Genomic DNA, 115,343 nt, shown 5'->3' with positions numbered 1-115,343 from the left:
AGAGCTGGGTGGTGTTGATACTTCTGGGGTGAGTAATCAATTGGCGTTATGGTAGTGATTGAATAAGAGATAAATTTATGTTTACGGGTATAGTCCAAAAGACGGGTATCGTCACACAGCTCCAACATCTGGCAGGCGACTTGCGTCTGACGATTCAAAGTGATTTAGATTTTTCTGATGTGCAATTGGGCGATTCGATTGCTGCCAATGGTGTCTGCCTAACCGTGATTGCTTTTGGTCAGAACTGGTATAGTGCGGATGTTTCACGTGAAAGTTTACAGCGTTCGACTTTGGGGCAATGGCGTATAGGACAAGCAGTAAACTTGGAAAAAGCTATGCTGCCTACCACTCGCTTTGGTGGGCATATTGTCAGTGGGCATGTCGATGCGGTTGGAACAATTAGCTTGATTCGCCATGATGCACGTTCTTTATATGTTGAAGTAACTGCACCCAAAGAAATTGCCAAATATCTTGCAGAAAAGGGCTCGGTGACGGTAGATGGTATGAGTTTAACCATTAATCATTTACGTGGCGCAGTCATGAGTTTAAATTTAATTCCTCATACTGCAGCACATACCACCATTGCACACTGGTATTTGGGCATGCAATTGAACTTAGAAGTCGATGTATTAGCACGTTATGTAGAGCGTTTATTAATGGGCGATCGCGCAGCTGAAGCTGTGGCTGAGTCAAAGTTAAGTTTAGATTTCTTAACTGAGAATGGTTATTTTAAATAAAAAAAAGTAGAATATTATGAGACCCCACCTCGATAAGGGGTTATTTTTATTTAATGAGAGAAGTTCTTACAATGACGAAACCGCATATAGGCTTGCAGCGATGTTAGATTTTTTGCTGCATCTCGAACAAATGTTACCAGTATTGTTGAATAATTATGGAGTCTGGATTTACGCCATTTTATTTCTGGTGATATTTGCAGAAACCGGTTCGATTTTTATGTTTTTTTTACCCGGCGATAGCTTGTTGATTGCCATCGGTGCATTATGTTCGACCACTGAAACTGTGCATTTGCATTATATGGCGATTTTACTGATTATCGCCAGTATTTTGGGTTATATCGTCAATTATCAAACTGGCCGGATGTTAGGCAATAAATACTTTCAAAAACATGCACACTGGTTCAAAGCAGAATATATAGATAAAACAAATCTTTACTTTGCACGTCATGGTGGTAAAACCATTATTGTGGCGCGTTTTATTCCTTTTGTCCGTTCTTTTGCTCCTTTTGCCGCGGGTTCTAGTCGCATGCGTTATAGCCGTTTTATGTATTATAACGTTTTGGGTGGCATCATTTGGATCTGTATATTATTGGGCGTAGGTTTTGGTTTAGGTAATTTAGTTTCTGTTACCGTGGAGCTTTTTTAATACGTCGTGATCTCTTTTTATTATTCGCTCTATTTATGGAAGAATATGGGTTAATTCTCATATAATGAAAATATCGTGTAAAAATGAATGGTCTTGATGTGCTGGAACCCTTATTAATATGTCGCGATGCTGGGCATAATATTCAAGAGCAGATACTTTAAACTAAATCCAGAAAACTAAATCCGGAAAACTAAATCTTCAAAGTTAAGCTCTCGAAACGAAATTTTCATAACTAAATTCTCAAAACGAGATTCTCAGCGTTAAATGCTCAAAATGCACATAAAAAAGATTAAGTATAGGTAAGTTCAACAAGATCACTGAAGCAAGATGCAGTAGCACAATATGAAGACTAGCCAATAAAGCAAAAATCAATAAAACGAAAACCAATAAAGCAAAAGCAATAAAATAAAAGCCCAATGCGGGCTCAATCTGTTATTGTTCAATCTATGGTATTTATCAAGTCGTATGGATCATGCTTGAGATGCTTTAGATATTTTCATCAGCAGCACGTTTAGCAGTATATGGCGCTAAAAGTTAAAATAAATTTATTATGCTATTGTGTATTAATTTTTAATAATGGTCAGGGAAGTAGAAAGGTCTAGCGGATTACATGAGGGCAAAGCCGTTAAAGAAAAGGCTCCCTTTTCTGACTCACGTGATAAAAATACCGAGATGGAATGAAAGTCGGAACGACTAATGAATAATTCCTGTGCGCTAAGTGTCCAGTGTTCTCCCGTGTTAAGTAAGATAATTTGATTGCAGATTTTTTGTAATACATCCATGGCACCCAATCCTCATGATGGTGTGAAGCATATGAATATGAACAACGTATAACAAATAAAAGGCTTTATTTGATCATGGCAATCATGTGTCATTAATATGACACTTTGATGAATATATTAGTTTTTTTTAATCAACGCTCAGCTGATGGATGATCGCTATTTAGACGAGCGTTGATAATATAATCAATCTCTTCTGCGGCTGCGGCATTGAGACGTTGTTGAAAGGCTTGAATCTGATCGCCAATGAAATTTTCGGCTTCTAATTCTAGTCTGAGACGAAGTTCTTCAACTTCATTGTGAAAAGCGCGTGGTACAGCATGTCCGGTCCCGAGCGGCGGATTCTTTTTATAGCGTGTGCTGTATTCGAGACTTTGTGCGGTGACTTGAATGGCTATATGTTCTAAAGCGGCTTGTTGGGCGTGGAATTGATCGATTTCATTTTGCAGAAGTTGCTGCGTATAGGCTTGTTGTTGCGCACGTTTTTCTGCCAGAGCACGCTCAAGTGCACGCTGTTTGCGGATACGTGCTGCTTCAATCAGTTCTGCTTTTAGATCGGCATAGGCTTGTTCAACTTTCATTTGCGCCAATTGCATCGCACGGTGATCATGCTCAAGCCACACATGTACATCACCTTCGGGGCTTAATAAATCGCAAATACGATTCAGCTCTTCGAGCATCGTCTGTCGGACTGCTTCAGGTGCGTCTAGCCAACGTTTTTTAAAGTCCTGACCGACATTTAATGCCACGATATTTCTCCTCAAAATTGCTCTATTGCTGCTATAGCTTGTTGTTAAAATCTATAGCTTAAAGGCTTTGGGTTGCAAGCCTAGGGTACGATAATATTTGAATTTTTCACGGCCTATCACTTTGGCTGCTTCATCATTTTCAATAATTTCAATAATGTGACTATATTGCGAATGTTCTGCAATAGCCTGCTGGTCAAAGTTAAACACAATAATATCACTGCTTGCGGGTAACTGTGCAGAAATACAGATCGGTGCTGTACTTTGCTCGATACCATGCGGCAAGAAACTTTGTGCATCAAAATCCCACAATGTTTGATCAAGCTGGTGCTGAAGATCAGGATCTGGACAATACATCCAGATCCTGTGCTGTGCCTTGCTTAAGATTTTTCGGCACAAACGGCAAGCACTTTGTACTTGCCGCTCTGCGCTTTTTTCAAATAAATAAAAGCTGACTTTGGTCATTACTGTTGCTGTTTACACTATGCGGTTTGCAATAAATTGGGTTAATAACGGTACTGGACGACCTGTGGCGCCTTTGGCTGCACCTGATAACCAGGCTGTACCGGCAACATCTAAATGTGCCCAGCGGTAGTCACCGGTGAAGCGTTGCAAGAAGCATGCTGCGGTAATCGATCCCGCTTGTGGACCAGCATTGCCGATATTACCGATGTCGGCAAAATTGGAATTGAGTAAATCTTGGTAGTCATCAATGACCGGAAGGCGCCATACACGGTCATTACTTTGCTCACCGGCTTGGCTAATTTCGGCAGCTAATTCATCATCTGGAGAAAATAGCCCGCTCAGGACTTTACCTAAAGCGACGACACAAGCACCAGTAAGCGTGGCGATATCGATAACCAATGCTGGGTTAAAGCGTTTTACGTAGGTCAGTGTATCACAGAGTACTAGACGACCCTCGGCATCGGTATTTAAAATTTCTACGGTTTGACCACTCATGGTGGTGACGATATCACCAGGGCGCGTTGCATGACCAGAAGGCATATTTTCTGCCGCAGCAATGGTACCCACCACGTGTATATCTAAGCGTGCTTCACACAGTGCACGGATAGTCCCGAGTACAGACGCAGCACCGCACATATCAAACTTCATTTCATCCATGCCTAAACCTGGTTTCAAGGAAATACCACCGGTGTCGAAAGTAATTCCTTTACCAACCAGTACCACTGGCGCTTCGTCACGATCGGAACGATATTCTAAGCTGATGATGCGACCAGGACGATCGGAACCTTTACTCACTGCCAAAAATGCATGCATCCCTAGATCAGCGATTTGCTGTTCTTCCAATACGGTGACTTTGAGGAGATCTGGATATTCCGCTGCCAAGGCACGGGCTTGATCGGCTAAGTATTCTGGGAAACAGACATTGCCCGGACAGTTGCCTAGATCACGGGCCAAACTTTGACCTGCTTCAATGGCAGAAATAAGTTGTAGTTGTTCTGTATCAAGGCTGCTTTCTTTGGCAACTAATTCAATTTTTTCGAGGCAATAATTAGATTTTTTCGACTTGAAAGCATCGTATTGATAGGCTGCTTGAGTGAGGTGTAATGCAAAATTGTAGTGCAATTTGCTCGGCAACGCAGAAATATCGATACAAATTTCATTATAGGTTTTGGCAGATAAATCGATAATATATTGCGCAAGTTTTGCCAATTGAGCCGCTTTGATTTTTTCAGGTTGCCCAATACCGACTAAAGCCGCATTGGGGTGTTGCGCGATTTGAGCCAGTAGCGGCAAGCTGCTGTTGAGCTCAGGTTGGTATTTTGTCAGTGCAATGATTTTGTCTAAGTCTTCAATTTGATATGTGTTTTTTACTGATTTTAGTTGCTCATGATCAACTAAAATCAACAAATACTGACTAGACGAGTTTTCACAAAGTGACGTATTAATCGAGAGTTTCATAAGCGATATTTTGGCCTGTATAGATCCTTAAATTGATTAAACCATTGAAACACTTTCAATGATAGAATTTCAATCTGGTTTTATCCTTTTCACAATCGCGTAAACTACGCTCAGACTATTAACCTATTTTTTGGAAGATGAACTTTGATTATTAGGCGTTATCTCGTCAAGCAAGTGGTATCGACATCGATCGTTGTCATTCTACTGCTCACATTGATCATGATGGGCGGTCGACTGATTAAATATTTCGGTATCGCAGCACAAGGGCGTTTAGATGCTGGCATTTTGTTCAGTATTATCGGTTATCGCCTTCCAGAGTTTTTGACCTTAATTTTTCCTCTGGGTTTTTTTATTGGTCTGATGTTAGTATTCGGTCGTTTATATGTCGATCATGAAATGGCAGTCTTCAATGCCAGTGGTATCAGTCGTCATCGCTTAACGCGCTTGATGATCCCGATGACAGTGGTCTTTTTGCTGATACAGTTTGGTTTGATGGGTTGGATGTCGCCTTGGGGCTTACGTGGTTTTGAAGCATTGAAGACCAGCCAAGCTGTGCGTACGGGCTTTGACTTGGTTCGTCCCAAAGAGTTTATTTCCTCTGGACCCTATACCATTTATGCGGGTTCTTTGTCTGATGATCGTAAGAACCTAAAAGATATCTTTTTTTATCAAAGAACCTATCAAGAAGACAAGCCGGATGTCCTGATTTTAGCCAAAGAAGCAACCCGTATTCAGTTAGAAAATGACAGTGCCAACGTGGTGGATTTGGTGCAGGGGCGTCGTTATGAAATTTATCCGGGGAGCGCCAAATATTCCAAAGCCGAATTCCAAAGCTACCGTCTACGTTTAGAAAATGACAAAGAACAAGAGTTCGTCAATAGCTCAGCCGAAGCCTTACCCTATAAAGAACTGTGGGCGAAGATCGATGACCCCGTCGTGGAAAGTGAATTAGGCTGGCGTATTTTTGTGCCTTTTTCTATGCTTGTGGCACTTATTTTAGCCGCAGCTTTGTCTGAGGTAAGCCCACGTCAGGGACGCTATCTCAAATTATTCCCAGCCTTATTGATTTTTGCCAGTTTAATTGTTGCGCTGATGGCATTAAAAACACGTATTTCTAAAGGTGAAATTGGCATGTGGTCTTATCCTGCGGTATTGCTGTTTTATGCTTTTGCTGGATTTTTATTTTCTCGCAAACAAAAGCTGGGTCCCAAACTTCGTCAACACATTAAACGGGTGAAATCGTAATGCTAAGTTCAAAAATTCTTGCACTGCATGTCACGAAGACCACCACTTTGGCGATGTTGGGGGCAACTGCGGTATTGTCTGGTTTACAAATTTTATTTACTTATCTTGGTGAATTAGGTGGTTTGCGTGCCGATTATAGCGCATGGAACGCCTTGATTTATGTGCTGTGGGGAGCGCCGGGTTATCTCTATCAAATTTTACCGATTTCAGCATTAATTGGGGCGGTACTTGGGCTGGGGGCATTGGCATCCAATAGTGAATTGATCGTGATGCGTGCAGCTGGTGTGAGCTTATGGCGTATTGTTCGTTGGGTCATGTGCTCTGCGCTGGTTTTGGTCATTGCTTCTTTCGCCTTGAGCGAGTGGGTTATCCCTTATAGCAATGAACGTGCAAAAAGTGTGAAGAATCATCAAAGTGTTGCCCAGCTCGGCGAGGTGCGTGGTTATTGGGCACGTGAGGGGCAACGTTTTATTTATATCGATTATGCCAATGCCTCAGGGCAGCTTAGCCAAATACAAACTATTGATTTTGATAAAGACTACCGCATCCAAGCGCTAACACAAGCCCAGCAGGGCAATTTTGTCCAAGATGGGCAATGGCGTTTAGCGCATGTGACGCAAACGAAAATTGCCGATACTGGACCGGCGACGATGCAATTAAGTCAATCTTTAGCGATCGATATGGCTTTGCAACCGAAATATGTGCATATGGTGACCATTGATCCAGAGGACTTATCACCCAGTCAATTGGTGAGTTTTATGCGCTATATGAATGAACATAGTCAAATCCCCAAAAGCTATGAGTTGGCTTTCTGGAAGAAAGTCGGTTCGCCTTTTGCTTTATTGATGTTAGTTCTGATCGCATGTTCTTTTATTTTTGGTCCTTTACGGCAACAGTCGATGGGCTTTCGTTTAGTCATCGCATTATTTGTAGGCTTGGGCTTTTATTATTTACAGGACTTTCTGGGTTATGCCAGTTTGGTCTATTCACCTTCAGCGGCATGGTTTGTCTTGACACCAATCGTGATCATGTTCTTGATTGGAAATTATTTACTATACCGTGCACGCTAAAAACTTTGTTGTTATGGTATTGATAATGATCACTAAAATTTATAAAAGTGCTCATGTACCATACAAAAATAGTGTCTTATCGTAATCTTCGGTAAGATATGGCTTTAACGATTGATAGAGAAAAGAGTGTAATCATGACGGATGCAACTGCTGGTAAAATTCCTCACTTATTGGTGATTATGGATGGGGTCGGTCATCGTGAGGCAGAAAATGACAATGCATTTTTAGCAGCAAAAACACCAAATTTTGATGCGCTAATACAGCAGCATCCGCATAGTTTAATTTCGGGTTCTGGTGAAGATGTCGGCTTGCCAGATGGTCAGATGGGGAACTCCGAAGTGGGTCATATGAATCTCGGTGCAGGTCGTGTGCTATACCAAGACTTTACCCGTATTACCAAGGATATTCGTGACGGGGCTTTTTTTGAGCATCCAGTTTTGGTCGATGCGGTTGAAAAAGCCAAAACGGCTGCTGGTGCAGTACATATAATAGGTTTGTTATCTGACGGTGGTGTACATTCCCATCAAGATCATATTGTGGCGATGTGTGAGTTGGCCCTAAAACGCGGTGCAACGGTGTATCTGCATGCTTTTCTTGATGGTCGAGACACGCCACCCAAGAGTGCCGAACCTTCACTCGGTAAATTAGACCAACTCTTTGCACAATATCCAGGTCAAGGTCGCATCGTCTCTATGATTGGTCGTTATTTTGCCATGGACCGAGATAACCGTTGGGATCGAGTAGAGCAAGCTTATCGTTTAATGACCGAAGGTGTTGCGGCACGCCAAGCTGCAAGTGCGGTTGAAGGGCTAGAACAAGCCTATGCTGCTGGCGAGTCTGATGAATTTGTCAAAGCCACTTTAATTGGTGACAAAGTCACTGTGCAAGATGGCGACAGTGTTGTATTTATGAATTTCCGTGCCGACCGTGCGCGTGAAATCACCCGTGCTTTTATTGAAAAAGATTTTACTGGCTTTGCACGTCAAGTACAGCCAAAGCTTTCTGAATACGTGATGTTGACGCGTTATCAGGCAAGTTTTCAAGCACCTGTAGCGTATATGCCAGAAGCATTGAAAAACTCTTTGGGCGAATATCTGTCAAATTTGGGCAGAACACAATTACGTATTGCTGAAACAGAAAAATATGCTCATGTCACATTCTTCTTTAGTGGTGGTCGTGAAGATGAATACCCAGGTGAAAAACGTATTTTGATTCCATCGCCTGATGTTGCAACCTACGATTTAAAACCAGAAATGAGTGCTTATGAAGTCACTGATGCTTTGGTTGAAGCCATTCATTCGCGCCAATATGATTTATTAGTTGTTAACTATGCAAACGGTGACATGGTTGGGCATACTGGTGTGTTTGATGCTGCGGTCAAAGCCGTGGAAGCCGTGGACCTTTGCCTTGGACGCTTGTATGAGGCAATCATGGCAAATCATGGCCATATGTTGATTACCGCTGACCATGGTAACGTAGAGCAAATGCAAGACTATGTGAGTGGACAAGTACATACTCAACATACTACGGAGTTAGTGCCTTTGATTTATGCCGGTCCAACTGATGCAGACATTGCAGAAAATGGTGTGTTGGCAGACGTTGCACCGACTTTATTACATTTGATGAACTTGCCAATTCCAGAAGAAATGCAAGGTCGTAATCTTATTACATTAAAATCATAATTTGAGGGTTATATGGTCAAAACTTGGAAATCTATTGCTGTACTAACAGGATTGCTTGCAAGTCTTGGCCATACTGCTTGGGCCGTTGAGGCGAGCTCAGCCGATTTTGATGTCTTAGATGCCGATGAAGTACAAGCTGTGGGTGAGATTCCGATCGAGTCGATCGAGCAGTTTGTACAGATTTATGGCATTGTCAAAGAAAACTATGTCGACAGTAAGTCTGACGATGCATTATTTTTACAAGCGATTAAAGGATTAGTCAGTGGTTTAGACCGCTATTCACGTTATTTAAGTCCCGAAGAATATAAACAACTGATTCAATTTACTGAGGCAGATATTGCCACTGTCGATTTTAAATTAACTTTTGATCATTATAGCCAGCAATGGATGATTAGTGATTTAAAAGAAAATTCTGATGCTGCTAAATTAGGGCTGAAAAATGGTGATCCTATTTATAAATTGGATACACAAGAGCTTAAAGGGCTCAATGCAGAACTCGTCAAAGAGCTTTTATTTGGTGCTATGGGCTCAGTTTTACAATTGCAACTAAAACCAGAAACGCCAGTATTAAGTATTGTCCGAAATAAAAAATTAGAAGTTGCCGATATTGAACCAATCTTTTTACCGAATCAGGTTTTGGTCTTAAAAGTAAAAGTCTTTCAACAAGATACAGCTACAGAAATCAAGCGCTACATTGAAGAATATGCAGGGCGGCGCATGAAAGCAGTGGTCTTAGATTTAAGAAATAACCCCGGTGGCTTATTATCATCTGCTGTTGAAACCGCAGATCTATTTTTAAATAAAGGTGTGATTGTTTCAACCAAAAGCCGTTCTGAAGGTAATCAACAGTTTCAAGCCTTACCCAGTAGCGAATTTGCCAATTTAAAGCTTGGATTATTGATTAATCGGCGTTCTGCCTCAGCTGCTGAAGTATTTACCGCTGCCATGAAAGAGCATAAACGTGCTTGGGTGATGGGGGAAAAGAGTTATGGTAAGGGTGTGGTACAAAAACTTTTTCCGTTGGCGAATGGTGCGGCGATTCAGATGACGGTTGCACATTATTTCACACCGAATGGTCATATGATTGATGGGCAAGGTATTAATCCCAATCAGAACTATATTTGGCCTGCAGAAATGAAAGAAGAAACCTATTTACTCAATGTCAGTGAGCAAATGCTAAAACATGATTAGTGGAGTGAATTAACCCATTACACAGCAGCTAAGCAGATCAGATACTTCAAGATTCAAGATTCAAGATTCAAAATAAAATAAGACAATAATGGGTCTTCTGCCAAGACGGTAAGGTCTATTGGAGAGACTAGACTACCGTTGGCAAGGGTGATGCTGTGACCGTCAGGTAGATTAGGGCTTAATCAGACCATAACGCATGGCAAGGTGGGTGAGTTTGACATCACTGTCGATACCGAGTTTTTCAAAAATACGATAGCGATAGGTATTGACTGTTTTAACACTCACAAACAGTTTATCGGAAATTTCTTGCGCACTAATACAGTTTACTACCATCATAGCAACTTGCATTTCTCGTTCCGAGAGTGCGTCGAAGGGAGAGGTTTGTGTATCGGCTAAGTAGGAGCTAGCCAGTTGTTCTGCAATATCCGCACTAAAGTATTTGCCACCTTGGACCACTTTTTTGATTGCACGCACCATTTCTGTAATAGGAGCACCTTTGGTGATATAGCCTTTGGCACCTGCTTTTAGCAAAAGTGATGGATAAGGTTCTTCGGATAGGCCGCTCACAGCCAATACTTTGGTTTCAGGTGCGCTTTGCAATAAACGTCGAGTGGTTTCAACGCCGCCTATGCCGGGCATATTGACATCTAACAGGACGACTTGAGGCTGATGTTGGCGTACCAGCGCAATGGCTTCTTCACCAGATTCAGCTTGGCCAATGACATGAATGTCGGACTGATCATCCAACATGCGACATATGCCTGTTCGCACTAATTCGTGGTCATCGACTACCAGGACTTTAATCACATTGACCCTCCTTTGTATACCAAATATCATGATTTTGTTACAAGAAGCAAAATAAGCTTGCAAACACAGTACAATTGGAGCAATTCTATCCCTAATTTTTAAAGAATAGTTGTGCACAATTGCGTGAATTGATCTTATCCGCGTCATCGTGTAAATGTAAGTCATATTTGAGGTAAGAAGCAAGTTGCTAGATACCTTACTAAGCTTGAGTAGGTTACCGTGAAAAAATCTAAGAAAATTTTAAAGCAGGTGTTGAGCGCTGCTGTATTGCTCGGCCTAAGCTCCGTGAGTTTTGCAGATATTGTAATCAACTCAGGTGGTGTGGCAAAAAATAATACAACTTGGACAGCGGAAGCAGCCAATTCTTTGTTGAATGACGATAACGTTATTTCTCCACAGGGCTCAACAACCATTACCACATCGGTACGCCGTGCCAATGGTACGACCGTTAGCAATGCGCCTGCTAGTGCAGCGCATATCTATGATACCAATCATTATTATAATCAACCTTCAGTCAATGCCCGTGCTGCCTTAGTGATGGACGCACAATCTGGTGAAGTGCTCTATAGTAAAAATACCAATACGTCTATGCCAATCGCATCGATCACTAAGTTGATGACCGGTGTTGTCATCGCAGATGCACGCCTCAATATGTCTGAAAAGATTACGCTTGAACCGATTGATTTTGCCGGTGCTGGCGGTAAAAACTCGAGCTCAACTCTAAAAGTTGGCGATACTATGAATCGCGCAGAAATGCTCTTAATGGCATTGATGAAATCTGAAAACCCAGCCGCTGCAGTCCTTGCACGTACATATCCCGGCGGTCGTAGTGCCTTTGTTGCCGCAATGAATGCCAAAGCACGCCAATTGGGCATGAGTGCGACACACTATACAGAGTCAACAGGCTTAGATCCACGTAATGTTTCATCGGCACGTGATTTAGGAATTCTAGTCAGTGCTGCATCGCAATATGGTTTAATTCGCCAATTTTCCACAACCGCCAATTATGATTTCAACTTAGGTTACCGTGTTTTAAAATCCAATAATACCAATGCATTGGTGCGTAATGGTGGCTGGAATATCAATATTTCCAAAACCGGTTATATCAACGAAGCAGGGCGTTGTGTGGTGATGCACTCTACAGTCAATTCTCGACCTGCTGTTGTGGTGTTATTGGGTGCTAGTAGTACACAAGCGCGTAATGATGATGCAACCAATCTATTGAACTGGGTGAGTAATTTACCAAAACGTATTTAATCGCCTTAATATGTGAACTTGATATATTTGAATATAAACGTTTAGGTTATTGCACAGCTTAAATTGAGAAGACCCCCATGTCGGGGTCTTTTTCATTTGGGCGTATTCGCTGATAGATAAAAGCAGAGGTTATAAAGACGAATATGGGCTTGGGATATGGTGCTGGCGCTGGTGCTTTTATTGTAATTTTATTGCTATTACTTGATCTTACTGTGTTTTTTGCCCTATGCGGCTATTGGTACACTCGACATAAACATTTTAGTAATGTTCGTAAACGGACAGTGCTGGTCCTTTTAGCTCTAAGTAGTATTTTACCGTTACTTGCTGTGAGTACATCGCTCAGTATGCTGTATCAGAACTATCGCTCAGATCAAGCGGAGCGCAAGATTCAAGCACAACAAATACAGCAACTTTCTCAGGATATAACTTTTGGTGAAATCGTGATTCCGCAGGGAAGTTGGATTAATCGCGATGGTAGCGTTGATTTTCCGCTCGAAAGCCTAAAGGATGATCCACGTCTTGGGCTGCAAAGCGTGCGCTTTAAGCAAGCGATCAAGATTGCTGGAATACAAAGTCGTGCTTTTGCTGTACATCATGATTTAGTGCTAGAGCTGGCTGAAGATGTGCAGTTAAACATTGCGGGTCAACAGAGCTATTGTCCTAAGGGTTGGTTATTGCAGTTGGCGAGACCTACCGATCTTGCCGGTGATGTGCATTATCAGAGCAATTTTGCTTGGTTTCAGCCCAGTCAGTGGCAAATAGAGCTTTGCTTTGATGCTGGGCAAAATGGCGTTATGGTATTGGCACGTGATCAACAGGGGGTATTTGTTCTCAATCGTGACATATAAGGTCACTGCTATTTTTCTCGCACATTCATGCTATAAATCATTAAAAATATTGCTGTTCTAGCATATCTTAAGAAAATATCTACGCCAGAATGACTGACTGATTTGAAATTTTAGTCATCCAACGATTGCATAAATTTGCTTCTGCGCCTACAGTCCTGTGTAAAAATGTCGGCTGCAAAAAATCAATTGTCGGATCGGCATCATTCATTTAGGCAAGGATTGAAATATTTATGTCCGAAAGTACATTAAAACGGGGGTTAAATACCCGTCATATCCGTTTTTTGGCATTAGGTTCGGCAATCGGTACTGGGTTGTTTTATGGCTCGGCGTCGGCCATTCAAAAGGCAGGGCCATCGGTATTGCTGGCCTATGTAATTGCAGGTATCGCGATTTATATCGTGATGCGTGCATTAGGTGAAATGGCAGTACGGCAGCCTGTTACAGGTTCATTTAGTCATTATGCAACTCAGTATATTGGTCCTTGGGCTGGTTTTACCACGGGTTGGACTTATGTATTTGAAATGGTCATTGTGGCCTTAGCCGATGTAACCGCCTTTGGGATCTATATGGGATTCTGGTATCCCGATGTCCCGCGCTGGATTTGGATTTTATCACTGATATTATTTCTCGGTGCCATTAACTTGATCCATGTCAAAGTTTTTGGGGAGCTAGAGTTTTGGTTGTCGATTGTGAAAGTGACGGCCATTGTGGCAATGATTGTTGGCGGTTTTGGTTTGATGTTCTATGGTTTCCAAGGCAATGCCATCGGTTTTGAACCGGGTTTACAAAACTTATGGATTCATGAAGGCTTTATGCCCAATGGCATTGCTGGTTTTGTTGCGTGTTTTGCCGTGGTGGTTTTTGCCTTCGGTGGCATCGAAATCATTGGGATTACCGCGGGCGAAAGCCAAGACCCAAAACGTTCTATCCCAGGTGCCATCAATACGGTACCTTTTCGTATCTTATTATTTTATGTACTGACTTTATTGGTATTGATGTCCATTTTCCCATGGAATCAAATTGGCAGTAGTGGCAGCCCTTTTGTACGCATCTTTGAAGATTTAGGCATTGGTTATGCTGCGACGATCTTAAATATCGTGGTGATTACCGCTGCTGTATCTGCCATCAATAGTGATGTTTTTGGTGCGGGGCGTATGCTTTATGGGATGGCGAATCGGGGGCAAGCTTCACAAATTTTCAGTAAAGTTTCCAAACGTGGTGTGCCGTGGATGACTGTGGTAGTAATGGCTTTGGTACTGTTGGTGGGGGTCATTTTAAACTACTACATTCCAGAACAAGTCTTTTTGATTATTGCCTCGATTGCGACTTTTGCCACGGTTTGGGTGTGGTTAATGATTTTACTATCGCATGTTGCGATGCGACGTCAGATGAGTGCCGCAGAAGTTAAAGCACTAGAATTCCCTATGATTGCTTGGCCAATTGCGCCAATTTTTGCGATCGCCTTTTTAGTCTTTATTTTTGTGATTATTGGTTATTTTGAAGATAGTCGACCGGCGATTTATGTTGGATTTGCTTGGCTACTCTTGCTGAGTATTGCCTATGCCCTTTGGGTTAAACCGAATGCGCATAAATATTTGTCGCAAACGGCAGAAAATGCTGTAGAAAAAAATGACAAGCGCTGAGATTTGACTTAACCCTTTTCAACTGGGCTGTTATCCTACGGATTGCAGCCCATTTTTTTGGCTAAAATTTTTTATATTTTATCTTGGAGTTAACCCGATGAAATCACGTGCCGCCGTTGCTTTTGGTCCAGGACAGCCCTTACAAATTGTTGAAGTTGATGTGGCAGCACCACAACCGGGAGAGGTGCTGGTAAAAATTAGCCATACTGGGGTTTGTCATACTGATGCTTTTACCTTATCGGGTGATGATCCAGAAGGCGTATTTCCAGCCATCTTGGGGCATGAAGGTGCTGGTGTTGTGGTTGAAGTGGGTGCAGGCGTAACCAGTCTGAAGCCGGGTGATCATGTGATTCCACTTTATACTGCAGAATGTGGTGAATGTTTATTTTGTCAGTCTGGTAAAACCAACTTATGTACTGCGGTACGTGCGACTCAAGGCAAAGGCGTGATGCCAGATGGAACGACTCGCTTCTCTTATCATGGTCAACCGATTTACCACTATATGGGCTGTTCAACTTTTAGTGAATATACCGTGGTTGCTGAAGTTTCCTTGGCTAAAATTAACCCAGAAGCCAACCATGAACATGTTTGTTTGTTGGGCTGTGGGGTGACGACTGGCATTGGTGCGGTGCACAATACCGCCAAAGTTCAGCCTGGTGATAGTGTGGCTGTTTTTGGTTTAGGCGGAATTGGTTTAGCGGTGGTACAAGGGGCGCGTCAGGCACAAGCTGGACGGATTATTGTGATTGATACCAATCCAGCCAAGTTTGAATTGGCCAAACAATTTGGAGCGACTGACTGTTTAAACCCTAAAGATTTTGATCAACCCATTCAAGAAGTCATTGTCGAGCTTACAGGCTGGGGTGTAGACCATTCTTTTGAATGCATTGGCAATGTCAATGTCATGCGTGCTGCGCTGGAATGTGCACATCGTGGTTGGGGGCAATCGGTGATTATTGGTGTTGCGGGTGCTGGTCAGGAAATCTCAACACGCCCATTCCAGTTGGTGACTGGACGGACTTGGAAAGGCACCGCATTTGGTGGGGTAAAAGGTCGCTCACAATTGCCTGCAATGGTAGAAGATGCCATGCAAGGCAAAATCCAACTCAAACCTTTCGTAACGCATACCATGCCTTTAGATAAAATTAATGATGCTTTTGAATTGATGCACCGCGGTGAGTCTATTCGCACGGTGATCCATTTTGATGAACAATAAGTTCATCCCGTTGAACTAGCTTATATCTTCAATGCAGATCAAAAGGAAAAACTATGCAATGTATTGAACAACATCGCAGCTTTGATGGCTGGCAGGCGGTCTATCAACATCAATCTGATGTTTTACAATGCGCCATGAATTTTTCAGTCTATGTCCCACCTTATGCATCTGCTGAGCGGATGCCGGTATTGTATTGGTTATCGGGTTTGACCTGTAATGAGCAAAACTTTATCACCAAGGCTGGTGCACAAAAATATGCTGCTGAGCATAAGGTTATTTTGGTGGCACCAGATACCAGCCCACGGGGCGAGACTGTTGCCGATGATGCAGCCTATGATCTGGGTCAAGGTGCTGGGTTTTATTTGAATGCAACGCAAGCACCGTGGTCACAGCACTTCCAGATGTATGATTATATTGTGCATGAATTACCCGCTGTGATTGATGCCCATTTCCCGAGCAATGGTCGACAAAGTATTTTTGGGCATTCAATGGGAGGGCATGGTGCATTGGTGATTGGCTTAAGAAATCCGACACGTTATGCCAGTATTTCAGCATTTGCACCCATTGTGGCACCGAGCCAAGTGCCGTGGGGGAAAAAGGCATTTACCGCTTATTTGGGTGATGATCAGGCTTTATGGTCTCAATACGATGCGGTTGAATTAATCCCCTCATGCACAGCGCAGACACCGATATTAATCGATCAAGGCACAGTCGATAATTTTCTACAAGAGCAATTAAAATCTACGCTTTTAGTTGATGTTTGTAGAGAACAAGATTATCCGATGAGGCTTAATATGCGTGAGGGCTATGATCATAGCTATTATTTTATTGCGAGTTTTATTGAAGAACATATACGCTTCCATATGCAATATTTGACCGCAGAGCATGCAGATGATTGAGTATAGTTAAAATCTAGAGAAATATCTGTGATTAGCTAAAACCTGCATTTTTAAAACTAAAGGCATATGTTAAAGGTATATAGCATAAGACTTATGAAGCTGAAAATATTGCGGGTATAAAGATCTGGTCACAACATTAATGGCTTGAAATTTTGAAGACAATGCAAATACTACTGCTATTTGCATTGTTAATGATTTTAAAGCTTAGAGATAGATACCTCAAAATTGAAGCGCCATAAACCTATTTAAATGGGTTTATGGCGTACTTTAAGTTTTAGCCCGTCTATGATGATCGGTCATCAGCTGAAAAGATGGTATTCGCTTAACCCTGTAAATTTATCAGCATCTGTCAATTTTATTTTGATTGTTCAGTTTGGTTGATTAGATAGATTATTTTAAATTTCACTTAACAGTTAGATCTAAGTTATAAAATTGTAAATAAATATTCTATTATATAAATTATTGATAATATTAAATATATTATTGAATTTTCTATTTTAGAAATTTCTAATTTTCACCTATTTAAAATACATTATTTAAATAAAGTTTGAGTAGCTTAGAGATCTTTGCTACTCTTTTTTGATCAAAATAAGGTCATAATAACAGTGATAAATAATATTTCTGCCATATTGAGTAAGCTCGGTTTGGGCATACAAAATAGGGCAATTCATATTCAATTTTCTAATGCAGAGCTCAACCAACAGGTGATGTTACAGCGTATCGATGGTTATCATGCTGTGAATGATGGGCTTTCTGCTGAGTTAATTTGTTTATCGAATAATCCCTATCTTGAGTTAAAAAAATTTATAGGCTGCCAGGTTGCCGTCGATCAAGTTACAGACAGTAGAAAGCTATATCGGACAACAGGGATTATTACAGGTGCTAGTCAAGGACAAAGTGATGGTGCTTTAACGCTATACCGTTTGGTTTTAGAAGATGCGACCAGCTTGTGGCATAAACGCCGCAATAGCCGTGTTTTTATGAATAAAAGCGCTGTAGAGATTATTGAAGTTATTTTTAAAGAATGGCAAAGCAAAAGCGCTTTATTTGCATCCAGTCTAAAACTCGATAGCAGTGGTTTAAGTAAAGATTATGATATCCGCCCTTTTTCAATGCAATCTAATGAAAGTGATTATACCTACCTCACGCGACTCATGCGGGAAGAGGGAATAAATTGGTTGGTGGATGAGTCAGATTATATTGTAAGTAGCCATAATACTGAGATTGCGCCGCAAAGGCTTAGACTCATTGATGACAATGCACAGTTTAAAGCCTTAACGCGGCAAGTGGTACGCTATCATCGCTCCAATGCGACCGAGCAATTGGATAGCATCAGTAGCCTGATTGCTCAGCGCCAATTACAACCGACTGCGATTCATTTACAGCGTTGGCAGGCAAATTATTTAAGTCAAGATGATGCTAGTGGCTCGGTATTGAATCCACATAAACACAGTAGCCAATATGATAATCAAAGTTTGAGTTTAGAGCAGGCTTGGAGTCTTTCTCCAGCATGGATTGGTGATTTAAATGGTCATGATCAAGCGACTGCCGCAGGGTCAACTCAGCTGGATAAACTGAATAAACAATTAAATCAATATCAAGCACTGCAATCAAAATATTTTACGGCGTATAGCAGTGTGCGTGATAGTCAAGTTGGATATTGGTTCCAGTTACAGGATCATCCTGAGTTAGAAAAAAACCATCAAGCTTCGGACAAGGAATTTTTGATTCTCGCCAAGCATTTTTATAATCAAAATAATTTACCCAAAGATATTCAGCAGCACATTGAAAGATTACTCACGTTAAGCCATTGGAAAAATAGTCAAGACAGTGAGCAAGAACGCCAAGCCAATCAATTGAATTTGATTCGTCGTAGCATAGATATGGTGCCAGCGTACGATCCGCTGTTACACCGACCGACTGCACATGTGCAACGTGCCAAGGTGGTGAGTGATGGTGAAGAAATTTATGTCGATGAATGGGGAAGGATTAAAGTTCGCTTTCTCTTTACCCGTAGCGATGATCATCAACATGATGGTGGTGCGGGGAGCAATGACAATGATACCGACTCAGCATGGGTTGATGTCTTGACGCCATGGGCAGGTGAGGGCTACGGCGCGCGCTTTTTACCACGTAAAGATGAAATCGTGGTGATAGATTTTTTTGATGGCAATATTGACCGACCTTTTGTGACGGGGCGTATTCATGAGGCTCAGCGTTCGCCGACCAAGTTTGACCTCAAGGGGCAATTGCCCGATACCAAAAAACTCAGTGGTATACGTTCCAAAGAGGTGGGTGGCGAGGGCTATAACCAGTTACGTTTTGATGATACCACGGGGCAAATCAGTGCCCAATTGCACAGTAGTCATGCAGCAACACAGCTCAATCTAGGCAATCTCAGCCACCCCAAAGAACAAGCAGAAAGTGAGGGGCGTGGCGAAGGCTTTGAGTTGAGGACGGATGCATGGGGTGGGATCCGTGCGCCCAAAGGGATTTTGATTACCACTGAAGATGCATCGAATGCGCAAGGGGCACAGTTAGCACGCTTCAATACACAAGAGAACATAAAATTTCATGTGGATAGTAATCAATATTTTAAAGAAATAGCAGAAGCACATGATGTTGATGTACCGGATTTAACCGCGCAGCAAACATTAAATCAGAAATTTGAAAACTGGCATGAAAATAGCGATGCTTTACTGACGCTGCATAGTGAATCTGAAATGATTTTAAATAGTAAAGAAAGCATGCAGCTTAGCTCAAAACAAAATGTTGATGTGAGTACATCCAGAAATTTACAATTTTTTTCAGCTAAAAGTTGGATTGCTCAAGCGTTAGACAAAATAACTATTTTTGCAAAACATGCAGGAATAAAGATTAAGTCTGGTGAAGGCAATATCGATATCAGTGCACAAAAAGGAACAATGACATTATCATCTAAACAACAGATGCATGTTTATGCGCTGAATGATTTTGTGCGGATAGAAAGTGGTAAAGGGATTTTACTGACATCCGGTGGTGGCTATATAAAAATCCAAGATGGCAATATTGAAATTGCCTGCCCTGGTTTAATGGAACTCAAAGCGGGTCAGATTAAAACGATGGCTGGGGCAAGCCTATCAACACAATTACCAGCAATGCCAGAGCTAAAAGCGCAATATGATGAGCATTTTATATTGCATTATCCAGATGGTGAACCTGCAAAAAATTTAAAGTATCGAATTACAGCCGAAGATGGTCAAATATTTGAAGGTATTTCTGATGAAGAAGGTAAAACTGAAGTTTGTGCTAAAGATATGATGCATGCCCTCAAAATTGAAGTCCTTCCGCCTGAAGAATAAGGTAAATATAAATGAAACGATGGAAAATACTTTTTATTTACATGATGGCAGCATGCTCAGCAACAGCTTGCTCCGCACCGAATAAAGAACAGTCAGGAATTGAGACGATGGATTATAGCAACCCGAAAACAGTCTGTGTTGGTCGATTAAACCTTAAAGTTCCAAAAGAAACCGAAGTGGTATATGGGTCATTAAATTATAATGGCAGTGATTTTGAAATCGAGCAAGAGGTCAAATCTTATCAGGATTATCAAAAATATATTGCAGATAAGATTCAATATTTAAAACACGAGCCACATGAAACAGAAGGTGTACTACTAAAATCAGAAATGTCTGGACCTGTAAATGGAAATCAAGGCTCGATAAGTCATATTATCGTTTATCGTGATGGTGTATTTGTTAAATCTATTTATGAGGTCTATGGATATTTATATCTTGGCCCTAAGCAATTGATTGTCTTAAAAAGTGGGGCAAGTAATGATCTTTTAGATAATTCAATTAAGAGGATGATGTATAACCTTGCCCAAATTAAGGTGAGAAAAAAACATGAAGAGCGCGCAGGGATTTGTTGGAACGATCTATTTATTCAAGATGATATGCGTGCTTATAGGCATTTTAGCAACACGGTTTTATTGACCTTCCCCTCATACCCTGAGGTTCGGGCGCGTATTGAAAATCGCGGAAGATACGAATCAGATGCTCCCTATATCGCCATGGTTAAAAAAAATACAGAGAACTTGCCTCTTGAGGTGAAAGTTTTATCTAAAGATACAGAAATTTATATTGGTGAGAAAAATATCAATGGCTTCTTGGGCGAGGAGTATAGTGCCAATACCGCTTTAAGAAAACCTTTTCAGCGTGGGTTTGAGCTGATGGATTGGCAGTATTTAGGGGAGTTGGATGATCCACGGCGCCCTTTAATTGCTTTTCATTTGGAAAGTAGTAATAAAATGGACAATAAAGGTTTTGGTGATGCATTGGTGAGTCAAAAAAAAGTTGTTGATTTATATAATTTTATGTTGAACAGTATAGAGTTTTCACCGAATAATGAGGTGCATAAGAATGAGCACTAATACGGATAAAACACTTATCACTGCACATTCGGCCACTTCACCAAGTACTCATCGGGTAGCAACACTGGTTGAAGTACCTAAGCTAGATACGATTCCTATTATTTTTATACCAGGTATTATGGGTTCAAATATTAAACACCAAACATTAGGTGAAGTTTGGAAGATGCCAAATAGTAAGGTCTCGGGAATAACAGTCGCAAAAGAAAGATCTAAACTTAAACCTGGTGACCTACAAACTCAACTTGACCATATAAAAACCATGGTGGATGCTTCAGGGGATATCGTCGTTGATCCAAGACTTAAACTGGATGAGTCAACTTTAAGGAAACGTTATTGGGGCACTGTGCATTGGGATAGTTATGGCGATATTTTGACCTACTTGCAGCTAGCCTTCAATCAAGTGAGTTTGGATGCAAAACCACTGAGTCCTGGTCCTGGGGGGATTGCAGGTATGCATCGTACAAGGCAGCACACGAAACAGCAAGAGATGATTCATGAATGGAAAAGCTTGCTTGATCAAAAGGAAATAAGCCGCTGGCATGCTATAGAAAGCTTTCAAGCGACGTCTGCAGCAGAAATTGAACATCTCAAAAAATTTAATTTCCCTGTATATGGCATGGGCTATAACTGGTTGCAGTCCAATGAAGATTCTGCTCTGATTATTCTCAAAAAAATGCAAGCCATAAAAGCTGAATATGGTGCGCGGTTCCATAAATTTATTCTGGTGACTCATTCCATGGGCGGTTTGGTTGCACGTAGATTATCCCAGCTCTGTGGTGGTGATATCGCAGGGATCGCACATACGGTAATGCCTGCTGATGGTGCACCCGCAACCTATCGCCGAATTGTTTCGGGATCTTATGAAGGCGGAGGCGTTGTCAATTGGATTACATCTTTTGTATTGGGGAAGGATGCTGAGCATGTCACGGCCGTATTGGCCAATGCACCAGGTGGTTTAGAGTTACTCCCCAATGCCGAATACAATAGTCGTAAACCATGGTTAACCTTACAAGGACATAATGAAAAAAACCAATTGGTACAAACACATCTGCCCAGTAAAAATGCAAGAGGAGAAATCGATCCTTATGAGCAGATCTATAAATCAGATAAAGTGTGGTGGGAAATGGTCAAAGAAGAACTCATTGACCCTGCCAAACTTATTAAAAATGATAATCCAGATAAGCAAGTAAAGGAGATTTATAAACAAAAAATAGATAAAGTTAGACAGTTCCATTCAATCATTGCAAAGAAATATCATCCACATAGCTATGTGAGTTATTGTCATGATCATAAATATATGAGTTTTGGTGCATTGACATGGACCTTGGACTATGCATTGGGAGGTCTAACAGCTGAGCAAATAAAGAGGTTACCACGTGTAAGCGCCAAAGAAATAGAAATCCATAATAAGGGCATTGCAGAAGAGGCGATGAAAATGGGGCTAGATGCAAAGTATTACATAAAAGCCAATGTAAAAGAAAATAATGGGTTAAGATACATCAGGTTACAGAGCGGGAAACTTGGAACTTTTAAAATATCTTCTCAAGATGCACCAGGCGATGGTACTGTACCTTATCAATCTGGTCGTGGGCCACTTAAGCAGAACGGTGTTAAACAAGTATTCCAAATGACTGGTTTTGATCATCAGGGTGCATGCAAAGATTTACATGTCAAACGATCTGTACTTTATTCTATTGTGAAAATTATCAAAGAAAATAATATTCAACCTAAATATAGATAGTCTATAGTTTAACCTGAGTTCGATGAAAAACGTTCAACCTTTCAGCATATTTTTGAAAGTTGGCTTATTCGGATTTAAACAATAAGCCACTACAGCAGCCATAATATTTACCATGAAATTATTCACAGAACGATGACGCGAATGGTCAAGTTGATGTAAGTTTTTTAACTGATCATTCACCGTTTCTATTAATCCTCTTCTGCCAAGCAATTGTTTTTCTTCTTCAGTTCGGAGTGGCTTGTTTTTCATATTCTTACGTGATGGAGTCAATATTTTTAATCCTCTTGCTGCTAAAGCCTCTGTCTTAGCTTTGCTTAAATAACCTTTATCTCCTAATAAAATGCCTTTTAATTCTTTGGTTAAAGACCCTAGTACAGCAATATCATGGATATTCCCTGATGTTAATTTAATATTAATAATTTCACCTAAGTTATTGATAACCACGTGTAATTTAAAACCATAGAACCACCCAGTACTACTTTTTCCACGATTCGCTAAGCCTTTAAATACGCGGTTTCTTTTAATTCTAAGATTATGACAAACTACAAGTTTGGTTGAATCAATAATACTAATTCCTGTATCAGTTCCTTTAACCTGATGAAAAAAGCTACTCAAAGCTTGTAAACAACGTGGCATGATTTCAATAAAACGATTATAGCTCAGCAGCTTAGGAAATGCTGATTTCCAAAAAGGGATGACCATATGGCAGTAAAAATATTTAAAGAATCTAAAACCTGATTGGTGAAATAAGATAACAATTGTCATGATCTCAGATAAACTTAAAGCTGACTTTTGAACTGGCTTATTTTGCTCAGGAATAAGAGCTTTCTCTAGAGATTCGTTAAATATTTTGCAAAAATCATCCACTTTACAGAATAATTCGGTAATATGATCCATAGAAAAGCCTTGTGTTTTAACTTTTGTCTTAAGAACCAATAAGTTACAAACATTAAGGCTTTTTTTCTACTTTTTTATGTCGAACTCAGGTTATAGTTTAGGTTGTGGTTGAAATAAATCTGTGTAAATAGCTTGAATTTGATATAAAAATCATTTTAAAAATGGTTAGAGCGACCTTTATGAGTCCATCATTCAATCGATCCGAAAATTTTAATTTCCCCAATAGAAATGATTTATTTATCGTCTGTTGCAGCCCTATAACAATGAAATATATTTAACCTGAATTCGATGAAAAACGTTCAACCTTTCAGCATATTTTTGAAAGTTGGCTTATTCGGATTTAAACAATAAGCCACTACAGCAGCCATAATATTTACCATGAAATTATTCACAGAACGATGACGCGAATGGTCAAGTTGATGTAAGTTTTTTAACTGATCATTCACCGTTTCTATTAATCCTCTTCTGCCAAGCAATTGTTTTTCTTCTTCAGTTCGGAGTGGCTTGTTTTTCATATTCTTACGTGATGGAGTCAATATTTTTAATCCTCTTGCTGCTAAAGCCTCTGTCTTAGCTTTGCTTAAATAGCCTTTATCTCCTAATAAAATGCCTTTTAATTCTTTGGTTAAAGACTCTAGTACAGCAATATCATGGATATTCCCTGATGTTACTTTAATATTAATAATTTCACCTAAGTTATTGATAACCACGTGTAATTTAAAACCATAGAACCACCCAGTACTACTTTTTCCACGATTCGCTAAGCCTTTAAATACGCGGTTTCTTTTAATTCTAAGATTATGACAAACTACAAGTTTGGTTGAATCAATAATACTAATTCCTGTATCAGTTCCTTTAACCTGATGAAAAAAGCTACTCAAAGCTTGTAAACAACGTGGCATGATTTCAATAAAACGATTATAGCTCAGCAGCTTAGGAAATGCTGATTTCCAAAAAGGGATGACCATGTGGCAGTAAAAATATTTAAAGAATCTAAAACCTGATTGGTGAAATAAGATAACAATTGTCATGATCTCAGATAAACTTAAAGCTGACTTTTGAACTGGCTTATTTTGCTCAGGAATAAGAGCTTTCTCTAGAGATTCGTTAAATATTTTGCAAAAATCATCCACTTTACAGAATAATTCGGTAATATGATCCATAGAAAAGCCTTGTGTTTTAACTTTTGTCTTAAGAACCAATAAGTTACAAACATTAAGGCTTTTTTTCTACTTTTTTATGTCGAACTCAGGTTATTTAGGATTTGAGCATGAAAAGAGGGCTGGCATATTTATTATTACCGCTACTCATGAGTGGCTGTCAAACCGATAGGATTACAACGCAAACTGCGGTAAATAATAGGATCAATCTTTCAGAGAATAAATCTTATTGTATTGGGCGTTATGTGGTAGATATCCCCGCAGAAGCAGATTTTATAGAGCAACGTTATGATCAATATAATTCTTTTATTATTACAGTCAAGAAAAATGCCAGCCGGAAAGATTTTGATGAAGCGATACAGAAAGTGCGCAGTAATTATTCTCGGTTTGAGCGTTTTATTACCGAAGACTCACCAGAACAAACAAATTCTGGGAGAATAACTAAAAAAATCAAAGGGAAAATATCTAAAAGTAAAGGTTTACCATTTGATGTGTGATCCTAGCCAAAATAATGGACAATTGATCCCTCTGAAGATGGCAAAGTCATAGAAGGGTGACGGATACGGAAGCTAAAACTGAAAAGGTAACATCCTTAGCAATCGGCAAGGCTGTTTTGGAATTACTTGATTTTAAAGGTGAATAATTTTTTATCCAATAGGAAAGCAGCATGAACAACTTATTAAGAGTGATCATCATCGCGACGAGTTCTGTGCTATTTTTAGGCTGCTCGCAAGCAAATAAGATAGAGAATACAGATGGGCTTACAATGAATAAATTTGATCATATGAAAAATTGGTGTATTGGGCGGTATAGTTTTCAGGTGCCAAAAACAGCGATTATTACAGATCAGACCTCTTCGGATAAATATGATTCATTCAGGATCAAAAGTGAGCTTGCAGTATCGATTGATCGTTTTCATGAAGAAATTGCTCGGGTAGAAAAAGAATCGACTTCTTTCGAAGATGACTATATAAAAGATCAAACTAAGGTAGAAATGCATGGTAAGACTGTTTCTAAAATCATTTGGGCACATTCTCATTTTGCACAAGGTCGATCAGCAGTACAGGTTTTTGCCTTTGTTTATGATAAGTCAAAACGAACACTATTTAAAATAACGGGAAGGTATGGAAAGGGTTATGAAGCTGAAAGTATCGCCAGTATAAAGTACCTCGTTAAAAACTTAAGCGCGCGCAATAATGAAGATATTCCGGATCGTGCAGGGGTGTGTATATTTAATGGTTTTATTCAAGATGATGGCAAGGAATTTAAATATAGTAATCAACAGACAACCTTTAAGTTTAAAGAATGGCCAAGTGTTAAAGTTACTATGGAAACTGAAGCGACGACAAAAGTTTTGCAAAACTTAATTGATCGGACCACGACCAATCTGAGGGCTTCAGCCTTTGGTGCGACAGCACTTGCAAAACTAAAAACGCTCAGAAAAGGTGAGAAAAATCAAGATAATGTGCCTGCTTTACAGGGTCAAGAATGGATCATTAAGAGTCCAATGAAAGGCCGCAATGGTATTGATGCAAAATGGGAGCATACCGGCACAGCCAGTAATGGTTTAGACCCATTGATACAGTTAGAAGTTAAAAGTGGTCATGACAATATAGAAACGGATTCAGCTAGTATTAGTGAGCAAGAAGCCTACTTTCTTTATGAAAAAATATTAAATTCAATCAAGAAGTTTTAAGGTGAGTTGATGTCATACCAACACGATGCATATGAGCATAATAATCAAAAACTTACCTCACAAACCACCCCCTCGCAAACACCGTCCATTTGTAAAGTGATTACACCGCCAAAATATGTTTGTCCTATTATTTTTATACCCAGTATTATGGGTTCAAATATTAAACACCAAACATTAGGTCAAGTTTGGAAGATGCCAAATAGTAAGGTCTCGGGAATAACAGTCGCAAAAGAAAGATCTAAACTTAAACCTGGTGACCTACAAACTCAACTTGACCATACAAAAACCATGGTGGATGCTATCAGGGGATAGGGTAGCATTATATGAATCTATTCTAAAAACGATCCGAAAATTTTAAATGTATCGCTACCAAGTACTTATTTTTTTGAATAAAATATATACAAAAATGTAAGCCAAATCCTACAGCGATTTAGGGCTTTCGCTATAGCCCATTCTGAATGAATACCATAAGATAAAACACATGAGGAACAGGATGTTCCAGAACATAAAACAATAATACTAAGTTCCAGCATCAGGATTGTGAGGTACGACAGGAGTTTTACCTAGTAAACACATACGGAAAGAGGCTGTCCCATTAACTCAATGGGGCGGCTTTTTGTTTAAGTCATCTTCATTTTCACCATATTCTTTTTTGATCCTTAAAATATTTTTATTATTCCTCTTTTTACTTCTAAAAGTAAAAATGCAGCCTTTTAAGCTGCCATTTTCATCATATTGTGTGCTAAAGCATGTAATCCAAACTCTAAATTCACTTTTCGCATCCCTCTAAGCGTGAATCTCTTAAAGCCTCGATTCGACTTTATATGTCCAAACACCGGTTCAACTTCTATACTTCGTCGCTTACGCTTTTCGATTCCTTCTTCACTTAGTAAGCGTTCATACATTAACGTCCTGTAATGCTCTAAATGATGGTTTCTCTCAATTCGTCTATTGCCCTGGCTCTTATGGCAGCTACTTCTAAGCGGGCATCCTTCGCATCGCTGTGCCTCATAAATACTGATATGTTGAATGAATCCACTACTGGTTTTTGTTTGTTTATCTTTGATCTTCGTCATATGTTGTCCCATTGGGCAAACATAATAGTCATCAATCGCGTTGTAATGTAGATATTGCTTATTTTTTAAATTCTGTTTGGCTTTTTTACCACGTTGTTGACGACGTTCTAAGTCAAAGGTGCTGTATTTGATATACGCTAATAACCCTTGCTGTTCTAAATATTGATAGTTTTCCTCACTACCATAACCTGCATCAGCGGTAATAACTTCAAGTTCTTGAAACTGTTCTTCGCCATAAAGTTCACGCATTTGCTCTAAATGGGGCTTTAATGTAGGAAAGTCATTACTATTTTGATGCACGCTATAATTAACAATTACCTGATTTTCAGTGCTTATTTGAACATTATAACCAGCCTTAAGTTGACCATTTTTCATATGGTCTTCCTTCATCCGCATGAAAGTTGCATCATGGTCAGTCTTGCTATACGAATTGCGCCCATCAAGGATCTTTTCTTTTTCTTCGTAGTCTATTAGTCGATTCTTAAAGTTTTTTTTTACCGCACCTAATTTCTTTTTAGTCGCTTGATCCGGTTGAATCGAATGTTCATTCAAACGATCATCTATCGCTTTTAAAACTTGATCTATCGTATGCGATGATATTTCTGTGATTTCAAGCTTACTCGGTTCTTGATCGCCAACTTCGATTTGGTGAGCATACTTCCATAGTTCATCTAGCTGTTTAAGCATCTTAGCTTTGTTGGTTTTAATTGCATTACCCCACACAAAGGTGTAGCGATTGGCTTGTGCCTCAAGTTTGGTGCCATCTGTGTAAATCTCTTTTAAAGTAATGACTCCTTCTTCAGCTAACATCAATACGATCTGTTTGAATATGTCTTTAAAGCATTGCTCTAACTTTGAATTTCTAAAGCGATTAATCGTATTGTGATCAATAATGGTCATATTGCTTAACCACATGAAATTAATATTTTCACGTAGAGCTTTTTCGATTTTACGAGAGGAATAGGTATTGGTCATATAAGCGTAGACCATGATTTTAAGCATGAGTAGTGGGTGATAACCTGGTCGACCAGATTCATCATACGCATTTACTAATGGGCTACTGTCAATTTGATCCAATACTTTATTCACTAAGCGAACAGGGTGTTTCTCAGGAATCAAGTCATCAAAGCTATGAGGAATTAAGTGAAGTTGGTTTTGGTGATATGTCTTTATAGCCATCTTAAATATCCTTTTTTAAGATGGCTTAATTATACAGCAAAAAGGCTGCCTTTTGAGACAGCCTCTTTTTATGCCTAGCAGTTTAATAGTAACGATAGAGAATTAATGATAGAGAATATCGCGTTCTCGGCATGACAACTCATAATACTCATCTTTTGCTGACGTGTTAATTTTTAGACTATAGTAATCCAGTTGTTTGGCATCGAATGGTTTGAGTGAGCATTCATGCTGTTTGGCATAACTTTGTATGGCATCGAGTGGTGCACTTTTTTTCAGTAATGCGCCCCAACCTTCATTGACACAGCAGCCCACATATTGATCCATATATTCCACACTTAAATAAACTACATCTTGCCCTAAAATCTGCAATGGTTTTTGTAGTTTATAAATATCGTTATAGTCCACACGTTGGACTTGTGCTTTATTGCTGAGATAACCCTCAGTGGTTAATTGCTTAAAATCTTGAATAGCAGCATTGGCTGTTCCCATACCGCGAAACTGTTCTTCGTCGGCATATGCCGTACTACAAAGGGCAATCAATACGATCGCACTGAGGGATTGAATATTCACTCGGTGACTCCTTGCTGAGTTTAAATTTTTACACGGATCAATCATGATGGTCGCTTTAAAATAAAATCAAGATTGATGGTTTAAAATATAATGTAGCAAGCAATATTCAACAGATAAAGCATTTTGAGTGCTGCTTTACATATGTGATTCATCGATTATTTCGGACATTCACCTTCAGCATTTAAACGTTCTAAAATGGTTTGTAAAATTTGAATGCGTGCAGTGTATTTATCATTGCTTGCAATCACATGCCATGGTGCATGTTCAGTACTGGTGTAGTGCAGCATATCAGATGCCGCCTGTAGGTATTGATCCCATTTTTCACGATTACGCCAGTCTTCATCAGTGATTTTAAAATATTTCTGTGGGGTATTTAGACGATTTTCAAAGCGCTTTAATTGCTCATCTTTGGAGATCGATAGCCAGAATTTAATCACGATGGCACTGTGTTGCGATAGATTATGTTCAAAGCGGTTGATCTCATGATAAGCCCTTTGCCAGTCTTGATCTGAGATTAAATGCTCAACACGTTCAACCAAGACACGACCATACCAACTACGGTCAAATATATTAATGGCACTGTCATCGCGTAACTTATCCCAGAAGCGCCATAAATAAGGACGCTGCCGTTCATGGCGTTCTGGTGCAGAGATACTATGAATTTGATATTCACGCGGATCGAGATATTTAATAATTCGCTTAATGGCGCCACCTTTACCCGCAGCATCCATGCCTTCAAATAATAAGACGATATTGCGTGGGTCATAGCGCATCGCTTCAGCCAATTGTTTCTCGAGCTTTTTGAGTTGCTGTTTATAGGCTTTTTTTTCTAAATATGTGCTAGCGGGGGCGTTTAATTGTGGATGAATATCTTGGGCTTGATAGGCTATTTTTTGTGGTTTTAACTGCGGTGGTTTTTTGAGTGCGGCAAGAATTTCTTGCGCGAACTGGTAGTTGCGCAGCTTTTCATCTTCGCCATCAATAATAATCCAGTCGCTGGTAAAGCGTTTACGAATACTCTGAATATCGTTATAGAGTTTTTTATTACGCCAATTCGATACTGGGAATTTAGCCCAACTAAAATTGGGTACCCGTTGTAAAGCCTTGGCAAGATCTAATCGTTCTAAGCGTTTTTGCGTGGTTGCTAAAGACAGGTCAAACCAGATTTTAATCACGTCAATATCATTGGCTTGTAGGTATTGTTCAAAATGATGCATCTGCTCAATATATTCGGCAAAGTCTTGTTCAGAAATTTGCTCTTCGCCATATAAAGACGATGCCAGTAAATCGGTATACCAGTTGCCAAATAACAACATCATTTGCCCGTGCGCAGGGATAAAGGGTACATAGGGTTGCCAAAATAATTTTTTTGATGTGATTTGATTGGGAATATCCGCTTTGACATATAAATGTCGTGGATCAACCCATTCGCGTAATTGTTTAATCGCCTCACTTTTACCCGCAAACTCTATACCTCCCACCAAAATTAATAAGCCACGGGCTTGATCGGTACCTCGGGTATTTTTAAGGGCATATTGAGCTTCAATAAGATCTAATGACAGCTGTTCAGTTTGTTTTTTAGTGATCTGCTGACGTTTCGTCATAATTACCTCAATACCATGATGATGAAAATACGATGGTGAACATGTGCTTGGACCGTGTACGCGATGAGTTTGTTTGCTCTGAACGAGTACAGCGTTGTTGCGACTATACTGATATTTTAAATAATGCAGCATCGTTATTTATACTACTTGTATTAAAATAGTCTAACAGTTTGAGATAATAAGTAAAATATTTCAAAGGCAGCAATATCAATCTAAATTAGCTACATTGAAATGCTGAAAATTTAGGGTAAAGCATGGTGAGATATATCCGGTTTATAAAATAAATGATTTGAGCAATAGCAATATTGAGTTTCTGTGCAATCACTTTATATATTCCCCCAGCGTAATATTGCATCACAAGATGCTATCTTGCTAGAAAATCCACTTTGTTTATGTGATAAATATCACGTTATTATAAAATATAGTGTTCTATACTGGCTCCGCGAAGCGGGCAAAGCTATCTGTTGGCATTGGGTTGACTGAAATTATAGATTGAAAATAAAAAAGTTTTTGACTTAATCTTGCTGCAAGTCTAATGCTGAGCTGTGCTTGTACTGCGCTTGAGCATTGCTTGCAGCAGGTCGGATGGCTTGATCGATTTGGTGTATTTTTCAGCTTTCATAGCAGATATAGTGCTTAAATGTTATACAGAAAAATAATTCACATTAAAACCGACTGATTCGCTTGGTATTAATGAGGTTTTTTTAGGAAATAATAAAATCATTGACTTAATATTTTGTGGTCCATTTATTTTTATAGACTAATCAGTCACTGAAATTTAATAATTTAAATATAACAGTTAAAATAAATGCTAAAATTCTTTGACCAAAATTTAAAACCCATATATGTTTATTGAAAATAGGCGCTGTAAATATTTTTTATAACGAGGAATATGCAATGAATGATCATCGACAATGGGCAAAAGCTTGTTGTGATGTGAAGAAAAGCATACCCGTCACGGTGCTGCCAACGTTTCAATCAAATTCTTTCACCACTGTTTTAATGGGGCAGTTCGGTGGATCTTGCTATGTTCAATTGAATAGCAAACTCAATTTACATCCTAATAATTTAACCTCAAATTGGGGGAGTATAGATTTTGTCCTATCTTATTGTGCGTAATACATTATGTAGTGCTGTGTGTGCGGTGTTACTCGCAGCGTGTCAAACGCAGCAAGCGCTTCAACCACCAGAAGTGGCTATGGCTTCCCAATATGCCGATGACCAATCGACTGAGCATAAATTATTAAGATGGCAAGACTATTTAAATGATGCCGCCTTAGAAAAGATTATTCATCAGGCTCTGCAGAATAATCATGATTTACAAATTGCCAGTTTAAGAATTGCTGAAGCACAAGCGGCTTATGGGATTCAACGTTCGACATCTTTCCCAACAATTGGTGCAGATGCTGGTGGGCAGCGTTCTCGTGTGCCAGCAGATTTATCCTACACCGGGCAGGTCATGCATGTTGATCAGTATCAGGCAGGAATTGGCTTATCGCAGTGGGAACTGGATCTGTGGGGGCGTATTCGCAGTTTAAATGAAGCGGCATTACAAAGCTTCTTTGCCTCGCAATGGAACCAAGTTGCGGTGCGTAACAGTATTATTTTGCAGGTCACACAAACTTATCTGACTTTATCTGAGCTGGAAAAACGCATTCATTTTGCCGAGCGTTCGGTACAAAATTATCAAAATTCAGTACGTATTTTTAAACGCCGCTATGAAGTCGGAAGCGGCTCCAAAGTGGAATATGTACAAGCCGAAACATTGCTGCGTAATGGTCAAGCCTTATTGGCCCAGTTAAATCAAGCCAAAGCGACTACGGCGAATTTTTTGGTGCAGTTGGTGGGGGAGCCGATTGAAGTTCCTGTACCCAGTTTAGACCGGGTGGTCTTTAAAACCACCAGCATTCAAACTGGTTTGCCTTCCGATTTATTGCTAAATCGTCCAGATATCCGTGCGGTAGAAGCGAAATTACAAGCAGAAAATGCCAATATCTATGCAGCACGCGCCGCATTTTTCCCGCGTATTGCCTTGACTGGAAGTTATGGTACCGCCAGTGCTGATCTAGATGGTTTATTTAAATCAGGCAGTGCGGCATGGAGTTTTGCACCGAGTATTTCGATTCCGATTTTTACTGCTGGACGTTTAAAAAACCAAGTGAAATTGGCCGAAGTCAGAACGGATATTGCGGTGGCTGAATATGAAAAAACCGTACAAAAAGCCTTTCGTGAAGTCTCGGATGCTTTGGCACAACGTCGCTGGCTCAGTGAGCAATTACACATTCAACAACAAGGTCTAGATGCACTCAATGAACGCGCACGTTTGGCCGAACTCCGCTATGACAATGGTGCAGTCAACTATTTAGAAGTCCTGGATGCACAGCGCAGTTTATTGCAAGCCGAACAACAGTGGATTGAGACCCAGAGTGCCTTGTTGAAATCATATGTGCAGTTATACGTGGCTTTAGGTGGTGATAGCCAGCAGTACCAGACACAGCAATCTTCTTCTTTGTAGACCGACTTTGAGCAATAGGATTCACCTATGAATATTAAAAAATTATCCATGATTGGTGCCGTCGTTATCGTAATTTTAGTCGCGATACTGCTGTGGCGCTATTTTAACCAAGAGTCGACCGAAGGTCTGGTCAGTGGCAATGGACGAATTGAGGCAACCGAGGTTAATGTTGCGAGTAAATTACCCGGTCAAGTTGAAGACATCTTGGTCAAAGAAGGGGATTTTGTCCAAAGCGGTCAAGTTCTGGCAAAAATCAAAATCTCTACGCTTGAAGCGCAGTTAAGAGAAGCACAAGCGCAAAAAAGCCAAGCGCAAAATGCAATCTCGACTGCTGAAGCACAAATTGCCATGCGTGAAAGTGACCGCGCTGCCGCACAAGCGATGGTGGCACAACGTGAAACAGAATTACTGGCTGCCAAGCGTCGTTTAGCGCGGACTGAAGTATTGTCCAAAGAAGGGGCGTCATCGCAACAACAATTGGATGATGAACGTGCTGATGTACAACGGGTGACGGCAGCGGTGAGTGCTGCCAAGGCACAAGTGGCAAGTGCTCAGGCTGCAGTTGTGGCTGCGCAAACACAAGTAATTGGTGCACGTTCACAAGTTGATGCCATTCAAGCAACCATCGAACGTATTCAGTTTGATATCGAAGATGGACAGTTAAAAGCGCCATTAAATGGTCGGGTACAGTACCGTATTGCCCAGCCGGGTGAGGTTGTTCCATCGGGTGGTCGTGTGGTGAATTTGATTGACTTATCCGATGTATATATGACTTTCTTCTTGCCAGAAACCGTGGCTGGGCGGGTTGCCATTGGCACAGAAGTGCGTTTGGTATTAGATGCCGCAAAAGACTTGGTGATTCCAGCCAAAGTATCTTATGTTGCCGATACTGCGCAGTTCACACCGAAATCAGTCGAAACGCAAAATGAACGACAAAAGTTAATGTTCCGTGTCAAAGCGAAGATTGATCCAGCGTTATTAAATAAAAATATTCAACAAGTCAAAACTGGTTTACCAGGCGTGGCTTATATCAAATTGGATCCAAATACAGCATGGCCTGCATTTTTAGAGAATAAGGTTAAATCATGAATCAGCAATCCGAATCCCTAGACGGAGCGATTGTTGCCAAAATTGAAAATATTAGCCTGCGCTATGGCAAGACACAGGCATTAGACCAGATTCATTTAGATTTACCTGCGGGTTGTATGATTGGTCTGATTGGACCAGATGGGGTCGGTAAATCGAGTCTATTGTCACTCTTGGCCGGCGCGCGTGCGCTACAACAAGGCCGCCTGATGGTTTTGGGCGGCGATATGGCCAATGGGCAACATCGTAAGCAAGTTTGTCCACGTATTGCGTTTATGCCACAAGGTTTGGGAAAAAATCTCTATAAAACCTTGTCGGTTGAGGAAAACTTACAGTTTTTTGCCCGCTTGTTTGGGCATGATGCCGAGCAACGCCGTCAACGCATTGATGAACTTACCAAAAGTACTGGGCTATATGCCTTCCTAGATCGTCCCGCTGGCAAGCTGTCTGGCGGAATGAAACAAAAACTCAGCCTATGCTGCGCCTTGATTCATGATCCAGATTTTCTGATTTTGGATGAGCCGACGACCGGGGTTGACCCCTTGGCACGTGCGCAGTTCTGGGAGTTGATTGGGCGAATTCGTAAAGTTCGCCCACAGATGAGTGTGATTGTTGCCACGGCCTATATGGATGAAGCACAAGGCTTTGACTGGCTGGCAATGATGGATGATGGCAAGATTTTAAAAACTGGTACACCGCAGGCTTTATTGCAACTGACGGGATGTGACAATTTAGAAGATGCTTTTATTGCACTGTTGCCTGAAGAAAAGAAACAAGGCTATGTTCCTGTTCATATTCCCCCTCTGCAGGTCAATGAGCAAGAGCAATATGCCATTGAAGCACAGGATTTGACGGTACGTTTTGGTGACTTTACCGCAGTGGATCACGTCAATTTTAAAATTCGTCGTGGTGAAATCTTTGGTTTCTTAGGGTCCAATGGTTGCGGTAAATCTACCACCATGAAGGTGTTGACGGGTTTACTGCCGGCGTCAGAAGGGCAGGCGTGGTTATTTGGTGAGGCGGTTGAAGGCAACAGTATTGAGATTCGGCGTCGTGTCGGTTATATGTCACAAGCCTTCTCTTTATATAATGAACTCACTATTTTGCAGAACTTGGTGCTGCATGCGCGTTTGTTCCATGTGGCTGAAGATCAAATTGATGCACGTGTGGACAGCATGTTGCAACAGTTTGATTTGCTTGAGGTCAAACACAGTTTACCGGAGTCGATTCCGCTGGGTATGCGGCAGCGTCTTTCTTTGGCGGTCGCATTGGTACATGAGCCAGAAATTCTGATTTTGGATGAGCCGACTTCTGGGGTAGACCCGATTGCGCGAGATAATTTCTGGCGCTATTTGGTCAAACTTTCCCGTGAAGATGGCGTGACGATTTTTATCTCAACCCACTTCATGAACGAAGCCTTGCGTTGCGACCGTATGTCGATGATGCATGCTGGACGGGTACTGGATAGTGATGCACCCAAAAATTTGATTGCTCGCCGTGGTGCCAAGACCCTAGAAGAAGCCTTTATTGGCTATCTTATCGATGCGGGGGCGGGTACGCCGAGTGATACTGCTGCTGATGCCGAGATAAGCCAAAGTGTTGCCGCTGCTGAGCAACCGATGCAGATCAATAATGGCTTTAGTGTGCAGCGTTTATTGAGCTATGCATGGCGTGAGTCTTTGGAGCTTGCGCGTGATCCCGTGCGGGCAACTTTGGCACTATTGGGGTCTATTATTCTGCTCTTTGTGATTGGTTTTGGGATTACCTTAGATGTTGAGGATCTGAGTTATGCGGTACTCGACCGAGACCAAACTGGATTGAGTGAGGACTATCGTCTCAATCTGGCTGGGTCGCGTTATTTTATTGAGAAACCACCCATACACAGCTATGAAGAACTTGATCAGCGTATGCGTAAAGGTGAAATTGCTTTGGCGATCGAGATTCCGCCCGGCTTTGCCAAAAATGCGGCACGAGGAGAAGAGGTTAAAATCGGTGCTTGGATTGATGGTGCCATGCCAACCCGTGCAGAAACCATTCGAGGTTATGTGCAAGGGATTCATTTGCAATGGCTAATGCAACAATATCGCAGCCGTACGGCTGGGTCTTATGCGCTGCCGGTTACGGTCGAAACCCGTTTCCGTTATAACCCGGATATCCGCAGTCTACCGGCGATGGTACCAGCCATTGTACCGTTGCTGCTGTTGTTAATTCCCGCCATGCTGACGGCATTGTCCGTGGTACGAGAAAAAGAACTCGGTTCAATTGTCAATTTATATGTTACCCCGATCAAGCGCAGTGAATTTTTACTGGGCAAACAACTGCCCTATATTATTTTGGCGATGTTGAACTATTTCTTGATGTGTCTGGTGGTGGTGACATTATTTGATGTGCCGATTAAAGGCAGCTTCCTGACCTTGACCACTGCGGTCTTTCTCTTTGTGATTATCTCGACTGGCTTTGGCTTGTTGGCATCTTCTGTGACCAAAAGTCAGATTGCAGCGATGTTCTTTGTGATGATTGGCACCTTGATTCCAGTTTTACAATACTCTGGTTTGATTGATCCGGTTTCTTCGCTAGAAGGTTTTGGTCGCTGGTTTGGCAGTATCTATCCTGCCACGCACATGGTTAATATCAGTCGTGGTGTATTTAATAAAGCCTTAAGTTTTGAAGACTTACGTCATTCGATTTGGATGTTGGTGGTGACGGTCCCTGTGGTGATGTTGTTGGCAATCGCCCTACTGAAAAAACAGGAGCGCTAGGATGTTCATACATAAATTACAGAATATCTTTAGACTCGGCTGTAAAGAGTTATGGAGTTTGTGGCGTGATCCGATCATGCTGCTATTGATCACCTATACCTTTACCATGTCGATCTACACCGGTGCATCCTCGATGCCAGAGAGTCTTAATAATGCACCCATCGGGATTGTAGATGAAGACCACTCCGCCTTGTCTGAACGGGTCAGCTCGGCGTTTTATCCGCCATTGTTTACACCCTTTGAAACGCAGCTCGATCAGATGGATGCTGGCATGGATGCGGGTTTATACAGTTTTAGTATGACCATTCCTTCACGCTTTCAAGAAGATATCTTGGCTAATCGCGGTGCGACAGTACAGGTCAACGTTGATGCGACGCGGGTAACACAAGCCTTGACCGGGAGTAGTTATATTCAGCAGATTATTCTGACGGAGGTCAACTCCTATCTGCAAGGGCATCGTTCGGTGACAAGCTTACCTGTCGATCTTGAGTTAAGGGCGCGTTTTAACCCAACCCTCGACCGACAATGGTTTGGTGGCATTATGCAGGTCATTAATAACGTGACCATGTTATCGATTATCCTGACCGGTGCTGCGCTGATTCGTGAGCGTGAGCATGGGACAGTCGAGCATTTGCTGGTTATGCCAGTTACTGTGTTCGAGATCATGATGGCAAAAGTCTGGTCGATGGGTTTGGTGGTTTTAGTTGCTTCATTTGTTGCTGTGCATTTGGTGGTCAAAGGCTTTATGCATATTCCGATTGAAGGCAATTTGTGGTTATTCTTCTTGGGGGCATCGTTGTCTTTATTTGCCACGACTTCGCTGGGCATTTATATGGCGACTGTTGCCAAGTCGATGCCGCAGTTTGGTCTGTTGATGATGTTGGTTTTGATTCCATTACAAATGTTATCTGGTGGTTTAACGCCGCGCGAGAGTATGCCAGAAGTGGTGCAAAATATTATGCAATTTGCGCCAACCACTCACTTTGTCAATTTGGCACAAGCGATTTTATATCGTAATGCTGGTTTTGATGTGGTGTGGATGCCGTTCTTATGCTTATTTGCCATTGGGGCAGTATTTTTCTACTTTGCCTTGAAGCGCTTTAAAGAGACCATTCATACCATGACATAGCGGGGGCTGTACCAACGCTATAGGCTATAGAATGTTTATAGACAGTTGATGACTGTAATATCACAACATTAAGGTTGGTGTAGCATGGCTTACCAACCTTTTTTAATGCCTTTGATGCCAATCGAATAGGTCAGTACTGCTTTAATCGAGCATTGAGCACGGGGGGATAGTTTGTTCAACGATACAGTGTGTTTGGCGATGGTGTATGCGTGCAAGAGCGGTGAAAATAAGGTCTGGGCATAAAGCCTGAGAATAAGATTGGCGAATTATTCGGCAGAACTGTGGATAACTTAAATCTTATCCGCATCAATAAAGGACCGAATGCAGAGCATATTATGGGTAACTTTTTATTGGCAATTTTTTATTGGCAATTTTTTTCGAGTAACTGATCATCAACATAATGCAGAATATCATCTAGAGCGGCCTGATCTGCAACGCTTCGATCTACCATGACTTTTTTAGCTTTTTGCATCAACTCAATGCTGCTCCATTCTGCATGTTGTTCTACGTCTACAGGGTCAAGTTGATATAAATAGTCGATATGTACACCATTGAGCAATTGCTTGTTTTTGAATTGATAAATCGATTCATTCTGTCCTATTTCACCATATACTTTGAGGATTGCCAGACAAGCATGGTGTTGACGATAGAGTTTTAGCTCGCTGCCTTCGGTCGATTTAATTTTTTCGCTGAGATCGATGCTCTCTAAGAGCTGTGTTGCAGAGATCGCCTCTTTGGCATAACTCGCTTTAAGTGCAAATGAAAAAAATAGCGTGATATAAATGAGTATTTTTAAGAGATTCATCGTACGGATATACCTGCGTTTAAAAAGCTAGCCTTACAATTTAATAATATATTTATGCAATATCGTTTGACCTGAGGGGGGGATGGGCGTATAAAGCACACAGCATCAAACGAAGATTGTAGCTTGGGAAAGTCTATTTTATGCTTCGTATTTGATATTTTTGCGTTGTGATTCTGAAAACTGATACCTTATCTCATTTGAATAAAATCATTTATTCCACACGATAGATGAGGTTAATAATGAGTAAATTTTAGAACAAGTAAATCTCAGAACAAGAGTTCTTGAACTTCCGATCTAGTTATTTTTATTGAGTTATAAAATCACGCGAGTACTTATATATGAGTTAAAAACTGTGAAAATTTTAAGTGAGTGGCATCTTGCCACAGCCAATAATGGCAAACAAATTAATGTAAAAGTCGTTCCGCTAAAGCGGAAGCAAAATTCTATGCAAGGTGGTACTTGGGTTGAAGTTGGAAAAATGATCCAATTAGAGTCCGGCTTAGAAATTGATTTTAATCTCGATGGTAAGAGTTTTTATGCGGCTTACAACGAACTTTATCGCCTCGATTAATTAGAAAATACTGTTTGCAAATCTTGCGGAAGCGTGTATTATCTTCGATAACTAGAAAAAATATACTTGTCTCAGTAAATTTCTCCTTTCGCAGTTTTAGTCATAATCCTTCGGTTGTTTAAGATATTTGGTTTCAGGTTTATTTTCTAAAAGTTAAATTCGATCTTGAGATCACATATTATTAAAGAAATAGGATTATTGTATGTCTAATACTGTAACTGGCACTGTAAAATGGTTTAATGAAACTAAAGGTTTTGGCTTTATCCAAGCGGATTCTGGTCAAGACGTATTTGCACACTATAGCGAAATTTCAAGCAACGGCTTCAAAACTTTGCTTGAAGGTCAACGTGTTCAATTTGCGATCGTTGATGGCAAAAAAGGTCCACAAGCGAGCAATATCGCTGTAATCTAAGCTTTAGCGAAGAATACAAAATTTATAACCCAAATTCGAAGTGTGATTAGCGAGAACATATTATCTATGATCCGCTAATACACATTCAAAACTGCCCCACCTTGTAGGTGGGGCAGTTTTTTTATGGCAAAAATTTTTGACTATACTGCGACTGCGGATAAAAAGAACTTCTTTGAGCCGATGTTTTTGAGCATATTTTTTTGAATATATTTTTTGAGTATAAACTGCATTGGTCAGACCAATATAATATTCAATTTGTTGTTGCGCTTTATTTAAACTGAATTTAACATACGATTTATAGAATAAATGGTAAATTTTTAAATATTAGATAAATTGGTCTGACCAATGTTTAAAATAATATTGTGTGAGCCAATTAAAATTTTGCGCGTATAAGCATTTCAAGGAGATGACAATGCTTGAAGTTTGGCAACAACTCTATAATCCCTTGGGTAATATTTGGATCTCTAGTTTGATCGCACTTATTCCAATTTTATTTTTCTTCTTGGCATTAGCGGTCTTTCGAATGAAGGGCAGCGTGGCTGGAACGATTACCGTTGTTTTGGCTTTGTGTGTCGCATTATTTGCGTATGACATGCCCGTACTGATGTCATGTGCGGCATTGGTTTATGGTTTCTTATACGGTTTATGGCCAATTGCTTGGATTATTATTGGCGCAGTTTTTCTTTATAAAATCTCAGTAAAAACGGGACAATTCGATATTATCCGTTCTTCGATATTATCCATTACCGCCGACCAACGTTTACAAATGCTATTGGTGGGTTTTGCTTTTGGTACTTTCTTGGAGGGAGCTGCAGGTTTTGGTGCCCCAGTGGCAATTACCGCAGCACTACTGGTTGGTCTTGGCTTTAAACCCTTATATGCAGCAGGTCTTTGTTTGATCGTCAATACTGCACCGGTTGCTTTTGGTGCAATGGGGATTCCGATTATTGTGGCAGGGCAGGTTTCCTCGGTCGACACCATGGAAATTAGTCAGATGGTCGGGCGTCAGTTGCCGTTTATGGTGCCGATTGTTTTAATCTGGATTATGGCGATTATGGATGGCTGGCGTGGTGTCAAAGAAACCTGGCCAGCCATTTTGGTGGGCAGTGCTTCTTTTGCACTGGCACAGTATTTAACCTCAAACTTTGTCGGTCCTGAATTACCCGATATTACTGCGGCGATTGCATCTTTGATTAGTCTGACCATTTTACTGAAATACTGGCAGCCGCAACATATTTTCCGTTTTGATAATGCACAAGACAGCAGCGAATTACTGGCACAACAGCAGCATTATAGCCCTTGGCAAATCGCTAAAGCTTGGTCGCCTTTTGCGGTGTTAACTTTGATGGTCACGTTGTGGAGTATTGCGCCATTTAAAGTCTTATTTGCCAAAGGTGGGGTGTTACAGCATTGGGTGCTGAGCTTTGAGGTGCCATTTTTACATCAAATGGTCCAGAAAATGCCGCCAGTGGTGAGTCAAGTCACTGACTATGATGCCGTCTTTAAATTTGATTGGTTCTCGGCAACAGGAACAGCCATTTTTATTGCCGCACTGATCAGCATTATTTATTTAAAAATGAAGCCAGCCGATGCGGTTTCGGCCTTTTCTGAAACACTAAAAGAGCTCAAAACACCGATTTATTCGATTGGGATGGTGCTGTCTTTTGCTTTTATTGCCAATTATTCAGGCATGTCGGCAACTTTGGCTTTGGCACTGGCACATACGGGTGATGCTTTTACTTTTTTCTCACCATTCTTAGGCTGGTTGGGAGTATTTTTGACTGGATCAGATACCTCTGCCAATGCGTTGTTTTCTGCCTTACAAGCCACCACGGCTCAACAAATTGGTGTACCGGAAGTGCTTTTGGTTGCAGCCAATACCAGTGGTGGCGTGACTGGCAAGATGATTTCACCACAATCTATTGCCATTGCTTGTGCCGCAGTTGGCTTGGTGGGAAAGGAGTCAGATCTTTTCCGCTTTACCGTTAAACATAGTATTACTTTTACCATAATGATCGGTATCATTGTGAGCATACAGGCCTATGTATTGCCGTGGATGATTCCATGATATGACATGCTGGCGAGATTGTTTTGAGGAAAGTAGTATGCGGGTTTCCGATCAGGTTGCACAACAAGTGTTGCAGTTGATTCAACAGCAACACATCAAAGTAGGGCAGGCACTCCCTGCCGAACGCAAATTGTGTGAACAGCTCGGTGTTTCTCGCGCTTCTTTACGTGAAGCAATACAGCAATTAACCAGTCAAGGGATTATCCGTAGCAAAGTGGGAGCGGGTCATTATGTACAGCAGCTTCCTTCACATTGGTCGAATGATCAAGTGTTACAACCCTTGAGTCAGCTCATCGACACCGATCCCAATTATCGTTTTGATGTACAAGAAGCACGTATTGCACTCGAAGGTGCAACCGCTTGGCATGCAGCACAGCGTGCCAGTACAGCAGATATCGCAAAAATTAAATATTACTACAGTCAAATGCAGCATTTTCAGTCCTTGGGGGATGATGATCAATCCGCTCAAGCTGATGCCAATTTTCATTTGGCGATCGCTGAGGCATCACACAATATTGTGCTGATCCAAATGATGCGTGGGGTATTTGATTTATTGCAATTTAATGTGCTCTTGGGGCGTCGTAAGTTGTATTCAGAAACCTATCGCTTTGATCGTTTGCAAGAACAACATAGCCAAGTTTTGGATGCTATTGAAAGACGAGATCCCGAAGCCGCACGTCAAGCCGTTTGTGGCCATATTGAATTTGTGGTTCAACAAGTACGTTGTATCGATGAGGAAGATGCGCGTCGACAACGTGCCAGTCGTTTAAATAGGACATCATTATGATTATTTCTTCTGCAAATGATTATCGCGAAGCCGCGCGGCGTCGTTTACCACCGTTTTTATTTCATTATATCGATGGTGGCGCCAATGCAGAATATACCTTGCAACGTAATGTAGAAGATCTATCACAAGTTGCTTTGCGACAACGTGTGCTCAAAGACATGTCTGCCTTAAGTTTGCACACAGAGATCTTTGCTGAACAATTGGCAATGCCTGTGGCCTTGTCACCCGTTGGTTTGACGGGCATGTATGCGCGACGCGGTGAAGTGCAAGCCGCGGTGGCGGCAGAAAAAAAAGGCATTCCCTTTACCTTGTCGACGGTGTCTGTTTGCCCAATTGAAGAAGTCGCGCCCGCTATTCAGCGCCCGATGTGGTTTCAGCTCTATGTATTGCGTGACCGAGGCTTTATGAAAAACGCATTAGAGCGTGCCAAAGCTGCTGGATGCTCAACCTTGGTCTTCACCGTTGATATGCCCGTGCCAGGTTCACGCTATCGGGATGCACATTCGGGGATGAGTGGTCGCAATGCGGCAATGCGACGTTATTTACAAGCCTGTACTCATCCACATTGGTCTTGGAATGTTGGTCTCTTGGGACGACCACATGATTTAGGCAATATCTCCAAGTACTTGGGCAAACCGACAGGGCTTGAAGATTATATTGGTTGGTTGGGGAATAACTTTGATCCATCGATTTCTTGGAAAGACTTAGAGTGGATTCGTGAATTCTGGGATGGTCCGATGGTGATCAAGGGCATACTCGACCCAGAAGATGCCAAAGATGCAGTACGTTTTGGCGCTGATGGCATTGTGGTCTCCAATCATGGTGGACGTCAGCTGGATGGGGTATTGTCAACTACACGGGCCTTGCCACCGATTGCCGATGCCGTCAAAGGCGATATCAAGTTATTGGTCGATTCGGGGATTCGTAACGGTCTAGACGTGGTACGTATGCTGGCCTTGGGTGCCGATCTCTGTATGCTTGGACGTGCTTTTGTCTATGCTTTAGGGGCTGCGGGTGCTGCTGGTGTGGAGCATTTATTAGATCTCATCGAGAAAGAAATGCGTGTGGCGATGACCTTGACTGGTGTCAAATCAATTCAAGAGATTAATACGGATTGCTTGGTGCAATTGCAGCGTGAGCTCAATGACTTAAAAGGAGCTTAATGCCGATGACAGCCCATCTCGCGACGACTGAACGTGATCAAGTCCTGACTCAATTACAACAAATTTTGGGCGTACAGCATGTATTGACGCAAGATCATCAAACACGATTTTACCGACAAGGTCGTCGTTATGGTTCTGGTGCGGTTTGGGCTGTGATTGTACCGGGAACGTTACTTCAACAATGGCGTGCTTTGCAGCTACTGATTGCCGCAGATTGTATCGTCATTATGCAAGCCGCCAATACCGGGCTGACCGGTGGTTCTACACCTTTTGGCGATGATTATGATCGCCCTGTGGTTATTATTAGTACCCGCCGTTTAACCGGGATACAGGTCATTGCCAATGGTGAACAGGTGATTTGTTTGCCCGGTGCAACTTTAGATGCTTTAGAACAATGTCTGGCACCCTACCAACGGGAACCGCATTCGGTGATTGGTTCATCGTGTATTGGTGCTTCGATATTGGGTGGGGTTTGCAATAACTCGGGTGGTGCTTTGCTCCGTCGTGGTCCTGCTTATACCGAGTTAGCGTTGTATGCGCAGGTTAATGCCGAGGGTCAGCTGGTCTTGGTCAATCATTTGGGTATTCAGCTTGGCGCTGACCCAGAGCAGATATTGAGCCGTTTGGAACAAGGGGATTATCAGCCGGATGATATTGAATATCCCACACAACGGGTCGCATCAGATCAACGCTATGCAGATGATGTGGTACAAGTCGATGCTGACAGTCCTGCGCGTTTTAATGCCGATCCAAGTCGTTTATTTGAAGCCTCAGGCTCTGCTGGTAAAGTCTGTGTTTTTGCAGTGCGCTTAGATAGCTTTGCCAAAGTTGCCAGTCAGGTATTTTATCTGGGGAGTAATGATCCGAATGATCTGACGGAGATCCGCCGTTATTTATTAACGGCATTGCCACGTCTACCGATCGCTGGTGAATATATCCATCGTGAAGCGTATGATATTGGCGCCAAATATGGTAAAGACAGTTTTTTGTTTATTGAAAAAATGGGCACAGCCAAAGTGCCTGCAGCCTTTGCCATGAAAGATAAAGTCGATGGCTATTTGGAACGTATAGGCTTAGCTGGATTGTCCGATAAAGTCCTACAATGGCTGACGGCATGTTTACCCAATCATCTACCACAACGCATGAACCAATTTCGTGACCGTTTTGAGCATCATCTTATTTTGCGTATAGAACAGCAAGATGTTGCACAGGTACAACATTATCTACAAGACTATTTTGCCCAACATCCACAAGGTGATTTTTTCTTGTGTAGTACAGATGAGGGGCGTAAAGCATTTTTGCATCGTTTTGCCATCGCCGGTGCCGCGATACGCTATCGCGATACCCATCGCCACAGCGTGGCAGATATTGTGGCTTTGGACATTGCCTTAAAACGCAATGACCGACAATGGGTTGAGCAACTGCCTGCTGAGATGGAACAGCACATTTTGCACAAATTATATTATGGGCATTTTTTCTGCCATGTTTTCCATCAGGATTATATTGTCAAAAAAGGCGTAGATCCTTTAGCAATGGAGCATCAAATGTGGGCTTTGCTGGATGCTCGTGGCGCAGAATATCCGGCTGAACATAATGTCGGTCATCTATATGTCGCGAAGCCAGCTTTACAACAGCATTATCGTCAGCTTGATCCGCAGAACTGCTTTAATGTTGGCATCGGTCAGAGCTCGAAACATAAGCATTGGCATTAAGCCATGTTGTCGAGCATCGCTATTGCTGTTTGCAGCATGGGATTAGGCGATAAAAAATAAATTTTCGCAAGACAGCAAGAAGTTGTGGCAATATTGCTTATATTATAACTATGTTCATCATATTACTTAGGATTTTTCTATGCATAAGATTATAAAACCAGCAATTATTTGCCTATGTAGCAGCATGAGTGCCGTGGTCTGGGCACAGCCTTTACCCAATGTGATTGTACAGCCTGAACGGGCGTTGGTACCGGTGGTAAAAACACAAGTCATTCGTACTGCACCAGATCAAACACCTGTACGTTATACCGACATGACTGTTTTAGAAATGAAAAATAAAGGCGCAGATATTGTCGCGAAAGATTTACATTATGTTGAAAATGTTGGTGAATTTTCCAAAGATAAATTGGCTGTACCAGAGTTAAAAGTCGCATCTGCTATTGTACCTGTTGCCAAAATACAAGAAACCAAAGAAGTGATTGCACAAGGTCAGGTCATTGAAAAGAGCACACAATTTGATGCAACAGGCGTCGAGTTTAAGCGCAATCAACAACCTGTGGTAAAAAAACTACATGTGGGTAGTGTTGAAACAGGGGATGCCAAGGTGTCTCGTGCAGTACTGAGTCAAGGTGAAGAAACCTTAAAAGATGTCATGATTTTACCTGAAAAGTGATATTTACTTTAAGCACTACAATCACTTTACCTTCCTTGCAACAGGGCTTGGCTTAAGAGGCGGTGCATTGAATCTCTCCTTAATTCAGTGATAAGTGATGTGATTATGCTACGAGTCGTAAATATCCATTGATCTTCTGAGCCCGGTGTTGAATCATAGCTATAGTTATCTACGGTTGAGGACGTTGTTATGAAAAAATCACTCTTGTTACTTTGTGGTGTGAGCGTGGCGGTATTGGCTTTAGCGGGTTGTGAAAATATGTCAAGCAAAGACCAACGTATCGGTGCTGCTGCTTTAGGTGGTGCAGTGGGTGGTGGTGTAGGCAACCATGTCGGTGGTGGTGTTGGCGCTGCTGCAGGTGCTGCGGGCGGTGCCGCCGTAGGCAGTAAAACACAAAGCGGATCAAATCGTAATGCTGGTGCAAGTGCTGTTGGTGCTGGTGTTGGTGCGGCAATTGGCAAAGGTATCTTTGGCGGCGACGCTGGTGCAGCGATTGGCGGTGCACTTGGCGGCGGTGCTGGCGCTGCGATTGAAGAAAAGAATCGTTAATTCAAATTAAGGTATATGCAATAAAATTAAGCGCTATATATGGCGCTTAATTTTTTTGATTGCATGCGGGTTAAATCGATCAGCTATTTCAAATTTTTTAATGTTCTATGTGCAAATAAGCCGAAGCTCAAACGAAGGATACCGTATTGGATAATTAAAGAAATAATAATGCTGAGCGCAAGGAACCATAAAGGTATGACATTTAAGATCTCATCAAGCAATTCCATTATTAAAGCTTTTTCGTCCGAAAAGCTGAGAAATACTAAAATAATAGCAGTGCTCCAGAGTATGGATGCGATAAAACAGCCCCAAATCAATTTATTTTTTTCTGATTGATCCGGCAGCCGTTTTTGTTCCTGAACAAATTTAGTTGATGTCATGATTGCCGCGACAGATATCGTTACTATACTGGCGACGGTATTCGGTAGATCTATAAAATTGGTTATAGCAAAGAATATAAAGCATAATCCTGCATAAACTAAACTGAAAAAAAGAATATATTTTTTTATAGCAACCATTTTATGCTCTAAGTTTTGGGTGGTGTTTTATTGTACAACTCTAAGGCTTTTATTCATTTTACATTTTGTTATAGCAAAAGTTTAGACCGATACAAAAAGCAAGGTAGCAAAAGCAGGGCGCAAAGACATAAAAGCGAATGCAGAGGAGTAAAGGATCAAGCTTAGTGTGTTATTCACTATCGTTAAGCGCTCAGAGTTTAAGTATAGGTTTGCAGGCTAATTTTTTGTTTTAGAGAGATCAATATAACCAACCGCTGTGCTTGGTTATAATGATTGAGAAATTCAATTTAAATATAGATATTATTTATTCTGATTTATTTACTAGGTTTTCTTATAATAAAAAATATTAATAATCCTGGAAAAATAAAACCAACTAAAATAGTCTATTTAAAATAAATATCATATATTTCAATATGTTAAAAATAAATGTGTTTTTAGTGTTAAAACACTATTGCATCGAGTGGTTAATAATGTTTAATATACCAGCAATGAATATATTATTAGATAATTAAGTTTGCTTAGAGGGTATTAATATGTTGAAACAAGCAGCGCTCATTGCATTAATGGCAGTCTCAGCTTCTGCAATGGCAGGTCCATGGCAAGCAAAATTTGGTGCAAGTTTATTGTCCCCAACAAGCGATACAAGCATTGCACCAGGTGCTGTAGTTAAAGCGGATCATGAGTTTAACTTTACGCCATCAGTAGAATATTTCTTTGGTGATTCACCATTTTCTGCAGAATTATTATTGGCTGCGCCATTTAATCAAGACGTGATGTTGAATGGCGAAAATGTTGCTAAAGTAAAACATTTACCACCAACATTAACCGCGAAATATAATTTTAAAAACTCTACACGTTTCACACCATATATTGGTGTAGGTGCAACAGCATTTTTGGCATGGGATGAGTCTGGTGTAGCCGATAAAGTTAAAAATGATGTTGGTTTTGCTGGTCAGCTTGGTTTTAACTATCAACCTGCTGATGCTAAAAATTGGGGTGTATTCTTAGACGTGCGTTATGCTGATCTTAGCCCAGAAGTTCGTTTGGTTGATGGTACCAAGTTTGATTTAGACATCAATCCGATTGTTTATACTTTGGGGTATAGCTATCGTTTCTAAGATCTGAACAATTATTAAAAATAGACAACAACAATATAGCGCAGTTTCAGCCTCATTTGTCTCGGTGAGGCTTTTTTTTGTCTATTTTAAAATGCCAGTTTTGCTGGCTTATGGGGATGAGTCATGGCGTATTGAGATGACTCTCCTAAGCATTGAAAATGAAGTATCTGTAGAATAAATATACTTCGATTAAATAGAGCATGAATTAAATCATTATCTAGCCTTGAAAAATCAAATAGGCACTCCAATTGATATAGCATTCTAGAAAAATGTGAATCCTAACAAGGAGCAATCAATGACCGAGCAAAGTCCACAGAAACATAGTTTTCAGGCAGAAGTAGCACAATTATTACATTTGGTGACGCATTCACTGTATTCCAATCCTGAAATTTTTCTACGTGAATTGATTTCCAATGCCTCTGATGCATGTGACAAATTACGTTTTGAAGGGATTAATCACCCTGATTATTATGAAGATGATGCTGACCTACGCGTCCGTGTCAGTTTAGACAAAGAGCATAAAACCATCACCATTTCCGACAATGGTATTGGTTTAACGGCACAAGAAGCGATTGATAATCTGGGTACGATTGCCAAATCTGGCACCAAAGACTTTATGTCTAAACTCACTGGCGACCAAAAATCTGATGCACAACTGATTGGTCAGTTTGGCGTAGGGTTTTATTCGGGTTTTATTGTTGCCGACAAAATTACCGTTGAATCACGTCATGCTGGCACACCGGCTGATGAAGGCGTGCGCTGGGTCAGTGGTGGTACGGGCGATTTTGAAGTGACTCAAATCACTAAAGCAAATCGTGGTACCGACATCATTCTACATTTACGTGATGATGCGCTTGAGTATTTGGAAAGCTATAAAGTAAAACAAATCATCAATAAATACTCAGACCATATTAGCTTGCCCATTGAAATGCAAAAAGAAGTATGGCAAGAAGAAGAGGCAGCTGAAGGCGAGGAAGCCAAAGGCGGTCAGATGGTGAAAACAGATGAATGGGAAGCCATTAACTCTGCCAGTGCGCTCTGGACACGCAGTAAAAATGATATTACTGAAGAACAATATATCGAGTTTTATAAAAACCTCAGCCATGATTTTGAAGCTCCTTTGGCCTGGAGTCATAACCGTGTTGAAGGCAGTACTGAATATACGCAGTTGCTGTATATTCCAAGTAAAGCACCTAGCAATATCTTTACGCGTGAAGCCAAAGCTGGCATTAAACTTTATGTAAAACGCGTATTTATTATGGATGATGCTGACAACCTCATTCCAAACTATCTCCGTTTTGTCCAAGGTGTCGTCGATAGTGCAGACCTTCCCTTAAACGTGAGTCGTGAGTTATTGCAAGAAAGCCGTGATGTAAAAACCATCCGTGAAGGCAATACACGTCGCATTTTGAACTTACTAGATACTTTGGCAAAATCAGAAGATGCTGCTGATCAAGAGAAATTCAAACAATTCTATACTGAATTTGGTGCAGTAATTAAAGAAGGTTTGGGTGAAGACTTTGCTAACCGTGAGCGTATCTTAAAATTATTACGTTATCCAACTTCTAATCATGATGAGATCAGTACATCTTTGAGCGATTACAAAGCACGAATGAAAGAAGGTCAAAAAGCCATTTATTACGTGACAGCAGATAGCTTGGCAGCAGCGAAAAACTCACCGCAGCTTGAGTTGTTTAAGAAAAAAGGCATTGAAGTATTGCTCATGGCTGATCGTGTCGATGAGTGGGCAATGAATTTCGTGAATGAGTTCGATGGCACACCGTTGCAAAACGTGTCTAAAGGGGCTGTGGACTTAGGTGATTTACAAGATGCTGAAGAGAAAAAAGCTTTAGAAGCCGCAGCTGAACAGTTTAAACCAGTGGTCGATAAACTCACCGATTCACTGAAAGATAAAACCCAACAAGTTCGTGTGACTACACGTTTGGTTGATTCTCCGGCGTGTTTGGTCACCAGTGAGGGTGAACTTTCTCCACAACTTATACGCATGTTAAAACAAGCGGGGCAGGCTGTACCAGAAAGCAAACCGATCCTAGAGATTAATCCTGAGCATCCTTTGGTGAAAAAGCTTGAGAATTCAGCACAGTTTGATGATTTAGCCAATGTTATCTTTGACCAAGCGGTGATTGCTGAAGGTGGTTTACCTGAAGACCCAGCAGAATATGTAAAACGTATTAATAGCTTATTGTTGAAATAGGGTTTATTGAAAGAAAGCTTATCACAATAAACTTGTAAAAATATCGTATCAAAACCCCCGATCCTTGCTGGTCGGGGTTTTTATTGATATTTATATTGAAACTTATATAAGTATACTAACTTTTATGCATGCCTGTGACACTTCTGAAGCAAGATAATGCTAATGAAGAAAACACTAATAGTGAAGATTATTATGTTTGAAATAATCAAAAAAGATCCTTTATTGGGAAAAATGAAATTCTAATTTTAGAAAAAACGTTTAATTACCTATTTAATATAAATAATTTTTAGAAAATTTAATGGTGGAAAACCATTACAGTCTGATATTGATTTTATATTGTCTGATGGTATAGCGGGTGGAGATAAAATAAAAAGGTTTTATGAGACTTCAGCTGATTCACCTTATGGTTTACATTTAAATTGGTAATTACCATCAGGTTATTTAACAATAGTAACTATACCTGCGAGTAATTATTTTCTAATTGGCTTACCACAGAACAATTATGGTCAAATTTTTTAAAAATCATGAGTTAGAAAATAAACTTATTTAAAGCTGATAGATTATCGTATAACACGATAAAGATAGCTAATAACCTTAATGCATTTTTAGATAAACTTTATGATCCAGATGAATAATTTCGTTATTTGGTTTTATCTCATAAAAGATTTGAATGTATAAGCTCTAACTTGATCTGACATAGTTGGTAAGTTTTATTAAGGGAGCCGATGCCTTGCCGATATAAAGTAAGCTTTGTGGTTGAGTTTTATTGGATTTTATGGCATATTCTCGAAAAATTACGATCAATTTATATTTATAATTTATATGTTCAATAATATCCAAAATATACTCGCCGACTTAGGACTGAGCGCACAGAAGCGCGCCATACACGCACAGTTTTCCAATTCATCGCTCAATGAAAAAGTATTCTTACAACGTATTGAGGGGGAGCATGGTCTCAATCAGGGATTCACTGCTGATCTGATCTGTTTATCTTTAGATGCCACGATTGCACTCAAAGAATTTATCGGTTGTCAGCTTGCAGTAGATCAAGTGACTGATCGAGGGGAATTATTTCGTAGCACAGGCATTGTTAGTGCAGCCAGTCAGGGGCAAAGTGATGGGGCTTTGACGGTCTATAAATTGACCCTACAAGATGCCACGACGCTATGGCATAAACGTCGTAATAGTCGTGTATTTATGAATAAAAGCGTGGTCGATGTAATCCAAGCGCTATTTAAAGAATGGCAGCAAAAAAGCCCACTCTTTGCCGCCAGTTTAAAATTAGATTTAAGCGGTTTAAGCAAAGACTATGATATTCGACCTTTTATTATGCAGGCCAATGAAACCGATTATGACTTTTTGACGCGCTTAATGCGTGCTGAAGGCATCAATTGGTTAATTGATGAAGCACAGTTAATCGTAGCCAATTCTTCTGAATCGATTCAGGCACAAAAACTTCGCTTGATCGATAGCAATGATCAGTATCAAGCACTCAATAGACGCTCAATACGTTTTCATCGCAGTGACGCCACTGAGCAATTTGACAGTATTACCCGTTTTGTCGCGCAGCGTAGCTTACAGCCGACAGCGGTTTATCTTAATCGTTGGCAAGCCGATGCCTTGGATATCGATGAGGGTGCAGGTTCTGTGCTGACCACACAGCAACATTCTAGCCAACAAGACAGTGCCAGTTTGGGGCTAGAAGATGCGTGGACCATCAGCCCCGCTTGGATGCAAGACCTAAAAGGCGAGGATGGGGCAACGCCTTCGGGTAATCGCCAAGTAGAAGATCTCAATAAAAATATCAGCGCCTATCACAATACACAGGCGAAACAATTTATTGCACAGTCGACAGTACGTGATGCACAAGTTGGCTATTGGTTTAGCTTTGAAGAGCATCCAGAGATCGACAGCCACAGTGGTGCGGACAAAGAATTCCTGATTATTGCCAAGTCTTTTTATAATCAAAATAACCTGCCCAAAGACCTCAATACTCAAATCCAAGCCTTAGTCAGCAAAAGCCAATGGCAACAGTCTACATCATCGGATGAACGTCAAGCCAATAGCTTGACTTTACAGCGTCGCAATATTGCAATTGTGCCCGAATACAATCCCTTACAGCATCGACCAGCAGCCTACCCACAGCGTGCGCGCGTGGTTGGACCAGCAGGTGAGAGCATTCATGTAGATGAATGGGGGCGGATCAAAGTACGTTTCTTATTTACCCGAAGCGAAGATCATAGCCACGATGGTGGTGCCGGCAGCAATGACAATGACAGCGATTCCGCTTGGGTGGATGTACTGACGCCTTGGGCGGGTGAAGGCTACGGGGCAAGGTTCTTGCCGCGGATTGGTGAGATTGTGGCGATCGACTTTTTTGATGGCAATGTTGATCGACCTTTCGTATTAGGTCGGATTCACGAAGCACAGCGTAGCCCAACCCAGTTTGACACAATGGGTCAACTGCCGGATACCCGACGTTTAAGTGGTATACGCTCCAATGAAGTGGGCGGCGGAGGCTATGGGCAATTACGCTTTGACGATACCGCAGGGCAAATTAGCACGCAGTTACAAAGTAGTCATGGCGCCAGCCAGCTCAATTTGGGGAATTTAAGCCATCCCAAATCTGCCGAAGCAAGTGACGGGCGTGGTGAAGGCTTTGAGTTAAGGACAGACCAATGGGGTGCAGTCCGTGCGGGGCAAGGTTTGTTGCTTTCTACATTTAAGCAAAACTTAGCTAAAGGCGATCATATAGATGCAGAGGAAGCCAAGAAACAGCTTGAGCTAAGCCATACCAATTTAAAAGCACTAAGTGATGTTGCCAAGAATCAACAAACTGATGAGATTGAATCAATTGAGCAATTAAAAGAGTTTGCTGAACAAATTCAATTAGATATTGCTAAATTTCAAAAGGCATTACTGGTGTTAAATTCGCCTGATGGAATAGCACTGAGCACACCAGAGCACCTATATTTATCGGCAGATGGCAAGATCAACCAAATTGCAGGTGATAGCATTAATGTCAGTACGCAGAAAGATTTGATTGGTCATGCATTAGGGAAAGTGAGTTTATTCGCAGCACAATCTGGGATTAAGCAAGTTGCTGCTAAGGGTAAGTTGGAACTGCAAGCACAAGATGATGCTTTGGATGTATTGGCTAAAGCGGGCATTCGCATTGCATCAACAGAAGATCGCATTGAAATCAGTAGCCCGAAAGAAATTGTGATCGTTGGTGACTCTTCAAAAATCACTTTAAATGGTTCAGGAATATTTCCACAAACTGCTGGTAAGTTTGAGGTCAAAGCGGGGCAACATATTTTTCAAGCGGGAGCAAATGCTGGTCAATCAGTGCAATTACCTAAGCCTAAACCGATGAAAGGTGCTTTAGAGCTATTACGTAGTTACGGTGGTGATGATTTCTTTAAACAGACCGCTTATAAAGTGACGGATGTATTGGGTAAAGAAATGAGTGGAAAGTTGGATGGCAATGGCTTTGCACAGATTATAGGAATTGCACCAGGGCCCGCCATCGTTGAGTTTGAAAAAGATGAGCGTAGTGCTTGGCAAAAATCTAGTGATTTTGGACGAGATTACCAATGGGCAGCAGAAGGTGGTTTACTTAAAAATGTAACCAATAAACTAAAAAATGCCGTAGGGAATGCTGGGCAAAACATGATGTCGCAGCTTAAGGATAATTTATTGTCTGCCGATGGCACTAGCTTGAAAGACATTGGAAAAAATGCTCTACAGAATACAGCTGGACAAGCGCTTGGTCAGATGAAAGAACAATTGACGGGAACGGCTATGCAAGGTCTTGCCTCGCAATTAAATATAGGGCTAAGTGCTGAGCAATTGGGTGGTTTAGTACAAAATACGCAACAAGCTGCGCAGGCTATTCAAGCGATAAAAGAACAGGGCTTAAGTGCTGTGACCGATTCAGCAAGCAGTTTATTGCAGCAAAGTCTAGTCGCACAAACAACATCTCTACAAACACAACAGCATGCTGGAATCAACCCTCAATCTTCAATTCCAATGACAGGTTTTGTTACTGGTCCAAAAAATGGTTAGCTGGCTTTATTTTAAGGTTTTGGTGAATATACGCTCAGTAGCATGATGATGTAGATATTAAAAAATTAAGGTTAAATAAAAGATGAATAGTGAAGTAGACATACAACAAACAGCAGATTTTTCATTAGCAGTATTTAATTTAGAAAGTGTTACCCATCTGGCTGACCATAAAATGTTGGCTAATCAGATTCAAAGTTATTTGCATGTTTGTGGTCAAACCAGTTTACAAGCTTTACAGAGTTCAGCCAGTGTTGCTACGGTTGCTAATATTTTTGCGTTAACGGGAAGTGTATTAGATTTAATTTTATATAGCACGCAGCCGATGACCGCAGCTGATGGTGTGAAGCAAAGTGCATTATTGAGTGCGAACTTAATTGGTTTATTTTTGCCACCAATGAGTGAGGCACATGCACGAATTGCTTTAAGACCAATGTTTGGTTTAATGGCGGAATGTTTATATAAAGAAAATGGCAAAATTAGCAGTAGTGATTTACGTCGCTTAGAATTGCATTTGAATGCGCATATTGCTGGTGATTTTGAGTTGTTCTTAAAAGAAACCCAAGGAAAACTCGCTGGTTTATTAGCGAGTGCCTCTGCTTTAGCGATACAAATTCTGACGACGATTGCAAGCCCAAGTTTGGGGCAAGCTCTACCGAGTTTAGGACAAAGCGCAGCGGCGGATCAACGTGATCCAAAGCAACAATTTAGTAACTGGGCAAGTCCATTAATTACATTATTAGATGCCCCAAGTGCTGCTGATGCCACCCCAAAACTTAAAGCTATTGCTACCACACCACTACAACAACAAGTAACTTTAGCTTTAGCGACAGTTACGGGTGCAATTCAACAGCAAGCCAATGCAGGATTGCCATATAGTCTGGCGTGGTTACTACAACAAGCTTTGGCAGCTATTCAAGCCAATAAACATAAAGGCAATGCCAGTGTACCGATTAATCAAACAGGTGAATATGAGCGGCATACCAAGGGAGATACTTTAGAGTTTGTGAGTTTACAAGCCAATGCGCTCAATGCACCACCTTGTAGCAATTCAAACTCGCAAACTTCCGGAAGTATTAGTTATGCCATTGGTGCTGAACGGATTCAGCATGCTGATTTTTATTTGGCAAAAATTGGTTTTAACTTTATTCGGCGCTATAACTCACAGCTGAATGCACTCGATGATAGTGTGATCGGTGCACGGTGGATGACACCCTTTTCCAATTGTATTATTCAAAATAGTGCTGGCTTTTATTTGCTTGATGGTAATAGTCGTAAAATCCAGTTGCCAGCAGATATTATTGATAAGGTGTATGAAGTACCTTACGAAGGGATCGTAGTGCAGCCTTCCGAACAGGTATCGGATATATTAACAGTTTCGTTTGGTGGCGATTGGTTATATCACTTCCAAAGTTTTGATGGTGGTCAGCGCTATGATTTAGTGCTTGAGCAGCATGTCAAAACGGATGAAAAAATTGTTTTGCGCTATATGCAAACCCAGCAACAGTCATTTTTACAGCAGGTTGAATTTCAGCTTAAATCGGCTACACAGACTTTAAAATTTGCTTATAACGATCAGCTTAAAATCATGGCGGTGTTTGTAGATGACCAAGTCGAAGCATTGGCACGTTATGAATATGATCAGCAGGGTAATTTGATTAAGGCTTTCGATGAAAATGGTCATCATCGTGAGTATCGCTATAACACAGCTCATCAATTAATCCGCTATACCGATCGAACCGGTCGTGGTCAAAATATTCGTTATGACTCTACCGCAGCGGATGCAAAAGCCGTTGAAGAATGGAGAGATGATGGCAGCTTTAAAACCCATTTAGAATGGCATGATCGTTTACGTCAAGTCACCGTCTATAATGCCGATGATATTCCGACCCATTATTATTTTGATCTCGATGGTTTTACCTATCGCACTCGTTTAGCCGATGGACGTGAATCTTGGTATAGCCGTGATCAACAAAAACGTATTACCCGTCAAATTGATTTCTTTGGCCGAGAAACACAGCAAGAATATAATGAGCAAGGTCTATTAAATAAAATCGTTCAACCGAATGGTGGTGTGGTTCGATTTGCCTATGATGAGCAAGGTCAGTTGGTTGAGATTAAAGACCCTGAGGGCAATATCTGGCGACAGCAATATGATGCCAAAGGCAATATCAGTCAACAGATAGATCCATTGAATCATAAAACCCAATTTAAATATAATGATCAAGGTCAACTTATCGAGATTACAGATGCGCTAGGTGGTCAGAAAAAGATTCAATATAATGCCCTCGGGCAAGCAAGCTCTTTTACGGATTGTTCGGGCAAAACCTCGAGTTGGGAATATGATGACCGAGGTCGTTTAATTGCAGAAATATCAGCAAATGGTATCAAAACACAGTACCAATATAGCCAAAGCGGAGCAGATAAAGGTCAGCTCAAAGCAGTTATTTATGCGGATGGTTTAATGGAGCGCTTTGAGCGCGATCAAGAAGGGCGTTTATTAAAGCATTATAATCCTCAGGGTAAACCGACGGTATATCAGTATAATCCGGCAGGTCTATTACAACAGCGTATCGATGCTAACCAGCATCAGGTGAGTTATCTATGGGATCGAGCTGGGCGCTTAAATAAACTGATCAATGAAAACCATGCCGAATATCTTTTCCACTACGATCAGTTTGGTCAGCTGAGTTCAGAACGTTCATTTGATGGTGAGGAAAAACACTATCGTTATTCGGATTTAGGGTTATTACAGGAAATCTTACAGCCGAATATTAAAACTGTGGTGAACTACCATGCGGATGGTGCAATCGCGTCAAAACAATTTATCTATCGTCAGAGCGGTATACAACAGCAACAACGCTTTGCTTATAACTTAAATCAACAACTGAATTTGGCTGAGAATGAGCATAGTCGTCTACAGTATTATTATGATCAGCTCGGGCGTTTAGCACGTGAGCATCAACAGTATTTATTACCCGATGCTGCATCATTATCCGCAGTATTGCGTTATGAATATGATGCCTTGGGGAATTTACTTAAAACGATTCGCCCAGATGGGCAAGAGCAAACATGGCTGAATTATGGCTCTGGTCATGTGTATGGTGTGGTGTTTAATCAACAGGATCTTGTGGCATTTAAGCGTGATGATTTACACCGTGAAGTGGAACGTTTACTGGCGAATGGTCTGGTAGAACAAAAAGAATATAACCATGTTGGGTTACTCACGGCACAGCGGATTTTTTCAGAAGATGCTGATCATGCAACGCATTATCAAGCACAGCGTGAATATCACTATGACCAAAATTATTTACTGACCCAAGTTACAGATAGCCGCCTAGGGCAAATTAATTACCAATATGACCCAGTAGGGCGTTTACTAAAAAGTCAGGGACAGCATCTACAAGAAAGTTTTACATTTGATCCAGCGGGTAATTTAATTGATGCCAATACCACGGGACAGAGCAAAATTAATAATAACCTGCAGACCCAGTATCAAGGTGCACATTATCGTTATGATGCACAGGGCAATGTGGTCGAGAAGCAATATCAAGGTAAAGTTTTAAAATTACAGTGGGACAATTTAAATCGTCTAAAGCATAGTGATTATGATGGCCTACAAACAGATTATGGCTATGATGTATTAGGGCGCAGAATCTTTAAAAAACAAGGGCGTGAATTGACCTTATTTGGTTGGGATGGTGATCTCATGATATGGGAGTCGTATCAAAACCAAGCTGATGATCATGCCGCCTATACCAAGCACTATTTATACGAGCCGAATAGCTTTGTGCCATTGCTGCATACTGGGTATCAGCAGTTTATTCAGTTGATTGAAACGCCAGATTACAGCCAATACCAGACTAAACCTTATTCGGTATATAAAGACCCAGTGTGGAAAGATACACGAAAACAACGTGCAGAACTGGAACGTACTTTATTCTACCATTGTGATCAAATCGGTACGCCACAGGTATTAAGCAATGAACTCGGTGAGTCTGTTTGGGATATTTGTTTAAATACGTGGGGTCAAGCCTTAGAGATTAAGGCCAGTGATAATCTATTGGAGCAAACTAATATTCGTTTCCAAGGTCAATATTATGATGTAGAAACAGGGCTACATTATAACCGTTACCGTTATTATGAACCGCATAGTGCACGCTATATTGGCAAAGACCCGATTGGATTGGATGGTGGGTTGAATTTATTTAATTATACAGAAGGGAATCCATTAAAATACACTGATCCTACTGGGGAAACTCCTGCTGTTGCTGCTCCAGCAGTGATTGCAGGGGGCGCTGCTATTATTGGAGGTGCTGCATGTTATATAAATAATTGTGGAGAAGTTATTCCTGCTGCGATGGCGGCTGGTGAGAAGGCATGGGATTCAACAATCGAGTTGATAACACCTGCAAAGAAAGCTTGTCCTCCTTGTACTCCATATCCAGTGGGCACTATTGGATATCAAGGTCCTAAAACATCAGTCAGAGGAGCTCATGGAACTAGAGCCGGTACAGGTGAAGAACACTATATACTATTTGAAGTACAGCAAAATCCATCAACTTGTCAATGTCGGTGGCAAGAAAATAAAAAAATTGCGGGTCATCATTATATGGTTCAACCAAATATTTTTATTGCTGTGAATTTAAATGGGAAAAATCGACCACCAAGTTATCCATGAGGAATAAGATGAAACCACATCATTTATCTATTGTTAAAGGTCCGTTTACTACAGGAAGACATCAATGGATGATACCAGAACTATTATCTGAAATTGAAGATAAAGATTTTTTGAAATCAATATCTAATTATATTTTGGATTGTCATGGTCTTGACATTGTTGATGGCTATCAGTTTATCGTAACTGATAGAAGTGTGTTTAATATCATAAGTCATACAAATTATTTATGCTATGTTGTTGTAGCTGATAGTGATTATTTTGAAGATGTTCCTGTTTTTTTTGAGAATGAGTGGGATGAAAATTTAAAGTTTGATGAGATGTTTTTGTTAGGCTGGACGGTTAATAAATATACAGAGCCTGCTATACTTTATGGAAAATATCCTATAAAAATACAAGATAATAATACTTTCATTGAAAATGAAAATATTATTAATAAATGGGGCTTGATTAATGAATATAGTATTGCAAAAAAAATTGCTAAAGAGAATTCTAGTTTAGACCCATATGATGAAATTTGGAGACCGCTAGCAATATTTGTTGATTCATATTCAATGAATAAATTAAAATTATTATGATCAGCTCGGGCGTTTAGCACGTGAGCATCAACAGTATTTATTACCCGATGCTGCATCATTATCCGCAGTATTGCGTTATGAATATGATGCCTTGGGGAATTTACTTAAAACGATTCGCCCAGATGGGCAAGAGCAAAGCTGGCTGAATTATGGTTCTGGCCATGTATATGGTGTGGTGTTTAATCAGAAGGATCTCGTGGCATTTAAGCGTGATGATTTACACCGTGAAGTGGAGCGTTTACTGGCGAATGGTCTAGTAGAACAAAAAGAATATAATCCTGTTGGGTTACTCACGGCACAGCGGATTTTCTCAGAACAAGCAGATCATACAACGCATTATCAAGCACAGCGAGAATATCACTATGACCAAAATTATTTACTGACCCAAGTGCAAGATAGCCGTCTAGGGCAAATCAATTACCAATATGACCCTGTGGGGCGTTTACTGAAAAGTCAGGGACAGCATCTGCAGGAAATTTTTGCATTTGACCCGGCGGGTAATTTAATTGATGCCAATACCACGGGACAGAGCAAAATTAATAATAACTTGCAGACTCAGTATCAAGGTGCACATTATCGTTATGATGCACAGGGCAATGTGGTCGAGAAGCAATATCAAGGTAAAATTTTAAAGTTACAGTGGGACAATTTAAACCGTCTCCAGCGTAGTGATTATGATGGTCTGCAAACAGATTATGGCTATGATGTATTAGGGCGCAGGATCTTTAAAAAACAAGGGCGTGAATTGACCTTATTTGGTTGGGATGGTGATCTCATGATATGGGAGTCGTATCAAAACCAAGCTGATGATCATGCCGCCTATACCAAGCACTATTTATACGAGCCGAATAGCTTTGTGCCATTGCTGCATACTGGGTATCAGCAGTTTATTCAGTTGATTGAAACGCCAGATTACAGCCAATACCAGACTAAACCTTATTCGGTATATAAAGACCCAGTGTGGAAAGATACACGAAAACAACGTGCAGAACTGGAGCGTACTTTATTCTACCATTGTGATCAAATCGGTACCTCTCACTGTCAGGATAGTTGTCACCCCCTCTGAAACTAAATTTATGAGGGTAAAGGAGTGACAAATGAAACATATTTCATCTGAACGAAAAACGAGTGTCTTAGCTAAATTATTACCACCTTACAATATGACTGTAGCAGCTGTTGCTCAAATGGAAGGTATTTCTGAATCAACCCTTTATAATTGGCGACAACAAGCTAAAGCCAAAGGAATTCCTGTGCCAGGTACGAATATTACAACTGAACAATGGCCTGTCGAGGCTCGATTTGCTGTGATCGTTGAAACTGCAACCATGAGTGAAGCTGAAATTGCTGAATACTGTCGTAAAAAAGGACTTTATCCTTCTCAACTCATCGAATGGAAAAGTAATTTCTTAGACATACCTGAAAAAGTCAGTAAAAATGAGCTTAAAAAAGTGAAAAGTGAAAATGCAAAATTAAAAAGAGAACTGATTCGTAAAGAAAAAGCACTAGCTGAGGCGGCAGCGATTCTGGTTCTTCGAAAAAAGCTCAACGATTATTACGGGGAAGTCGACGAGGACAATTAACGAGTATTGATCATCGCCAGCTAATTATTTTATGGATTGGTGAAGCAGTAACAGCAGGTGCGCGCTTAAAAATAGCCCTTAAAGAGGTTAATTTAAGTTTACGGACTTGGCGTAGATGGCAGAAATCGAGTGAAGATCGTAGAACGACTGTTATCCGCCCAACACCAGTCAACCGATTGAGTATTGAAGAAGAACAACAGATATTAGAGATCTGTCATCAGCCTCGATATGCTGAGCTTCCACCTTCTCAAATTGTTCCAAGGCTTGCAGATCAAGGCATTTACATCGCCAGTGAGTCTACATTTTATAGAGTGCTTCGACGCCATGGGGAGATTCATCACCGAGGACGACAGCACAAACCAAGGAACATAAAACCACCGACAACTTTCAAAGCCCACACCTCATGTCAGGTGTGGAGTTGGGATATTACTTGGCTCCCCTCAAAGGTCCGTGGTCGTTGGTATTACTTGTATCTGATTGAAGATATATTTAGTCGCAAGATTACTGGAGCTGAAGTACATGAAGTTGAGAGTGGTGAGCTTGCGGCTGAACTCGTTCATCGTACGGTACTGCGTGAGCAATGCTATCGCCAACCATTAATACTGCATGCAGATAATGGGGCTGCAATGAAATCTCAAACTTTACAGGTGAAGTTAACGGATTTAAATATCTCGCCTTCACACAGTAGACCGCGGGTGAGTAATGACAATGCCTATGTTGAGTCATTATTTAAGACCTTGAAATACGTACCTTATTGGCCATCGTCAGGCTTTGAAAGTTTAGATCAAGCCCGAGTTTGGGTTGACGGTTTTATTCACTGGTATAACGAAGAACATCGTCATAGTGGTATTAGTTATGTTACGCCATCACAACGGCATAAAGGTGAGGATATTGGGTTATTAGCGCAACGGTCTGAAGTATATCGTATAGCGCGAGAAGCAAAACCAGAACGCTGGTCAAAGCAGATTAGAAACTGGCACAGAAAAGATGTTGTTATGCTTAATCCTGAGCGATTAAAAATAGCGGCTTAAAATCAACAAAGGGTGACAACTACCTTGACATTTACCGCTTTTTTCAAGCTATGTCGGGTCCGTTTAAAGGACATACCTGATAATCTTAGAAATTGACGAATAATTTGGACATTAACGGACATATCAAATTTTTCATGTAATTTAACACGAACTTGCTCTGCATTAAGAGGGCTTGCATTTACCCATTCTAAGATCTGTTGTTTATGTTCCTCCGAGAGTATATTCGGTCTACCTGAGCGATGGCCTTCTTTAATCGATTCAAATTGATGTAATTCCCAATGGCGACGTTGTAATCGTATAGTTTCGGGTATTCGATTCTGAAGTTTAGCTACTTCCGCTACAGTTTTCCCTTCAGCGAGCCACAATATAGTTTGTGCACGTTGTCTTTCACGCCAATGTGAAGCGTGTTTAGTGAGATGAATAAGTCGTTCTTGTTCATCTAGAGTAAGGGGAACTTTAACAATGCGTGGCATATTTATGTCAAAAGTAGGAAAAAACATATTTTTGCATGTTTAGTTTAATAATGAAACTTAAGAATAGAGCAAAATTAACTGATTTGGTCTTATCCGGAATTTCAACAGGAGTTAGCTATGGTGCATATGGTGTAGTTGTCGGGGTTGATAAACCTATAATTTATACTACTAAACCTGATGGAAGTTTGGAGTTAGATCCTGATTTCAATGATTTTAAGGCGGTTGGTATTGGTTTGGGAACACCTGGTTTAGGCTTTGATTTTAGTGGATCAAAAGCTGTATACAATATTCATACAATGGAGAAGTTAAAGTAATCTGTTACAGTGATTATAGCTTTTTATATTAAATTTAGAGGTTGTATGTCAAAATTGAAATTATTAATGCACTTAGTTATTATAGGTTTAGTACTATTTTTTATGTTCCATAAACCGGAACTTCCAAAAGGAAGAGTAAAAAATTCGAATGAATATAGTGTATTTTTAACTAACCAATTTGATGAGTATGAAATTAAATTAAATGAAGAAATGCATACTAGCGTAGCAACTTTTTTATATTATATTATAGATTCTAACAATATGTCTATTGAAGCATATAATAAAGAGAAAGATGATCTTAAATCTTTGGGGTGGCGTTATATTGGTGTCGTTTCAAATATGGAGGCATTTTGTGATAAAAAGAATAATATGCTTTCTTTTAAGTTCCCTAATAAAAATGCTCATAAGGATGATTTATTGGATAAAAATTGGGGTGTAGAATTAATAGCTTATATTTATGGTAATCCTGAATGTAAGCTATTAAAATAATATTCTTTACTGTACTATTTTAGAAAGGATTTATTGTATGTGAAATTTATGCTTCTACTGATATTTGGTACTTTTTACCTTATATAATAGAAGGGTGGGCGGATTTAAATATAAGGTGTGACCGATTTAAAAGCATTATGATAATCTACTAGTTCAATAATCTATTAGAGCAAACCAATATTCGTTTCCAAGTTTAATATTATGATGTGGAAACAGGATTACATTATAATCGCTACCGCTATTATGAACTGCACAGTTCCCGTTATATTGGGAAAGACCCGATTGGATTAGATGGTGGCTTCAATAATTCAGCCTATGTCAGTGATCCAAATGCTTGGATTGCAAAGACAATTTAAACTTCCAAAGTCAAGTAAACATTGCCAAGATTTACAAAGTAAGATTAGGGTCTGTTGACATTTGTTGCCTAAAAAAATAGCGAGGTAGTAAAATCAAATCGCCAAACCTAATTTTACACTCGCTATGCCTCGTACAATGTTAAATGATCAACACTGGTCTAAGTTAAAATCTATTTTCAGACATTTTAATATTTATCTCAAATTAAATTTACGAAATTTTATTGAAGCCATCTTATTTCGTATTAGAACGGGATGTCCTTGGAGAGATTTACCTAAAGAATTTGGTAATCATAATTCAATCTTTAAAAAATATAATCGTTGGTCTAAAAATGATAAGCTTATGAATATATTTAAGTTATTTAGTAAACATGCTGACAAAGAATGGATTTTTATTGATGGCAGTCACGTCAGAGCACATCAACATTCAGCAGAAATTAAGCATCAAGATATTTCTAAAAGTATCGGTGGTAATAGCTCTAAAATACATTTAGCAACTGATTCTAATGGTAATCCAATAGACTTTATTATTTCTGACAGGACATCTCATGACATAAAAATTGCCCCAGCCCTAGTATCAAAACTGGATTTGACTGAATCAGAAATACTATGTGCTGATAAAGGTTATGACTCTGAAAGTCTGAGAAATCAAATTGAAGCGACTAAAACAAAAGCGAACATTCCTAAAAAATCCAACACAAAATCCAGTAATGATTATATGGACTGGTATATGTATAAAATCAGGCACTTAGTTGAGAATACATTCTGCAGATTGAAACAGTTCAGAGGAGTTGCTACACGATATGACAAGCTAAAGCGTAATTATCAAAGTGCTGTTGCCTTAGCTTGTATCTATATTTGGTTGCCTCTTTAGATCAATTTATCGACTGTAAATGTCAACACACCCTAATAATCTAAAAAATGAACTATATAACAAAAGATACCCAGATTTGTTAGAGAATAGATTGAATTTACCAGAGCGTATTGGTCCAGGTGAAAAGCTATCTCAAACTATAAGAGGGCATAGAACTCTGATTAATAGTACTGATTCAAATTTACGAGATTGGGAAGATAGATATGATAATGAATGTTTTGACGATAAATGTGATACAGGATGTTCTGCTGTTGGAAGTACAAAACCTGTGGAGTTGAAGACCATTGAACTTAGTGCTACATCTTCTAAAGTTGGTAAAGTTGTTGCAGCGGGAGGTTTAGTGTATATAGGTTATCGTATAGTGAGAATGCTACCATCATTAGCACCACCGCTTTGGCCAACGATTCCTATAAATCTAGCTACTCCTTGATATAATAGGAAATAGAATGAAATACTCTCATAATTTAATTGTAGAGAAAGTAATCTTCCATGGCAAAGAAAATCATGGGAGGTGGTTTGAAAATGCAGAGAATAAATGCGAGTTACCAGTAAGAATAAGCTATGCAGAAAACAAATCAATACTTGAGAATAGTTGTAAGGTTCTAAGGAAATTGCATGACAGACAAGAAAAACTTTGGTTAAAGTTTTTTGATTTCCAAACTGAGCAATAAACATTCATTTATGTTTTTAAATAATTGCTCATTTATCTTTTGGTGACTGAAAGTATACATTAGACTTCCTTCATTAATCATTTTTTAAACAGCCATCTTTTTGATCTCCCGCCCACTCAAGGTTATATATACCTGCTAATAAATTGAATCTTAAATTTATTCTTTTTCGCCGATTTCTGTACACACAGGATAAGATTTTAAAGATTTTCATTCTTCCAAAAACATGCTCAATACCAATTCGTCTACGGCTGATTTCTTTATTGAATTTTTTCAGCTGCTTATCTAGAGCACACCCTCTTTTAGCCTTAAAAGGAACCAAGCAACCAAATCCAAGTTTTTCTATACCTAAATAGCCCTTGTCAACTATAAAAAATGGTTTAAATTTAAGATATTTAATACTTTTATTAAATATCTTAAAATCATGAACTCTACCTTTATCGCAACAAACACTCAGTATTTTACCGGTCATATAGTGCATTGAAACTTGAAATTTAATCGTGTGACGTTTCTTTTTGCCGCTATACCATTTTTTCTGTTTTTTTTGGACGTTGCACGAAAATCTCTGTTGCGTCAACGACAACAACATCCCAATTAGCTTCTTCTCGATCAGGCATTTGTTTGGGTAGACTAAATTTCCCTGATTTAATCAGAATATCTTCAATCTTACGGGTGGTTCGGAGTGCACTGGTTTCTGAAACACCATAATTCATGCCGACATGGAATAGCGTTCTATATTCCCGCCAATACTCTAAACACAAGAGAAGACGGTCTTCTAAGGGCAATTTTGGAGGGCGACCCTTGCCAGTATTGACTGGTAATTGAACTCTTAATTCATCCATCATTAAATTAAATGTGGACCAACTAATGCCCGGTAAATGTCAAGGTAGTTGTCACCCTTTGTTGATTTTAAGCCGCTATTTTTAATCGCTCAGGATTAAGCATAACAACATCTTTTCTGTGCCAGTTTCTAATCTGCTTTGACCAGCGTTCTGGTTTTGCTTCTCGCGCTATACGATATACTTCAGACCGTTGCGCTAATAACCCAATATCCTCACCTTTATGCCGTTGTGATGGCGTAACATAACTAATACCACTATGACGATGTTCTTCGTTATACCAGTGAATAAAACCGTCAACCCAAACTCGGGCTTGATCTAAACTTTCAAAGCCTGACGATGGCCAATAAGGTACGTATTTCAAGGTCTTAAATAATGACTCAACATAGGCATTGTCATTACTCACCCGCGGTCTACTGTGTGAAGGCGAGATATTTAAATCCGTTAACTTCACCTGTAAAGTTTGAGATTTCATTGCAGCCCCATTATCTGCATGCAGTATTAATGGTTGGCGATAGCATTGCTCACGCAGTACCGTACGATGAACGAGTTCAGCCGCAAGCTCACCACTCTCAACTTCATGTACTTCAGCTCCAGTAATCTTGCGACTAAATATATCTTCAATCAGATACAAGTAATACCAACGACCACGGACCTTTGAGGGGAGCCAAGTAATATCCCAACTCCACACCTGACATGAGGTGTGGGCTTTGAAAGTTGTCGGTGGTTTTATGTTCCTTGGTTTGTGCTGTCGTCCTCGGTGATGAATCTCCCCATGGCGTCGAAGCACTCTATAAAATGTAGACTCACTGGCGATGTAAATGCCTTGATCTGCAAGCCTTGGAACAATTTGAGAAGGTGGAAGCTCAGCATATCGAGGCTGATGACAGATCTCTAATATCTGTTGTTCTTCTTCAATACTCAATCGGTTGACTGGTGTTGGGCGGATAACAGTCGTTCTACGATCTTCACTCGATTTCTGCCATCTACGCCAAGTCCGTAAACTTAAATTAACCTCTTTAAGGGCTATTTTTAAGCGCGCACCTGCTGTTACTGCTTCACCAATCCATAAAATAATTAGCTGGCGATGATCAATACTCGTTAATTGTCCTCGTCGACTTCCCCGTAATAATCGTTGAGCTTTTTTCGAAGAACCAGAATCGCTGCCGCCTCAGCTAGTGCTTTTTCTTTACGAATCAGTTCTCTTTTTAATTTTGCATTTTCACTTTTCACTTTTTTAAGCTCATTTTTACTGACTTTTTCAGGTATGTCTAAGAAATTACTTTTCCATTCGATGAGTTGAGAAGGATAAAGTCCTTTTTTACGACAGTATTCAGCAATTTCAGCTTCACTCATGGTTGCAGTTTCAACGATCACAGCAAATCGAGCCTCGACAGGCCATTGTTCAGTTGTAATATTCGTACCTGGCACAGGAATTCCTTTGGCTTTAGCTTGTTGTCGCCAATTATAAAGGGTTGATTCAGAAATACCTTCCATTTGAGCAACAGCTGCTACAGTCATATTGTAAGGTGGTAATAATTTAGCTAAGACACTCGTTTTTCGTTCAGATGAAATATGTTTCATTTGTCACTCCTTTACCCTCATAAATTTAGTTTCAGAGGGGGTGACAACTATCCTGACAGTGAGAGTGCCTGTAAGTCTGCGAAACTTATCATCAGGTAACTTTTTAACGTCTTTATATCTCATTGAGATATTATCGCTAAGAATTAGATTTTTAGCTGTATAGTTGGTAATCAAACAGCTGTGTATTTTTTAATTTATGAAGGAAGTCTATTTAGTTAGGTTTTAATTTTTATAGGTAAGGTGATTACAATGAATTTCGAGGAAATTAAAGAAATAATCTATTCTCGTGATATTGATGAGATTAAAGAAATAATTTTTTCTCGTAAAAATAGTAAAGGGAATGGAAAATTTTTTAGAAAAGTAGCTTTTGAGTTAGAGTATTCGATGTTAGGCGAAGAGAATTTTCCTGTTGAAATATTTTTACTTTATATGGAAATATTATCTGATAAGGATTTATTAAAAAGTAAGGGTACATTTTGGTTCTTATTTCATATTTATAATGATTTTGATAAAATAGGTAAAGAGCAATTAGATAATCTAAAGCAAATCATTGTTGAAAGTTATAAATATAATTATGAAGAAAAATTGAAGTTAGTTGCTCTAGATATTTTTTTGAGAAAAATGTCCCCAAAAGATATTTTCGATATGCAGAGAATAGCAAAATCGCTAAATTTGAGTGATGAAAATAACGATATTGTATATGGTATCAATGAAATGTTTAGACGTTATACAGGCAACAATAAATGATATGCTTAGTCTAGTAAAATTTCAGATCATTTGTAGTGCTCTAATATAATTAAACTACGAAATAAAGTGGATTTTTTGCATAAATGCTTAAAGCCCCAATATTACTGAGATGAAAGATACTCCTAAACCTTGTTATAAAACATTGAATTTGTCTGAACACAACAAGGTGCTTAAAAGCCGTGGGCGTATTGATTGTCCATTATTTTGGCTAGGGTCATAATTCAATCTTTAAAAAATATAATCGTTGGTCTAAAAATAATAAGCTTATGAATGTATTTAAGTTATTTAGTAAACATGCTGACAAAGAATGGATTTTTATTGATGGCAGTCACGTCAGAGCACATCAACATTCAGCAGGAATTAAGCATCAAGATATTTCTAAAAGTATCGGTGGTAATAGCTCTAAAATACATTTAGCAACTGATTCTAATGGTAATCCAATAGACTTTATTATTTCTGACGAGACATCTCATGACATAAAAATTGCCCCAGCCCTAGTATCAAAACTGGATTTGACTGAATCAGAAATATTATGTGCTGATAAAGGTTATGACTCTGAAAGTCTGAGAAATCAAATTGAAGCGACTAAAACAAAAGCGAACATTCCTAAAAAATCCAACACAAAATCTAGTAATGATTATATGGACTGGTATATGTATAAAATCAAGCACTTAGCTGAGAATACATTCTGCAGATTGAAACAGTTCAGAGGAGTTGCTACACGAGATGACAAGCTAAAGCGTAATTATCAAAGTGCTGTTGCCTTAGCTTGTATCTATATTTGGTTGCCTCTTTAGATCAATTTATCGACTGTAAATGTCAACACACCCTAATGATCTATTTTGAAAAAAATAGAGTTTAAGATCATCCTCGACATCTTTAATCAAAATAGTCTTAGCCTATCTTGGGTTTTTATAATCTAGCCTAAGTCTGTACCATATACAGAATATCAGGTACAGACTGAGTTGTTTCGCTATTCTCTGTTCTAATCATCAGATCTAAGCAATTAAAATAATGCCTCTAGGCGTAATGCGCTACTGAGGTAATGTGAACGGTGTTCACGATGTTCATTGGCATAGCGTAGATCACCTTGAAGAAAAATCCATTCACGCCAAATGGGTTGGCGCCATGAAACAAAGGGCCCCCATGAGTTTAAACGTAAGTCGTTATTATTATAAAAACCCCCTGTATACATACCATAACTAAAGCGATTATTGTCAAAAAACTGATGTTGTCTAAATAGATGATTATCCCAATTTAGGTCATCATCTTGTTTATCGGCATAGGTAAAGCTCAGTTGGTTGGAGACCAAGGCTTGTTGGGGCGGTGTATAGCTCAGTTCTAGGTTGCTTCTTAGGTAATTTTCACTTTTGGAACCATAACGATAAATTTGCTCGGCATGGAAATTAAAGTCATTTGCCATTTGCCAGTCTCGTTTGGCTTTTAAACGGACATAGAGGTCATCGCCAGAGCGTAGACCTAAATCGGCATCAAGATCGAATGGTAGGCGTTTTGAAAATTCCGACCAGCGTAAGGCAATAGAGGCGTTGTCTTCACGAACACGTCGCCGGTCAAAAGACTTATCTGCTTGAAATGCTGGATTTTCATTATGAATGGCAACGTTACTTTCCAACTCGTTATCGAGGGAGTCATCACCAAAAACTAAGCTTAATTTACGTTGCAAAGTGGGGAGTTTAAGTTTGCCGCGTACCCGTGGTTTGACTTCATACTGATCATGTTTGTCATAAGATTGGTCAATGATCACCCTTAATGTTGCATCGGCTGGATGATCTGGGTCCGGTTCTCCAAACCATTGATCCATATGATTGGCGGTACGGTCTAACCACATGCTGACATGACTTTGTTTTTGATCTGCCCAAGTTCGATCTTGGGTATCTTGTTGTCTGGGAACAATGGGCGCATTGGATTCTGGTGGTAGCACAGTTGGTGTTGCATCAATGAGTTCAGGAACATAGTCCAAAATAGTTTGTACCGTTGAGCTTTTGGAGGCATCCTGAGTCGCCTCTGTCGTTGAACTTTGCGCAAAACTGACCAGCGGGAACAGACCTAGACAGATCGTAGACGCTAAGATAGACAGTGTATAAGATTTATTTTTCATTGTTTCACTCTAGCCTTGTCATCATCCATTTTTTAGCATGTATTGTATTGAGCCAATCTATGAGGGGATGGCTATCAATCGCAATATTTATTACAGTAACATTAAAGTTACTGCTTTTATATGCGAAGGCATAGAAATATGTTTGGGTTGATATGATTATTTATCATCGCAAAATAATAAATCAGCATGCATTATGTACAACAAGCAAAATGCATAACAAGCAAAAGGTATAACAAGTAAAAGCAGCTTGCTGTCGTGATTAAAGGTGATATAAAAAATAAACCCATTTATATGGCTGAGTGCCTCAGCAAACACAGCTCACGATGTCTTAGGAGAAGTCTCGATATAAACATCGTGAGTCTGAGGCAGTTATAAGATAACTGGGTATGGTATAAATGAGCGATCAGTTCATTGTTTATAAAACCAATAACTCTTGACTGTTAGAAGTAGCGTTTTTTATAAAAATAATATGCGACTAAAGCACTGCACAGACACATGGCGATGACCAAATAATTAAAAGCATATTCGGCTTCTTGAAAGGGGAGCGGTACGTTCATCCCATAGATACTGGCTATCAATGTAGGAATAGACAATACAATGGTAATCGCGGTAAGCAACTTAACCACATGGCTGACGTTGTTTTGAATAATATTGCCATAGGCATCCATGACATTATTTAGATTCAACTGATTAATTTTGGCAACAGCAGCAACCTGTTCAAACTCGATTAAGCTTTGTCGATATAACGCGTGGTCATAATCGCTGTGTAAAATAGCATGTTGTAATTCAGCTTTACTGAGTACTTGTATAAGTTGTTTTAGGGAGCTATTGATGTACAGCAAACTTTCATTTAAATACAGCAGGGCATATAACTCTTGGTTACGGTAAGACTGTACCAACTCTGCTTCAGCCTGTTGAATGGCTTGTTCTATATTTTGTATGGCTTGTACAAAATGTTCTGCAGTATTGGCGATCACAGTCATGGCAACCTGTGCGGGTTGCGGTTGATTATGCAACAGGCTGGAATGGGTGAAAAAATCAGGTCCTAAAGCGGCATCTTTTTTGCAAAGGGTAATGAAATGGTCTGCCGTTAAGATCATGCTAAAAGGTACTGTACGGTATTTCACCGCATCGGCATGTTGCATTACATCTGGGTCGGTATATGGAATGTGCAGAATCAGCAGCACACATTCGCCTTGTTGTTCGATACGTGGGCGTTCATCTGGATCAATGGCAGCAGAAATAAAGCTGGCAGGAATATTATAATCTGCGATTAAATTTTGGGTGTGTTGCCGTGTGGGGGTGATGCTTCTATACCAAGCTAAGCTATTGTGCTGTGAGCGGTCGTGACGATAAATATGAATCATGATGAGCTACTCTAAAATATTAATGAAAAGAATGACTGCATAAGGCGGCGGATTCGCGATGACCTCATCGAATACGCAGGTATTTCTTTTTATAAAACAGCAACAATAATCCAGTGACCAAGACCAGCATGCTGATGGATATCACGATGGTGGAGATCCATTGTTCTTCGTAGGGAAGTGCAACGTTCATCGAGAAAATACTTCCGATCATGGTTGGAATCATCATCACAATCGCCAATGTTGTTAGAATTTTTAACACTGAATTGAGGTTGTTATGAATAATTGCAGCATAAGCATCCATCAAATTACTGGCACTTTCTCTACGCATTTCAGTCACTTCTGTAGCTTGGCGTAAGTCAATGAGGGTATCTGCTAAACGCATCGCCTCATGTTGATGGATTTTAATCTCCTGTCCATCCATCAGACGTTGATACAGTAGTGTCATGGCGGTTAAAGCAGTCGAAAAGTACACTAAACTTTTGTTTAGACTCATCAAGGCAAATAACTCATGATTCCGATAAGAGCGTTTGAGCTGCTGTTGCAACTGAGCCATTTGTTTATTTATCTGGGTAAGATGTTGGTTATAAGATTCTGCGATGGCTTTAAAAAGCAATAAACTGATACGCGTTTTCATACAACTTTGAAAGTCACCAAAGCGTCCAGCCATGAGCTGTTCTATCATGGGAAGCTGCTGACGACAAACAATAATCATATGGTGATCGCAATGAATTAAGCCAATCGGACAGGTTTGATAGGGCGCAGTATGTGGATCATGCAGAGGCTCGAGTCGATAAGGTGCATTGAGCAATAACATGATTTGATCTGGTGATTTTTCGATGCGTGGACGCTCATTTTGATCTAGCGCCGCAGTGCATAATTGTCGTGGCAACTGCAATGCTGTTTCCACAATGAGTAGTTCATCTAGACTGGGTTGAATTAATAAAATTAAACTGTTATGCACGATTTCTGGGACTTCAAGCAATTGTGCTTGTGCATTGCTTTGATATATTTTTAACATGATAAAGTCTCGACCAATGGCTTAAATAAGTTGGCGTTTTTTAAAGATCATGATCATGGCACTACTGATCACGATGCTAATGATTGCGAACAGTGCCAAGCTATAGGGTTGCTCTTGTAAAGGCAGTGGCGTATTCATGCCATAAAGACTGGCAATACCCAGTGGAATTGCCCCAATAATCACGAAAATAGACAGGTATTGCACCAATAGACTGAGGTTGTTTTCGACCATGGCGGAGTAGGCATCCATGAGATTGCACAGATTACTATTCTGCGTTGTCGCCATGGCATGCATTTGTGCATTGGCTAAGATCACGTCAAGTAATTGATCTGGTGCAGTGTCATGTTGCACGATCCATGGCTGTTGAAGCAGTTGTTGCAAGACTTTGCCATTTTGTTCTAGTGCACTGACAACGCGATTGAGTGTTTTTCCATGCTGAATCAGGGTGAAAATTTGCTGATTTTTGGTCGATTGTTTCAGTTCCATTTCTAACAGGGCAATGGCTTGATTAACCTGTTGACAGGCTGTCGTAAATTCAGCTGTGATCAAGCGCAAAAGATCATAAATCGCCTGCATTGTGGTGGCAGCATTGAGGACCTTTGCGTTATGGTTATCCAGATCATCAGCAGTATTTTCATCAGCAACACCCGCAAAACGCTGATGCAAAAGCACATCAAAAAATTGTTTAAAAATGGCATGCTCTTGTGCACAGCATAAAATCACATCTTGGGCTGTGACGATTAGGGCAACGGGTTGACATTGAAATTGTGGTGCCGGGCTTTGCGAGAGCGCAAAGGGAAGATGGCAAATCAATAAAAGACCATCTGCTTCACTTTGCAGACGTGGCATGGCTTTGGGGGTCAAGGCATGCTGTAGTAGATCGTGTGGAATTTTATACTGCTGAAGCAGTTCTTGTACTGCGTTGTCATTGGGGGCAATCAACTTGTGCCATAACGGTGTTGCTGTTGGGCGAGTGTGTTGCAATGGCAATTGGGCATTCGTTTTAAACATGTTTAAAACTCCTTACTGTACTCATGCAGATCGGCAGCACGGTTGCTAGAGCGCTGCCGGCATTTCAGCGATAATGTTCAAAATCAAGACTAGAACAAGCGATTAAGATGATGACTAGCTCTAGTAAGTTTTTGAAAATGCAATAAAAAAGCACGCCTCCAAAGAAATGGGGCGTGCTTAGACATCACGTTGATCGCGACAGTCGTGTGCGACGACGAGTAGCCTTGGTCTAACAATAGACCAAGCGCATCTGTCGTACTCCCCCAATTCATTGAGCTTTAGCACTGTACGGCATAAGAATTTTTCAATTCTAGCTACGTTATAAATCACCTTAATTCGATGATTTCTGTTCAAACCCGTTGGCGTCTTTGGACGTTTCTGGGCAGTAGCTTGTCTCCGTACAGGAGCCTCACCTAACGAGGTTAATTTGCAATTTGTTGCGGCGGATTATAGGCACATAAATTTTAAAAAGCCAAACAAATTTTAATCATTTTTTATTTTCTTTTGCTTTTTAAAGATTTAAGTCTTTATTTTGCATTGGTTTTAGCATGCATTTATCTGGATTTAGCTACAGTAAGCTGATCTGATATTGGTAATTTACCATCGATAGCCTATGTAGAATTTTTTAGAAATTTATAATATTTAAAAATAGCTTTAAAATAAAAACTCACTGTAAAACATTTATTTTAAACTAGTAATATTTTATTTTTTACGATGAGTGTTTGAATATTTATTTTGATATTTTTTTATTATATTGTCATTATGCTTTTGCTGTTTATAGACGTTATATTTAAGCTGGTCTAGCTTTCACAGATAAATTATTTATCTTTAAATACAATATGATATGTTGGTTTATAGCAATTTACGAAATTACTTTATGACGGTTTATGAAAGAAGCCCAATAAATATTTTATAGAAAACTTTGATTTTATAGTGGTTTGATAGCAGTTTTAAGCGATTTTATGCTGATTAAATTGACCGTGCACTTATTTGCAGTTGGCGATTTTTAGTGGGGATGGGCTTTTATGATTTTAATTAAGTTGACTTCAATTAAGTTGATTTTGAATATGGTTGATGATGTTTTTTAGGGTTTATTTTATACTATTTTTTAGTTTATAACTTGTTTTGGAATATTATTTATTTTGGGTTTTATTTTTTTGAGGGCATTATTATTCGTCTTAGATTATTGTATTTAAAATTATTTTTTAATCTAAAATAATGCTCATGAAATTTATTGGACCATGGTGGTTGAGTATTTATGTGATGTCGTATGCTTAGCAACTTCGTATTAACCCACCGTATAAACCCACCAAGGCCAAAACTATAAAATACCTTGGTGGAATATTTGAGCTGATCTTAGTTTGCTGCTGGTTCAGCCATGGCATTATTGTCATCATCATGGTGTTTGATCGATGCAAAGGCTTTTTGTAATACTTCGGCAAAGACTTCACGTGGTTGTGCGCCAGCGAGTGCAATTCTTTGGTCAAATACAAAGAACGGTACAGCCGATACTTTGAGTTGATCGCGTGCTAAGTCTTCGTCGTATTTAACAAAATCTGCTAGCTCATTTGAATCTAAAAGATCATCTACTTCGACCGGATTCAGCCCAATACGTGCTGCAACGTCTTCTAAAGTTTCCCGCTCACCAATGGCAAGCCCTTGGGTCATATAACTATAAAATAGCGCTTCTGTAGCTTCATTGCCGAGCCCTTTGCTTTGGGCAAAGTGAATCAGGCGATGCGCATCAAATGTATTGCCTGAGTTGGCCTGTTGCCAATTGAAGGTGATGCCTTCTTGTTGTGCCATCTCTGCGATATTTTCTTGCATGGCTTCAACTTCAGCTACACTACGTTGATATTTTTGTGCAAGACGTTCAGTGTTAGAGATCTCTAAACGCGCAGGGGCTTCAGGATCGAGTTGAAAACTATGCCAATGTATTTCTAATGGCATATTGAGCTGTTGTGCGACAGCTTCTAAGCGTTTTTTACCAATATAACAAAAAGGGCAGACTACATCAGACCAAATATCTACGCGCATGAATTCTTCTCTAAAAACAATATACTTTCACTATGAGGGCAATACAGAACAGTTTAAAGTGATGTTTGGTATTTTTCATTCTAGTCCTATGAAAGACCGAATCTCGGTTGCAAAAAAACCTGCCGTAGCAGGTTTTAAGGCAGAAACTATGATCGCTTACATATTGGATAAGATAGAATCTTTTACTTGATCCATGGTGGCATCAATACTGAGCATTACCGCATCTTGGCATTGTTTAATCGCTGTATCTGGGTCTTTTAAGCCATTCCCCGTTACAGTACACACAATGACTGAACCTTCGGCAATTTTACCTGCTTTGATATCCCGGATTGCACCGCCGACGCTGGCCGCAGATGCAGGCTCACAGAACACGCCTTCATACATTGCAAGCATACGTTGTGCGTCTAAGATCTCTGCGTCGGTCAACTCGTCGAACCAACCAGAAGATTCTTTAACAACGGCTTTGGCATGGTTAAAGCTTTGTGGATTACCAATACGAATAGCTGTAGCAACGGTTTCAGGGTTTTCAACGGGCGCACCACGTAAGAACGGTGCAGCACCTGAAGCTTGATAGCCGACCATAACTGGGCGACCTTCTGGTTTAGGACCCGTAAAGGCATCGCTGGCAGCGTCATAAACCACTTGTTCAAACTGTGCACTGTCTGCAACAGCTTCGGTATACCCCATCCAATGTGCTGTGATATTTCCAGCATTACCTACAGGTAAGCAGTGATAATCTGGTGCACGACCCAAGGCTTCGACGATTTCATAGGCAATGGTTTTTTGCCCTTGTAAACGATATGGGTTAATCGAGTTGACAATCGTCACAGGGGCTTGATCGGCAACTTCTTTGACCAGACGCATACCGTCATCAAAGTTTCCGCGAATTTGCATGGTGATTGCACCGTACATCATGGCTTGTGCCATTTTGCCCATGGCAATTTTGCCTTCTGGGATCAACACAAATGCTTTGATGCCAGCACGTGCAGCATAAGCCGCTGCCGATGCTGAGGTATTACCTGTAGACGCACAGATAATGGCTTGAGAACCTTCTTCAACTGCTTTGGTGACCGCCATGGTCATACCACGGTCTTTAAATGAACCTGTTGGGTTTAAACCCTCATATTTCACATAAATTTCAACGTCTTTGCCAATAATGCGTGGAATATTGTTGAGCTTGATGAGCGGCGTGTTGCCTTCATTTAAAGAAATAGCGCGAGTAGTGGCTGCGACAGGTAAACGGTCTCGATAACGGTCAACTAAACCAGTGTAACGATTGGCATTCGACATGATGGTGTTCCAATGTGTGTAGAGCAGTGAGGGCAGTTGCCCTCGATTCGATTAGTTTTCAAGCAATTCTATACGAATTCTAACGATTTCGCCATGAATCTCTGAGAGTGCTTGGATTTCAGCTAGGACGTCGTTCATTTTGGACTCAACCACAGGATCGGTCATAATCACAATCGGGATTAAATCTTTTAAACGAGGTTGCTGCATTATGGCATCAATCCCAATACCTGCGCGACTTAAAATGGTGGTGACATTGGCCAATACACCAGTTTGGTCTTCAGCATTGAGACGGATATAGTAACCAGTAGTCATTTCTGTGCTGTCTAATACCGGTGTATCTGCCAAGGCTTCAAATGCCAACTGCGGAATGGTTCCCGCACCATCTTCGGTATAGATAATGTCACGCACGATATCAATAATATCGGCAACCACCGCAGAGGCCGTTGGACCTGCACCTGCACCCGCACCATAATACAATGTTGGACCAACAGCATTAGACTGTACCAAGACGGCATTTTTGACGCCGTTGACATTGGCAAGTAGCTCTTCTTCCGGAATCAGGGTGGGGTGTACACGTAGTTCAATGCCTTTATGGGTGCGGCGGGCAATCCCTAAGTGTTTGATACGATAGCCAAGATTTTCGGCATAGCTAACATCTTGGGCGGTAATTTTGCTAATTCCTTCGGTATAGACTTTGTCAAACTGTAAGGGAATACCAAATGCGCATGACGCTAAGATTGTTAATTTATGTGCAGCATCAATACCTTCTACATCGAAGGTTGGATCTGCTTCGGCATAGCCCAATTGTTGTGCTTCTTTAAGTACATCGGCAAAAGCACGACCTTTTTCACGCATTTCGGTCAAAATAAAGTTGCCAGTACCATTGATGATGCCTGCAATCCATTCGATTTTATTGGCCGCTAAACCTTCACGAATCACTTTAATAATCGGGATACCGCCTGCAACTGCTGCCTCGTAGGTAATCTGTACATTATGATCATCGGCGATTTTAAATAATTCGTTACCATGCTCAGCCAATAAGGCTTTGTTGGCTGTGACGACTTGTTTACCGTGTTTTAATGCTTCGGTAATCACCTCATAGGCTGGATGGATCCCGCCCATAACTTCTACGACCACATCCACATCAGCTTGTTTGACAATGTCAATCAGATCAGCACTTTGTTTTATCGAAGCAGGTAAGTTTAAATCGGGACGAGGGCGACGCGTGCCGACATAGGTAATTTCAATTTCTCGACCTGTGCGGCGTCTAATCTCAGCAGCGTTTTCTTGTAATAGTTTAAGGACTCCACCACCTACGGTACCGAGACCGAGTATTGCCAGACGAACTGGTTTCACGTCACACTCCATACTTGCGTAAAAATAATTAAGATTGACTGATCATAGCTAAAAAAAGCCAGAGACTCTAGGGTGTAAATGCTGAATATAACGCTTTATTTTTTGAATTTGTGCTTTATAACAATGTGAGGTGATAGAGCTTTATAACAAAGTGCAGTGATAGAGCTGCTATTTTTATTTGCCAAGCCGATCAATCGCTGTCAATGCCCCATCGGCTCTTTGGGGGGGATGGAGCATTGTGCAATCTTGTTGCTGCAATATCAGTTGGCGCGTTTAGTCGATGGCATAGTTAATGGTCACGACGACACGCGCAATTTTTTCGATGGTGGTTTTGTCATAAGCACCGCCATAATCACTGTCTTCGTCAGAGCCGCTTTCTGGCAGGATATAAAATGCCCCTTGACTAGCAGAGCGCATGTTGCTGACTTTGACACCGCCGACTTTGGCAAATTCATTGGCGCGGCTATAAGCATTTTTAGTTGCATTGGCGATCAAAGACATTTTAATTTCTTCAAGATTGGACACCAGATATTGTGGTTTTTCATTAATGCTTAATCCCTGTTCATCCAAGACATAAATATCTTTGGCTGCTTTGGCAATTTTGGCAATATCACGGCTGTTAATAATAATGCTTTGTCTGGCGCGGTAGCCGACCAGCTGTTGTCTGAAACGACCATCACCCAGATCGACCTCTTCATAGGCTGGTTGTGAGCTTTTGTTATTGAGCTGGATTTCTTCTGCTTTAAAACCATGGTCTAAAAAGAACTTTTGAATGTTTTTGACCTGCTGATCAAGCTGTTGATAGGCCTCACTAATACTGTCGCTGACAGGCGCACTGATGTAGTTGATTTCCCAACGTGCTAAATCGGCTTGTATGGGTTTTTCTGCCAGACCTTTTACAGTAATTGAGTTATTACTATTATTGCTTTGCTTGAAGGCATAGCCCATGACTGCAGCAGCAAGGATAAAACCCAGACTTAAAATAAAGGCGAAACCCCATAAGCTTTTATTGCTGATCATTTTATTGTTTATATTGTCCATGATGTTATTTCCCACGTTATTGTTCAATTGTTCGTGACATTGCTGTTCTCGCTATGACGGTGATTGGCATTGTGTTGATTGCTCTTTGGATCTACCCCAGCATGGTGTGCGTTGTGTTCGTTATATCCAAAGAGCGCAAAAAACATATGACAAATGTTCTTTATTTGTGATGCGTTTATGGGGTTAAGCGCTTGACTAAGTCTTCTGCAGACATATACGCGCCGAGATATTCGCCATGGCTGCTATAGATAGCAGGTGTACCCTTAATCCCCATTTGAGCCCCCAGTTCAGTTTGTGCTTCGACTGGATTCTGACAACTTGCAGCAGCCAATGTTTCACCGGCAATTGCTTTATCAAAGGCAGCGCGGCGGTCTTTACTACACCATACGCTTTCCATTGCAGCTTTAAACTCATCCGCACGAGGCGAGGCGATATAGCGTACTTCAATGCCCTTACTGTTTATATGAGCAATTTGCTGATGGAGCTTATGACAATATGGGCAGCTGACATCGGTAAAAATATAGACGACATGTTTGGCTGGACCGTTTGCAGGGTAAACGATGAGATCTGCAGTGTTCAGTTTGGATAAGAGTGCCTTATTGTCTTCAGCTTTGACCGATTCACTGATTTCAATCAGTTCTTTGTCACCGAGCCGGATGACTTGCCCTTGAATAATATATTTACCATCTGCGGTGGCATAGACGGGTTCTAAACCATCCAATTTCACCCAATACAGATTGGACAATTCAGTGTTTTTGATTTCAAGAATTTTGGCATGGACGCCAGCAGCCTCGAAATTTTTATGTAAGGTTTCAATCAGGCGCTGTTGGGCATTACGTTCAGCAATGGTGGTTGCTTCGCCAGTGGCAGGTGTGGTTGCGGTGAGGGTGGTGTCTTTTTGTTGCTTGTCAGAATTGGAACAGGCACTTAACAAAAGTCCTGATAGCAATGCACAGCTGAGCAGTGCTTTTGAAGAGTTTAATCGCATAAATCGCCTTTTAAATCTGTGCATGTATAACATATATCAATGGAAGCTGGACTGTGCATTAGCATAACAAAAAATCTCCCACTACTTTGTTTGACTCTGTTGATATTTGATAAATATATTGCGAGATAGTGGACTTTTGAGGTGATGGTCGCAAGCGCTCGGAGCATTAAACACCTGTTTGGAAAATCAAGTACACGCTGGGAACATTAAGCACGCGGGTGGAAATCGGCATGTAGTTGTTGCATACGGACTTGTGCCACGTGGGTATAGATTTGTGTTGTCGATAAATCACTATGACCTAGCAACATTTGCACCACACGCAGGTCTGCACCATGATTGAGTAAATGGGTTGCAAAAGCATGTCTTAGGGTATGGGGAGAGAGTTCGGCTTGAATATTGGCTTGCAGTGCATAACGCTTAATGGCATACCAAAAATTCTGACGACTCATGATGCCACCACGTTGGGTCAGAAATAAATAATCGGTAGCAAACTGACAGAGTGTTGGGCGCGCTTGTTGTATATAACGTTCGATCCATTCTCGTGCGACTTCTCCTAAGGGGACCAAACGTTCTTTATTGCCTTTGCCCAAGACACGTAGATAACCTTGTTTGAGATTGATCAGATCAACACGTAAATTGATCAGTTCACTGACCCGTAGACCGCAAGCATAGAGCACTTCTAGCATGGCACGGTCTCGCAGCCCCAAAGCGGTCTGAATATCGGGGGCTTGTAATAGGGCTTCTACATCTTGTTCAGATAAGTCTTTGGGGAGCGCACGACCAATTTTGGGCGTTTTATGCTCAGCCATCGGATTGTCGCTACGAATATTTTGTAGGCGTAGAAACTTAAAAAAAGCTCTTAATGCCGAGAGGGTTCGTGCAATGGAGCGGGGGCTTTTGCCCTGCTTGGTCAGGCTTAAAATAATATCGGAAATATCTTGATGCGCACACAGCTCTAAAGGGGTTTTGACACAGCTATCTGCTTGGATTAAGTCGGATAAATAAGCATTACGGGTATGTGGGCTGACGGTTTGTGCAATGAGATCGTCGCGGAAACCCTGTAAACAGCTTAAATGTTCTGGAATACGAATTGCAGCAGGAATACGTGGTTTTTTATTGAGCATAATGAGTCGTAGCAAATAACCGTAAAAGTTAAAAAGAAGGGGAATGCTGGGAAGCGTACAGCATCAATCAATTGTCCAAGTAGCGCTTAATCTAAAACATGTCAGGCTTGGATGCAATTGCGAATATCCTATTAAAATGCAAGCTTATTTGGTAATAATTCTCATTTGTCTGTATAATTAATATCATTTTGTGAAAGATTAGGGTTGTACAGTGCGTTTGTCAGATTTGAAAGTAAAACAGACAGCTGTGATCACCGAGGTTTTGCGGGACTCGGAGAGTGATAGCCATCTAGATATGATAGCCAGTCGTTTGGAAACATTAGGATTTGTACCTGGAACACGGGTTCGTGTTATTACCAAAGGTATATTTGGAGGGGACCCCATTTTGATACAAGTCGGTTTTACACGTTTTGCATTGCGCAAAGTAGAGGCAGCAAAAATTAAAATTACCGATGTCGATCAAGGGGCTGCATAATGTCAGAAGCATTACGTATAGCCCTCGTGGGTAATCCAAACTGTGGTAAAACCTCTTTATTTAACCATTTGACTGGGACACGGCAAAAAGTTGCCAACTATGCTGGGGTCACTGTTGAGCGGAAAATGGGGCAATTCAGCTTGGCTTCGGGGCGTCCAGTTCGCGTGTTGGATTTGCCAGGAACCTATAGCTTAAACGCCACCAGTCCCGATGAAGCGGTTACTCGCGATGTGGTCAAAGGCAATATTGCTGAAGAAGCAGAGCAAGATGCTTTTGTCTGTGTTGTTGATGCCACCAACTTACGTCTACATCTAGGTCTCGTACTGGAAATGATGGCATTGGGCAAACCACTGTTGGTGGTGCTCAATATGATGGACGAGGCACGCCGTCGTGGCATGCAAATCAATACCGAAAAACTTTCACAACGCTTGGGCGTGCCTGTTGTAGAAACTGTTGCAGTGCGTGATTCGGGTATTGAAACCCTGAAAAATGCTTTAGAGCAAGAACGTTTTAGTGTGCCACAACGTGAACTCAGTGACGTACGTTTGAGTGGTGAACCACATCAACAAGTCGAACAAGTCGAACAAGTCCTGCGTGATGTAGTGGTTTTCGTTGAAGAACAAGATAAGCGTACCGATTTCTTTGATCGTATTTTCTTACATCCAGTTTGGGGCTTAATCACATTAACAGTGTTGATGTTTGTGATCTTTCAAGCAGTTTTTGCTTGGGCTGGACCTGTACAAGATTTGATTGTTGAGGGCTTTGAGTGGTTAGGTGAAACCATCGGTGGCTTCTTAACTGACGGCAGTATGCTACAAAGTCTGGTGGTCGACGGCATTATTGGTGGTGCTGGCGGCGTGATGGAGTTCTTGCCACAAATTCTTATCTTGTTCTTTTTTATCTTGGTTTTAGAAGAATCAGGGTATTTACCTCGGGCAGCATTCTTACTCGATAAGCTGATGTTTAAAGCAGGACTGAGTGGTCGCGCTTTTATTCCATTATTGTCCAGTTTTGCTTGTGCTGTACCTGGTGTTATGGCAACGCGTAGCATTGGTGATCCGCGTGATCGTTTAGTTACGATCATGGTTGCTCCTCTTATGACCTGTTCGGCACGTTTACCAGTATATGCGCTATTAATTGGTGCTTTTATTCCTGAGCAAACCATATGGGGTCTTTTTAATTTACAAGGCTTAGTACTATTTGGTTTATATGCTGGCGGTGTTGTCAGTGCCTTGTTGGTTGCCTTTGTGATGAAACTCTTTCAAAAAGACAAGTCACCACATGCCTTGCTGATGGAATTACCCAGTTATCAAATCCCCGATCCTAAAAGTATTTTAATTGGTGTATTGGATCGCGGTAAAATCTTTATTAAACGTGTTGGTGGGATTATCTTGGCATTAACCATTATTTTATGGTTCTTGTGTACCTTCCCTCAACCGCCAGAAGGGGCAACACTACCTGATATCGACTACAGTATTGCAGGGATGTTAGGGCATTTGTTACAACCGATTTTTGCACCATTGGGCTTTAATTGGCAGATTGTGGTGGCATTGATTCCTGCCATGGCGGCACGTGAAATGGTTGTTGCCGCATTGGGTACGGTGTACGCTCTATCGACTGGGGATGAAGACAGCACAGCACAAGCTTTATCTGAGTGGATCACTGCCGATGGTTCGGGTTGGTCTTTGGCAACGGCTTTGTCATTGTTGGTTTGGTTCATTTATGCACCACATTGTCTGGCGACCTTAGCCACTGTGAAACGCGAAACAGGCTCATGGGGCACAGTCTCTGTGATGACGATATATCTGTTTGGTTTAGCGTATTTGATGTCATTCTTTACCTATCAAATCGCAGTCCAAATCTGGGGTTAACGTGTACGACGGGAGTCAAAGCTGATGGAAATGTTTATTGTTGCAGTGATTGTGTTGTGGAGTGCGTTGGTCGCTTTTAAAAAAGTTTTTCCACGCACCGCCAATCGTAGCTTTAATGCCTTGGCTGCACGTTGTGCTCAGCAAGGTTGGCATAAGTTAGCCAAGTGGCTCAGACCTGCAGCAGCAGGTGGCTGCGGTGGTAGCTGTGGTTGTGATAGCAACGCTGAAGCGCCTAAAAAAGCCGAAATTGGTACAGTAAAATGGAAATAATCCAATCTGGATCATGACGGTGTGACTTGTTTTTTTAGGTTTATGTTCTTGTAGGTTTAACTGTTTTGATAACGCCTGATCTTTTGATCGGGCGTTATGCTTTAAGGTGGCTACTCGGGGTGGCGAGATTGTTGGTAGGGTTGGCGAAATTGTTGGTGTGCATAAGACGGTTTGCGTCAAGTAAGGCGATTTGAATCCAGAAAGTTTGAGACTTTTTATGTGCGGTTGGCCGGCACATTAGCGCTCTAAGTGGGTGAATTGCTCCCAACAATCCATGGCGATTTGCCCTTGCTCATAGCCCAACTGATAGCTGTACTGTAGTTTGGCTGGGTCTTGACATAAGCGTGAGGCAAATTGCTTGCTCGTAGGCGGATTAATCTCCAGAATGCTGTCTTGGTGACGCCGTATAAAATGAATTGAACTGTTATAACGCGCAAAACTTTTTTCAATGGCGCGTGCCAATACTGGATTACGGCGGAACAGCCAACGTGCCGACCATTGTTCAACAAGACTATTGTCACGGCGATATTGTCGTGGTCTTGTGCGTATTACCATGCTTTGGCGGATATGCTGCTGTTGCTGTAGCCATTGGATGGGGAGGGCATCGGCTACGCCACCGTCAATATAAAAGTTATGATTGATTTTAATCGCTTTTCTGACCAGTAAGGGCAAGGCACTCGATGCCAGTAAGGTATTGATAATCTGACCCGGTTCGGCACGTACATATTCAGCCTGACCCGTTGTCATATTGGTCAGCACCACATAAATATTACGTTGGGGCGTGGCAAAGACTTTATGTTGGTCAAGTGGGTGTTCTTGCTCGACTTTGTCCCATAGCCAGCGGATATCTAATAAATCACCTCCCCGAATAAAACGTTTATAACTGATAAATTCTGGGCGTAAGGAATAGTCTAAGTAAATTGATTGAATACGATTTTTTTGTTCTGATAAGTAGGACAGTAAACTAGTCGAACCCGCAGATACACCCACATAATCGTGAAAAGGATTAAATTTTTGCTGTAGGAAGGCATCGAGTACCCCCGCAGTAAAAATACCGCGCATACCGCCCCCTTCGACCAATAATGCATAATGCTTTTTTGTCATCACAACCAGCTCACCCTCATCCGTTATTGTTCTCGCTACTGATTGAACGAAAGTGTTTATCTTTCGCTAAAGCGTTTATCACAATGCCGCTACAACCCCATGTAGTATGCGTATTTGTAGCGGCTTAGCGCGCTTTAGCAGAGATGGTCTTTCGATATATTTCGCTAGTGTATCGATTTTAATTGTTCATCATCATGGATATGCTGGGCATTGTAAAGTTGAATATCTCGCTAAAATGTTTGGAAAATTTACGCGATGACACAAAAAAATCCCTAAAAGTGCAAACATAAAAAGCAAACAAAATGCTGAAGTGATAACATTTTGCCAGTTTTGATCAATGTTGGACGAAAGAGCATGTTAATACAGCGTGGTGGCTTAAAAGTTGTGGCAGGGCTGGGGATTTCGGGTGTTGCCGCAGTTAATTTTTTATATCAACAAGGCTACCGTGTTGCAGTGACGGATTCACGTGAAACACCGCCAGGTCATGAGCAGATTCCTGCCGATGTGGTGCGTGTTTTTGGATCGTTAGATCAAGCTTTGTTACTGCAAGCTGAAGAAATTATTATTAGTCCGGGGTTAGACCCTAAACATCCAGCCATTCAAGCTGCGCAAGCAGCTGGTATCGCCATTGTCAGTGAGATTCAAATCTTACGCCGTGCGACCACTCAGCCTATCGTGGCGATTACTGGCTCGAATGCCAAGAGTACGGTCACAACCTTAGTGGGGCAAATGGCTGAGGATGCAGGGCGTAAAGTTGCGGTCGGTGGTAATCTCGGTCGCCCAGCGTTGGACTTACTCAAAGATGATCCAGAACTGTATGTGCTGGAGCTTTCAAGCTTTCAACTAGAAGCGACGTCAAATCTGCATGCTGAAGTTGCAGTCGTACTCAATATGAGTGAAGACCACCTTGACCGTCATGGTGACATGCAAGCCTATCATGCGGCAAAACATCGAATTTTCCAAGGTGTCAAACATGTTGTCTATAACCGTGACGATGCTTTAAGCCGTCCATTGGTTCCAGACCAAGTTGCGATGCAAAGTTTTGGTTTAAATGCCCCCGATCTGAATCAATATGGTCTATTAAAGGATCTGGACGGTACGATTTGGTTAGCCCGAGGACGGGAACGGTTATTAAATTGTGCTGAACTCTATATTCAAGGCATGCACAACTATGCCAATGTCTTGGCGAGTCTAGCATTGGGCGAGGCAATTGCTTTGCCACGCGACAGTATGTTGAATACGGTAAAACAATTCAAAGGTTTAGCTCATCGCTGTGAATATGTCACCACAATTGCTGGCGTACGGTATTATAACGACTCTAAAGGTACCAATATTGGCGCCAGTTTGGCTGCCATAGAAGGGCTGGGGGCATCCATTGCCAGCAGTGCGGGTCAATTGGCGATTATCCTTGGTGGGCAAGGCAAAGGACAAGATTTTCATAGCTTAAAAGCTGCGCTACAACAGTATGTGAAAGTGGCTGTATTGATCGGTGAAGATGCAGCTGTGATCGCCGATGCGGTACAGGGCAGTACTCACTTGCTCAATGCCAATAGCTTGGCAGAGGCTGTTGCACTGTGTCAGCAACATACTCAGAGCAATGATGTGGTGTTGTTATCGCCAGCCTGCGCAAGTTTTGATATGTTTAGTGGTTATGTCGAACGTGGACAGCAGTTTGTCGCTTGTGTCGATGCATTAGCAGCAAAAGAAATATAAGGAAGCAGTTATGGCGGGCTTAGCTCAGACAACGATGAGCAAAATACAACAATGGACACAGCGGATACCGATTCGGTTACCCCAAGAAGTCACGCTACGCAACGTACTAATCTTCTGTGTGGTTGCGTTATTGTGTATCGGTTCCATCATGGTCGCATCGGCCTCTATTCCCTATGCGGAGCGTATGCATGAGAATCCGTTTCATTATGTGATTCGTCATGCGATCTCCATTACCGTCGCTTTGGTGGCTGCTTTTATTACCTATAAAGTCCCACTCAATGTTTGGTTTAAGAACACCATGCTGTTGTGGATTATCACCATGTTGCTCTTAGCGGCAGTCTTGGTGGTCGGTACTGAGGTGAATGGATCAACACGTTGGATACGCATCGCAGGCTTTACCTTACAATCCACCGAGGTTGCCAAGGTGGTGATGGCGATCTTTACCGCAGATTATGTGGTGCGCCGTGCCAATGAAGTGCGTAGTCATCTGATGGGGCTCGGGCGATTGATCTCGATTATGGTGCTGACCGTTGGCTTGATTATTCTAGAGCCAGACTTGGGGGCGACCGTGGTGATCTCTTTGATGATGCTCGGTATCTTCTTCTTGGCGGGGGCGCCCATGATTCAGTTTGGTTGTGCCTTTGCCGCCATTCTGATTGCCTTTGTGTTGTTGATCTTATTTGAGCCTTATCGTTTTGAACGGTTAATGTCCTTTGCCAATCCTTGGGATGACCCACTTGGTTCAGGCTATCAGCTCTCCAATGCTTTGATGGCCTTCGGACGTGGCGAATGGTTTGGGGTAGGTCTGGGGCATAGTATTCAAAAAATGTCTTATTTACCTGAAGCGCATACTGACTTTATGTTGGCGATTTTAGGCGAAGAATTTGGTTTCTTTGGGATTGTGACCATTCTGATTTTATCTTTTAGCATGCTATTTTGCTGTATTCGTATCGGACATCGTGCCTTGCAACATCAATATCTCCGGGCTGGCTATTTGGCTTATGGCATTAGCATTATTTTCTTGCTACAGATTCTGGTGAATGCCGGCATGAATATGGGGATGTTGCCGACGAAAGGTTTGACTTTGCCCTTTATTAGTTATGGCGGTTCATCTTTGATTATGTGCGCAGTGATGATCAGTTTGATTTTAAAGATCGATGCCACCACCAAAGAGCAGAACCCTAAACGAGAAGAATCAAGTTTTTAGCCGGTCAACGCTGCAGCGTCACAACAGCAATTTGGCAATAGAAACTTGGCAATAGAAACCTAGCCATAGGAACTTCGAAATAGAAACTTGGTCATAGGAACTTAGCAATAGAAACTTAGAACAGAAGCTTCTAAATCAACCTTTTAAGTCAGACCATGGCTTGTATAAACGCTGTACTCCGCTAGAGGCAGCGTTTTTTTAATGGTGAAGATGGTTGTAATACCCTTTGCTTTGCAGTGTCTTATGCGCAGTATTCTATTCTCAGTATCTTAATCTTATTCTCAGTGTATGGTTCGCAGTGTACTAGCGGTAAATCTGATGGCTTAGGCTCAAACCGCGTGGAATGGCTGCACGATCCCATTGTGCGATGGCTTGTTGCAACATGCGCTGTGGTGTATCTAAATCGACGCTCGTTTGTCCTAAAGCGGCAATGGCTTGCTGTAAAAGCTGCGGTGCTTGGTCGAGCGCTAAGGGCTGGGCCATATTTTGTTTGGAAAGCTTTTGACCTTGTGCATTCATGGCCAAAGGAAGGTGCATATAGTGCAGGGTGGGATAGGCTAAGATTTGCTGCAAATAGCGTTGTCGTGCGGTATTGTCGAGTAAATCTGCACCACGAACAACATGCGTGACACCTTGTAAATAATCATCTACAACCACGGCGAGTTGATAGTTATAAATGCCATCACGACGTTTCAGCACGAAATCACCGAGCTCTAAATCTAATCGACTGCTGACATGACCTTGTAAGGCATCATCAAAAGCAATACAGCGCTCATCAACTTTTACCCGAATGGCTTGATTGGCAAAGGGCAGTGCGAGCGAGCGACAGCGACCTTGATAGATATGGTTAGAACCGAGCATTTTACGTGTGCACTGGCAGGCATAAATTAACTGCGCAGCGTGTAGCTGATCAAGTACAGCCTGATAGAGCGCTAAGCGATCACGTTGAAAAATAATGGTACGGTCACTTTCAAAACCAAAAGCATCGATACAGGCTAAGATATGTTGCTCACTGCCCGGATAGATGCGAGGTATGTCGGTGTCTTCTATGCGTACAAACCATTGCCCTGCTTGTGAACGCGCTTCACAATAACTGGCGACGGCTGTGATTAAAGAACCAAAATGCAAAGGGCCGGTTGGCGATGGCGCAAACCGACCCACATAGGTTGTTTGAGACATAATAACGTGTTTCCGATTAACCGTTATTTTGCTTCTCTTTGATTTCCGCTAAAGTCTTACAGTCAATGCACAGTGTTGCTGTCGGACGAGCTTCTAAGCGGCGTAAACCAATTTCAATCCCGCAAGTTTCACAGAAACCATAGTCACCGCTTTTGATGCTTTCGATTGATTGCTCAATTTTACGGATCAGTTTGCGTTCACGGTCACGTGTACGTAGCTCAATGGCAAACTCTTCTTCTTGTGTTGCACGATCATTCACATCGGGCAAAGCAGAAGATTCGTCTTGCATGGTATTTAAGGTACGGTCAACTTCGCTCATGAGCTCTGCTTTCCACGCATTTAAAATTTTGCGGAAGTGCTCAAGTTGCCCATCAGACATGTATTCTTCATTTTTCTGTAGCTGATAAGGTGCAATACCAAATAGGCTGGCAGCCGTACCGTTTCCCTGATCTGAAGGCTTGGCTTTTTTGCGTGATGTTTTCGCTTTAGCACCTTCGACTACGTCGATATTTTCTTCAAAGATTTGATTGTGGTTGTCAGTCGCCATAATAGGGCAATCCTCATCATATACGTATAGTTTATACGCAAAAAATATGGTGATATGCAAGAATTCTTATTGCTTCCCAAGCAAATCTCTCGCTTGGGGTTGGTCATCATATAGAGTTTTCAACAAAGATGAAAGCCATAGCAGTGAGATCAGCACATTCCATGATTTAATCTGGTTGAATAACTTAATCTAAAACCGCAAAAATATAAAGCTAGTATCCTGAAATTTCTAAGTTTGGTTGGAATTCATTACTCTCTAGTCGATGTACTTCACTGCTGAACTGCCCATTATGCTGTAGCCTGAGTACACGATAGCCTGGTGCGCAGAGATCCAATGCAAAGTCATATTGATGTGGTTTAAATTGTACAGAAGTCGCAGGCGTAGATAGGAACTGGACCTTATTCCAAATACTGCACGATTCTTGGTGAACATGCCCACAGACTAAGGCTTTTATATTGGTATGGGCTGCCATGACCTGAGCCAGTGCTGCCGTGTTCTTGAGCTTATGTTGGTCAATCCAATTGGAATGCATATCAAAGGGATGATGATGACAAGCCAAGATAATGTATTTATGTTTTAGTGTTGTGAGTAATTTTTGTAAGTGCAGCAATTGTTGCGCGTCAATCCAGCCATCGACTTGCCCTGCAACAGGGCTATTGAGCATGATAATTTGCCAGATACCCAAGTCAATATGCCCCGGCATCGGATGCGGACTGAGCAAGGGAAAGATACGCATATCATCATGATTACCAGGCAATTGATAAAACGCAATGGATAACTGTTGCATGGTTGCCAGATAACGCGCATAGGTTTCTGGGCATGCTTCCTGCGCTAAATCGCCGGTATGCAGAATCATATCGGCTTGAGGATAACGCCGCTGAATATCTTGCAATACAGCATGAAAGCTACGTTCAGGATTGATCGTGACAAAGCAGTCATTCGGATCCGCCATAAGATGCGTGTCTGTAATCTGAATGATTATTTTATCTTGCGTTATGAAGTCAGACACGATGATATCCTCCCTCGTTCAGCGCTGTTTAGCGACAATATGTTGTTTTAGCCATTGTAGAGCCATAATGACGGGCGCATTACGCAGGCGCGGGCTAGAGAGAAGTTCATCTAAGTCACAAAAATCGATGAGGTGAAGTTTGATATTTTCTCCCTCTTCACTTAAGCCGTAAATACCGCCGTGTGGTGGCAACCTTAATGGTGCAGCATACAGATGATAAAGCTCATTACATGCACCTGCCGAAGGATAAAAAGTAAATAGATGTTGCAGATGCTCAACGGCACAGCCAGCTTCTTCTAAACATTCACGACGAATACAGCTTTCGGGGCTTTCATCGCCATCGAGCAAGCCTGCGATCACCTCAAGTTGCCAAGGCGATGGATCATCTAAGGCACCGACACGAAATTGCTCAATCAGTGCAAATTTTTGTTGTTCAGGGTCATACAATAATGCACCTGCAGCAGGTCTGCGGCAGATCAATTCTCGACTCAGGGTAGGGCTATACTGCGTTTGTCCAAACAGACGGTGGCGCAATTGAATATTTTCGATTTGAATAAAGCCGCGGTAACGCTGTTGCCGCGACTCAATTTGTACATCATTTTGGTTAAATTCAGCATGTAGCTTGTTTTGCATATTTATCATAAGGATAAAAATCTTAAGCTTCATCCTAACTGAGAAATGATGAAAAACAATAACTTTTTGCGTTAAACCTTATGATAAAGTTTTTGACCCTGGGCATGATAGGCATTTTTCATGCTTTCAAGCCCAACAGAAATGTCATCTTCAGCGACGCTATCTGCTGCTGTATTGGCTTGATTCTGCGCATATTCACGCACGTTTTGCGTGATTTTCATTGAACAGAATTTTGGACCACACATCGAACAGAAATGCGCTGACTTATGCGCTTCTTTGGGCATGGTTTCATCATGCATACTGCGTGCAGTATCAGGGTCTAAGCTAAGATTGAACTGGTCTTGCCAACGAAACTCAAAGCGTGCCTTAGACAGTGCATTATCTCGGACTTGTGCACCTGGATGCCCTTTGGCCAAGTCTGCTGCATGGGCTGCGATTTTATAGGTAATAATACCGTCTTTCACATCTTTTTTATTGGGTAAGCCTAAGTGTTCTTTGGGGGTAACGTAGCACAACATCGCTGTCCCATACCAACCAATCATGGCAGCGCCAATGGCTGAGGTAATATGGTCATAACCCGGTGCAATATCGGTGGTCAGTGGTCCCAAAGTATAAAAAGGTGCTTCCTGACAAACTTCAAGCTGCAAGTCCATATTTTCTTTGATCATGTGCATTGGTACATGACCAGGACCTTCAATCATCACTTGTACATCATGCTCCCAAGCGCGATGCGTCAGTTCACCCAAAGTACGTAGTTCACTAAATTGCGCTTCGTCGTTGGCATCTTGAATACAACCTGGGCGTAAACCATCACCTAAACTAAAGGAGACGTCATAGGCTTTCATGATGTCGCAGATATCATCGAAATGGGTATATAAGAAATTTTCCTGATGATGCGCTAAGCACCACTGTGCCATGATCGATCCACCGCGAGACACGATACCGGTGAGGCGGTTCGCCGTGGTCGGCACATAGCGTAAGAGAACTCCCGCGTGAATGGTGAAATAGTCCACACCTTGTTCCGCTTGTTCGATTAGGGTATCGCGGAAAATTTCCCAACTCAGGTCTTCTGCGACACCATCGACTTTTTCAAGGGCTTGATAAATAGGGACGGTACCGATTGGTACGGGAGAATTACGAATAATCCATTCACGGGTTTCATGAATATTTTTACCCGTGGACAGGTCCATAATGGTGTCAGCACCCCAGCGCGTAGCCCAAGTCATTTTGGCAACTTCTTCATCAATACTCGAGCCCAGTGCAGAGTTACCGATATTGGCATTGATTTTGACTAGGAAATTACGCCCAATAATCATCGGCTCAATTTCAGGATGGTTAATATTGGCTGGAATAATCGCGCGCCCTGCGGCAACTTCTTCGCGTACAAACTCGGGGGTGATTTCGCGTAAGTTTTGCGCGCCAAAGTTTTGCCCCGCATGTTGACGGATATCAATGCCTTGTTGTTGGCGTTGATTTTCACGGATCGCAATATATTCCATTTCTGGGGTAATTATGCCCTGACGGGCATAGTGCATCTGTGTGACATTACGCCCGCTTTTAGCGCGGCGTGGTTTTTGAATATGCGCAAAACGGATGTCTGCGGTACGGATATCTTTCAGACGTTCCTGACCGAAACGAGAACTCAGCGTGTCTAGGCGCTCGCTATCGTCTCGTTCGGCAATCCATGTTTCGCGGATATGCGGTAAACCTTTATTGAGATCAATATCTTGTGCAGGATCGGTATATACACCAGAGGTATCATAGACCATGATTGCTGGATTGACTTCACCTCCGAGACCTGTCGGGGTATCGGTTAGGCTGATTTCTCGAAAAGGCACGCGTAAATCTGGGCGAGAACCTTGTACATAGACTTTTCGAGAAGCGGGGAGGATTCGGGTGAGATCTTTGGCGTCTTGTTCGTGTTGGGCTGAAAGATCTTGGATCGATGGGGTTGTTAATTTGTTCATGACATAGTCCTTATGAATGACATCAACAAATCAAGCACACCTCAAGAGATGTAGGCGCGCAATCGCAGAGATTGCACGGCATATTACATAAACTTTTGAGAGGGCTTGATTCCTACGCAGGTCTTAACCTGATCAGGTTCAACGGTACTTATGTTTAAGTGCTGATGAAGATCAGCACTGACACAATCTCAGCGAGGTATTACTCGCGCTCCGTCAAGCGAGTTTCGATCTTAGCATAGATCATCGGGATAAATATTAAAAATTGCTTTTAAAACAATCTAAAATCTAAGCAAAAGTAAAACTACCGTTCAGAACAATACTGATCCGGTAGTGTATGGAGATTGTACATAGAGCTTAGTTACAGGCTATTGATAGACTATTGATAGCTTAGTGCTTATGCGGTGCAGCAGCTTAGCGTTGTTGAATACGTTCACGTAAAATGGGCAGATGGCGACGACTAACCGTTAGTTTGTCCTCAATTTCACGACATCGCACTTGATACTGACCACTGGTGACCAGCTCTAAACCCTCTAAATAATCGATAGAAATAAGGGCATTGCGATGTATGCGAATAAACTTTTCGGCAAATTCTTGCTCTAAGTCTTTTAAGGTTTCATCAATCAGCACGCTACCATTTTTGTGGCGTACTGCAACATATTTTTGGTCGGCAAGAAAATAATAGATATTTTCCAGTGGGATTAATTCGAGACCACGATAAGTCTTGGCACGAATTTGCTGGCGTTGAGTTGTTTTTTCCATAATTGTTTTGTCTAGTTGAGTTGTTTTTGTCTAGTTGTTCTATCGATTTGCGTCATCGATTCGCTTTATCGAGTTGTTGTTATAACCATGCGCGTTGTTGTGAGGAATCAGCTGCAACCTAAACGGGGTTGCCTACATGCAAATTACGCTATGGTCTTTCTCATTGATTTTTTCATCGGGATATGATGTGCAGAAACAATGGGCTTAAAGCGGTATTTAGGCGTGACTTGTACTGCTGGGTATCCACTTATTTTTTATTCAATACTGAATATACCGAGACTATATGTATATAAATATTGAGTTCCTGTTGTAATGCATCCAATGCCAGTAAATTTGATCAAGATAACTTTGATGTAAATTAGTCGCTTAAACTTGCTGCAATAAACAGGACACTGACGCTAAGTTATCTTGGCTAGCTGCAGGGGTTGGTGCAATGCAACAATAATTTCAGCTTAAAATATGATCAAAACAAGTGCATGCTGCCTAGTCATGAGGCAGATCTAGCAAGATTTGCCATTTTGTTGGGCATTTTTAGGTTGTCATAATAGTCAGTATGGTTTGTTTAAACTATTGATTAACGATATAAATTAAGTGAAATCCATTACTAACCATGCGGGTTTGTCTGCATTGCACGGTTACCAAAAAAGCACGTTGTGTATGCAGCTCAAAATAAAATAGCGACGATTTACGTCTCGGTCGATCTGATTGACTGCTTATGCTCGTTGTGAAATCAAAACAAATGATTGCTTAAACCTACATCTGCGCTTTATGATCGCTCTATCTTGCGTTTTATCAGCAAGTCGACTGGAATTTGTTATACTGTTTTTTGATTTTACCGAGTTTTTACTTTGCCGAGCTGTCATGACTACATCTTCACATTCCTCAAATCCGTCTAGCCCAAATCAAACTTCTGGTATGTGGGGTGGACGCTTTTCAGAAGCGACCGATGCTTTTGTTGCTGAATTCACGGCTTCTGTACAATTTGACCAGCGCTTTTATCGTCAAGATATTGCAGGTTCAATTGCACATGCCACTATGTTAGCCAAAGTAGGTGTACTGACTGAGGCGGAACGAGATGCCATTATTCAAGGTTTGGGCGCAATCCAAGCAGAGATTGAAGCGGGGCATTTTGAATGGCGTGTAGATCTTGAAGATGTACATATGAACATCGAAGCACGCTTGACAGATCGTATCGGGATTACGGGTAAAAAACTACATACAGGTCGTAGCCGTAATGATCAGGTCGCAACAGATATTCGTTTATATGTGCGTGATGAAATCGATGCCATTCTGCAGCTCTTGCAAAAACTACAAAAAGGCATCTTAAGTCTTGCCAGTCAACATACCGAGACGATTATGCCGGGCTTCACGCATTTGCAAACTGCACAACCGGTGACTTTCGGTCATCATCTATTGGCTTGGTTTGAAATGCTATTCCGTGACAGCGAGCGTTTAGTCGACTGTCGTAAACGTGTCAACCGTTTACCATTGGGTGCTGCTGCCTTGGCTGGAACAACCTATCCTATTGATCGTGCCTATACTGCACAATTGCTGGGCTTTGAGGGGGTAGCAGAAAATTCTCTAGATGCGGTATCGGATCGTGACTTTGCTATTGAGTTTAACGCGGCTGCAGCATTGATTATGATGCATTTATCTCGGATGTCTGAGGAGTTAATCTTATGGACCTCAGCCCAGTTTAAATTTATCAATATCCCAGATCGGTTCTGTACTGGTTCATCGATCATGCCACAAAAGAAAAACCCTGATGTACCTGAGTTAGTACGTGGTAAATCAGGTCGTGTCTTTGGTGACTTGATGAGTTTATTAACCCTCATGAAAGGTCAACCTTTGGCCTACAACAAAGACAACCAAGAAGACAAAGAGCCTTTGTTTGATGCGATCGATACAGTACGCGGTTCATTGATGGCATTTGCCGATATGATTCCAGCATTGCTACCGAACATTGCTGTGATGCGTGAAGCTGCATTACGTGGCTTCTCGACAGCAACCGATTTGGCTGACTATTTGGTGAAAAAAGGCGTTGCTTTCCGTGATGCGCATGAGATTGTAGGTAAAGCTGTTGCTCTTGGCGTACAAGAAAATAAAGACTTATCAGAGTTGAAGCTAGAACAATTACAGCAGTTCTCTGCCCTGATTACGGCAGATGTTTTTGAGAAAGCATTGACTTTAGAAGCTTCTGTACAAGCGCGTGATCATATTGGTGGGACAGCGCCACAGCAAGTACAAGCAGCAATTGCTCGGGCAGAGCAGCGCTTAGAACAACTTTATGCTTAAGGAGTCACATTGTGTCGAAACAAGTATTTTGTCGTAAGTATCAAAAGGACTTACCTGCTTTAGATTTTCCACCTTTTCCTGGTCCTCAAGGTGAGGCACTATTTCAAACCGTATCGAAGCAAGCTTGGCAAGAGTGGTTGCAACATCAAACGACCTTGATCAATGAAAAGCGTCTCAATGTTTTTGAGCCCGATGCGAAAAAGTTCTTAGAAGAACAACGTGATAAGTTCCTCAATAATGACGATGGGGTAGAAAAGGCGGAAGGCTGGACACCTGAAGGCTAAAATCAACGACTTTAGCGGTCCCAAAGAGACGCTCCAAAAGAGATGTTGAAAAGACCTTGTGCCAAGTGGGCACAAGGTCTTTTTTATCGTCGGTATTTTTCGTGGGTATGTGGGTATATCGTGAGTGCTCTAGTAATGCAGAGTCCTTAGCGTGGTGTATTGCTTTGTTGTACCTTGATTTCAATTTCTTCTACACTGGTATGCCGTACATCGAGACCTTTTGCCATATAAATGACTTGTTCGGCAATATTGCGTGCATGGTCACCAATTCGTTCTAAAGCCCGCAATACCCACATCACATTGATCACACGAGAAATATGCTTAGGATCTTCAATCATATAGGTCATTAGTGTACGAGTAGCCGACTGATATTCACGGTCTATATCGGCATCGGCTAACAGCACCTTGAGTGCTTGCTCTGCATCAACGCGTGCAAAAGCATCTAAAGAGTCATGGATCATGACACGAACTTGGTTGCCAATATGACGTGTTTCCATGTAACCGCGAGGTGATTCACCTTCTTCACAAAGTGTTTGGGCAATCCGAGCGATTTTTGCAGCTTCATCGCCAATACGTTCTAGGTCTGTATTGGCTTTGCTCATGGCAATAACCATTCGTAGATCAATCGCAGCTGGATGACGACGCGCTAAGATTAAGGTCAGTGCTTCGTCAATATCTCGTTCAAACTGATTGACCGTGTTGTCTTGGAACTGGACATCAATAGCAAGATTGGCATTGGTATCCAATAAGGCATGGATGGCATTTGCTACTTGTTGCTCTACCAAACCACCCATGGTCATGAATTTTGTATTCACATCAACAAGGTCTTCATTGAATTGCGAAGATATATGATGTTTTAAAATAGGATTATTTGGGTTCAATGTGATGCGCTCCACAAGCAGCGTAATGGGTTTAGAGTTAGGTAGTTGCTATTAAAGCACAATGATTATGAATTTATTATGACAAATCGACAATAGTCGAGAATAGATAACTGCCAGTCGATCTGGGGCAGATGTGATGTATGCTATTGATTTTTTAAAGTTGTCGCTGTGATCGCTTGATTGAATTCTGACCTGAATAGACTTCAATTGATCTTCCAATGACGACCACAGTGCCAGCAAAAGTCAGCATCTCCAGTCCAATAGCGTATCTTATACAATATGTGCACAATATGTGATTGTTCTGATTATATCTGTCAAGGATCTCAGGTATTTGCGTTTGAAAAAATGCCCTGAAAAAGAATAAAAGTAACTTTTGTATGCAACAAAACTACAAATCATTGCAGTGATAAATTTTTAATTGGTAACAATAGACAGGGTTAGTTTTTGAATACAGCGAATACCACTATGTTGCCTGTAGCTTTAGTTAGTTTCTTTAAGATTAGTTCCCTTATGAATTGATCGATTGATATCGCTTGAACATCACATGATACGTCATAAGTTTAAACTTAAATATGTATTATTTGGCATGCTGTCTTTATGTATGGTATGGATGCTATTAGCTTGTCAAAAAGCACAAACAGTTGACCACATTGAACATGAACTCAATACGGTGTCTGAGCCTAAAGTGCAGGATCTCGACGCACTCTGTCAAGAACTCGATGGCGAAATCCAAAACTTGGATCATCAACGGGGGAGTTTGGCTCTAGAGCAGATTAACCAAAACTTACGGATGTGCTTGCAAGTGTATAACTTTGAGCAGCAAATGCAAGTTATGGATGCTATCAATCAGATGTATGGTCGCTTTTTACAAGTGGCACGTAGCCCAGAAGAACAACAAGCCTTAGAACATTATGCTGTCGAACAGTATTTATATCCAACAATTCATGCCGAACATTATGCGTTGCTTAATGCGCGAGACCGCTATTTAATTCGCCATCAAGGTCAGTTTTACTTAGAGCTTTATATCAATGCCAAACAAGAGGTGCGCTATCGTCGCCAACCACAATATTTGGCAAAGCTGTTTGCGATTTATTTACCAGAGGCAGAAAAACAATTTATACAGCAGTTGGCTCAGCAAAATGAACGGGCTTTGATTAAGCAACAAAGTTTATTACTTTCACCTCAGCAGTTGGCTGAGCGTGCTCAGTTTTGGCAAAACTATTTACAGACCTATCCAAACAGTTATTTTAAAAAAGATGCACAATATTTATTGCAAGTTTACCAAGCACTTTTATTTAAAGGAACGACTAAGTCTGCTGTTTCCTATCTGTATCAGGACTTGGCAGATATACAGCCGAGTAGTTTACGGGTGATTCAAGCTCTGGCAGAACAGCCGCATGGTGCTTTGGCAGAAAAAGCACGTAAGTTTATTCATTTTATGCACATGTCAGATGCACAACGTGCCGCTCAGATTGATGTTGCAGAGCCTTTAGATGATAGTAATGCGCAACAAAAGGTATTACAGCAACTGAATCAATATGTTGGTTTAATTGATTTTGATATTGAGCATCCTCAGAAAGATTGTTTTAGCGATGCAATATGTTACGAGATATAAATTGCATCTAATTTCCAGCATAGCTTGCTAGAATGGCGCAGTATATTGACTTAATTGGGGCAGTAGCTTGCAGTATTTTAAAGAATCATCGCGATTTTATATATTTTACTTGCAATTTTATCTTGCACAGTTAAGTTTTAAATACATCATCTTGAGTCATTTCAAATAGACGGCTGTTATGAACACAACTTTAAAAATTGCCACACGTCAAAGCCCTCTTGCACTTTGGCAAGCGGAGTTTATTGCATCAGCATTAAAGCGTTTACATCCAGACTTACAGGTTGAGTTGGTTCGCTTTGTGACCCAAGGGGATAAGATACTCGATACACCATTGGCAAAAATTGGTGGTAAAGGCTTATTTGTAAAAGAATTAGAGGCTGCTTTGCTCGATGGGCGTGCTGATTTGGCTGTGCATTCAATGAAGGATGTACCCATGGCTTTACCGGAAGGTCTAGATTTGGCTGTGATTTGTGAGCGTGAAGACCCTCTCGATGCTTTTGTTTCCAATCATTATGCAGATTTTGATGCACTTCCACAGGGTGCTCGTTTAGGCACATCAAGCTTACGCCGCCGTTGTCAGTTATTGAAGTTTCGCCCTGATTTAGACGTGATCGATTTACGCGGTAATGTTGGTACACGTTTAGCGAAGCTTGATGCTGGTGAATATGATGCCATTATTTTAGCCAGTGCTGGATTAAAACGTTTAGGCTTGAGTGCGCGTATTCGCCATGGTTTAGCTGCTGATATTAGCTTACCTGCCGTTGGGCAAGGGGCATTGGGTTTAGAATGCCGTCGTGATGATGCGCGGGTTTTAGCACTGATTCAACCTTTACGACATTTAGACAGTGAATATTGTGTGCGTGCCGAGCGTGCCTTTAATGCATATTTAGAGGGCGGTTGTCAGGTGCCTATTGCGGCTTACGCGACCTTGCATGGTGACAACTTAGAGATTGAAGGGCGTGTTGGGAGTATCGATGGACAAACCTTATTGCGTAGCACACGTCGTGGTTCATACCAAGATGCAGAAGCATTAGGCGTGGCATTGGCGCAAGACTTGATCGCACAAGGCGCCAATGATTTATTGCAAGCACTGTATCAGGCATAACCTTGATGTTGATGTTGATGTTGATGTTGATGTTGATGTGGTCGGGTGAGTGCTGTGACAGGGTTCGCTCAGCTTTACTGGGGTAAATACGATATGCTCTTTATCAATACTCGCCCGCATGATCGGGCACAGCCGCTCAGCACAGCACTTGAACAGGCAGCTATTCAGGTGTTTGATTATCCTTTATTGGTGTTGACGGCAAAACCCTTGACGGCGCAGCTCAAGCAGCACTATGCACAATTGCCTCAGATACAGGCTATTGTTGTGGTCAGTCCGACTGCAGTTGAGATCGGTATGCGGTATTTGCAAGCATGTAAGGTTGAGTTGTCTACTTTGCGGCATGTGCAATGGATTGCTGTTGGAAAGACGACAGCGCAGGCATTGGCGCATTATGGTATTGATGCGCTGGTACCAACATTAGAAAGCTCTGAAGGCATGTTGCAATTACCCTTATTTCAACAAGATTTACAGCGTATCGCATTTTGGCGTGGTGAAGGTGGACGTCAATTTATGATGCAGCACTGCCAACAACAGGGCATGACAATATTCAATTTCATATTATATGTGCGAGCATTACCAATGAGCGCACAACAAAATCTACCAAGATTACTGCAACAAATGCAGCAATCTCGTGCTGTTGTTGTGGCTATCAGCAGTGAGGCGAGCTGGAATTATTGGAGTGATCTAATGCAGCAGGATCATCTGCGATTATGGCAAGCTTGTCATTATTTGGTATTAGGACCACGCTTGTATCATCGATTAATCAGTGATAGAACAAATTTACAGTGTGACTATACCGTAACTGAGCTGGCTGATTTATCGACCAGCTCGATTGTCCAGACTATTCAAGGATTATCACAGTTCCTAAGGAATGTATGAGAAAATACTTATTCATCTTGTTTTTTTTAATTTTGGCATGGCTCATCAAGCTGAGTTTTAATAGTTATCAATATGCTGAACAACTCAATGCGCTAATGACACAAGATCATCAGATCGCACAACACTATGCCAATTTGAATGACCAAGTGATTGCATTGCAACGCAATCAACTTGAGTATAGTCAAGCTTTGAAAAAGTCCACATCACCACGTCCTGCTGTGAAGGCATCGAAAGCGCCATCTCCTGCGATGTCTGCGGCAGATGAGAATACTGCGCGGATTATTCAACCCGCACAATTATTTAAACAACAATTACAACTGGCGCAATTTGCCGTGCAACAGCAGCAATATGTTTATGCGCTTGAGCAGCTCAATGAGATTAAACAGTCACTGGATCATTATGCAATTGCCGCTTCTATTCAGCAAAGTTTAACGCAGGCAATTGATCGAGATATTAAGAGCATTCAGCATTTTGTTTTATCTCAACAGCAGCAACAACAACATTTGGAACAAGTATTAAGTAGTATCGATGGAGCGCTTATAGATGCTTTACAACAGCAGCAATTGAGTCCATCGGCTCAAAATCAACATTTTTGGCAGCGCTGGTTTCAGATTGAACAGCGTACAGATCAACATGTAGATTTGGTACACCGTCGTTATATTTTAAAAGAAGTCCAGTTGCGAACATTATTGGCGAAGCAGGCTTTAATACGCGGTGAGGCAGTTGAGTTTCGCGAGATGTTAAATATCGCGATGCTGGAGATTCAACAATTACCCGATGCCAGCAGTCAAAAGATTAAACAACAGCTCAAAGCTGTGCAGAATGCTTCTCTGGTTGCTGCACCTCAACTGACTGCCTTAGATATTTTGGGCTAACAACGATGAAAAAAATGTTATTGGCATACGCCGTATTACTCTTACTGAGTTTGGTGCTATTGCTTCCAGTAAGTTATGCGTCAGGCAGTGGTTATCTTTATATTCTGTGGATGGGAATCCAAATACAGTCTACTGTGGTGGCATTCGTTTTAGCCACGTTATTATTTTGTTTTATTATCCATGTCATTTTTATATTACTCAAAAAACTTTTGGCACGCTTGCAACGCGAACAAACAGAATTACTTGCGTTTGATGCATTACATCCATATGAGCAATTGGGTGTTGTTTGGATATTAAAAGCAGAACCGCAACAGGGCGATTTTATTCAACAACGTTTCGATCAGTCTGGTCTATTACAACATATTGTCCAAGCACGATTACTATTTAAGCAACAACAGTATCAACAGGCTTTAGAGTGTTTAGATGCATGCCCGCCTGCTACATTTGAGTTGGCTGAAATTCAGAAAATAGAAATATATCTTGCACAAGGTGAGGTGCAAACCGCATTGAGTCGCTTAAGTTTCTTATCTGGTCAGCCATTATCGCCTTGGTTAATAACCTTGCAAGATAGTTATCAAATACGCTTACAGCAATTGTGGTATAGCATAGCTGTGCAATATCCATGGGCATATTTACAGTCCATGGATAGCACGATTATTACTCAGCAATTGAATGATGATGAGCAGGCAGTATGGCTTCAACAATTATTGGGGCAATTTTCAAACGCTTCGGCTGCAGATATTCAAAAATTAATTGAATTATATATAAATCAATCGATTGATTTATATCAATTACCGTATAATTTACAATTGTTACATTTAAAGGTGTTGGCTTATTTACCTGAAATGAGCAGTCAATATCAAGATTTTGCATTGCACTTATTAACGCAACATTTTAATCAAGATTTGTTTTATTTGTGGTTACAACAACAATTATTAGAAGACAACCCAGATTTTGAAAAAATTGAGAGTCATATAGAACTATTTGAGAAAAAGTATTCTGATTTACCTATATTAACTTTCGCAAGATGGCACATCTATATGGCAACAGATCGTGTTAATGATGCAGAGGCATTATTGTCGCGTTATCCCGATAATATTTTGATGAACTACTTACGCATTAAGTCAAAATTAAAAGATGATGAGTCATTAATTAAACAACTCAATTTGATTTTTGAAAGCGATGTTAATTTTATTAAGTTCAAAATCTAAGGTGCAATATAAAAGGAATATCTATGTCTATTGATGCATTAAGCGACTATCCAGTAATCCACTACCAATCGGTTGCTTGGGGAGACATGGATGCTTTCGGTCATGTGAATAATGTACTTTATTATCGGTATATAGAAAGTGCACGAATTGCTTATTTTGATCGTTTAAAGGTCTTTCAGCAAGGCATATTAAGTGTTGTGGCATCGAGCCAATGCCACTATTTAAAACCAGTGTTTTATCCAGATGTTTTACGTGTTGCTGCGCGCGTAGATGAAATGAGAAATAGTGCGATTCGTATGCATTATTTACTATTTAGTGAGCAGCAAAATGAAATAGTTGCTAAAGCTGAAGCAGTTATAGTATTTGTTGATAATGTGCAGATGAAAAAAACATTAATACCGGAGGACATACGCAATAGTATTATTTCTCTAGAATCAAGTGTTGACCACATATTGAATCGTGCAATAAATATAAAATAAAGCGGTAGAATTTGTATGTTTATGTATTTAATTCATTATGAGTATTGATTATTCTCTATTTAAAAAATATTATTGCTGCTACATTATTTTAAATAAATAATTTTTTGAATGTTTACGGAGTTGTTATGATGCCTGATATTAGTACGCTAACAGTTGAGCAGTTAAAACGTCTGACTGCTGAAGCTGAAGCTTTAATTGAAAGTAAAAAGGATGAAGAAGTCGAAGCTGCATATAATCAAATTGTAGAGATAGCGGAGAAGGCTGGTTTAAGCCTTGAGCAATTCATTGAATATGGTGCACAGAAACGTAAAAAACATACACGTAAAGCTGTAGAGCCACGTTATCGTAATAAAAGCAATCCTTCAGAAACTTGGACTGGTCGTGGTAAACAACCACGTTGGTTAGTTGCTGAGATTGAAAAAGGTGCCAAACTAGAAGACTTCCTTATCTAGTTTCATCATTTTGTCACTCACAAAGTCTAATATAAAAAAACCAAGCAAATGCTTGGTTTTTTTATTTAAAGCGATCTGGGCTGTTGAAAGAAAGAGGGATAATGTGTTAATTACAAGGAATGACATCGTATATGGAAAAATAATTTGAAATGGTGCCAAGGTAATGAATAAAAAAACCAAGCAAATGATGTGGTGCGGCGGTGCAGTAAGCGCTTTTTTATTTTTTGTTTTACTGCAAGTTCCAGCATCTTGGTTGATGAATAAATTTTATAATGACCAGCATCTGTTTGAAAATGTCAGTGGTAATATTTGGCAAGGACAAGCTGATTGGCAAAAAGGGCAATTAAATGGCAGCATCAGTTGGAAAATTCGCCCGCTCGATTTATTTTTATTGCGCTTTGCCGCAGATATTCAGCTCAATAGTCATCAGAGTAATGCCGCGGGCATTGTTGGCTATACGCTTAATCAAACATTAAAACTTAAACAACTTAAGGCTAGTATATCACCTGAAACTTTGGCGCAAATGTCAGAGTGGCAGTGGCCCGCAAATGCTATTCAGCTGCAGGATGTGCAGTTTGATTTTAAAAAAGGACAGGGATTTAGTCATGTGGCTGGTGATTTGCAATGGGGTGGGGGCGAATTACTGTACCAGTTTTCGCAACGTGAAGACCGTATGAATGTTCCTGCTTTACAAGCTCAATTACAAGATCAAGAAGGCAAATTATTGATTCCTGTTGTAGATCGCCGTCAGCAAAAAATGGCGAATTTAGCGATTGATCCGACCCTTATGCTCGATGTCCAGTTGAGTCAGCGTTTATTGATGAATGTTGCATCTTATCAAGGTAAAGCTGGGCTCGATAGTATGGTCTTGAGTTCGCGACAACCCTTGTTGCAAGGGGGGCAAGAATGAGTTGGCGTCATTCATTACGTGATCTTTCTTGGCAACGTGTAGAGCGTATCGCGCCAGTGCTATTGGCAATTTTGCTGTTACTGCTGTGCTGGCGTTTGGCGAGTATCTTTTGGTGGTTTGTTGCACCGCCACAGTTTTTTAATAGCAGCCAAGTCGTATTGGGGTCACAACAAGACAATATTCCAAATATCAGTCACTTCTCTTTATTTTATGAAGTAGGGCAGTCACAACAATCAGATGAGTTATCTGGTGCAGAGTTGCAAGGGGTTATGGTCGCGCAGCCACAACATTATTCTTCTGCGGTGATTAAACTTGAAGATCATGCTGAGCGCTATCGTATCGGTGAGTCGATAGGAGATAGTGCATACCAATTGGCAGAAGTGTATTGGGATCATGTTGTACTCAGCCAAGGTGCTATACGTAAAGTACTCAAATTTAATGGCATTGATAATCTAGATCAGCCTTTAGACCAGAATGATGCGGAGCTCGCCATGACTGCACCACAGCAACAGCGCGGCAATAATTCCAATAGCAATGTTTTGGGGCAAGCGATAGAACAGCTCAATAACAACCAAGCGCAGTATTTACAGCAAATGGGCGTTAATCCTGGTGAAGATGGCTATGAAGTTACCGAACAAACTCCCGCTGCATTACGTCAGAAATTGGGTTTAATTGCTGGTGATCGAATATTGTCTATTAATGGTCAGAATGTGGGGCAAGGTTCTGATGCGCAGTTATTAGAACAAGCGAAACGTACAGGAAAGGTCAAAATTGATATCAAAAGAGGTGAACAAGTGCTAAGTTTCGAGCAGAGCTTGTGATTATTAGACAATATTAGTATTGGAACTACAAATAGAATTAGGAACGACAATTAGGTATGACTTTTTTGAATCAACATCGTCCATTCTGGTCTTTTGCGGTTGCTGCGCCAGTTTGTATGCTTATCGCAACAGCAGCTCAAGCGCAAACATGGAAAATTAACTTACGTGATGCTGATTTAACTGCATTTATTAATGAAGTCGCAGATATTACCGGTAAGAACTTTACTGTAGATCCTCGTGTTCGAGGGAATGTTACAGTTATTTCGAATAAGCCGCTCAATAAAAATGAAGTCTATGATTTATTTCTGGGTGTGTTAAATGTGAATGGGGTGGTGGCGATTCCTTCAGGCAACACGGTGCGTATTGTTCCAGATAGTAATGCTAAAAATGCAGGTATGGCATATGATGCGCGTAATCAGGCACGAGGTGATCAAATTGTTACGCGGGTGATTTGGTTGGATAATACCAATCCCAATGATTTGGTGCCTGCGCTAAAACCGTTGTTACCGCAATTTGCACATTTGGCCGCCGTTCCTGGGACCAATGCCTTAATTGTATCGGACCGCGCCAGTAATATTTACCAGCTCGATACGATTATTCGAAACTTAGATGGTACTGGGCAAAATGATATAGAGGCGATTGGTTTACAGTCTAGTCAAGCAGAAGAAATCATTGGTTTATTAGAAGCAATGTCTTCGACGGGCTCAGCCAAAGATTTGGCGGGTGCGCGGGTTAGAATTTTGGCGGATATACGGACCAATCGGATTTTACTCAAAGGTGATCCGAATAGCCGGAAACGAATTCGGCAAACGATTGAAATGCTTGATGTACCATCCGCAGATCGTTTGGGTGGCTTAAAGGTTTATAAACTACGTTATGCCAATGCAGAAAATCTATCCAAGATTTTACAAGGGCTGGTGACTGGGCAGGCTGTAAATAACGACAGCAACAATAGCGCGAGCAGCACTGGCTCAAATCATAGTAATAATATTAACCAGCTCATTCAGAATATGGGCAATAGCAACAGTAGCGGCAGTAACAGCAGCAATATTAGTACACCCGCGATTAGTTTAAATAGTAATAGTCAGAACAATAGTCAAAATAGCATCAATAGTTTTAATGCCAATGGTGTGAGTATTATTGCAGATAAAGAACAAAATGCTTTGGTGGTCAAAGCTGAGCCACAATTGATGCGCGAAATTGACGCGGCGATCCAACAGCTCGATATACGACGTCAGCAAGTTTTAATTGAGGCAGCGATTATTGAAGTCAGCGGCAATGATGCAGATCAATTGGGGGTGCAATGGGCGCTGGGTGATATTAGTAGCGGTATCGGTTTACTGAACTTCTCTAATGTAGGTGCTAGCCTAACCAGTTTGGCGGCAGGATATTTAAGCGGTGGAAAGTCCGGTCTGGCTGGGGCTTTGGCAAATAATCCCAATGGCGCGCCTGGTACTGTGATTGGGGTCGGTAAATATACTGAAGGCGCGGATGGATCCCGTAAACTTTATGGTGCCTTGATCCAAGCACTGAAAGCCAATACTAAGTCCAATTTATTATCGACACCATCGATTGTGACCATGGACAATGAAGAAGCCTATATTGTGGTGGGGCAGAATGTACCGTTTATGACCGGATCGGTGGCTTCAAGTGCTACTGGTGTGAACCCTTATACCACGGTAGAGCGTAAAGATGTCGGGGTGACCCTCAAGGTCGTTCCACATATTGGTGAGGGCGGTGCGATCCGTTTGGAAGTGCAGCAAGAAGTCTCTGCGGTACAGGCCAATAAAGGTCAAGCTGCCGACTTGATTACCAGTAAGCGTGCCATTAAAACGTCGGTGTTGGCAGATCATGGTCAAACCGTGGTATTGGGTGGTTTAATGAGTGATAGCAGTATGCAATCTCGTGAAGCCGTACCGTTCTTGGGTGCAATTCCTGGTTTAGGGCGGTTATTCCGTTCTGACAATAAGTCAGCCGACAAAACCAATTTATTGGTTTTTATTCATCCAACAATTGTCGCTGATAGTGAGGATATGCGCAGATTGGGGCAACGCCGTTATGAACAACTTTATAGTTTGCAATTGGCGATGGATAAAGACGGCAGTTTTTCCAAATTACCCGAACAGTTAGATGATATTTACCAGCCCCGTCTACCGATCAATACACCATCTAAGCCAGCGCAAGCGACACCCTATCAACAGTTACCGTCCGGCGGTGCAACAGCCGTACCCGCTGCTACAGCACCCGTAGTGACACCCGCTGCAACTCAGCCCTGATAATATTTTTAATATGTTGTCATTTAAACATCTCTTAGTGTTGCATAAGCGCCTATCATCAAGGGCTATACAGTGGTGTATGCCGTGTTAATATGAACAAGCATTAAAAATGAGAAAGGCATTATGACTTGGAAATTACAAGCTATTAGCGATGAATTGGCTGGCGCTGATTTGATCATTGATCGAGATATGTTGGTTGGGCGACATCAAGACGCAGATGTTCTGTTGCAGTCTGCGGCAATTTCACGTCGTCATGCAGCATTTTTATTGAAAGAGCAGCAACTTTATCTACAAGATCTAAACTCCTCTAATGGAACTTTTGTCAATGCAGTGCGTATTCAAACTGAAACGCAGCTACACGCAAATGACAAAATTCAATTTGCCAATATTGAATTTGTGGTATTACAACAGCCGCATGAATCGATACAAAACGCAGAAACTACAGCAAATACAGAAAGCACAGCAAATACAGAGGCAGCGCTGCAAAGCACTGCAGTACAAAATAGTGCAGAAGAACAACTGACGCTCAATGAACAAAAGGTTCTGGCAGAACAGAAGACACCTGAAAACCAGCAGAATAGTGAAGAGCAAAAGCCAGTAGATCAGGGTATGCCAAGTTTGGCAGAACGGGCAGCAGATATTACGCTGGGGCGTGACGGTATGCCACAGCAGGTTGCGATTCCTAAGCCGGCACCGATCCCCGAAGGTGTTGACTTAACTGCCGTGCAGCAAAAGGCAGAACCCGAAAAAGTCGCCATTGAAACACCCCCATCAGCGGTTGAGCAACAGCTAGAACAAAAGAAAAATGTGTCTGTGGGGCTATTAACAGTCATTGTATTGGTCATTATTGCTGTACTGGCCTGGTGGTTTTTGCAGTAATTCATACTGACCGATTTGAGGTTGTCACTGTTTGCAACAGCTTCAGCCTCAAATACTTATCCTGTTGTTTAATTTGTTTCTGTTTAATTTATTTCGATGCAACGACCAGCCAGACCCATATAAGTTAGATTGGTTGTTGTCGTACATAGATGTTGTAGTACAAAGGTAAGGTAAGAGATGGATTTTCCTATACTGGCAGAGAAGACGTTAATTTTATTTGATTTAGATGGCACCTTGGTAGATTCAGCAAGTGATTTGTATCGTGCAATGAATTTGAGCCTAGCACGTTTACATTTGCCATCGGTGACTGAAGCGCAAGTGCGTGTTTGGGTCGGTAAAGGGAGTAAGGTGTTTTGTGAAAGTGTTCTGGCGTATTTAAAGGGTACGGTTGACGCAGTCTTGTTGGAACAGTTATTGGCAACCTTTTTGGACATCTATAATGCTGAGCCTTGTATCGACACCCAACCCTTTGCTGGCGTGCAGGAATTTTTGCATGCAATGCAACAGCAAGGAAAAATATTGCTCTGTGTGACCAATAAACCAGAAATACCTGCCCGAAAAATATTGCAACAACTTGGTTTAATACATTATTTTGCAGATGTAGTCGGGGGAGATCGTTTTGCTGTGCGTAAACCAGATCCTAAGCCCTTATTATTTTGTATGGAAAAATACCAAGTACAGCCGGCTGCGACACTCATGGTGGGGGATTCTAGCAATGATGTCGAGGCGGCACGTCGTGCAGGTGTAGATTGTATTGTTTTAAGCTATGGCTATAATCATGGTGAAGACATACGCTTATGTCAGCCGCAATGGATACTCGATCAACTTACAGAACTGTTGGATGAGGCTACAGTCTCACCATCATAAGTCGCGTTTAATTGTTTATATGCTTTAAAGATTTTGAGAATAGAACATGAGAGTGAATCATAAGCTGTTGTTTCGATGGCGATACTAAAGTGAACCATAGATGGCGTAATGGCCACATCTTGCGTATTGCATATTGTTTAACACCACCAGAGACATTCGAATGACTAGCGAAAACCAATTTCAACAACTAGCTAATGCTGGCTATAACCTTATTCCAGTGTACCGCCAGCGTTTGGCCGATACCGATACGCCCTTATCGGTATTTGCCCGTTTAAAACAACATGAACAAGCATACTTATTTGAATCTGTAGAAGGCGGAGAAAATTGGGCACGTTTTTCGATTATAGGTTTGGGTGAGTCCACCGTTTTTTCATGCAATGACGGTGTATTAACGGTTCAAAATCAACACGGTGTACAGCAACAGCAGTCTTGTGCTGATCCCTTTCAATATATCCGTGATTTTTTAGCACAATATCGTGTGCCAGATGCCTCACAGCTGCCCGGACTTCCTAAGTTTACTGGTGGGCTGGTAGGGTATATGGGCTACGACGCTGTGCGTTATATTGAGCCACGGTTGCAAAAAGTAGCGAGTGAGGACCCTGTTGGCTTACCTGATATCTGGATGATGCTATCCAAAACAGTTATTGTTTTTGATAATTTAAAAGACACGCTCTTTTTGATTGTGCATGCCGATAGCACGGACCCCGAGGCTTATGTAAAAGCGCAGCAGCAATTAGACCAATTAGAACAAATGTTAGATACGCCTGTGACCTTACAAGCACATCAACATACCGCGCCGGTCTTTCGTTCCTTGACAGGGCAACAGCAATATCAAGACAGTGTTGAACAAATTAAAGAATATATCCGTGCTGGTGATGTGATGCAGGTGGTGCCGGGGCATCGTATGGTTTCCGATTTTGATGGCGATCCATTACAAGTTTATCGTGCATTACGTCATCTCAATCCATCGCCCTATTTGTTTTTGGTGCAAGGAAAAACCTTGGTCGACCAAAAGCCATTTCATATTGTGGGGTCATCACCTGAAATCTTGTCGCGTTTAGAGCATGGTATCGCGACGGTGCGACCTTTGGCAGGGACACGCCCGCGTGGGCAAACGCTGGCTGAGGATTTGGCGCTGGAGCAGGAACTTTTGGCGGATGAAAAAGAAATCGCTGAACATTTAATGCTGATCGATTTGGGGCGCAATGATATCGGTCGAGTGGCAAAAATAGGCAAAGTGAAGGTCACTGATCAAATGGTGATCGAGCGTTATTCGCATGTGATGCATATAGTATCCAATGTTGAAGGCGAAGTTTTGGACGGGGTTGATGCTTTGGATGTTTTTAAAGCAACTTTTCCAGCTGGGACTTTATCGGGCGCACCCAAAATTCGAGCGATGGAAATTATTGACCAAGTTGAACCCGTGAAACGTGGAATTTTTGGTGGCGCTGTTGGTTATTTAGGCTGGCATGGTGAAATGGACATGTCGATCGCTATTCGCACCTGTGTTATTCGCGAAAATCAGGTCTTTGTACAGGCCGGTGCTGGTGTGGTTGCGGACTCAAATGCCCAGTCTGAGTGGAACGAAACACAAATAAAAGCTCGCGCAGTGATCAAAGCGGTTGAATTATCGTCAAACGGCTTAGTTTTATAGTTTTTTTATCTATTTTTTTAAAAAACAACTTGCATGAGCTGAAAGTTTTGCTAAACTGCACACCGTTCCGATACGAAACGTACGAAACAAAAGAAACGCCGACATAGCTCAGTTGGTAGAGCAACTGACTTGTAATCAGTAGGTCCTCAGTTCGAATCCGAGTGTCGGCACCATCTTTAAAGCGTAAGTATCGAAATAGCACTGAAAGTTAAGTGTGATATGGTGGGATTCCCGAGCGGTCAAAGGGAGCAGACTGTAACTCTGCCGCGTAAGCTTCGAAGGTTCGAATCCTTCTCCCACCACCATTAACTTCGATCGTAGTGGTTTTAAAGTACCAACAATGTGCGGGAGTAGCTCAGTTGGTAGAGCGGCAGCCTTCCAAGCTGCATGTCGCGAGTTCGATCCTCGTCTCCCGCTCCATCGAAGGATTATCGCTCTTATAGCTCAGTGGTAGAGCACTCCCTTGGTAAGGGAGAGGTCTCGAGTTCAAATCTCGATAAGAGCTCCAAATACAGTTGTGTAGAGTATTCTACGAAAGATATGAAAGCAGGCTTATTAGTCTGCTTTTTAAGTATTGGGTATCTTGTTTTTTAAACAATATGTCGATGCTGCGTTGTGTTCACTGTGTTCGACGTAAACGAGGAAGATCATCATGGCTAAAGCCAAGTTTGAACGTAATAAACCACACGTTAACGTGGGTACAATTGGTCACGTTGACCATGGTAAAACAACTTTAACAGCTGCAATTGCGACTGTATGTGCAAAAACTTTCGGTGGTGAAGCGAAAGACTACGCTGCAATTGACTCTGCACCAGAAGAAAAAGCACGTGGTATTACCATTAATACATCTCACGTAGAATATGACTCTCCAATCCGTCACTATGCACACGTAGACTGCCCAGGTCACGCCGACTATGTTAAAAACATGATCACTGGTGCTGCGCAAATGGACGGTGCGATCCTAGTATGTTCAGCAACTGACGGCCCAATGCCACAAACACGTGAGCACATCTTGTTGTCTCGTCAGGTTGGTGTACCTTACATCATCGTATTCCTAAACAAATGCGACATCGTTGATGACGAAGAGTTAATCGAATTAGTAGAAATGGAAGTTCGTGAACTTCTATCTACTTATAACTTCCCTGGTGATGATACGCCTGTAATCCGTGGTTCTGCACTTGCAGCATTGAACGGTGAAGACGGTCAGTACGGTGTACCTGCAGTACTTCAATTGGTTGAAGCACTTGACACTTACATCCCAGAACCAGAACGTGCTATCGACAAAGCATTCTTGATGCCAATCGAAGACGTGTTCTCAATCTCTGGTCGTGGTACAGTTGTAACCGGTCGTGTTGAAGCGGGTGTGGTTAAAGTTGGTGAAGAAGTTGAAATCGTTGGTATCAAAGATACCGTGAAAACAACTGTAACTGGCGTTGAAATGTTCCGTAAGCTTCTAGACGAAGGTCGTGCTGGTGAGAACTGTGGTATCTTGCTACGTGGTACAAAACGTGAAGACGTACAACGTGGTCAAGTACTTGCTAAACCAGGTACCATCAAACCGCATACTAAGTTTGACGCTGAAGTATACGTATTGTCTAAAGACGAAGGTGGTCGTCATACACCATTCTTGAATGGTTACCGTCCACAATTCTATTTCCGTACCACAGACGTAACTGGCGCAATCCAATTACAAGATGGCGTGGAAATGGTAATGCCTGGTGACAACGTAGAAATGTCAGTAGAATTGATCCACCCAATCGCAATGGACGCTGGCTTACGCTTCGCGATCCGTGAAGGTGGTCGTACAGTAGGTGCTGGTGTAGTTGCTAAAGTAACTGCATAAAAACCGATAATTGTGTTACACTTCGACCGAGAATTTCGATTCTCGGTTTATCTATAGGTCAGTAGTTCAATTGGTAGAGCGTCGGTCTCCAAAACCGAATGTTGGGGGTTCGAGTCCCTCCTGACCTGCCACTTTTAAAATAAAAGCTGTATTTTGGCTAAATTGTCATATAATAATTCGCGAATTTCACGACGAGTATACGAATGTCGAACGATAAATCGCGTGACGCACTGAGCGACGCGCCAATTCCACAAAGAAATAATTCAGCTGAAGTTGTCAAAACTGGATCGGCTTTAGATGTCGTGCTCTGGGTTGTTGCCTTAGCTTTATTAATTGCTGCATCTCTGGTGAATCAGTATTTACCGGGTTACTGGGTACCTGCGAGTAATATTTGGGTACGCGTTGGCGTAATTGTGGCTTGTATCGTGGTGGCTTTCGGTTTATTATACGCCACCCAGCAAGGTAAGGGCTTTGTGCGTTTACTGGGTGATTCACGTATGGAATTACGTCGAGTTACTTGGCCAACAAAGCAGGAAACAGTAACTACTTCATG

At 41.1% G+C, this 115,343-nt stretch carries 97 protein-coding genes, 5 tRNA genes, 4 pseudogenes and 2 riboswitches (2 of these 108 cut by a window edge); of the genes and pseudogenes, 72 read left to right on the top strand and 34 right to left on the bottom strand.

Features of this window, described 5'->3' with window-relative positions; all coding sequences use genetic code 11:
- The 3 genes from BFG52_RS15580 to BFG52_RS15570 all read left to right on the top strand — a co-directional run.
- A protein-coding gene (locus tag BFG52_RS15580; RefSeq protein ID WP_067558320.1) for a DNA adenine methylase crosses the window boundary here: on the top strand, nucleotides 1-55 show its 3' portion. Its footprint begins 1,241 nt before the window's first position; 55 of the gene's 1,296 nt are visible here — the last part of the coding sequence; its start codon lies beyond the left edge, outside the window; the stop codon is at nucleotides 53-55.
- A 22-nt stretch (nucleotides 56-77) separates the two neighbouring features.
- Nucleotides 78-737, top strand: a complete 660-nt coding sequence (locus tag BFG52_RS15575; RefSeq protein ID WP_067558316.1) for a riboflavin synthase — start codon at nucleotides 78-80, stop codon at nucleotides 735-737.
- A 100-nt stretch (nucleotides 738-837) separates the two neighbouring features.
- Nucleotides 838-1,383, top strand: a complete 546-nt coding sequence (locus BFG52_RS15570; RefSeq protein ID WP_067558312.1) for a VTT domain-containing protein — start codon at nucleotides 838-840, stop codon at nucleotides 1,381-1,383.
- 563 nt (nucleotides 1,384-1,946) lie between these two features.
- On the opposite strand, the gene BFG52_RS16720 is transcribed toward BFG52_RS15570, so the two are convergent.
- The 4 genes from BFG52_RS16720 to BFG52_RS15555 form a co-directional block, all read right to left on the bottom strand.
- Nucleotides 1,947-2,165, bottom strand: a complete 219-nt coding sequence (locus BFG52_RS16720; protein ID WP_071890146.1) for a hypothetical protein — start codon at nucleotides 2,163-2,165, stop codon at nucleotides 1,947-1,949.
- Nucleotides 2,166-2,296: 131 nt separating this feature from the next.
- Nucleotides 2,297-2,911 carry a cell division protein BlhA gene (gene blhA, locus BFG52_RS15565; RefSeq protein WP_067558309.1) on the bottom strand — a complete coding sequence of 205 codons (615 nt, stop codon included), beginning with the start codon at nucleotides 2,909-2,911 and terminating at the stop codon, nucleotides 2,297-2,299.
- Nucleotides 2,912-2,962: 51 nt separating this feature from the next.
- Nucleotides 2,963-3,373, bottom strand: a complete 411-nt coding sequence (locus BFG52_RS15560) for a DNA polymerase III subunit chi (protein WP_067558306.1) — start codon at nucleotides 3,371-3,373, stop codon at nucleotides 2,963-2,965.
- Nucleotides 3,374-3,385: 12 nt separating this feature from the next.
- Complete coding sequence (locus BFG52_RS15555) at nucleotides 3,386-4,831, bottom strand: leucyl aminopeptidase (RefSeq protein WP_067558303.1); 1,446 nt, start codon at nucleotides 4,829-4,831, stop codon at nucleotides 3,386-3,388.
- 144 nt (nucleotides 4,832-4,975) lie between these two features.
- Here BFG52_RS15555 and lptF point away from each other — a divergent pair, with 144 nt between their 5' ends.
- From lptF to BFG52_RS15535, 4 genes are all read left to right on the top strand, one after another.
- Nucleotides 4,976-6,076 (top strand): LPS export ABC transporter permease LptF, encoded by a 1,101-nt coding sequence (lptF, locus tag BFG52_RS15550; protein WP_067558300.1) that lies wholly within the window; start codon nucleotides 4,976-4,978, stop codon nucleotides 6,074-6,076.
- A complete protein-coding gene (lptG, locus tag BFG52_RS15545) occupies nucleotides 6,076-7,146 on the top strand; it encodes an LPS export ABC transporter permease LptG (RefSeq protein ID WP_067558297.1) in 1,071 nt (356 codons plus the stop codon). The genes lptF and lptG overlap by 1 nt, the downstream gene beginning before the upstream one ends.
- A 134-nt stretch (nucleotides 7,147-7,280) precedes the next feature.
- Nucleotides 7,281-8,828 carry a 2,3-bisphosphoglycerate-independent phosphoglycerate mutase gene (gene gpmI, locus BFG52_RS15540; RefSeq protein WP_067558294.1) on the top strand — a complete coding sequence of 516 codons (1,548 nt, stop codon included), beginning with the start codon at nucleotides 7,281-7,283 and terminating at the stop codon, nucleotides 8,826-8,828.
- Nucleotides 8,829-8,840: 12 nt separating this feature from the next.
- Nucleotides 8,841-10,019, top strand: a complete 1,179-nt coding sequence (locus tag BFG52_RS15535) for a S41 family peptidase (RefSeq protein WP_067558291.1) — start codon at nucleotides 8,841-8,843, stop codon at nucleotides 10,017-10,019.
- 171 nt (nucleotides 10,020-10,190) lie between these two features.
- Here BFG52_RS15535 and gacA read toward each other — a convergent pair whose 3' ends face one another.
- Nucleotides 10,191-10,826, bottom strand: a complete 636-nt coding sequence (gacA, locus tag BFG52_RS15530; RefSeq protein ID WP_067558288.1) for a response regulator transcription factor GacA — start codon at nucleotides 10,824-10,826, stop codon at nucleotides 10,191-10,193.
- 219 nt (nucleotides 10,827-11,045) lie between these two features.
- On the opposite strand from gacA, the gene pbpG reads away from it, so the two are divergent.
- The 8 genes from pbpG (at nucleotide 11,046) to BFG52_RS15490 (ending at nucleotide 22,844) form a co-directional block, all read left to right on the top strand.
- Entirely contained in the window at nucleotides 11,046-12,083 is a 1,038-nt protein-coding gene (gene pbpG / locus BFG52_RS15525) for a D-alanyl-D-alanine endopeptidase PBP7/8 (protein WP_067558285.1), read from the top strand.
- A gap of 143 nt (nucleotides 12,084-12,226) precedes the next feature.
- Nucleotides 12,227-12,931 carry a hypothetical protein gene (locus tag BFG52_RS15520; RefSeq protein WP_067558281.1) on the top strand — a complete coding sequence of 235 codons (705 nt, stop codon included), beginning with the start codon at nucleotides 12,227-12,229 and terminating at the stop codon, nucleotides 12,929-12,931.
- A gap of 230 nt (nucleotides 12,932-13,161) precedes the next feature.
- Nucleotides 13,162-14,574 (top strand): amino acid permease, encoded by a 1,413-nt coding sequence (locus BFG52_RS15515; RefSeq protein WP_067558277.1) that lies wholly within the window; start codon nucleotides 13,162-13,164, stop codon nucleotides 14,572-14,574.
- A gap of 97 nt (nucleotides 14,575-14,671) precedes the next feature.
- Nucleotides 14,672-15,790: an S-(hydroxymethyl)glutathione dehydrogenase/class III alcohol dehydrogenase gene (locus tag BFG52_RS15510; protein WP_067558275.1), complete on the top strand. Its 1,119-nt coding sequence runs from the start codon at nucleotides 14,672-14,674 to the stop codon at nucleotides 15,788-15,790.
- A gap of 53 nt (nucleotides 15,791-15,843) precedes the next feature.
- Nucleotides 15,844-16,689 (top strand): S-formylglutathione hydrolase, encoded by an 846-nt coding sequence (fghA, locus tag BFG52_RS15505; protein ID WP_067558272.1) that lies wholly within the window; start codon nucleotides 15,844-15,846, stop codon nucleotides 16,687-16,689.
- 605 nt (nucleotides 16,690-17,294) lie between these two features.
- Nucleotides 17,295-20,030, top strand: coding sequence for a type VI secretion system Vgr family protein (locus BFG52_RS15500; protein ID WP_067558269.1), 2,736 nt, complete (start codon nucleotides 17,295-17,297; stop codon nucleotides 20,028-20,030).
- Nucleotides 20,031-20,041: 11 nt separating this feature from the next.
- Nucleotides 20,042-21,103: a T6SS immunity protein Tli4 family protein gene (locus BFG52_RS15495; RefSeq protein WP_067558265.1), complete on the top strand. Its 1,062-nt coding sequence runs from the start codon at nucleotides 20,042-20,044 to the stop codon at nucleotides 21,101-21,103.
- Nucleotides 21,093-22,844 carry an esterase/lipase family protein gene (locus BFG52_RS15490; protein ID WP_067558262.1) on the top strand — a complete coding sequence of 584 codons (1,752 nt, stop codon included), beginning with the start codon at nucleotides 21,093-21,095 and terminating at the stop codon, nucleotides 22,842-22,844. Before BFG52_RS15495 ends, BFG52_RS15490 begins: the two co-directional genes overlap by 11 nt.
- A gap of 33 nt (nucleotides 22,845-22,877) precedes the next feature.
- On the opposite strand, the gene BFG52_RS15485 is transcribed toward BFG52_RS15490, so the two are convergent.
- Nucleotides 22,878-23,741, bottom strand: a complete 864-nt coding sequence (locus BFG52_RS15485) for an IS982 family transposase (protein ID WP_067558258.1) — start codon at nucleotides 23,739-23,741, stop codon at nucleotides 22,878-22,880.
- A gap of 299 nt (nucleotides 23,742-24,040) precedes the next feature.
- Nucleotides 24,041-24,904: an IS982 family transposase gene (locus BFG52_RS15480; protein WP_067554000.1), complete on the bottom strand. Its 864-nt coding sequence runs from the start codon at nucleotides 24,902-24,904 to the stop codon at nucleotides 24,041-24,043.
- 107 nt (nucleotides 24,905-25,011) lie between these two features.
- Here BFG52_RS15480 and BFG52_RS15475 point away from each other — a divergent pair, with 107 nt between their 5' ends.
- From BFG52_RS15475 to BFG52_RS15465, 3 genes are all read left to right on the top strand, one after another.
- Nucleotides 25,012-25,398 carry a hypothetical protein gene (locus tag BFG52_RS15475; protein ID WP_067558255.1) on the top strand — a complete coding sequence of 129 codons (387 nt, stop codon included), beginning with the start codon at nucleotides 25,012-25,014 and terminating at the stop codon, nucleotides 25,396-25,398.
- 170 nt (nucleotides 25,399-25,568) lie between these two features.
- A complete protein-coding gene (locus tag BFG52_RS15470; protein ID WP_067558252.1) occupies nucleotides 25,569-26,597 on the top strand; it encodes a T6SS immunity protein Tli4 family protein in 1,029 nt (342 codons plus the stop codon).
- A 9-nt stretch (nucleotides 26,598-26,606) separates the two neighbouring features.
- Nucleotides 26,607-26,909 (top strand): hypothetical protein, encoded by a 303-nt coding sequence (locus BFG52_RS15465; RefSeq protein ID WP_067558249.1) that lies wholly within the window; start codon nucleotides 26,607-26,609, stop codon nucleotides 26,907-26,909.
- 401 nt (nucleotides 26,910-27,310) lie between these two features.
- Here the strand turns inward: BFG52_RS15465 and BFG52_RS15460 are convergent, their stop codons facing one another.
- The 3 genes from BFG52_RS15460 to BFG52_RS15450 all read right to left on the bottom strand — a co-directional run bounded on the left by BFG52_RS15460 (nucleotide 27,311) and on the right by BFG52_RS15450 (nucleotide 31,029).
- Nucleotides 27,311-28,852: an IS1182 family transposase gene (locus BFG52_RS15460; protein ID WP_067552400.1), complete on the bottom strand. Its 1,542-nt coding sequence runs from the start codon at nucleotides 28,850-28,852 to the stop codon at nucleotides 27,311-27,313.
- Between the two features lie 102 nt (nucleotides 28,853-28,954).
- Nucleotides 28,955-29,422 carry a hypothetical protein gene (locus tag BFG52_RS15455; RefSeq protein ID WP_081408722.1) on the bottom strand — a complete coding sequence of 156 codons (468 nt, stop codon included), beginning with the start codon at nucleotides 29,420-29,422 and terminating at the stop codon, nucleotides 28,955-28,957.
- Between the two features lie 155 nt (nucleotides 29,423-29,577).
- Nucleotides 29,578-31,029, bottom strand: coding sequence for a phosphate--AMP phosphotransferase (locus tag BFG52_RS15450; RefSeq protein ID WP_067559643.1), 1,452 nt, complete (start codon nucleotides 31,027-31,029; stop codon nucleotides 29,578-29,580).
- Between the two features lie 1,093 nt (nucleotides 31,030-32,122).
- Between BFG52_RS15450 and BFG52_RS15445 the strand changes: the two genes are divergently transcribed.
- From BFG52_RS15445 to BFG52_RS15430, 4 genes are read left to right on the top strand one after another with little or no spacing between them, the layout of a single operon-like run.
- Nucleotides 32,123-33,541, top strand: a complete 1,419-nt coding sequence (locus BFG52_RS15445; protein ID WP_228703779.1) for an efflux transporter outer membrane subunit — start codon at nucleotides 32,123-32,125, stop codon at nucleotides 33,539-33,541.
- A gap of 27 nt (nucleotides 33,542-33,568) precedes the next feature.
- Nucleotides 33,569-34,630 (top strand): HlyD family secretion protein, encoded by a 1,062-nt coding sequence (locus tag BFG52_RS15440; RefSeq protein ID WP_067558246.1) that lies wholly within the window; start codon nucleotides 33,569-33,571, stop codon nucleotides 34,628-34,630.
- On the top strand, nucleotides 34,624-37,386 hold the full coding sequence (gene rbbA, locus BFG52_RS15435; RefSeq protein WP_407639260.1) for a ribosome-associated ATPase/putative transporter RbbA: 2,763 nt from the start codon (nucleotides 34,624-34,626) through the stop codon (nucleotides 37,384-37,386). Before BFG52_RS15440 ends, rbbA begins: the two co-directional genes overlap by 7 nt.
- A gap of 1 nt (nucleotide 37,387) precedes the next feature.
- Nucleotides 37,388-38,515, top strand: a complete 1,128-nt coding sequence (locus BFG52_RS15430) for an ABC transporter permease (RefSeq protein WP_067558239.1) — start codon at nucleotides 37,388-37,390, stop codon at nucleotides 38,513-38,515.
- A 361-nt stretch (nucleotides 38,516-38,876) separates the two neighbouring features.
- Here BFG52_RS15430 and BFG52_RS15425 read toward each other — a convergent pair whose 3' ends face one another.
- Complete coding sequence (locus BFG52_RS15425) at nucleotides 38,877-39,320, bottom strand: hypothetical protein (protein WP_067558236.1); 444 nt, start codon at nucleotides 39,318-39,320, stop codon at nucleotides 38,877-38,879.
- Between the two features lie 352 nt (nucleotides 39,321-39,672).
- On the opposite strand from BFG52_RS15425, the gene BFG52_RS15420 reads away from it, so the two are divergent.
- From BFG52_RS15420 to BFG52_RS15385, 8 genes are all read left to right on the top strand, one after another.
- Complete coding sequence (locus tag BFG52_RS15420) at nucleotides 39,673-39,891, top strand: transposase (RefSeq protein WP_067558233.1); 219 nt, start codon at nucleotides 39,673-39,675, stop codon at nucleotides 39,889-39,891.
- Nucleotides 39,892-40,093: 202 nt separating this feature from the next.
- Complete coding sequence (locus BFG52_RS15415; protein WP_067558230.1) at nucleotides 40,094-40,303, top strand: cold-shock protein; 210 nt, start codon at nucleotides 40,094-40,096, stop codon at nucleotides 40,301-40,303.
- A 406-nt stretch (nucleotides 40,304-40,709) separates the two neighbouring features.
- Nucleotides 40,710-42,371, top strand: coding sequence for an L-lactate permease (gene lldP, locus BFG52_RS15410; protein ID WP_171257351.1), 1,662 nt, complete (start codon nucleotides 40,710-40,712; stop codon nucleotides 42,369-42,371).
- Between the two features lie 37 nt (nucleotides 42,372-42,408).
- A complete protein-coding gene (gene lldR / locus BFG52_RS15405; RefSeq protein ID WP_081408720.1) occupies nucleotides 42,409-43,158 on the top strand; it encodes a transcriptional regulator LldR in 750 nt (249 codons plus the stop codon).
- Complete coding sequence (gene lldD, locus BFG52_RS15400; RefSeq protein WP_067558222.1) at nucleotides 43,155-44,321, top strand: FMN-dependent L-lactate dehydrogenase LldD; 1,167 nt, start codon at nucleotides 43,155-43,157, stop codon at nucleotides 44,319-44,321. The genes lldR and lldD overlap by 4 nt, the downstream gene beginning before the upstream one ends.
- Complete coding sequence (gene dld / locus BFG52_RS15395) at nucleotides 44,321-46,033, top strand: D-lactate dehydrogenase (RefSeq protein ID WP_067558219.1); 1,713 nt, start codon at nucleotides 44,321-44,323, stop codon at nucleotides 46,031-46,033. The genes lldD and dld overlap by 1 nt, the downstream gene beginning before the upstream one ends.
- Nucleotides 46,034-46,172: 139 nt before the next feature.
- Entirely contained in the window at nucleotides 46,173-46,706 is a 534-nt protein-coding gene (locus BFG52_RS15390) for a hypothetical protein (protein ID WP_067558216.1), read from the top strand.
- A gap of 189 nt (nucleotides 46,707-46,895) precedes the next feature.
- A complete protein-coding gene (locus BFG52_RS15385) occupies nucleotides 46,896-47,255 on the top strand; it encodes a DNA transfer protein p32 (RefSeq protein ID WP_067558213.1) in 360 nt (119 codons plus the stop codon).
- An 83-nt stretch (nucleotides 47,256-47,338) separates the two neighbouring features.
- Here BFG52_RS15385 and BFG52_RS15380 read toward each other — a convergent pair whose 3' ends face one another.
- Nucleotides 47,339-47,773, bottom strand: a complete 435-nt coding sequence (locus BFG52_RS15380) for an ABZJ_00895 family protein (RefSeq protein WP_067558210.1) — start codon at nucleotides 47,771-47,773, stop codon at nucleotides 47,339-47,341.
- A 533-nt stretch (nucleotides 47,774-48,306) separates the two neighbouring features.
- Here BFG52_RS15380 and BFG52_RS15375 point away from each other — a divergent pair.
- From BFG52_RS15375 to BFG52_RS16960, 7 genes and pseudogenes are all read left to right on the top strand, one after another.
- Complete coding sequence (locus BFG52_RS15375) at nucleotides 48,307-48,891, top strand: OmpW/AlkL family protein (RefSeq protein WP_067558207.1); 585 nt, start codon at nucleotides 48,307-48,309, stop codon at nucleotides 48,889-48,891.
- A gap of 295 nt (nucleotides 48,892-49,186) precedes the next feature.
- Nucleotides 49,187-51,106 (top strand): molecular chaperone HtpG, encoded by a 1,920-nt coding sequence (gene htpG, locus BFG52_RS15370; RefSeq protein WP_067558205.1) that lies wholly within the window; start codon nucleotides 49,187-49,189, stop codon nucleotides 51,104-51,106.
- 822 nt (nucleotides 51,107-51,928) lie between these two features.
- Entirely contained in the window at nucleotides 51,929-55,174 is a 3,246-nt protein-coding gene (locus BFG52_RS15365) for a type VI secretion system Vgr family protein (RefSeq protein ID WP_067558202.1), read from the top strand.
- A gap of 82 nt (nucleotides 55,175-55,256) precedes the next feature.
- Nucleotides 55,257-59,852 carry an RHS repeat-associated core domain-containing protein gene (locus tag BFG52_RS15360; RefSeq protein WP_067558200.1) on the top strand — a complete coding sequence of 1,532 codons (4,596 nt, stop codon included), beginning with the start codon at nucleotides 55,257-55,259 and terminating at the stop codon, nucleotides 59,850-59,852.
- An 8-nt stretch (nucleotides 59,853-59,860) separates the two neighbouring features.
- Nucleotides 59,861-60,427, top strand: coding sequence for a hypothetical protein (locus tag BFG52_RS15355; RefSeq protein WP_067558198.1), 567 nt, complete (start codon nucleotides 59,861-59,863; stop codon nucleotides 60,425-60,427).
- Nucleotides 60,420-61,460, top strand: a pseudogene (locus BFG52_RS15350) (RHS repeat protein); the annotation flags it as partial. The gene BFG52_RS15355 and the pseudogene BFG52_RS15350, both read left to right, overlap by 8 nt.
- Before the next feature lie 64 nt (nucleotides 61,461-61,524).
- Nucleotides 61,525-63,038, top strand: a protein-coding gene (locus BFG52_RS16960; RefSeq protein WP_099092610.1) for an IS3 family transposase whose coding sequence is annotated in 2 segments (ribosomal slippage) — nucleotides 61,525-61,969 and nucleotides 61,969-63,038 — 1,515 coding nt in all. Because the reading frame shifts where the segments join, the coding sequence is not laid out codon by codon here.
- A 2-nt stretch (nucleotides 63,039-63,040) separates the two neighbouring features.
- On the opposite strand, the gene BFG52_RS15335 is transcribed toward BFG52_RS16960, so the two are convergent.
- A complete protein-coding gene (locus BFG52_RS15335; protein WP_067559637.1) occupies nucleotides 63,041-63,511 on the bottom strand; it encodes a helix-turn-helix domain-containing protein in 471 nt (156 codons plus the stop codon).
- Nucleotides 63,512-63,561: 50 nt separating this feature from the next.
- Here BFG52_RS15335 and BFG52_RS15330 point away from each other — a divergent pair, with 50 nt between their 5' ends.
- The 6 genes and pseudogenes from BFG52_RS15330 (at nucleotide 63,562) to BFG52_RS15310 (ending at nucleotide 66,212) form a co-directional block, all read left to right on the top strand.
- Nucleotides 63,562-63,825, top strand: a complete 264-nt coding sequence (locus tag BFG52_RS15330) for a hypothetical protein (RefSeq protein WP_067558192.1) — start codon at nucleotides 63,562-63,564, stop codon at nucleotides 63,823-63,825.
- 45 nt (nucleotides 63,826-63,870) lie between these two features.
- Nucleotides 63,871-64,314: a hypothetical protein gene (locus BFG52_RS15325; RefSeq protein WP_157758123.1), complete on the top strand. Its 444-nt coding sequence runs from the start codon at nucleotides 63,871-63,873 to the stop codon at nucleotides 64,312-64,314.
- Between the two features lie 155 nt (nucleotides 64,315-64,469).
- Nucleotides 64,470-64,655: pseudogene (locus BFG52_RS16715) on the top strand (RHS repeat-associated core domain-containing protein); the annotation flags it as partial.
- A gap of 139 nt (nucleotides 64,656-64,794) precedes the next feature.
- On the top strand, nucleotides 64,795-65,541 hold the full coding sequence (locus tag BFG52_RS15320) for an IS5 family transposase (protein WP_067558186.1): 747 nt from the start codon (nucleotides 64,795-64,797) through the stop codon (nucleotides 65,539-65,541).
- A 19-nt stretch (nucleotides 65,542-65,560) separates the two neighbouring features.
- Nucleotides 65,561-65,971 (top strand): hypothetical protein, encoded by a 411-nt coding sequence (locus tag BFG52_RS16955; protein ID WP_067558183.1) that lies wholly within the window; start codon nucleotides 65,561-65,563, stop codon nucleotides 65,969-65,971.
- A gap of 16 nt (nucleotides 65,972-65,987) precedes the next feature.
- The gene (locus tag BFG52_RS15310) at nucleotides 65,988-66,212 is read left to right on the top strand and encodes a hypothetical protein (protein ID WP_067558180.1); all 225 of its coding nucleotides are present in this window, start codon (nucleotides 65,988-65,990) and stop codon (nucleotides 66,210-66,212) included.
- A 73-nt stretch (nucleotides 66,213-66,285) separates the two neighbouring features.
- Here the strand turns inward: BFG52_RS15310 and BFG52_RS15305 are convergent, their stop codons facing one another.
- The 3 genes from BFG52_RS15305 to BFG52_RS16950 form a co-directional block, all read right to left on the bottom strand.
- Nucleotides 66,286-66,798 carry a transposase family protein gene (locus BFG52_RS15305; RefSeq protein ID WP_067552569.1) on the bottom strand — a complete coding sequence of 171 codons (513 nt, stop codon included), beginning with the start codon at nucleotides 66,796-66,798 and terminating at the stop codon, nucleotides 66,286-66,288.
- On the bottom strand, nucleotides 66,731-67,054 hold the full coding sequence (locus tag BFG52_RS15300) for a helix-turn-helix domain-containing protein (protein WP_099092643.1): 324 nt from the start codon (nucleotides 67,052-67,054) through the stop codon (nucleotides 66,731-66,733). The genes BFG52_RS15305 and BFG52_RS15300 overlap by 68 nt, the downstream gene beginning before the upstream one ends.
- A 64-nt stretch (nucleotides 67,055-67,118) precedes the next feature.
- Nucleotides 67,119-68,632, bottom strand: a protein-coding gene (locus tag BFG52_RS16950) for an IS3 family transposase (protein ID WP_099092610.1) whose coding sequence is annotated in 2 segments (ribosomal slippage) — nucleotides 67,119-68,188 and nucleotides 68,188-68,632 — 1,515 coding nt in all. Because the reading frame shifts where the segments join, the coding sequence is not laid out codon by codon here.
- A gap of 249 nt (nucleotides 68,633-68,881) precedes the next feature.
- On the opposite strand from BFG52_RS16950, the gene BFG52_RS15285 reads away from it, so the two are divergent.
- Both BFG52_RS15285 and BFG52_RS15280 read left to right on the top strand, forming a co-directional pair.
- A complete protein-coding gene (locus BFG52_RS15285; RefSeq protein ID WP_067558172.1) occupies nucleotides 68,882-69,379 on the top strand; it encodes a hypothetical protein in 498 nt (165 codons plus the stop codon).
- A gap of 215 nt (nucleotides 69,380-69,594) precedes the next feature.
- Nucleotides 69,595-70,176, top strand: a pseudogene (locus BFG52_RS15280) (IS5 family transposase); the annotation flags it as partial.
- Between the two features lie 209 nt (nucleotides 70,177-70,385).
- Here BFG52_RS15280 and BFG52_RS15275 read toward each other — a convergent pair.
- The 10 genes from BFG52_RS15275 to xerD form a co-directional block, all read right to left on the bottom strand.
- A complete protein-coding gene (locus BFG52_RS15275) occupies nucleotides 70,386-71,498 on the bottom strand; it encodes a hypothetical protein (RefSeq protein ID WP_067558169.1) in 1,113 nt (370 codons plus the stop codon).
- Nucleotides 71,499-71,938: 440 nt separating this feature from the next.
- Complete coding sequence (locus BFG52_RS15270) at nucleotides 71,939-72,865, bottom strand: magnesium transporter CorA family protein (RefSeq protein WP_067558166.1); 927 nt, start codon at nucleotides 72,863-72,865, stop codon at nucleotides 71,939-71,941.
- A 64-nt stretch (nucleotides 72,866-72,929) separates the two neighbouring features.
- Entirely contained in the window at nucleotides 72,930-73,883 is a 954-nt protein-coding gene (locus BFG52_RS15265) for a magnesium transporter CorA family protein (protein ID WP_067558163.1), read from the bottom strand.
- A gap of 21 nt (nucleotides 73,884-73,904) precedes the next feature.
- Nucleotides 73,905-74,894 carry a magnesium transporter CorA family protein gene (locus BFG52_RS15260; protein WP_067558160.1) on the bottom strand — a complete coding sequence of 330 codons (990 nt, stop codon included), beginning with the start codon at nucleotides 74,892-74,894 and terminating at the stop codon, nucleotides 73,905-73,907.
- 255 nt (nucleotides 74,895-75,149) lie between these two features.
- Nucleotides 75,150-75,322: riboswitch (M-box (ykoK) riboswitch) on the bottom strand.
- Nucleotides 75,323-76,250: 928 nt separating this feature from the next.
- The gene (locus BFG52_RS15255; RefSeq protein ID WP_067558151.1) at nucleotides 76,251-76,931 is read right to left on the bottom strand and encodes a DsbA family oxidoreductase; all 681 of its coding nucleotides are present in this window, start codon (nucleotides 76,929-76,931) and stop codon (nucleotides 76,251-76,253) included.
- A gap of 156 nt (nucleotides 76,932-77,087) precedes the next feature.
- Nucleotides 77,088-78,221 (bottom strand): threonine synthase, encoded by a 1,134-nt coding sequence (gene thrC, locus BFG52_RS15250; protein ID WP_067558148.1) that lies wholly within the window; start codon nucleotides 78,219-78,221, stop codon nucleotides 77,088-77,090.
- 51 nt (nucleotides 78,222-78,272) lie between these two features.
- On the bottom strand, nucleotides 78,273-79,577 hold the full coding sequence (locus BFG52_RS15245) for a homoserine dehydrogenase (RefSeq protein WP_067558145.1): 1,305 nt from the start codon (nucleotides 79,575-79,577) through the stop codon (nucleotides 78,273-78,275).
- 273 nt (nucleotides 79,578-79,850) lie between these two features.
- Nucleotides 79,851-80,609 carry an SIMPL domain-containing protein gene (locus BFG52_RS15240; protein WP_067559634.1) on the bottom strand — a complete coding sequence of 253 codons (759 nt, stop codon included), beginning with the start codon at nucleotides 80,607-80,609 and terminating at the stop codon, nucleotides 79,851-79,853.
- A gap of 184 nt (nucleotides 80,610-80,793) precedes the next feature.
- Nucleotides 80,794-81,606 (bottom strand): DsbC family protein, encoded by an 813-nt coding sequence (locus BFG52_RS15235; protein ID WP_067558142.1) that lies wholly within the window; start codon nucleotides 81,604-81,606, stop codon nucleotides 80,794-80,796.
- 206 nt (nucleotides 81,607-81,812) lie between these two features.
- Nucleotides 81,813-82,730, bottom strand: coding sequence for a site-specific tyrosine recombinase XerD (gene xerD, locus BFG52_RS15230; protein ID WP_067558139.1), 918 nt, complete (start codon nucleotides 82,728-82,730; stop codon nucleotides 81,813-81,815).
- Nucleotides 82,731-82,941: 211 nt separating this feature from the next.
- Here xerD and BFG52_RS15225 point away from each other — a divergent pair, with 211 nt between their 5' ends.
- Genes BFG52_RS15225 through BFG52_RS15215 form a run of 3 tightly spaced genes read left to right on the top strand, consistent with a single transcriptional unit; the run spans nucleotide 82,942 to nucleotide 85,346 of the window.
- On the top strand, nucleotides 82,942-83,205 hold the full coding sequence (locus BFG52_RS15225) for a FeoA family protein (protein WP_067558136.1): 264 nt from the start codon (nucleotides 82,942-82,944) through the stop codon (nucleotides 83,203-83,205).
- Nucleotides 83,205-85,076, top strand: a complete 1,872-nt coding sequence (feoB, locus tag BFG52_RS15220; protein WP_067558133.1) for a ferrous iron transporter B — start codon at nucleotides 83,205-83,207, stop codon at nucleotides 85,074-85,076. The genes BFG52_RS15225 and feoB overlap by 1 nt, the downstream gene beginning before the upstream one ends.
- A 21-nt stretch (nucleotides 85,077-85,097) precedes the next feature.
- Nucleotides 85,098-85,346 (top strand): DUF6587 family protein, encoded by a 249-nt coding sequence (locus BFG52_RS15215; RefSeq protein ID WP_067558130.1) that lies wholly within the window; start codon nucleotides 85,098-85,100, stop codon nucleotides 85,344-85,346.
- Nucleotides 85,347-85,583: 237 nt separating this feature from the next.
- Here BFG52_RS15215 and BFG52_RS15210 read toward each other — a convergent pair whose 3' ends face one another.
- Entirely contained in the window at nucleotides 85,584-86,450 is an 867-nt protein-coding gene (locus BFG52_RS15210; RefSeq protein ID WP_067558127.1) for a patatin-like phospholipase family protein, read from the bottom strand.
- A gap of 354 nt (nucleotides 86,451-86,804) precedes the next feature.
- Here BFG52_RS15210 and murD point away from each other — a divergent pair, with 354 nt between their 5' ends.
- Complete coding sequence (gene murD, locus BFG52_RS15205) at nucleotides 86,805-88,163, top strand: UDP-N-acetylmuramoyl-L-alanine--D-glutamate ligase (protein ID WP_067558124.1); 1,359 nt, start codon at nucleotides 86,805-86,807, stop codon at nucleotides 88,161-88,163.
- A gap of 10 nt (nucleotides 88,164-88,173) precedes the next feature.
- A complete protein-coding gene (gene ftsW / locus BFG52_RS15200) occupies nucleotides 88,174-89,370 on the top strand; it encodes a putative lipid II flippase FtsW (protein ID WP_067558121.1) in 1,197 nt (398 codons plus the stop codon).
- 303 nt (nucleotides 89,371-89,673) lie between these two features.
- Here ftsW and gluQRS read toward each other — a convergent pair whose 3' ends face one another.
- The 6 genes and pseudogenes from gluQRS to BFG52_RS15170 form a co-directional block, all read right to left on the bottom strand.
- A complete protein-coding gene (gene gluQRS / locus BFG52_RS15195; RefSeq protein WP_067558118.1) occupies nucleotides 89,674-90,549 on the bottom strand; it encodes a tRNA glutamyl-Q(34) synthetase GluQRS in 876 nt (291 codons plus the stop codon).
- Between the two features lie 16 nt (nucleotides 90,550-90,565).
- Entirely contained in the window at nucleotides 90,566-91,096 is a 531-nt protein-coding gene (dksA, locus tag BFG52_RS15190) for an RNA polymerase-binding protein DksA (protein ID WP_067558115.1), read from the bottom strand.
- Between the two features lie 211 nt (nucleotides 91,097-91,307).
- Entirely contained in the window at nucleotides 91,308-92,048 is a 741-nt protein-coding gene (cpdA, locus tag BFG52_RS15185) for a 3',5'-cyclic-AMP phosphodiesterase (protein ID WP_081408775.1), read from the bottom strand.
- A 75-nt stretch (nucleotides 92,049-92,123) separates the two neighbouring features.
- Entirely contained in the window at nucleotides 92,124-92,738 is a 615-nt protein-coding gene (locus BFG52_RS15180) for an NUDIX domain-containing protein (RefSeq protein ID WP_067558109.1), read from the bottom strand.
- A 71-nt stretch (nucleotides 92,739-92,809) separates the two neighbouring features.
- On the bottom strand, nucleotides 92,810-94,705 hold the full coding sequence (gene thiC / locus BFG52_RS15175; RefSeq protein ID WP_067558106.1) for a phosphomethylpyrimidine synthase ThiC: 1,896 nt from the start codon (nucleotides 94,703-94,705) through the stop codon (nucleotides 92,810-92,812).
- A gap of 92 nt (nucleotides 94,706-94,797) precedes the next feature.
- Nucleotides 94,798-94,928: riboswitch (TPP riboswitch) on the bottom strand.
- Between the two features lie 188 nt (nucleotides 94,929-95,116).
- A pseudogene (locus tag BFG52_RS15170) lies at nucleotides 95,117-95,455 on the bottom strand (LytR/AlgR family response regulator transcription factor); the annotation flags it as partial.
- Between the two features lie 870 nt (nucleotides 95,456-96,325).
- Between BFG52_RS15170 and argH the strand changes: the two are divergent.
- Together argH and BFG52_RS15160 are read left to right on the top strand one after the other, a co-directional pair.
- A complete protein-coding gene (gene argH, locus BFG52_RS15165) occupies nucleotides 96,326-97,759 on the top strand; it encodes an argininosuccinate lyase (protein WP_067558103.1) in 1,434 nt (477 codons plus the stop codon).
- Nucleotides 97,760-97,770: 11 nt separating this feature from the next.
- Nucleotides 97,771-98,043 (top strand): oxidative damage protection protein, encoded by a 273-nt coding sequence (locus BFG52_RS15160; RefSeq protein WP_067558100.1) that lies wholly within the window; start codon nucleotides 97,771-97,773, stop codon nucleotides 98,041-98,043.
- Between the two features lie 146 nt (nucleotides 98,044-98,189).
- Here the strand turns inward: BFG52_RS15160 and phoU are convergent, their stop codons facing one another.
- Nucleotides 98,190-98,924: a phosphate signaling complex protein PhoU gene (gene phoU, locus BFG52_RS15155; protein WP_067559631.1), complete on the bottom strand. Its 735-nt coding sequence runs from the start codon at nucleotides 98,922-98,924 to the stop codon at nucleotides 98,190-98,192.
- Nucleotides 98,925-99,468: 544 nt separating this feature from the next.
- Between phoU and BFG52_RS15150 the strand changes: the two genes are divergently transcribed.
- The 20 genes from BFG52_RS15150 to secE form a co-directional block, all read left to right on the top strand.
- Entirely contained in the window at nucleotides 99,469-100,539 is a 1,071-nt protein-coding gene (locus BFG52_RS15150; protein WP_067558097.1) for a hypothetical protein, read from the top strand.
- 178 nt (nucleotides 100,540-100,717) lie between these two features.
- Nucleotides 100,718-101,644 carry a hydroxymethylbilane synthase gene (gene hemC / locus BFG52_RS15145; protein ID WP_067558094.1) on the top strand — a complete coding sequence of 309 codons (927 nt, stop codon included), beginning with the start codon at nucleotides 100,718-100,720 and terminating at the stop codon, nucleotides 101,642-101,644.
- 93 nt (nucleotides 101,645-101,737) lie between these two features.
- Entirely contained in the window at nucleotides 101,738-102,523 is a 786-nt protein-coding gene (locus BFG52_RS15140) for a uroporphyrinogen-III synthase (RefSeq protein ID WP_067558091.1), read from the top strand.
- Nucleotides 102,520-103,398 carry a hypothetical protein gene (locus BFG52_RS15135; RefSeq protein ID WP_067558088.1) on the top strand — a complete coding sequence of 293 codons (879 nt, stop codon included), beginning with the start codon at nucleotides 102,520-102,522 and terminating at the stop codon, nucleotides 103,396-103,398. The genes BFG52_RS15140 and BFG52_RS15135 overlap by 4 nt, the downstream gene beginning before the upstream one ends.
- Nucleotides 103,399-103,403: 5 nt before the next feature.
- Nucleotides 103,404-104,609: a hypothetical protein gene (locus tag BFG52_RS15130; protein WP_067558085.1), complete on the top strand. Its 1,206-nt coding sequence runs from the start codon at nucleotides 103,404-103,406 to the stop codon at nucleotides 104,607-104,609.
- Between the two features lie 23 nt (nucleotides 104,610-104,632).
- Nucleotides 104,633-105,088, top strand: a complete 456-nt coding sequence (locus BFG52_RS15125; RefSeq protein ID WP_407639220.1) for an acyl-CoA thioesterase — start codon at nucleotides 104,633-104,635, stop codon at nucleotides 105,086-105,088.
- Between the two features lie 125 nt (nucleotides 105,089-105,213).
- On the top strand, nucleotides 105,214-105,540 hold the full coding sequence (locus BFG52_RS15120) for an H-NS histone family protein (protein WP_067558082.1): 327 nt from the start codon (nucleotides 105,214-105,216) through the stop codon (nucleotides 105,538-105,540).
- Between the two features lie 163 nt (nucleotides 105,541-105,703).
- The gene (gene gspN / locus BFG52_RS15115; RefSeq protein WP_067558078.1) at nucleotides 105,704-106,450 is read left to right on the top strand and encodes a type II secretion system protein N; all 747 of its coding nucleotides are present in this window, start codon (nucleotides 105,704-105,706) and stop codon (nucleotides 106,448-106,450) included.
- Complete coding sequence (locus BFG52_RS15110; RefSeq protein WP_067558075.1) at nucleotides 106,447-107,271, top strand: type II secretion system protein N; 825 nt, start codon at nucleotides 106,447-106,449, stop codon at nucleotides 107,269-107,271. Before gspN ends, BFG52_RS15110 begins: the two co-directional genes overlap by 4 nt.
- Before the next feature lie 56 nt (nucleotides 107,272-107,327).
- Nucleotides 107,328-109,547: a type II secretion system secretin GspD gene (gene gspD, locus BFG52_RS15105; protein WP_067558072.1), complete on the top strand. Its 2,220-nt coding sequence runs from the start codon at nucleotides 107,328-107,330 to the stop codon at nucleotides 109,545-109,547.
- 123 nt (nucleotides 109,548-109,670) lie between these two features.
- Nucleotides 109,671-110,426 carry an FHA domain-containing protein gene (locus BFG52_RS15100; protein WP_067558070.1) on the top strand — a complete coding sequence of 252 codons (756 nt, stop codon included), beginning with the start codon at nucleotides 109,671-109,673 and terminating at the stop codon, nucleotides 110,424-110,426.
- 177 nt (nucleotides 110,427-110,603) lie between these two features.
- On the top strand, nucleotides 110,604-111,293 hold the full coding sequence (locus BFG52_RS15095; RefSeq protein WP_067558067.1) for a phosphoglycolate phosphatase: 690 nt from the start codon (nucleotides 110,604-110,606) through the stop codon (nucleotides 111,291-111,293).
- A gap of 160 nt (nucleotides 111,294-111,453) precedes the next feature.
- Entirely contained in the window at nucleotides 111,454-112,947 is a 1,494-nt protein-coding gene (trpE, locus tag BFG52_RS15090) for an anthranilate synthase component I (protein WP_067558064.1), read from the top strand.
- A 97-nt stretch (nucleotides 112,948-113,044) separates the two neighbouring features.
- A tRNA-Thr gene (locus BFG52_RS15085) sits at nucleotides 113,045-113,120 on the top strand.
- Between the two features lie 48 nt (nucleotides 113,121-113,168).
- Nucleotides 113,169-113,252: transfer RNA gene (locus BFG52_RS15080), tRNA-Tyr, on the top strand.
- A 39-nt stretch (nucleotides 113,253-113,291) separates the two neighbouring features.
- Nucleotides 113,292-113,367 (top strand) — tRNA-Gly (locus tag BFG52_RS15075).
- A gap of 13 nt (nucleotides 113,368-113,380) precedes the next feature.
- Nucleotides 113,381-113,455: transfer RNA gene (locus BFG52_RS15070), tRNA-Thr, on the top strand.
- A 144-nt stretch (nucleotides 113,456-113,599) separates the two neighbouring features.
- Nucleotides 113,600-114,790: an elongation factor Tu gene (tuf, locus tag BFG52_RS15065; RefSeq protein WP_067558061.1), complete on the top strand. Its 1,191-nt coding sequence runs from the start codon at nucleotides 113,600-113,602 to the stop codon at nucleotides 114,788-114,790.
- A gap of 55 nt (nucleotides 114,791-114,845) precedes the next feature.
- Nucleotides 114,846-114,921 (top strand) — tRNA-Trp (locus BFG52_RS15060).
- 72 nt (nucleotides 114,922-114,993) lie between these two features.
- Nucleotides 114,994-115,343, top strand: partial view of a preprotein translocase subunit SecE gene (secE, locus tag BFG52_RS15055; protein ID WP_067558058.1) — the 5' portion only. The gene runs 91 nt beyond the window's last position; the window shows 350 of its 441 coding nt (coding positions 1-350); it begins with the start codon at nucleotides 114,994-114,996; its stop codon lies beyond the right edge, outside the window.

Source organism: Acinetobacter larvae (genome assembly GCF_001704115.1).
Taxonomy (GTDB): Bacteria; Pseudomonadota; Gammaproteobacteria; order Pseudomonadales; family Moraxellaceae; genus Acinetobacter; species Acinetobacter larvae.
The sequence above is the reverse complement of the archived record's forward strand: the minus strand, read 5'-3'. Positions and strand labels throughout refer to the sequence as shown.

Coding starts and splice junctions, on each gene's coding strand:
- BFG52_RS15380 (WP_067558210.1), bottom strand. CDS start 47,773: ATGGTTGCTATAAAAAAATATATTCTTTTTTTCAGTTTAGTTTATGCA.
- BFG52_RS16720 (WP_071890146.1), bottom strand. CDS start 2,165: ATGGATGTATTACAAAAAATCTGCAATCAAATTATCTTACTTAACACG.
- BFG52_RS15275 (WP_067558169.1), bottom strand. CDS start 71,498: ATGAAAAATAAATCTTATACACTGTCTATCTTAGCGTCTACGATCTGT.
- lldP (WP_171257351.1), top strand. CDS start 40,710: ATGACAATGCTTGAAGTTTGGCAACAACTCTATAATCCCTTGGGTAAT.
- BFG52_RS15375 (WP_067558207.1), top strand. CDS start 48,307: ATGTTGAAACAAGCAGCGCTCATTGCATTAATGGCAGTCTCAGCTTCT.
- BFG52_RS15415 (WP_067558230.1), top strand. CDS start 40,094: ATGTCTAATACTGTAACTGGCACTGTAAAATGGTTTAATGAAACTAAA.
- xerD (WP_067558139.1), bottom strand. CDS start 82,730: ATGCTCAATAAAAAACCACGTATTCCTGCTGCAATTCGTATTCCAGAA.
- dld (WP_067558219.1), top strand. CDS start 44,321: ATGCCGATGACAGCCCATCTCGCGACGACTGAACGTGATCAAGTCCTG.
- BFG52_RS15480 (WP_067554000.1), bottom strand. CDS start 24,904: ATGGATCATATTACCGAATTATTCTGTAAAGTGGATGATTTTTGCAAA.
- argH (WP_067558103.1), top strand. CDS start 96,326: ATGACTACATCTTCACATTCCTCAAATCCGTCTAGCCCAAATCAAACT.
- htpG (WP_067558205.1), top strand. CDS start 49,187: ATGACCGAGCAAAGTCCACAGAAACATAGTTTTCAGGCAGAAGTAGCA.
- BFG52_RS15180 (WP_067558109.1), bottom strand. CDS start 92,738: ATGCAAAACAAGCTACATGCTGAATTTAACCAAAATGATGTACAAATT.
- BFG52_RS15255 (WP_067558151.1), bottom strand. CDS start 76,931: ATGCGCGTAGATATTTGGTCTGATGTAGTCTGCCCTTTTTGTTATATT.
- BFG52_RS15425 (WP_067558236.1), bottom strand. CDS start 39,320: ATGAATCTCTTAAAAATACTCATTTATATCACGCTATTTTTTTCATTT.
- BFG52_RS15120 (WP_067558082.1), top strand. CDS start 105,214: ATGATGCCTGATATTAGTACGCTAACAGTTGAGCAGTTAAAACGTCTG.
- gpmI (WP_067558294.1), top strand. CDS start 7,281: ATGACGGATGCAACTGCTGGTAAAATTCCTCACTTATTGGTGATTATG.
- BFG52_RS15470 (WP_067558252.1), top strand. CDS start 25,569: ATGAACAACTTATTAAGAGTGATCATCATCGCGACGAGTTCTGTGCTA.
- BFG52_RS15330 (WP_067558192.1), top strand. CDS start 63,562: ATGAAACTTAAGAATAGAGCAAAATTAACTGATTTGGTCTTATCCGGA.
- BFG52_RS15260 (WP_067558160.1), bottom strand. CDS start 74,894: ATGTTTAAAACGAATGCCCAATTGCCATTGCAACACACTCGCCCAACA.
- ftsW (WP_067558121.1), top strand. CDS start 88,174: ATGGCGGGCTTAGCTCAGACAACGATGAGCAAAATACAACAATGGACA.
- lldR (WP_081408720.1), top strand. CDS start 42,409: ATGCGGGTTTCCGATCAGGTTGCACAACAAGTGTTGCAGTTGATTCAA.
- BFG52_RS15110 (WP_067558075.1), top strand. CDS start 106,447: ATGAGTTGGCGTCATTCATTACGTGATCTTTCTTGGCAACGTGTAGAG.
- hemC (WP_067558094.1), top strand. CDS start 100,718: ATGAACACAACTTTAAAAATTGCCACACGTCAAAGCCCTCTTGCACTT.
- BFG52_RS15485 (WP_067558258.1), bottom strand. CDS start 23,741: ATGGATCATATTACCGAATTATTCTGTAAAGTGGATGATTTTTGCAAA.
- BFG52_RS15135 (WP_067558088.1), top strand. CDS start 102,520: ATGAGAAAATACTTATTCATCTTGTTTTTTTTAATTTTGGCATGGCTC.
- BFG52_RS15360 (WP_067558200.1), top strand. CDS start 55,257: ATGAATAGTGAAGTAGACATACAACAAACAGCAGATTTTTCATTAGCA.
- BFG52_RS15430 (WP_067558239.1), top strand. CDS start 37,388: ATGTTCATACATAAATTACAGAATATCTTTAGACTCGGCTGTAAAGAG.
- BFG52_RS15100 (WP_067558070.1), top strand. CDS start 109,671: ATGACTTGGAAATTACAAGCTATTAGCGATGAATTGGCTGGCGCTGAT.
- BFG52_RS15575 (WP_067558316.1), top strand. CDS start 78: ATGTTTACGGGTATAGTCCAAAAGACGGGTATCGTCACACAGCTCCAA.
- BFG52_RS15300 (WP_099092643.1), bottom strand. CDS start 67,054: ATGATGGATGAATTAAGAGTTCAATTACCAGTCAATACTGGCAAGGGT.
- BFG52_RS15210 (WP_067558127.1), bottom strand. CDS start 86,450: ATGACAAAAAAGCATTATGCATTATTGGTCGAAGGGGGCGGTATGCGC.
- BFG52_RS15320 (WP_067558186.1), top strand. CDS start 64,795: ATGCCTCGTACAATGTTAAATGATCAACACTGGTCTAAGTTAAAATCT.
- lptG (WP_067558297.1), top strand. CDS start 6,076: ATGCTAAGTTCAAAAATTCTTGCACTGCATGTCACGAAGACCACCACT.
- BFG52_RS15460 (WP_067552400.1), bottom strand. CDS start 28,852: ATGGCTATAAAGACATATCACCAAAACCAACTTCACTTAATTCCTCAT.
- gluQRS (WP_067558118.1), bottom strand. CDS start 90,549: ATGTCTCAAACAACCTATGTGGGTCGGTTTGCGCCATCGCCAACCGGC.
- BFG52_RS15555 (WP_067558303.1), bottom strand. CDS start 4,831: ATGAAACTCTCGATTAATACGTCACTTTGTGAAAACTCGTCTAGTCAG.
- tuf (WP_067558061.1), top strand. CDS start 113,600: ATGGCTAAAGCCAAGTTTGAACGTAATAAACCACACGTTAACGTGGGT.
- murD (WP_067558124.1), top strand. CDS start 86,805: ATGTTAATACAGCGTGGTGGCTTAAAAGTTGTGGCAGGGCTGGGGATT.
- thrC (WP_067558148.1), bottom strand. CDS start 78,221: ATGTCGAATGCCAATCGTTACACTGGTTTAGTTGACCGTTATCGAGAC.
- BFG52_RS15235 (WP_067558142.1), bottom strand. CDS start 81,606: ATGCGATTAAACTCTTCAAAAGCACTGCTCAGCTGTGCATTGCTATCA.
- BFG52_RS15140 (WP_067558091.1), top strand. CDS start 101,738: ATGCTCTTTATCAATACTCGCCCGCATGATCGGGCACAGCCGCTCAGC.
- BFG52_RS15285 (WP_067558172.1), top strand. CDS start 68,882: ATGAATTTCGAGGAAATTAAAGAAATAATCTATTCTCGTGATATTGAT.
- lldD (WP_067558222.1), top strand. CDS start 43,155: ATGATTATTTCTTCTGCAAATGATTATCGCGAAGCCGCGCGGCGTCGT.
- BFG52_RS15535 (WP_067558291.1), top strand. CDS start 8,841: ATGGTCAAAACTTGGAAATCTATTGCTGTACTAACAGGATTGCTTGCA.
- BFG52_RS15385 (WP_067558213.1), top strand. CDS start 46,896: ATGAAAAAATCACTCTTGTTACTTTGTGGTGTGAGCGTGGCGGTATTG.
- fghA (WP_067558272.1), top strand. CDS start 15,844: ATGCAATGTATTGAACAACATCGCAGCTTTGATGGCTGGCAGGCGGTC.
- BFG52_RS15325 (WP_157758123.1), top strand. CDS start 63,871: ATGTCAAAATTGAAATTATTAATGCACTTAGTTATTATAGGTTTAGTA.
- BFG52_RS15150 (WP_067558097.1), top strand. CDS start 99,469: ATGATACGTCATAAGTTTAAACTTAAATATGTATTATTTGGCATGCTG.
- BFG52_RS15365 (WP_067558202.1), top strand. CDS start 51,929: ATGTTCAATAATATCCAAAATATACTCGCCGACTTAGGACTGAGCGCA.
- trpE (WP_067558064.1), top strand. CDS start 111,454: ATGACTAGCGAAAACCAATTTCAACAACTAGCTAATGCTGGCTATAAC.
- BFG52_RS15465 (WP_067558249.1), top strand. CDS start 26,607: ATGTCATACCAACACGATGCATATGAGCATAATAATCAAAAACTTACC.
- BFG52_RS15440 (WP_067558246.1), top strand. CDS start 33,569: ATGAATATTAAAAAATTATCCATGATTGGTGCCGTCGTTATCGTAATT.
- BFG52_RS15355 (WP_067558198.1), top strand. CDS start 59,861: ATGAAACCACATCATTTATCTATTGTTAAAGGTCCGTTTACTACAGGA.
- BFG52_RS15490 (WP_067558262.1), top strand. CDS start 21,093: ATGAGCACTAATACGGATAAAACACTTATCACTGCACATTCGGCCACT.
- BFG52_RS15515 (WP_067558277.1), top strand. CDS start 13,162: ATGTCCGAAAGTACATTAAAACGGGGGTTAAATACCCGTCATATCCGT.
- BFG52_RS15520 (WP_067558281.1), top strand. CDS start 12,227: ATGGGCTTGGGATATGGTGCTGGCGCTGGTGCTTTTATTGTAATTTTA.
- BFG52_RS15335 (WP_067559637.1), bottom strand. CDS start 63,511: ATGCCACGCATTGTTAAAGTTCCCCTTACTCTAGATGAACAAGAACGA.
- BFG52_RS15095 (WP_067558067.1), top strand. CDS start 110,604: ATGGATTTTCCTATACTGGCAGAGAAGACGTTAATTTTATTTGATTTA.
- gspN (WP_067558078.1), top strand. CDS start 105,704: ATGAATAAAAAAACCAAGCAAATGATGTGGTGCGGCGGTGCAGTAAGC.
- BFG52_RS15125 (WP_407639220.1), top strand. CDS start 104,633: ATGTCTATTGATGCATTAAGCGACTATCCAGTAATCCACTACCAATCG.
- BFG52_RS15130 (WP_067558085.1), top strand. CDS start 103,404: ATGAAAAAAATGTTATTGGCATACGCCGTATTACTCTTACTGAGTTTG.
- BFG52_RS15390 (WP_067558216.1), top strand. CDS start 46,173: ATGCATAAGATTATAAAACCAGCAATTATTTGCCTATGTAGCAGCATG.
- BFG52_RS15560 (WP_067558306.1), bottom strand. CDS start 3,373: ATGACCAAAGTCAGCTTTTATTTATTTGAAAAAAGCGCAGAGCGGCAA.
- dksA (WP_067558115.1), bottom strand. CDS start 91,096: ATGGCGACTGACAACCACAATCAAATCTTTGAAGAAAATATCGACGTA.
- gspD (WP_067558072.1), top strand. CDS start 107,328: ATGACTTTTTTGAATCAACATCGTCCATTCTGGTCTTTTGCGGTTGCT.
- BFG52_RS15310 (WP_067558180.1), top strand. CDS start 65,988: ATGAAATACTCTCATAATTTAATTGTAGAGAAAGTAATCTTCCATGGC.
- BFG52_RS15305 (WP_067552569.1), bottom strand. CDS start 66,798: ATGTTGTTGTCGTTGACGCAACAGAGATTTTCGTGCAACGTCCAAAAA.
- BFG52_RS15510 (WP_067558275.1), top strand. CDS start 14,672: ATGAAATCACGTGCCGCCGTTGCTTTTGGTCCAGGACAGCCCTTACAA.
- thiC (WP_067558106.1), bottom strand. CDS start 94,705: ATGAACAAATTAACAACCCCATCGATCCAAGATCTTTCAGCCCAACAC.
- BFG52_RS15495 (WP_067558265.1), top strand. CDS start 20,042: ATGAAACGATGGAAAATACTTTTTATTTACATGATGGCAGCATGCTCA.
- feoB (WP_067558133.1), top strand. CDS start 83,205: ATGTCAGAAGCATTACGTATAGCCCTCGTGGGTAATCCAAACTGTGGT.
- cpdA (WP_081408775.1), bottom strand. CDS start 92,048: ATGGCGGATCCGAATGACTGCTTTGTCACGATCAATCCTGAACGTAGC.
- BFG52_RS15265 (WP_067558163.1), bottom strand. CDS start 73,883: ATGTTAAAAATATATCAAAGCAATGCACAAGCACAATTGCTTGAAGTC.
- BFG52_RS15270 (WP_067558166.1), bottom strand. CDS start 72,865: ATGATTCATATTTATCGTCACGACCGCTCACAGCACAATAGCTTAGCT.
- BFG52_RS16955 (WP_067558183.1), top strand. CDS start 65,561: ATGTCAACACACCCTAATAATCTAAAAAATGAACTATATAACAAAAGA.
- BFG52_RS15570 (WP_067558312.1), top strand. CDS start 838: ATGTTAGATTTTTTGCTGCATCTCGAACAAATGTTACCAGTATTGTTG.
- BFG52_RS15475 (WP_067558255.1), top strand. CDS start 25,012: ATGAAAAGAGGGCTGGCATATTTATTATTACCGCTACTCATGAGTGGC.